Raw genomic sequence first — 113,974 nt, 5'->3', positions numbered from 1 at the left:
CGCTCCAGGACCTGGCCGACATCATGCGGATCTCCGGTACCGACGGCGCCGCCGTCTACGACACCCTGCGGGCCCGGGCCAAGGGCCTGCGGGGCGAGCTCCTGGCGGAGGACCTCGCCCGGGCCAACTCCGACAGCGAGCGGATGGTCGCGCCGGGGTCCGCGCTGACCCTGCTGATGACCGTCCTGATCGTCTTCCCGGCGCTGTACAAGATGCTCAACTGACCCACCCCGTCGCGGAGGTCAGCGCCTCCGCCACCACACCTCACCCCTGGAGCAGTTCATGAAGAACCGACTCGAACAGTTGACCGTCCTGGTGATGGGGGCGTTCCTGCTGCCCATCCAGTTCGGGATGGCGCTCTTCCACTTCCGGATGGGCCGTGCCAAGGCCGCCCGGGCGCGCGGGGACAAGGGCGCGATCAGCATCGAGCTGGCGCTCGCCATCATCGCCCTGGTGGCCGTCGCGGGCATGGTGGTGGCCGCCCTGTACGGCCTCAAGAAGAAGGTCGTCGACAAGGTCAACCAGGACCCGAAGTACGACGGTGGCGCCACGCCGTGATCCACCGTCGTCGTCCCCGCCGTTCCGACCGGGGAGCGATGAGCCTGAGCCTGGCCATCGTCTTCCCGGTCGTCCTGATCCTGGTGCTGACCGTCGTGCAGACCGGGATGTGGTGGTACCACCGCCAACTCGCCCTGACGGCTGCCCGCGAGGGCGTCGACGCGGGGCGGACGCAGGGGAACCGGACCGACGAGCAGAAGGACCGGGCGGCCCGCCGCCAGGCCGAGGACTTCCTGGACCGGCAGGGCGACACGGACCACCGGGTGGTCACCGACGGCAGCACCCCGGTGCTGATCAAGGTCACCGTCGAGGTGAAGGCCCCGGTCATCGTCCCGTTCATCACCCCGCCGACCGTCACCCAGTTCGCGCAGGCCCCGCGCGAGCGCTTCGTCGCGCCGGTGGTCCGGCCGTGAACGGGGCGGCCCGCCGGTGGCCCTCGGCGCGCTCCGTCCGGCCCGTGCACCCCGCGGGCCGGACGGGGCGCGGCGTGCCGGAGGACGGCGGTCCGGGGCACGGCGGGTGGTGGCACGGCTTCCTGGCCGGCCGCGCCGTCCGCTCCGGGCGGGGGCGGGAGGGCGGCAGCGCGGCGATCGAGGCGGCGATCGTCGCACCCGCCGTGGTCGCGCTGATCCTGGTCGCGGTCGCCGCGGGCCGGGTGCAGACGGCGGGCGGCACCGTCGAGGCGGCGGCCCGGTCGGCGGCCCGCACGGCGTCGCTGGAGCGGGGCGGCACCGTCGCGATGGACGCCGCCGCGAAGAAGGCGGCCGCGGACGCCATGCGGCAGCAGGGCGTGTACTGCGGGAAGAGCAGCGTCACGGTCAAGCACGGCAAACGCAGCAACCAGGGCGTCGTCTGGGAGACGGTCGAGGTGACGGTGACCTGCGAGGTCTACCTGGCGGACCTGCTCGGCGGACCGAACGTCCTGCCGAAGACGCTCACCGGCTGGTTCGTCTCGGTGGTCGACCGGTACCGGGGCGCGTGAGGGCCGGGTGCGCTGCGACGGGGCGGGTCCGGTCGGCGGCGCCGGGCGGGGGACCGGGACCGGCGAGCGGGCCGGGCGCGGCGAGTGGACCGAGTGGATCGAGAGTGTGTCGGGTCGTGGGGCGGACGGTGATGGGGCTGTGACGACGAGGCTGCCGGACGGGGATTGGAGAACCGTCGGGCGGGGGAGACGCAAGCGGAGGGCGCCCGGGGGAGGGCGGCGGAGCCGGTGGGGAGGGAAGGCGATGGCACGCGCAGGCACGGTGCGGCCGTTCCGGCCCCGGCCCGGCGGCCGCTCGGACCACGGCGCGCTGTCGGTCTTCGTCGCCATCTGCGCGGCCTTCGTGGTGCTGGTCATCGCGCTGGTCGTCGACGCCGGCGGCAAGCTCCGGGTCGCCGAGCGGGTCGACGCCTACGCCCAGGAGGCCGCCCGGATGGCCGGCCAGCAGCTGGACGAGGCGGCCCTGTTGCGGGGCGAGGGGTACAAGCTCCGGGCGCGGGTCTACGTCGAGGCCGCGGCCAACGACTACCTCGCGCTGTACGGCCTGCACACCTATCAGGTGGAGTTCTCCCCGGACGACACCACCGTCACCATCACCGTGCAGGCCGAGTTCCGCCCGGTGATGCTGGGCGAGTTGGCCACACGGAAGATCACGGGCAAGGGGAGCGCCACCCTCGTCCACGGAGTCAAGGAAGCGGAGAACGCCTGATGGCCGCGCCACGCGCCAAGGAGCAGACCCGTGCCGGGCGTCCGGCCCGGGGAGCGAACGCCACCCCCGCGTCCGGCCGACGGCCGGCGCCGCTGCCGTCCCACCGGGCGGGCGGCGGCCGTCGGCCCGGCCGGGGCGGCGCCGTACTCGCCGCGATCGCGGCCCTGATCACCCTGCTCGTCCTGATGGTCGGCGTGCCCGCCCTGCTGCTGTACGGCACCCGGGCGGTGGCCGGCATGGGCGAACTCGCGCCCGACGGCATCGGCGCGATGCTGACCAGCCCCGACGACGGGCGGCTGTTCCTCTGGCTGCTGGTGGTGGTCGGCTGGGTCGGCTGGGCGTGTTTCGCGCTCTCCGTCCTGCTGGAGATCCCGGCGCAGTTGCGCGGCCGGGTGGCCCGGCGGCTCCCGGCCTTCGGCTGGAGCCAGCGGGCCGCGGCCGGACTGGTCGGCGCGGTCATCGCCCTGGTGCCGGTGGCCGGTTCGGCCTTCGCGGCCACCGCCGAGCACGCTCCGGCCGTCGTCACCGCGCAGGTGGCGTCGGGCGTCCAGCAGGCCGCCGCGCAGGCGCCGGCCGTGACGCCCGCCGCCGACCCGCAGGCCGGCTACACCGTCCGGGACAGCCGCCCGGCCGACAGCCTGTGGTCCATCGCCGAGCGCCAACTCGGCTCCGGCGATCGCTGGACGGAGATCGCCAAGCTCAACGACGGCCGGGTGATGGACGATTCGGGGATCCGCTTCGACGCGGACCGGCCGATCCAGCCGGGCTGGAAGCTCGTCATGCCGGCCGACGCCAAGCCCGACGGAGCGACCCCCGGGACCGGCGCCCCCGCCCCCGCTCCGGCCGGGACGCCGCAGACCGGCCCGGCCGGCGACGCGGCCCAGGGCGGCACCGTCACCGTGAAGTCCGGCGAGAGCCTGTCGGCGATCGCCCAGCGGGAGCTGGGCGACGCGGAGGCCTGGCCGAAGCTGTTCGAGGCGAACCGGGGCGTCCAGGCGCCCGACGGCGAGCGGCTCACCGACCCGGACGTGGTGGTGCCGGGGATGGTGCTCAGCCTTCCCGGTGCCCCCGCGCCCGCACCCGCACCCGCTCCGGCGCCCGAGCAGGCACCGGCCCCCGCGCCGACCCCGCCGCCGCCCGCGCCGAACACCCAGGCGCCCTCGGCCCCCGCCGCGCAGACCCCCGCCCCGGCGCAGCCGCCCGCCCAGGCCCCGGCACCCGCGCAGCCCTCCGCGCAGGCCCCGGCCCCGGCGGGGACGCCCGCGCCGAAGGCCGACGCCCAGGCCCCGGCCGCCCACGCCGAGCAGGCGGACGACGACTACGGCGTCGCCCTCGCCGCCTCCACCGTCGGCGTGCTGCTCGCCGCGATCATGGTCGGCGCCGTCGCCCGCAAGCGCGGCGGCCAGCTGCGCGCCCGCCGCCCCCGGCACCGCATCGCCATGCCCAGCGCCCCGGCCGCCGCCTTCGAGGCCGAACTGAAGGCCCGTCAGGACGACGCCGGACTGCACCTGCTCGACCGCGCCCTGCGCAGCATGGCCCGCAACACCGTGCGCGGCGGCAAGCGGCTGCCCGCGATCGTCGCCGCCCGGATCACCCCCGGCCGCACGATCGAACTCCACCTCTCCGGCCCCGCCGCCCCCATCGCGCCGTTCCGCGCCGCCCACACGCCCGACATCTGGTGGTGCGCCGCCGACTCCGAGGGCCTGCTCTCGCCGGCCCAGGCCCGCAAGACCGCCGCCCCCTACCCGGCCCTGGTCACCCTGGGTTCGGCCGCGGACGGCTCGATCGTGCTCGCCGACCTGGAGACGGTCCGGCTGCTCCACCTCTCCGGCCACCCGGACGACGCCCGCGACGTCCTGCGCACCCTGGCCCTGGAACTCGCCCACAGCCCGCTCGCGGACCGGCTCCACCTGCACCTGGTGGACCTCGCCGAGGAGATCCCGATCAGCGGACCGGCCGCGGAGCGGGTCCACCGCCACACCACCCTGGAGGCCGCGCTCGCCGCGCTCGGCCCGCGCACCGCCAAGGCCCGGGCCACCCTGGTGGCGGCCGAGTCCGCGAGCCCCCGGGACGCCCGCAGCCGGGGCCTGGCCGACGAGTCCTGGGTCCCCGAGATCGTGCTCTGCGGCCACCAGCCCGGCGGCGGCATCCCGGCCGAACTCGGCCGGCTGCTCGACGCCCGCCCGCGCACCTGCGTCGCCGTGGTCACCCGCGCGCCCGAGCGCGGCACCGGCCCGGTCGCCCGCTGGACCCTCCCGGCCACCGGCCAGGCCACCATTCCGGGCCTGCACGTCACCCTGGAGCTCCAGCGCCTGACCACCGGCCAGTACGAGCAGGTCACCGAGCTGCTCCGGGCCGCCGACGACGGCACCCAGCACCCCGCCCCCGCCTGGACCCTGGACGGCGACGAGCTGGAGCCCGCCGACCTCCCGGCGCCCGTCCCGGTGCTCGCGGGCGTCGGCGCGGCGTCGGGCCCCGGGTCGGACGGCCCGGCGGGCGGTTTCTCGCTCGCCGCGCTGGACGCCGCCCTGGGCGACCCGGACTCCGGGGACGACGCGGACGACGACACCGGCGGCGGCCGGGCCGCCGCCGGACCGCGGCTGCTGGCACGGGTGATCGGCACCGGTGCGAGCCCGTTCGCGGGCACCGACCCGGCGGCGCCGGTACCGGGGCCCGTCGGACCGGCCGCGCTGCCCGCCCCCCGGCACCTCGTCAACGGGCTCGGCCGGCAGGCCGGCGCCGCCACCGGGCCGGTCCCGGGGGCACCGGCGGTCGCCGTCGTCCCCGCCGGACCGGCCGCCGCCTTCCCGGCGGCGGACCTCCCGGCCGTCTCCCCGACCGCGCCGCCCGCGGGGCTGCCCGCGGGGCCGCCCGTCGGGCCGGAGGCCGGCGGTGACGGCGAATCCGAAGGCGTCGAGGGGGCCGACGGCTACCAGGGCGACGAGACCACCCAGAACCTCGGACTGCCGACGGCCGTCGTGCCGGTCCAGCCGGTGGCCCCGGTGGCTCAGGTGCCGCCGATCGGCCAGGTGCAGCCGGTGGGCCCGGTCGCCCCGGTGGTCGCGGACCCGTTCGCGACGTCCGTCACCCCCGCGCCCGCCGGTCCCGCGCCCGTCACCCCCGACCCGGTGCCCGAGCCCGTCCGGGAACCCGCCCCCGAGCCCGTACCGACGCACGACCCGGCCCCCGCACCCACCGGCGCCGACCCGCGCGTCCCCACCAGGCCCGAGCCCGGCCCGGCCGCCACCGCGCTGGTCCGGACCGCCTCCGGGCGCAGCGACAGCGACGACCTGCTGGCCATCCTCCGCTCGCCGGAGGCGCACGCCGTCCGCAACGCCCCCCGGATCCGCCTGCTCGGACCGGTCGACGTCGCCGGCACCGGCGGCACCGCCGAACCCGGCGCGATCGCCCGGCTCACCGAACTCGCCGCCTACCTGGCCCTGCGCCCCGGCGCCGACCACGCCGCCCTCGACCACGACCTGCACCCGGGGGCGGCCCACCTCGACCCGCACCCCACCGCCGCCGACGCCCGGAACCCGCTGTCCGACAAGCTCGCCGACCTGACGGCCTGGCTGGGCACCACCTCGGACGGCCGTCCCCTGCTGGTCACCGGCCAGGCCGAGGGCTGCACCTTCGCCCCGGCCGTCACCTGCGACTGGGACGAGTTCCGCAGCCTCTACCGGCGCGGCATGCGCAGCACCAGCGCCACCGCCGACGCGGCCCTCGCCCACGCCCTCGCCCTGGTCCGCGGCGCCCCGTTCGCGGAGGCCCCGCCCGCCTCCTACGGCTGGGCCGAGGCCGAACGGCAGGACATGATCGCCGCGATCGTCGACACCGCCCACGAACTCGCCGCCCGCCGCCTCCAGTACGGCGACCACCGCAGCGCCGAGGCCGCCGTCTTCCGCGGCCTCGCCGTCGCCCCGGACGTCGAACTCCTGCACCGCGACCTGTTCTACGCCTACGCCTCGGCGGGCGCCCGGGACCAGCTGCTGCGCGCCGTCAACCGCCTCGACGCACTCAGCCGCCGGACCGGCCGCGAACTCGACTCCGACACCATCGCCCTCCTCCGCGACCTCCTGGCCGGCTCCTGACCCGGCGGACCGTCAGCATCCCTCCGCCCCGCCCCGCCCCGCCCGGCCCACCGGCCGAGCGGGGCGCGGCGCGTCCGGCGGGTGGTCGGACCGCAGGGAACGGCCGGCTGTCATACCGGTCTGATGGGATTCCCCCCATGACGGACTGGTCGCAACTCAGCCATGCCTATGGCTCCGCGGAAGACATACCCGCTCTGCTGGACCGGATCGAAGCGGATCCGAGCGACGCGTGCTGGAACGACCTCTGGTCGGCCCTCTGCCATCAGGGCAGTGTCTACTCGGCCAGCTTCGCGGCGCTCCCCCGGCTGACGGCGATCGCCGCCACCGGTGCCGACACGAAGGAGCAGCTGAACGCCCTGCACCTGGCAGCCGGGATCGTGGCGGGGGCGGACCAGCTGAACGAGGTCGGCGACGTCCGTGCGAAGAACGCCCAGGACATCTCCGCCCTGCTGCGGATGGCGAACGAGCACCTGCGGACGGCTCCCGACCGCACCGACTACATCTACCTGCTCGAAGCCGTGCTGGCCTTCGAAGGTGTACCGGTCTGGGGCGAGGAGCTGGCCTGCGGACTCGTGCACGAGGAGTACCAGACCTCCTGTCCTCGGTGCGAGGCGGACCTGTTCATCGCCATGGGTGAATACGGCTACTTCTCCACGAGCGGCGACTACGCCCTGCACGACGACGTCGAGAAGGCCCCTCTGCGGCCCGCGGACCCGGGCGACCTGCACGGCATCGGCCGGCGCCTCCACAGCCTCGCCCTCGGCGACGGTCAGCGCGCCGTCGCCACCGCGCTGACCTACCTCTTCGGGGGCGCGCGCTGCACGGACTGCGGGGCGGACTTCGTGGTGGCCGACCGGATGGGCGATCTCTGCTGACGATCGCTGCTGGCGCTGACACTGCCGCAACAGGGAGCCGGGCGCGGAGCAGGAAGTCGGCCCGGTCGACTTCCTGCTCCGCGCCCGGCTCCGGCGGCTGTCCCGGCCTGCGGTGTCCCGCTGCGGGTCACCGTTCACCCACCCGGCCTGGCTCCGGCGTCACCCGATCTCGTAGGGTGGCGCCCATGGTGTGGTGACAGGCGCCACAGCGGGGTACGAGGCAGCAGAACGCCGCTCAGCGGCGGGGCGGGGCGGTGACCTGGAAATGGCGGAGACTACGGCGGTCCCCGGAGGTTCCGACCCCCTGACGGACGCCGGACCCGGCCCCCAGGACGCCGTACCGCCGAGGTCCGCGCGCAACGCGTACGAGGAGCACCCGCCCGGCCCGGCCGCGCTCTACGAGCCCCCGGCCCCGCAGCCCGCTCCCGCTCCGCAGCCCGCCCCGGGCCCGGTGGCCGGACCGCCCGCGCCGTCCACCGGATGGACCGTCACCGGCATGCCCGCCATGGGCGGCGCGCCCGTCGTCCCGGCCCCGGCCGGCGCGACGCCGCTGCCGTTCGCCGTCCCCGGCGCCACCCCCGCGCACGGCCTTCCCGGCATCGGCGGCGCCCTGGGCAGCGGCCCGCGCGGCCGGATCCTGGTCGTCGAGGGCGGTTACGGCACCTCCGGCCGCCGCACCTGGGGCCGCGGCGGACCCGCCCAGGCGCCGGTGCTGTCCGCGATGCTCGCCGCCGTCTCCCCGCAGGTGCTGCTGGCCGCCGACACGGTCGACGCCGTGCACCTGCCCGGCGCCAGCGACCCGCACACCGTGCTCGCCCACCTGCGGGCCGCCGCCCGCCACCCCGGACCGCTGCTCGTCCACCTCGGCGGCCACCTGCTCGCCGACAAGCGCGGCGGACAGCTCCACCTCACCCTGCGCGACTCCAAGCCCGGCAGCATCCGTCAGGACGGCCTCGCCTGGCAGTCGATCGCCGGCGAGCTGCGGCACCGGCCGGCCGAGTGGCAGACGCTGGTCGTGGCCGACCTGAGCGCCGATCAGAACGCCTGGTCGCTGCTCCAGGGCGACCCGGCGCCGTTCAGCGAGGGGCTGCCGCTGTGGGCGGTGGTCAGCCCCGACCCGGACCAGATCGGCACCTTCACCCGCGCCCTGATCGAGGCCCTGCACGGCGGCCGCCCGGGCGGCGAGGCCGTCCTCGCACCGGAACAGCTGCGTCAGCAGGTCTACTCGGTGCTCCGCCCGGACGTGATCGTGGTCAGCACGCACGCCCCGGACCGCCCGGTCTTCCGCAACACCGCGCGGCGCGGCGAGGGCGCGCCGGCCGACTTCCCCCCGTACGAGGGGCCGAGCCCGGCCGCCGTCCTGCCCCGCCCGGCCGCGCCGGACGAGGTCACCTGGGAGGACCGGCCCTGGGGCGAGTCGCCCCGGGGCGCCGCCGTCCCGCAGGACGCGGTGCCGGCGCCCCGTCCGGCCGTCACCCTGGACAAGCCGGCCGCGGCCGCCTGGGCCACCCCGGCTCCGGCGCCGTCCGCCGACGGCCCCGTGAACCTGCTCAAGCCCGGTGTACCGCCCACCCCGCCGCCCGCGTCCAACCCGGTCGACCTGCGCAAGCAGGGCGCCTGGCAGCCGCCGGTCCCGGAGCCCGAGGCCGTGATCGTGCCCGAGGCCGTGATCGTGCCCGAGCCCGAGCCCGAGCCCGAGGCTGTGATCGTGCCCGAGCCCGAAGCCGTGCCCGAGCCGGTGGCCGTCGAGGAGCCGGAGCCCACCGACGCCGAGCCGGTGGACGCGGAGCCGACGAACGCCGATTCCCCCGCCGAAGCCGCCGAAGCCGCCGAAGCCGCTGAGGCCGCCGAACCCGCCGAGGCCGCAGTGAGCGAGCCCGCCCCCGCCCCGACGGACGCCGCCCCCGCCCCCGCCCCGGACCTCTCCGAGCCCCGCGCCGACTACCGCGAGGTGATCGGCCGGATCGTCCGCAGCGCCGACGCCGGTGACCACGCCGCCGCCACCGACCTGGCCTTCGCCCTCGAACTGGAGGCGATCGCCGAGCACGGCCCGGTCTCCGCAACGGTCCTCCAGGTCCGTCAGGTCCGCGCCCACGTGTCCCGGCTCGCCGGTCGCACGGCCGAGGCGGCCGGCATCTACCGCGAGGTCGCCCTGACCCTGCTCCGCAGCGAGGGCCCCGAGCACCCGGAGACGCAGCACGCGGCGACCAACGCCGAAGCCTGCTGGCGGGCGATCCCGGACCGCACCGAGGCCCTCCGCATCGCCCCGGACATCATCGAACTGCGTGCCCACCTCCCGGGCCCCGGCGGCCGCAAACTCCGTGCCGCCGAACGCCACCTCGCCACCCTCGCCGCGCCCGCCGCCGCCCCTGCCTCCGACCCCGCCTGACCGGGGTGGGCTTCTGGTCGACGTGGCGGGAGAACCGTCGCTCCCTCGACTACTCGCGTCGCTCCGGTGAACGCTGGCCGAAGGCGGACGTCCCGGAGTTCGTCGCGGCCGTCGAGGCGTCGGGCCTCTTCGAGTCGGTGGAGGCGGCCCCGGTCGCCCCGGGTTGCGTCGACCTCTACCTGGAGGCGGCCACCGGCCAGTCCTTCGTCGTCATGGTGGCCGACGGCCTCGACTCCTGCCGGGTCATCTGCGACGGGTACGTCTTCGACTGGGTTCCGGCGTGCCTGGTGCTGGAGTTCCTCCGGACCGTCCTGGCCGGCGAGATCGACGTGGCGTTCTCGGCCTCGCGCCGCTGGGTGCGGCTCCGCGTCCCGCTGCCCGGCGAGGGCACCTGGCAGGAGTCCCGCTTCTTCGACGACGACCTCGCCCCCTGGGAGGCCCGGGCGATCTCCAGTGCCCGAACCTCCGCACCCTGACGCACAGAAGCCCTCTATAGGCTCGTCCGCCGTGGACGACAACCTGCCGAAGCTCCTGACGACGCCGATGACCGACCGGAACGCCCGGACGCTGGAGCGGCTGGCCCGCCGTCGTCTCGAGCGCGACGGGGCGGCCTTCGTGGCGGACCTCGGCATCGGGCTGGTGCAGCGGCACCGACCGACGTCGGCCGCGGCCGACGCCCCGGTGGTTTTCGACGAGCTCTTCGGCCGGCTGGTGCGCCTGCTGGCGGTGACACGCGGTCCCGGGCACGTCGACGAGCTGCTGCGGCTGCTCGTGGAGGGCAGGCCGGACGATCCGGAGTTCGACCGCTACGCGGCCTCGCTGCTGGCCTGCTGCCAAGCACCGGCCGACCTCGCCGTGGTGTACGCGGAGGGGGCCGCCGCATCCGAGGAACTCCGCGCCTGCCTGCTCCAGGAGCTGGTGCTCCGGGGAGTCCCGGTGGCGGAGACCCCGGGGATCGCCTCGTGGGCGACCTCCCCGCACTGGCGCGACCACCCGTTGGGCGCGTTGCCGCTGGTAGCGGCGGAGCCTGAGCGGGAGCCCGATCTGCCGGCCTGGTCGGTCGACGGCAGCAGCTGCGGGTTGCCCTACCCGGACCCGGAGGAGCGCCACCCGGCACCCCGGCTCGATGCCGCGCCGGTGGCGGCGGTGGAGACGACGACCGACGCCACGGCCCGAGCGATGGCGTCGGCGGTGGCGAACTGGGCCGACCACCCGGAGGAACCGGAGGGCCGCGTCGAGGCCCGGACGTTCGCTCTCGCGGAGCCGCTGGACGCCGAGGCTGTGCCCGCCGTTCTCGTCAGGCTCGGCCTGGACTGCCTGAGCGAGCTGGGCGAGCTCCCGAAGCCCGGTGCGAGGACCGCGTTCGGAGTGGTCGCGGTCGAGCCGGCCGAAGTCTGGCAACTGCTGTTCGCCGCGTCCTCGACGGGCGGTGCCTACGACTCGGCCTGCTACGGCGCCTACGGCCGGCTCCACGCCTGGCGCTCCCTCGCCGCCCTCGCCGGAGCCCCGGCGGACGCCCCGCCGAGCGAGGTGGAGGCCAGTGTCCGGGCCTGCAGCTGGTACTGCTTCGGCGCGGACACCCCGTGGTTCCACCGCGTGGTCTGGGACCTGGGCGTCCTGACCGTCTCCCCGGACGGCCGCCACCTGGCGGTGCTCGCCGCCACGACGACGGACTGACCGACTGCCCGGTCGCCGGAGCAGGAAGTCGGCCGATCCGACTTCGCTGCCGGGTGTCGGCTACCGGCTGCTGTCTGCGTCGAGTCCGGCGATGACTTTGACGTCCGCCTCGGACATGTCCAGAACCTTGGCGACCTCCTCGGCAAGCAGGGGCTCCGGGTTGAGAACCCCGCGACGAAGCATGTGGATGGTGGACATCGACCGTGCGGTCCCCCTTGCCATGGTCCGCACCGGAATCCCGCGCAGGTCCATCAGCCCGGCGAGCACCCTGGCGAACGGATGCGGTTCCAACTGCCCCGCCGGGGCGGTGGCAGGGCCGAGCGCCACGTCGCCGATCTTGGCCTGGAAGCGGACGAGGCAGTTACCCGCAAACCCGACCTTGGCGACGAGAGGCAGACTCTCGCCACCGCTGGAACCGGCAGTGCCCGGAACCGACACCTCGGTGAACCTGTACGGGAGGCCACGGTGATCACTGGCGATCTCCAAGGGACGACCCGGCTCGACGTCGGTGACCCGCCAATCGCGGTTCCACCAGGGAAGCTCCTGCAGCACCTCGGTGAAGAACGGCGGCAGCACAGTGAGATCCACCGGGTCCGGAGGCCACTTCCCGTCGCGGTGGATGGTCTCAGGCCAGTACGTCAGTGCCGCGATCACGTCCGCTGTCAGTGTGCGGTTGCCAATCTCCATCTCCGGACTCTCTCACTCGTCGGCACCTGAGCGGCCGGGTGCGGGGCGTGGGAAGTCGGATCCGTCGACTTCCCACGCCGACGTCGTGGTGCGGTGAGCGCGGTGCTCAGTGGTGGGCCAGGGTTGCCTGAACCGGTGGCGGAGCCACGAGAGGCCGTGGGCGCTGAGCGCGTCCCAGCGCGGACCGGCCGCCTCCGCGGCGCGGAGGGTCCACAGGCCGGTGAGGGTCGCTGCGAAGGCCGTGACGGACCGGGCGGGCGCGGCGTGCCACAGGGGGACGTTCTCGGCCCAGCGCTCTGCCTGCGCCGGGGTGTGTCCGGCCTCGATCAGTCTGACGATCATGTAAGCCGTGTCGGCCCATGCGGCGCCGGGCCCAGGGAAGGCCCAGTCGACGACCCGGACGGCCGCACCGTTCACCAGGAGATTGGAACCGGTCAGGTCGGTGTGGACCAGCGTCCTGCCGTCGATGAGATCGGGTGCGTCGTGTTCGGCCCGGGTCAGTGTGTCCAGCCGTGCCAGCGTCCATGGGGCGAGCCGGTCCCGGTGACGGCTGCCGAGGTTGTGCCAGAAGTCCTGCCCCGACCATCGGTCGGCCAGGCTGAGGGCACGTAGCGGTGGCGCCGGGGTGAGTGCGCCGGCGAGCGTCTCCAACGTCCGTGCGACCAAGGGGAGATCGGCGGATCCCGGCGACAGGTCCGCGTGTCGGCCGGCAGCCTGCTCGAACCCCAGGGCGAGCCACCCGTCGGCCTCGACCTTCCAGAGCAGGCGGGGAGCGATGTCCGGTGGGAGAGCGGTGTTCACGACGGACTCCAGGCGGTGCATCCACGCGTTCGGGTTGTCTTCCCGGACGGCCTTGCAGAACACGGACCCTGCGGACGTCTCCAATGTGGCGGCGAAGTCGGAGGCTGTTCCCGCCGTTGCGGGGACAACGCCGGTCACCGCGCCGGTCCGGGCCTCGATTCCGACGCGCAGGGCGTCCGGCAGGTGCTTCCAGATGTCGGCCATGGGACTTTCCTCGGTTCGGGCCCGCCCGGCCCTGCGACCGCAGGGCCGGCCGGGCGATCTGCTCGGGTGCTAGCTGCTGTGGCAACCACGGTGACACTGGGCGCAGTTGCCGCTGCCACTGGTGTCGCTTCCGTCACCGCCGCTGCCTTCGGAACAATCGGCGGACATGCCCCACAGCTCGGAGTCCACGGCGTATCCGCTCGCCTCCACGACGGCCACCGTGGCGGCGAGCCCGACACTTTCGGCGGACTTGCCCGGGCCGTCGCTCGGGACATGGTGGAGGAACCCGCCGGACAGCGAGCGGCAGAACTCGGCGTAGTCGGTGGTGTGGAGGATGAACGCGTGCCATCCGATGTCCACCAGGCTCGACGGGGAGAGCCCGGCGCCGGGGTTGACCGCGCAGGCTCCGAGGAATGCGAGGGCCTGGTCGACGATGCGCTCGGCGAGCGAGAGGTCCATCCCCTCGTCCCTGGCGATCCGGGTGGCCATCCGTTCGAACAGGGCCGGGTCGACCAGGGACCGGCCCCTGATCTGCTCCGTGCTGGTCGACAGCATCTCGACTCTCCTGACTCCGAGGTACGAGCTCTCGGCCAGGACGCTAGGCGTACGGGGACCGTTGGAAGGCGTGTGATTCTCGAATATTCCAGGGCCCGCAGGTCGTATCGGTGAGGATTCCTCAGACGCCTCCGAGGGCCCTGCGGCACCGCCTGAGAACCCTGTGGGCCTCCGAGCCGAAGGCGGCCGCGTCGGCCAGCGTGTCCCAGACGCGCGTGTACAGGGCCACGTTCTCCGGCTGCTCCAGCCATAGTTCCGCGTGCCAGTCCTCGACGATGACAAGCCGTTCGTCATAGATCCAGAATCCGTTGGCGGGCGGCAGGGCGAGCTGGGCCTCGAACGGTACGATCCCCAGGGTGACGGTGTCGAGGCCGATCACACCGCTGAGCCGGTCGAGCTGGGCGGCCATGACAGTCGGCGGGCAGAGCCGGGCACGCAGAGCGGCCTCCCCCATGACGATGCGGTACTGCCTGCCCGGCCGATAGAGGCTCTCCTGCCGTCGGATCCGGGCCCGCACTGCCTCCTCGACATCGCGCGGCGACCGGTGGAGGTCGACGTACGCGTTGAACACGTGCCGGGCGTAGTCGGCCGTCTGGAGCATGCCGACGATCATCGAGCCCTCCCAGGCGCGCATGACGGTCGACTGCTCGTACTCGATCGTCAGCGTGTCCTGCACTGGCCGGTGTCCAGCCGCGAGTTGTCGTCGCCATGAGCGGTACTGCGACTCGAACGCCTTCAGCCTGGCCGTCAGTTCGGACGCCGCACCGGGCTGACCGACACCGGTCGCCCATGCCTTGAGGTCGTCAGGGGTGGCGGTTTGCCGACCGGTCTCCAGTTTGCTGACCTTGGACTGTGTCCAGCCCAGCCGCTCGGCGAGTTGTCGTCCAGTGAGGCCGCCCTCGGTGCGCAGCTCGCGGAGCCGCAGGCCGAGGGCGATTCTTGCTTGTTGGAAATCGGTGCTCACCCGTCGGACGGTACCTCGGCGGTGAACGCGTGGTGCGGTGTGGCGAAGTGCTGGGCGGCATCACGGACCTGGCAGGCGCGGGCGACCTGGACCGGGTCGGTGATCAGCTCCACGCCGGTCAGGTCGTCGTCGGGGTCGAAGTGCAGAAGGGCGACCACGCGCGAGTCGAACAGCCAGGCGTCTTCCTGCGGAAGGCCGAGGCGATCGGCGTCGGCGCGCCAGAGGTAACGGATGTCCTCGCCGACGGCGCAGTTCCGCGCGGCGTTGTCGAGCAGGTACCGCTGCCCCGGCGTGGGCGGGTTGTCCATGATCCTCACCCGCTCGAACCGCTTGCCCAGAGCCACCTGCTCGCGGCGCGAACGGCACCACGGGTCCTCCAGGTCCCATCCGGCCGCCTGGTCGGCCGTGAACCGGCGGTATGTCTCGGTCTGCTCGTCGGACCGGTACCGGCGGCGGGTCTCCAGGCGGAAGGCCGTGTGCTCGAAGTTCTCGAACATGCCGTCGAACTCCTCGAAGTCGATCAGCACGGGCTCCCGGTCCACGTCACGTGGAGAGAAGTCCGAGAGCAGTACGCGGGGCACGACGACGAACCCTTCGCCGGGCTTGATGTTGCGGAGTTGAGCCACCTCGTCGGGATCGGTGACGGCGTCGCCCTGCACCACTACCTCTCCTCTCGACGTCCTCGTAGAGCGTCGGGCATCCGTTGTTCCCCGAGTTGCTACCGATGTACCGCAGTCGTCGACTCACAGGTGCTCCCCTCATGGTCGGTCAGGCGGATTCAGGATGACGTGGGATCGGGCGGGCCTGGGTGCTGATTCTCGAATATTCCCCTGATGTCGAGGAAGGGGAGTCGCGACGGTGCGGGTCGATGCGGAGCAGGGTGGTGCGCGCCCGGCGTGCGGTGGTGGGCGGGAGGTGCGGGGCGGGTCTGTGCCTCGTTGTGCGCCTGCGGACGGTCGGGGCGGTGCCGCGTCGACGCCGGTCGTCGGTACGGACCGATGGGCTTTTGCGCCAAGGGAGTTGATCGATGGGAAGCGCTGATGATGGGCACTCGGCTCGGCATCCGGTGGCGAGCCGGGGGTGGGTGTCGGCCGTGGGGGAGTCGAGAAAGAGTTCGGACTTTCGTGAGGAGCGGACCTCCTCGCGCCTACGTTGACGGTGCGTCGGCCGGGCACGGTGCGTGCCCGGCCAGGTGCGGACAGCGATGTGGTGGTGACCAGGGGAGGCCGGTATGGCTGAGGTTCGGGGTGGCGGCGAGAGCGGTGACGCGAGGCCGCAGTTGGACGAGGACCTGTCGGAGGTCTCGGACTTCCTGCACGCGATCGGCCAGCAGATCAAGCTCCTGCGGGAGCAGGCGGGGCTGACGCAGAAGCAGTTCGCGAAGGAGGTCGGCTACACCGAGAGCCTGATCGGCGCGGTGGAGCAGGGGAAGCGGACGCCGCAGCGGGAGCTGCTGGAGTCGTCGGAGCGGGTGTTGGACGCGAGAGGGCTGTTGATCGCGGCCGCGGACGACATCGAGAAGGCGAAGGCGAAGGCGCGAGTGCGGCATCCGGAGTGGTTCCGGAACTATGCCGGACTGGAGGCAGAGGCTGTTGAACTCCACGACTGGAGTTCCTACCTGGCGCCGGGGCTGCTCCAGACGGAGGACTACGCTCGGGCGCTCTTCCGGATGCGACAGCCGGTGCTGGCGGAGGAGACGGTCGAGATCCGGGTGGCGGCCCGGATGGCGCGACAGGAGATCCTGGCCCGGTGGCCTCGCGCGGTCTTCAGCTGGGTGGTCGACGAGGGAGTGCTGCAGGCGGGCCGGAGATTCACCGAGGGCAGCTCGAAAGGTTTCTGGAGATCGGCAACACCCGGGGGATGACGCTTCAGATCATGCCGATGGATCGCGCCGAGAACGCGAGCGTTGAAGGTTCGTTCAAGCTGATCACTCCCAAGGGGCGTCCGCAGACCGGCTATATCGAGGCGCAGTCGAGCGCTAGGCTCGTCACGGATGCGGAGCAGGTCCGTCTCCTGAATGCGCGATACGGCACTCTCAGGGCACAGGCGCACTCTCCGCACGATTCCCTGTCCTTGATCGAGAAGATGCTGGGAGAGCGATGAGCGGCGATCTGGTGTGGTTCAAGAGCAGTCACAGCGGCAACGAGGGCGGCGACTGCGTCGAGGTTGCCGAAACGGCTGAGTCGGTGCTCGTTCGCGATTCGAAGGACAAGTCCGGCCCTCGGCTCGCCTTTTCCTCCGCGGCCTGGCGCTCCTTCGTCGAGTTCGCGCGGTCGGTCTGACATGACGGTGAGGCCGCCCGCCTTCCGGCGGACGGCCGCACCTCCGCGGTCCTACCGCCCCGCGAGGGCGTGGACGAAGCGGCCGGCGTCGATGGTGCCGAGGCCGCTGGCGAGGTCGTAGCCCTTGGCGGCCTGGTAGCCGGTCACGGTGTCCCAGGAGTTGTCGCCGGTGGTCACGTCGCTGATGCCGCTCCACTGGTTCGGGAGCAGGTTGAGGCCGTACATGCGCCAGTTCAGCTGGCCGAGGCGGTGCCCGGCGAGCTGGTCGGCGAGGGCGACGACGCCGGAGAAGATCGGCGCGGCCTCACTGGTGCCGCCGGTGAGGTGCCAGCCGGCCCGGGTGGGGTCGTAGGACTCGTAGGTCCAGGCGCCGCCGTCGACGGCCGCGCTCATGCTGATGTCCGGGGTGCCGCGGTGGTTGCCGGTGACCCTGGCGACGCCGGTCTGGTACAGCGGCCGGTCGAAGATGCCGGAGACGCCGCCGCCGCCCGCGCCGTACGCGTCGTGCCAGACCTTGTCCGGCGCGGTGCGCTTGCCCGCGTCGTCCAGGGTCATCTGGGTGCCGCCGATGGAGGTGACCAGCGGGTCCGAGGACGGCCAGGAGTTGACCTTGTACGGGTACAGGTCCGAGCCGTTCTCCTTGGCGTCGGTGGCCCCGTTGTCGCCCGAGGAGGCGAGCACCGTGACGTCGTGCGCGGCGGCCTCCTTGAAGGCGTAGCGCAGATCGGTGAGCGACTTGAAGTCGCCCTTGTCGTAGCCGGGGAAGGTGTTCTCGGTGGCGCCGAAGCTCTGCGAGATGACGTCGGCGCGGCCGGAGCGGATGAGCGCCTGCTCGGCGTCCATCATCTCGGGCAGGCCGACGGTGCCCTCGGTCTCGGCGACGCCGGTCTCGACCAGGATGATGTGGGCGTCCGGGGCGACGGCGTGCGCGTACTCGACGTCGAGGGTGGACTCGCCGGCCCAGCCGGTGTGGTCGGGGTTGGTCGGGTCGAAGGGCGGGACGTTGCCCCACTTCATGATCTCGACCTGGGTGTCCGGGATGCCCCACTGCTTGTCGAAGACCTCCAGGTCGTGCTGGATGGTCGGCGAACCGAAGGAGTCGACGATGACGATGGTGCGGCCCTTGCCGGTGACGCCCTCCTTGTAGAGGGAGTTCAGGTTGTAGGCCTCGCGGTACTGGAGCGGGGAGTAGCAGTGGATGCCGAGCTGGCTGACACAGTCCGAGGTGGACAGCGGCGCGGTGCGGCCGAGGGCGTTGACGTGGCCGGCCGAGGCGGGCCGGACGTGGACGCCGGCGGCGGTCGGTGCGCCCGCCGTGGTGGCGCCGGCGACGACGGAGCCGGTGGAGACGGTGCCGGCCGTGAGGGCGGTGGCCCCGACGGCGAGCAGAGCCAGGGCGCGGCGGAGGGTGCGGGGGCTGCCCATGGGACTCCTTGGGACGTGGGCCCGACCGGGGTCGGTCGGGTCGGTTGGGCCATCCCATCGACTGCCGCATGATCATGCCATAGTCATTTCATACTGTCGGCATGGTCGTCTTCGGCCACGGGAAAAGGTCAAGACCGTCCCAGGTGAAGGTAACCCAGCACCAGGGACGGTCTTCTGATGATCCGTCAGACGACCTTCCGTGTCAGCGCGCCCCGCCGTTGACGTACAGCGTCTGGCCGCTGACGTAGGAAGCCTCCTCGCTCGCCAGGAAGGCGACCACCGAGGCGACCTCCTCCGGCTGCCCGACCCGCCGCAGCGGCGTGCGGGCGGACACCTCGGCCTGGTGGTCCTCGGCGGTGGAACCGACCCGCTCGGCGGTCGCGGCGGTCATCGGGGTGGCGATGTAGCCGGGGGCGACGGCGTTCACATTGATGTTGAACGGACCCAGCTCGATCGCGAGCGTCGCGGTCAGGCCCTGGATGCCGGCCTTGGCGGCGGCGTAGTTGGCCTGGCCCCGGTTGCCCAGCGCGGAGCGCGAGCTGAGCGAGACGATCTTGCCCCACTTCTGCGCGACCATGTACTTCTGCGCCACGTGGCTGCAGTTGTAGGCGCTGGTCAGGTTGACCGTCAGTACGGCGTCCCAGTCGGCCTTGGGCATCTTGAAGAACAGGTTGTCCCGGGTGATGCCGGCGTTGTTGACCAGGATGTGCAGACCGCCGAGGTCCTCGGCGATCCGGGCGAACACCGCCTCCACGGCGTCGTAGTCGGCCACGTCGCAGCCGTACGCCCGCGCCGTGCCGCCCTTGGCGGTGATCGCCTCGGCGGTGCCGGTCGCCCGTTCGGCCGAGAGGTCGACGACGGCCACCGTCGCGCCCTCCTCGGCCAGCAGGCGCGCCGTCGCGGCGCCGATGCCCTGCGCGCCGCCGGTGACGACGGCGACCTTGCCTGCGAAACGCGTCATGGTGCTGCTCCTCGGAAAGTCGGGAGTGGAGAGGGAGAGGAAGGAAGCCGTCAGGCGGACTCGACCAGCACCGCGGTGCCCTGGCCGACGCCCACGCACATCGTGGCCAGGCCGCGGCGGCCGCCGGTACGGCGCATCCGGTGCAGCAGGGTGGTGAGGATCCGGGCGCCGGAGCCGCCGAGCGGGTGGCCGAGCGCGATCGCGCCGCCGGTCGGGTTGACCAGCTCGGGGTCGATGCCCAGCTGGTCGACGGAGGCCAGCACCTGTGCCGCGAACGCCTCGTTCAGCTCGGCCTCCGCGAGGTCCGCCAGCGACCAGCCGGCCCGGGCGAGCACCTTGCGGGTGGCCGGGACCGGGCCGATGCCCATCACGTCCGGGTGCACGCCCGCCGAGGCGCCGGCCACGTACCGGCCGAGCGGCTCCAGTCCGAGGTCGCCGAGCGCCTCCTCGCTGACCAGGACCAGCCCGGCGGCGCCGTCGTTCATCGGTGAGGCGTTGCCCGCCGTCACCGTGCCGTCGGGGCGGAAGGCGGGCTTGAGCCGGGCGAGCTTCTCCAGGCTGGTGTCCTCGCGGATCGACTCGTCCTGGTCGACGGTCACCCCGTCGGCCCGCTCGACCGGGACCAGCTCGGCGTCGAACCGGCCGTCCTTGCGCGCGGCGGCGGCCAGCTGGTGGCTGCGCAGCGCGAAGGCGTCCTGCCGCTCCCGGGTGATGCCGTACCGGCCGGCCACCTCCTCGGCGGTCTCGCCCATCGAGAGCACGCCGTGCAGTTCGGCCATCCGCGGGTTGGTGAGCCGCCAGCCGAGCCGGGTGTCGAAGGTCTCGATCCGGTGCGGCAGCGCCTCGTCTGGGCGGGGCAGGACGAACGGGGCACGGGTCATCGACTCGCAGCCGCCGGCCAGCACCACGTCCGCCTCGCCGGAGCCGATCGCCCGGGCGGCCATGGTGACGGCCTCCAGGCCGGAGGCGCAGAGCCGGTTCACGGTGGCGCCGGGCACGCTGTCGGGCAGCCCGGCGAGCAGGACGGCCATCCGGGCCGCGTTGCGGTTGTCCTCGCCGGCCTGGTTGGCGGCGCCCCAGTAGACGTCGTCGATCCGGGCCGGGTCGAGGGCGGGCAGGTCGGCGAGCAGGGCGCGCAGCACGGTGGCCGAGAGGTCGTCGGGGCGGACGTGGGCGAGCGCTCCGCGCAGCCGGCCGATGGGTGTGCGGCGGGCGGCGGCGAAGTAGACGGGACGCACGGCGTCGGATCTCCTTCTGGGAGAGGGGTGAGGGTGGTGGGGTGCCGGCCGGGAGGGGTGCCCCGGTGGCGGGTCAGAAGGCGTTGACGCCGGTGAGCGCGCGCCCGATGAGCAACTGGTGGATCTGGCTGGTGCCCTCGTAGAGGGTCATCACCCGCGCGTCGCGCAGGTACTTGCCGACGGGGTACTCGTCGATGAAGCCGTAGCCGCCGAACACCTGGAGCGCGTTGTTGGCGGCCCGCACCGCCGCCTCGCTCGCGAAGAGCTTGGCGACGGAGGACTCGGTGGCGAACGGCAGGCCGCGGTCGATGTGGTCGGCGACCTTCCAGGTGAGCAGCCGGGCGGCCTCGACGTCCACGGCGATCCCGGCGAGCAGTTGCTGCACCAGCTGGTGCGAGGCGATCGGCGCGCCGAACTGCTCGCGCTCGCCGGCGTACCGGACGGCGGCGTCCAGGCAGGCCCGGGCGATGCCGACGCAGCCGGCGGCGACGGACATCCGGCCCTTGGCGAGGGCGGCCATCGCGACGGTGAAGCCCTTGCCGACCTCGCCGAGCCGGGCGCTGTCGGGCACCCGGACGCCGTCGAAGGAGAGTGCGGCGGTGGCCTGGCCGCGCAGGCCGAGCTTGCCGTGGATCTCGGTGCGCTCGAAGCCGGGCAGTCCGGTGGGGACGAGGAAGGCGGTGATGCCGCGGTGGCCGGGTTCGCCGGTGCGGGCGAAGACCAGGGCGACGTCGGCCCAGGTGCCGTTGGTGATGAAGGTCTTGGTGCCGCTCAGCAGCCAGTGGCCGTCGCCGTCGCAGACGGCCCGGGTGGTGAGGTTGGCGGCGTCGGAGCCGGTGCCGGGTTCGGTGAGGGCGAAGCAGCCGAGCGCCTCGCCGGAGGTGAGCCGGGGCAGCCAGTGCCGCTTCTGCTCCTCGGTGCCGAAGGCGTTGACCGACTTGGCGACCAGACCGAGCGAGACGGAGACGATGCCGCGCACGGCGGAGTCGCCGCGGCCCAGCTCCTCCAGGACGAGGCAGTAGGCGAGGTGGTCGCCGCCGCTGCCGCCGTACTCCTCGGGGAGGGTCAGCCCGAGGAAGCCGAGCTTGCCGAGGCGGCCGACGATCGTGCGGTCCACCGATTCGGCGCGGTCCCAGGCGGCGGCGTGCGGGGCGATCTCGCGGTCCGTGAAGGAGGCCGCGAGGTCGCGGACGGCGGCCTGTTCCTCGGAGAGCTCAAGATCCATGGCGAGCGACCCATCCGGTTAAACTAGCGCTGCAAGTTTTACCGGGACTGTAGCCCCGGGCCGGGCCTCCTGGGAAGGGGGACCTGCCAGAATCGGGCCCGTCCCGCACCGAGCCCACCCGACCGGACGCACCGGCCGGACGGCTGGACCGCACACCCGCCCTCACCGCCCGCACCACCCTCACACCCGCACCGCCCGCCCGCCCGCCCGCACCGCCCGCCCGCACCGCCCGCCCGCCCGCACCCGACCCGTCCACCGGAGGAGCCGCGCCGATGCCCCGCCCGCGCACCCCCCTGCTCAACCGCGAGCGCATCGTCGCCGCCGCGCTGCGGCTGGTCGACGAGGAGGGCCTGGCCGCGCTCTCCACCCGCCGCCTGGCCGGCGAGCTCTCGGTGAGCGGGCCGTCCCTCTACAACCACTTCGCCACCAAGGACGAACTGCTGGACGCGGTGGTGGACGGGGTGATCGGGGAAGTCGACCTGTCGATGTTCGGCGCCGGTGCGCCCTGGCCGGAGGCGCTGCGGGACTGGGCCCGCTCCTACCGGGCCGCGCTCGCCGCCCACCCCAACATCGTCCCGGTGCTGGCCCAGGGCCCCGGGCGCCGGCCGAACGCGCTGCGGCTGGCCGACGCCGTGTTCGGCTGCCTGGTCGAGGCCGGCTGGCCGCGCGGGCAGGCGACCAGGATCGGCGCGCTGATGCGCTACTTCGTCACCGGCTCGGCGCTGGCCTCCTTCGCGGCCGGCTTCCCGGAGGACGCCGGGCTGTACGACGCGGCCGACTACCCCCACCTCGGCGAGGCGCACCGGTTGGCCGAGCACCGGGCGGCCGTGGACGAGGGCGCCTTCGAGACCGGGCTGGAGGCGCTGCTCGACGGGCTGGCGCTGCGCTTCGAACGGCTGACGCAGGACCTCGGACCGGGCCCTCACCAGGGCTCGCGCGCCACGAACGCCGGTCGCAGCTCGGGGTCCACCGGGTCGTAGTACCGGTGGTAGACGGGCGTCAGCCCGCCGGAGACCGGCGGCACGATCCAGCTCCAGTCCGCGGGCGTCGGCCGGCCGAGCCGCTTCTCCTGCGCGATGTGCTTGAGGAACCGCTCCGACTCGGTGTGGTGGTCGGCCATGGTCACCCCGGCCTCCTGGAACGAGTGCAGCACCGCGACGTTCAGCTCCACCAGCGCGCGGTCCCGCCAGAGGGTGCGCTCGTGGGAGGTGTCCAGGCCGAGCCGTTCGGCGACGGTGGCCAGCATCGCGTAGCGGTCGGCGTCGGCCAGGTTCCGGGCACCGATCTCGGTGCCCATGTACCAGCCGTTGAACGGCGCGGTCGGGTAGCGGACCCCGCCGATCTCCAGCGTCATGTCACTGATCGCCGGCACCGCGTACCAGCGCAGGCCGAGCTCGGCGAACCACGGGTGCTCCGGGTGCGAGAGCCGGACCTCCAGGGTGGTGTCCTCCGGCAGTTCGTACCACTCGGGCCGCTCGCCGGGCCGCTCCTGGACCAGCAGCGGCAGCACCTCGAACGGCTCCTCGCCGCACTTCCAGCCGAGGTCGCGGGCCCGGGCGGCGAGCTGCGCGCCGGCCGGGTCGCCGGTCCAGCCGCCGTCCGGGGCGGGGTGCCCGGCGTAGCGGATCAGCTGCTGGTTGACGATCCGGGCGGCCGGACGGCCCGGCCGGTCGGGGGCGAACACCGAGACCACGGGGCGGATCCGGCCCTCGTTGGTGGCCGTGCGCAGGTGCTCGAAGCACTCGGCGGCGATGTCGTCGGCGGATGAGAGGTGGCGCAGGTCGCGCACCACCAGGCTGCGCCAGTACAGCCGGCCGATGCAGCGGGCGGCGTTGCGCCAGGCGAGCCGGGCGCCGTGGGCGAGTTCGGCGGGGGTGTGCTCGTAGGTGCCGGTGCGGTCGATCTCGTCGAGCACGGCGCGGACCCGGGCCGCGGCGTCGCCGGCGGCGGGTTGCTCGCGGTGGAACTGCCGGACGAAGTCGGCCGCCTGCCGGGGGTCGGTGAAGTGGTCGTCGGCGGCCGTGTCCGGGGGAGCGGCGGCCGGGCCCGGGGGTTCCTCCGGCACCAGGTGGCCGTGGACGTGGCCGTGCGAGTACGGGCAGGCGCCGACGGGTGCGGCGCCGGCGCGGCGCGGGCCGCGGTCGGTCCGGTCGGCGCGGTCCGTTCGGTCGCCGCGGGTGCTGCGGGTGCGTAGCCGGTCGAAGATCAAGGACATCCCTCCTGCCGGACAGGAAACCGGAGGTGCCCGGCCCGCCGCAGAGAGTGAACGATTCGGCCCCCGACCCCGGCGCTCTCGCGCTAGGGTGCGGGGGCCGAGGGGCACCTCGAACAGGGGCCTCAGCCCATGTCCTCCAGGCGGACGCCCTTGGTCTCCTTCATGAACCTCGCCACGAAGACGATCGACAGCGCCGCGAACACCGCGTACGCGAGGTAGGTCGCCGACAGGCTCCAGCGCGAGAGCGCCGGGAACGAGACGGTGATCGCCCAGTTGGCGATCCACTGCGCGGAGGCGGCCACCGAGAGCGCGGCGGCGCGGATCCGGTTGGGGAACATCTCGCCGAGCATCACCCAGACCACCACGCCCCAGGACAGCGCGAAGAACAGCACGAAGGCGTTGGCGGCGATCAGCGCCACGGTGCCCTGGAGGTCGGGCAGGGTGACGTCGTCCCCGCTGCCGGTGGCGGAGGAGAACGCCCAGGCGCAGGCGCCCAGGGCGACGGCCATGCCGGCCGAGCCGATCAGGGCGAGCGGCTTGCGGCCGATCCGGTCGACCAGCAGGATCGCGATCACGGTGCCGAGGATGTTGATGACCGAGCCGATGAAGCTGATCAGCAGCGAGTTGGACTGGTCGATGCCGACGGACTGCCAGAGGATCGACGAGTAGTAGAAGATCACGTTGATGCCGACGAGCTGCTGGAACACCGACAGGCCGATGCCGACCCAGACGATCGGCAGCAGGCCGAAGCGGCCGCCGAGCAGGTCGCGGAAGCGCGGCCGGTGGTCCGAGTCGATCAGGCCGCGGATCTCGGCGATCCGGGCCTCGGTGTCGGAGTCCCGGCCCTCGATGTCGGCGAGCACGGCGCGGGCCTCGTCGAGGCGGTCGGCGGCGATCAGGAAGCGCGGCGACTCGGGGATGGTCGAGGCCAGCGCGAAGTAGACGGCGGCCGGCACGACGCAGATGCCGAGCATCCACTGCCACGCCTCCAGGCCGAGCAGCTCGCCGCGGGTGTCGCCGCCGGCGGCGTCCGCCAGCAGCCAGTTGACCAGCTGCGAGATCGCGATCCCGAGCACGATCGCGGCCTGCTGGAAGGAGGCGAGCCGGCCCCGGTACTTGGTCGGCGCGACCTCGGCGATGTAGGTCGGGGCGATCACCGAGGCGATGCCGATGGCCGCTCCGCCGAGGACCCGCCAGAAGGCGAGGTCCCAGGCGGAGAACGGCAGCATCGAGCCGATCGCGCTGACCGCGAACAGCAGCGCCCCGGCCTTCATCACGGTGATCCGGCCGTAGCGGTCGGCGAACCGGCCGGCCAGGGCGGCGCCGACGGCCGAGCCCAGCAGCGCCGAGGAGACGATCAGGCCGGTCACGCCGTCGCCGACGCCGAACTTCTCCTGGATGCCGGAGACCGCGCCGTTGATCACGGAGCTGTCGTAGCCGAACAGGAAGCCGCCGAGGGCCGCGGCGGCGGTGATGAAGACGACGAAGCCGAGCCGGCCGGACGGTGCCGGCGCGGGCTCCGCCCCCGAGGCCCCCGAGGGCCCCGAGGGCTCCACGGACTGCTGGGTGACGCTCACGATCTTGACTCCTGGTACTCAACGCTGAGCTTGGTAGCCGAGATCGTAACCCCTCAATGTTCAAGTGTTGTACGTGGGATGCCGCCCAAGTCCCTTCAATGATTCGTAAGGTGAAAAATCAAATACCGGATCCGTCCGTCGTCCGGAACCCGCTCAGGCCGGGTGGGCCAGCGACAGGCCGAACCGGCCCCGCTCGTCCGTCCACCAGGCCGAGAGCCGCAGCCCGGCCGCCGCCAGCTCCTCGGCCACCCGCTCCCGGCGGAACTTCGCCGACACCTCGGTGCGCAGTTCCTCGCCCTCCTCGAAGTGCACCGGCAGGTCCAGCGCCGGGATCTTCACGGTCTGGTCGGCGAGCGAGCGCAGCCGCATCTCGATCCACTCCCGCTCCGGGTCCCAGAGCGCCACGTGCGCGAAGGAGTCCGGCTCGAAGTCGGCGGACAGCTCGCGGTTCAGCACGTTGAGCACGTTCCGGTTGAACTCCGCGGTCACCCCGGCCGCGTCGTCGTAGGCGGCGACCAGCACCGCCGGGTCCTTGACCAGGTCGGTGCCGAGCAGCAGGAAGTCACCGGGGTCGAGCGCCTCCCGCAGCCCGCGCAGGAAGGCGGCCCGCTCGGGCGGCAGCAGGTTGCCGAGGGTGCCGCCGAGGAAGGCGACCAGCCGGGGGCCGCCGGCCGGCGGCAGGTCGAGCCGGGCGGTGAAGTCGGCCAGTACGCCGTGCACCGCGAGACCCGGGTACTCCTCGGCGAGGGCCTCCCCGGCCGAGGTCAGCGCGCTCTCGCTGACGTCCACCGGCACGTACGTCCCCAGTGTGCCGAGGTCGCGCAGCGCGTCCAGGAGCAGCCGGGTCTTCTCGGAGGAGCCCGAGCCGAGCTCGACCAGGGTGCGGGCCCGGGTGGCGGCGGCGATCTCGCCGGCCCGGGCGGTGAGGATGGCCCGCTCGGCGCGGGTCGGGTAGTACTCGGGCAGCCGGGTGATCTCCTCGAACAGCTCGCTGCCGCGCGCGTCGTAGAACCACTTGGGCGGCAGCGTCTTGGGCTCGGCGGTCAGGCCGGACTGGACGTCGTGCCGCAGCGCCGTGCTGAAGTGGTCGGCGGGCAGCAGCCGGGTGAGATCAAAGGTGCTCATGACAGGCGGATCCTCTGTTCAGGAAGTGAAGATGTTGACCGGAGGCGTGGCGCTCAGAGCGGCTTGATGGTCACCCCGTCCGGCCCGGCCAGCAGCAGCGACCGGTCCGGCACGGTGGCCCAGTCGGGGTGGTCGTCGGAGGGCTCGGAGGCCACCAGCACCCCGAGGCCGGGCACGGTCCGGTGGTGCAGGGTGTCGCCCCAGGCGGTGGCGGCGATCTCCCGGCCGTCGGTGAGCAGCAGGTTCATCCGGCCGGTGGTGTGCGCGGCCGCGTCCGCGACCGTGCCGGCCAGCGCTTCGCCGAGTCCGGCGCCGGCGCGCAGCCGGTGCACGGCGAGCGCCCACAGCAGGGCCGAGTCGGTGCGGGCCACCAGGCTGAGCAGTTCGGCCGGCGGCAGCAGCGCGGCCAGCGCGCCGGTCCCCTCCGGCCAGTCGGCCAGCGCCCCGTTGTGGCTGAACAGCCAGCGCCCGGCGGCGAACGGCGCGGCCGCCTCCTCGCCGGCCGCGCAGCCCTCGGTGGCCGAGCGGACCGCCGCCAGCAGTGCCCGGGTGCGCAGGACCCGGGCGAGGTCGCCGAAGGAGGTGTCGGCCCAGATCGGCCCGGCCCGCCGGTAGCGGGCGGGCACCTCGTCGCCGTCCGCGTACCAGCCGAGGCCGAAGCCGTCCACGTTGACGGTGCCGTACTGCTGGAGGCGCGGGGCCCAGGACTGCCGGTGGAGGCCGAACGGCGGCTCCACCAGCAGGGCCCGGGGCGACACCGGCTCGCCGACGTAGGCGAGGTGGCGGCACATCAGCCGGCCTCCCGGGCGGGGGAGGTGGCGGGGCCGTCCGCCGTGTCCGTGACGTCGGCGGCGGTGCGGAACCCGGCGAAGATCTGCCGCCGGACCGGGTAGTCCCAGTTGCGGAAGGTGCCCCGGCAGGCGACCGGCGCCACCGCGAAGCAGCCGCCGCGCAGCACCTTGTACTCGGGACCGAAGAACACCTCCGAGTACTCCCGGTACGGCCAGGCCCGGAAGCCCGGGTACGGCCGGAAGTCGCTGGCTGTCCACTCCCACACGTCGCCCATCAACTGCCGTGCCCCGTAAGGAGACTGGCCCTCGGGGTAGCTGCCGGCCGGGGCCGGGCGCAGATGCCGCTGGCCCAGGTTGGCGTGCTCGGGGCCGGGGGTGCCGTCGCCCCACGGGTAGCGGCGCGAGCGGCCGGTGGCCGGGTCGTGCCGGGCGGCCTTCTCCCACTCCGCCTCGGTCGGCAGCCGGCGTCCGGCCCACCGGGCGTAGGCGTCCGCCTCGTACCAGCTGACGTGCAGCACCGGTTCGTCCAGCGGGACGGGTTCCAGCACCCCGAACCGTCGGCGTTGCCACTGGCCGTCCTCGCGGCGCCAGAACAGCGGCGCGGTCAGGTCGGCGCTCCGCCGGTGCGCCCAGCCCTCGGGGGTCCACCAGTGCGGCTCGTCGTAGCCGCCGTCCTCGACGAACCGCAGGTAGGCGCCGTTGGTGACCGGGGTGGTGTCCAGCCGGTAGGCGGGCAGGTCGACGCGGTGTGCCGGGCGTTCGTTGTCCAGTGCCCAGGGCTCGGTGTCGGTGCCCATGGTGAACGGGCCGGCCGGGACGAGCACCTCGGCGGGCAGCGCGGCCGCGTCGGCGGGGGCGGGCGGGGGCGGGGGAGCGGCCAGCGCGGGTTCGCCCTTGCGCAGCTGATGGGTGATCAGCATCGTTTCGTCGTGCTGCTGCTCGTGCTGGGCGATCATGCCGAAGGCGAACCCGGCGTCGAGCAGCGGCGCGCCCTCCAGGGGGCTGGCGGCGAGCAGGTCGAGCACCCGGCCGCGCACCTCGCCGGCGTAGGCGCGGGCCTCCCCGGGCGGCAGCAGCGGCAGCGTGGGGCGCTCCGAGCGGGGGTGCTCGAAGGCGTCGTAGAGCGGGTCGATCTCGGGGTGCATCGGGTCGCGGCCGCCGATGTTGCGCAGCAGCCAGAGCTCCTCCTGGTTGCCGATGTGGGCGAGGTCCCAGACCAGCGGCGACATCAGCGGGGAGTGCTGGGCGGTGAGGTCGTGGTCCTCGACGCAGTCGGTGAGCGCGGCGGTGCGGGCGCGGGCGGCCAGCAGTTCGGCGGCGATGGTCTCGCGCAGCGCCTCGGGTGACAGCGCCTCGGGTGACGGGGCTTCCGGCGCAGGGGTCCCCGGCGGGCGTGCCCCGGGCGGGCGGGTCTCCCGGGCACCGCGGTCGGCGCGGGTGTCGTCGATCATGGTGTGGCCTCCTCGGGCGGAGTGCGTCGGGTGCCGGAGCGCAGGGCGTCCAACTGGTCGTCGGCCGGGCAGCGGCCGCGCGCGGGGTAGCGCTCGGCGAACGCGGCGACGGTGGCGCGCAGCCGTTCGGCGCCGGGCAGGCGGCCCAGCGCGGCGTCGGCGGCGGCGAAGCAGGTGAGGGCGGCGCGGCGCAGCTCGGGGTCGGCCGTCGCCAGGGCGGCGGCGCGGCGCCAGACGTCGCTGCGCGGCGCGCGCGGACCGGCGGCGCCCGGTGGCGGCTCCAGCGGCTCCAGGGCGGCGAGCGCGGTGTCCGCGGCGACCGGGTCGTCCAGCAGTGCGGTGACCAGGGCGGCGGGGACGATCCAGCCATCCCCGGGCTGGGCGTCGATCATCCGCAGTTCCAGGTGGCCGCGCGGGCGGACCGGTGGGAACAGCGTGGTGCGGTGGTAGTCGAGGTCGGCCAGGGTGGGCGGCCGTTCGCCGCCGCCGCGCAGCCAGTCGAGGAAGGTCAGTCCGCTGGGCGCGGTCCACGGCAGGCCGTCGCGGCGGCGCACGCAGAGCACCTGGGCGTCCAGCACGTACCGGGTCCAGGCCTCGCGCGGGTCGCCGTGGTCGGGCGCGGGGGCCAGGGTGCGGGAGGGGTCCATCCGGGACCAGACGGTCTGCCGGGTGGACCGGTGCCCGGTGGGGCGGCCGTCCAGCAGCGGCGAGTTGGCGAAGGCGGCGACCAGCACCGGGCCGAGCCGGTGGGCGAGGTGCCAGCGGCGGTCCAGCGCCTGCGGGCCGCTCTCCGCCCCGGCGTCCAGGCAGACCTGGAGCGAGGCGGTGCCGGTCATCATGATCCGGCCCCAGGGCCCGGCCGAGTCGAAGTGGTGCTCCATCGCGAGGTAGCGCGGGTGGTCCAGCACCATCCGGCGGGGGCGGGCCAGCGGGTCGGTGCCGGTGCCGGTGAGGCGCAGGCCCTGGGCGGCGAAGGCGTTCCGCAGGGCGGCGAGGTCGCGCCGGGTGTCGGCGACGCAGCCGGTGAGGCTGTCGGCGGGCGGGGAGCTGAGCTCTACCTGACCGCCGGGTTCGAGGGTGAGGCGGGCGCCTGAGGGGAGCCACGTCCCGTCGGGGCCGCCGAGCGGCAGTGCGTCCAGTGCGCTGTGCAGTCGTTCCGGGGGGACCGGTTCGTCGGGACATCGGTCGTCGTGGACGAACCACTCGAGCTCGACGCCGACCAGCCTGGGCGGGCCGATCTTGAAGCAGACGCCCGTCATGTGGCTGCGGGCGGCCGACTCGGTGAGCGGGGTCACCGAGTCGGCGGGAGGTCCAGCGCTCTGCCGGTCGGGCGGAGCGGACGGTCGGAGGGGTATCACCGGACTCACCATCCTCGGGGCACGGGTGCGGCCCGGACTACCCTGCCCAGTCTGCTACGGACCATGCGGGGGCGCCGCGCAAACATCTGGTGAAGGACTGTCCTCGCAGGTCAGGGCCGGTGCGAACGGGTGAATCGGGGTATTTCGACGCGTCGGGTTCAGCCCGTGGGGCCGGTGGGACGGCCGGCGGGTCCGCCGGGCGGACGGGCGCCGAGGTGGGCCGCCAGGCCGCGCCTCCCGCGCCGCATCATCACCGCGTGGTTGGCCCGGAACAGCGGCCGGGCGGGCAGCGCCAGCAGACGCAGCAGCGGCTTGGCCGGGCGGGTGTCCTCCTCGAACAGGACCAGGCTGCCGCCCGTGCCGTCCGCCGCGACCGTCCAGCGGGACCAGCCGGTGAGGTCGCCGTCCATGGCCGCCTCCAGGACCCCGGCGGCGCGGTCCCGGCGCACCGGGGTCAGCCCGATCACCAGCCGGTAGGGGAGCAGCGCCCGGACCAGGACCTCGCCCCGGTCCGGCCCGGTCTCCCGGACGGAGCGGATCTCCGGCCACCAGCGCGGGTAGCCGGGGACGTCGGCGAGCGCCGCGAAGACCGCCGTCGGCGGGGCGGCCAGCCGCCACACGCCGCGGAAGCGGTAGTGGTTGGGGTCCACGGGGGCACTGTAGTCCCGGCCGGGCCCGCTCCGTCATGGTGCCGGGCCCGGCCCGTCATGGTGCCGGGCCCGGCCCGTCATGGTGCCGGGTCTCCGCCGGGCACCGTGCCGACCGCCCGCGCCGGCCACCCTCCGGGTTCGGCCAGCGCGAAGGCGGTGTTCACCAGTGCCACGTGACTGAACGCCTGCGGGGTGTTGCCGAGTTGGCGCCGGGCGCGCGGGTCCCACTGCTCCGAGAGCAGGCCCAGGTCGTTGGCCAGGCCGACCACCCGGGCGAACAGTTCGCGCGCCTCGTCGCGCCGCCCGGTCGCGGCGAGCGCGTCCGCGAGCCAGAACGAGCAGGCGAGGAACGCGCCCTCGCCGCCGGGCAGTCCGTCGGTGCCGGGCGCCGGACGGTAGCGGCGGACCAGCCCGCCGTGGTCCAGGCCGTCCCGCACGGCGTCGACGGTGCGCACCACCCGCGGGTCGTCGGGCGGCAGGAAACCGCTCTTGACCACGAACAGCGTGGCCGCGTCCAGCCCGTGCCCGCCGTAGTGCTGGACGAACACGCCCCGGCGCCGGTCGTAGCCGTGGGCGCAGACGTCGGCGTGCACCGCGTCCCGCATGGCCCGCCAGCGGTCGGTCGGCGCGGGCAGTCCGGTGGCCTCGGCGAGCCGCACCGCCCGGTCGGCGGCGACCCAGCACATCACCTTGGAGTGGACGAAGTGGCGTCGCGCGCCGCGCACTTCCCACAGGCCCTCGTCGGGCTCGCGCCAGTGCTGTTCGAGGTGGCCCATCAGCGCCCGCAGCAGCGTCCAGACGTGCCGCTCCATCGGGATGCCGGCCAGCAGCGCCAGATGCAGGGTGTCGACCACCTCGCCGTGGACGTCGAGCTGGAGCTGCCCGACGGCGGCGTTGCCGAACCGGACCGGGCGCGAGCCGAGGTAGCCGGGCAGCCAGTCGGCGACGGTCTCGGTGACGACGCGCTCGCCGGCCACCCCGTAGAGGGCCTGGAGGTCGCGGGGGTCGCCGGCGATGGCGCGCAGCAGCCAGTGGCGCCAGGCGGCGGCCTCCTCGCGGAAGCCGCCGCGCAGCAGCGCGGAGAGCGTCATCGAGGAGTCCCGCAGCCAGCAGAACCGGTAGTCCCAGTTGCGCGGGCCGCCGATGTGCTCGGGCAGCGAGGCGGTGGCGGCGGCGACGATGCCGCCGGTGGGCGCGTAGGCGAGCGCCTTGAGGGTGATCAGCGAGCGGAGCACGGCGGCCCGCCACTCGCCGTCGTAGCGGCAGCCCGCCGCCCAGCGCCGCCAGGCGTCGACGGTCGTGAGCAGCTCGGCGTCCGGGTCGGTGCCGGGGGCGGCGCGCAGGTGCGAGGGCTGCCAGGTGAGCACGAACGGGACGCGCAGGCCCGGGGTGACGGTGACCTCGGAGACGGTGGTGCCGTCGGTGCCGTAGGTGTGCACCCCGGGCGGGACGCGCAGCCAGGCGGAGTCGGGGCCGGCCACGGCGACCCGGTGGTGGGCGGTGCGGCGCACCCACGGGTCGATCCGCCCGTAGTTGAACCGCAGCCGCAGTTCGCCGCGGACCGGGACGGCGCCCTCGAGTCCCTCGACGATCCGGACCAGCCGCGGCGGGTGCCGTCGGTCCGTGCCGCGCTGCGGCATGAAGTCGGTGATCCGGACCCGGCCCTCGGGGGTGTGCCACTCGCTGTCGAGGACGAGGCTGTCCGGCCGGTAGCGGCGGGTGGTGCACCCGCCGGCGCCGGCGGGTGCGAGCCGCCAGGCGCCGTGCCGCCCGTCGCCGAGCAGGGCGGCGAAGCAGCTGGGGGAGTCGAACCGGGGCAGGCAGAGCCAGTCGACGGCGCCGTCCCGGCCGACCAGGGCGGCGGTCTGCAGGTCGCCGATCAGGGCGTAGTCCTCGATGCGTCCGGCCATCGGGTCCATTCTCGGCGCTCCGGGCGCCGCCCGCAGATCCGTCGGGGTGCCGCCCGCGGGTCCGCCCGGGGCTGCCCGCGGATCCGTGGGGCGCCGCCCGCAGGTGTGCCCGGGGTCCTGGAAAGGACCGCGTCACTCCGCTTGCACGCGTTCGACGTGCAAGGGAGGATCTTGTGTGCTTGTAGTCTCATCAGTCTCAGCCATCACGGCAGACGACTGATTCATCGGAACCGGAACGAAGGAGTCCCGAGGATGCGGCGACCGAACTGGGTACCGGAGGGCACGGACCTGGACAAACCGAACGCCGCCCGGGTCTACGACTACTACCTCGGAGGCTCGCACAACTTCGAGGTGGACCGGGAGATGGCCCGCAAGGCGATCGCCCTGTGGCCGGAGCTGCCGCAGATCATGCGCTCCAACCGGGCCTTCCTGCGCCGCGCCGTCCAGTTCACCGCCGAACGCGGCATCAGCCGCTTCCTGGACATCGGCTCCGGCATCCCCACCTTCGGCGCCGTGCACGAGATCGCCCGCGCGGTCCGTCCGGAGTCCCGGGTCGTCTACATCGACCGCGACCCGGTCGCCGTCGCCCACAGCCGGCTGCTGCTCGAGGACGACTCGGGCAGCGTCGTCGTCCAGGCCGACGTCCGCGACGTCGACGACCTGATGTCCCGCCCCGAGGTGACCGCCCTGCTCGCGGCCGGCGAGCCGGTGGCCGTCCTGCTGGTCGCCGTCATGCACTTCGTCCAGGACGCGGACGACCCGTGGAAGCTGATCGCGGTCATCCGCGACGCCCTCCCGCCGGGCAGCGCCCTGGTGCTCTCGCACGCCTCCCTGGAGGGCCGTCCCGACCAGGCCGAGGACCACCAGCGGCTCTACCGGATGACGCCCACGCCGCTGACGATGCGCACCGTCGAGCAGATCACCGGGATGTTCGCCGGCTTCGACATCGTCGAGCCCGGCGTCGTCTACCTGCCGCAGTGGCGCCCGGACCAGCCGGAGGCCGTCGGGGAGCACCCGGAGCGGATGACCGGGGTGGCGGGTGTGGGGTTCCGCCCGTGACCGGTGCACCGGAACCGGGCAGCGGCGCCGAACGGTTCCCCGAGGACTGGGCGCGGCTGCTCTCCGGTGACCACGGCACGGCGGTCCACCCCGGCCTGCTCGACCGGCTGGTGTCCGGGACCGCCGGGCTGCTCCGCCGCGCCCAGCTGGACGAGCCCTTCGAGCCGCACCTGGCCGCGGAGGCCGGCGCGCAGCTCGTCGAGGCCCAGTTCACCGACCCGATCGTGCTGGCCCGCGCGCTGGAGCTGCTCCAGCGGCAGCCGTCCGCCGACGGCCGGGGGCCGGCCCTGTGCGGCGCGTTCGCGGCCGGCTGGGCGGCCGCCCTGCGCGAGCGCACCCTGCGCGAGCAGGAGGCCATCCGCACCGCCGCCGACGTCGCCCAGAAGGAGGCCGAGCGGGCGCTGCGGGCGTCCGAGGCGCGGTTCCGGGCGCTGTTCGAGAGCGCCGCGATCGGCATCGGCATCGGCGACACCGACGGCAACATCCTGGCCGTCAACAAGGCTCTCCAGGAGCTGTTCGGGGCCGGCCCGGAGGACATGATCGGCCGCCGGGTCGGCGACCTCGTCCACCCCGAGGACGGCGACAACGTCTGGGACGTCTACGAGGAACTGGTCAGCGGCAAGCGCGAGTACTTCCAGTTCGACAAGCCGTACTACCGGCAGGACGGCGAGGTGGTCTGGACCCACCTGACGGTCTCGCTGATCCGCGACGACGACGGCGTCCCGCAGTACCAGGTCGCGATGCTGGAGGACGTCACCGACCGCTACCGGCTCCAGGAGCGGCTGCGCCACCAGGCCACCCACGACCCGCTCACCGGGCTGCCCAACCGGGCCGCGTTCTTCGAACGGCTGGAGAAGCTCTTCGAGGACCCGGACCCGGGCGCCCGGTTCGGACTCTGCTACGTCGACCTCGACGGCTTCAAGGTGGTCAACGACAGTCTCGGCCACGACACCGGGGACCAGCTGCTGTCCGCCGTCGCGGCCCGGCTGAAGGCCGCGCTCAGCCCGCTCGGCCACCTGGTGGCCCGGCTCGGCGGCGACGAGTTCGTGGTCCTGCTGGAGAACAGCCGCGGCGAGCAGGAGGCCGTCGCCGCCGCGAAGACCGTGCTCAAGGCGCTGGCCGGGCCGGTGCTGATCGGTGACCACAAGCTCGCCGTCGGCGCCAGCGTCGGCGTGCTGGAGCGCCGGGTCTCCACCACCACCCCCGGCGCCGCCGTCCGGGCCGCGGACCTGACGCTCTACCGGGCCAAGGAGGCCGGCCGGGGCCGCTGGACGCTCTTCGACCCCAAGGAGAACGCCCGCGCCGTGTCCCGCTACGCGGTGTCGGTGCGGATGCCCGCCGCGCTGGACCGGGGCGAGTTCTTCATCGACTACCAGCCGCTGTACGCGCTGGCCGACGGCCGGCTCGCCGCCGTCGAGGCGCTGGTGCGCTGGCGCCACCCTCAGCTCGGGGTGCTCGGGCCGGACGAGTTCGTCACCACCGCCGAGGAGACCGGGCTGATCATGCCGCTCGGCCGCTGGGTGCTGGAGCAGGCCTGCGGTCAGGCCGCCGACTGGATCCGGCGGTTCGGCGACGCCGCGCCGCAGCTCAACGTCAACCTGGCGGTCCGCCAGGCCCGCAGCGCCGCCCTGGTCGGCGACCTCAACCGGATCCTCGACAGCACCGGGCTGGACCCGGCCCGGCTCCAGCTGGAGATCACCGAGTCCACCGTGGTCGGTCCGGAGGACGAGGCGCTGCGCACCCTGCACGGCCTGGTCGAGCAGGGCGTCTCGCTCGCCGTCGACGACTTCGGGACCGGCTGGTCCAACCTCGCCTACCTGCGCGACCTGCCGGTCTCCGGGCTGAAGATCGCCGGGTCCTTCGTCGGCGACCTGCACGACCCGGCCAAGGACGAGGAGACCGGCTGGCGGATCGTCAGCGGTCTGGTGTCGATGGCGCACGCCCTCGGGCTGACCGTCACCGCCGAGGGCGTGGAGACCCGCCGGGACGCCGAGCGACTGCGCGTCATCGGCTGCGACTGGGCGCAGGGCTGGCACTTCGGGCGGCCGGTGCGGCCGGCCGAGATCGCCCGGCGGATCGCCGAGGAGCCGCAGGGCCGCCCGGTCGCGGTCCGGGGGCACGCGGTGACGCACGGAGATTAGTCCCAAAAACGGACAAATCACCCTTGACGTGGTGAGGTGACCGAGCGCACGATGAGGTCCTGGCAGTCCCCGCACCGCCCGTGCGGGATCCCCGCCAGTACGACGGACCGGCGCTTCCCCGGCGCCCGGGACCAGCGGTGCGCACCCCCTTCGGCCGCCCGGTTCCCGGCGGTCCCCCGACGTCCCACGGTCCGTCGACCAGCCCCCTCGGGGCTTTCCCGGGCTCCGAGCCCCGCGTGCTCCGCACGTACGGGCCCGCCCCGTTCCACCGGGCCGCGCCGCGCCTCCGCGCCGGGCGCGCCCGTCACAGCCAGGGGCCGCGCCGCCCCCGCCGTCCATCGGTCCGTCCGGCGCCAGGCCCACCACCTCTTCGCCGAGAGGCCGGCTTTCGATGAGCACCACCGCGCCCCCGAGCGCCCGCCCCGACCGCCACGACGGCTCCGCCCGCCCCGCCCGTCCCGACGGCCCCGCCCGCCCCGACGGTCACGACGGCCACCCGCTGCGCCGGGCCACCGACCGCGGCACCGAGCACGACCCCGCCCACCCCCGGCCGATGCGCCGGGCCGGGGACGTCGTCGTCACCCGCCGGACCGTCAGTCTGGTCGTCCCCGCCCGCAACGAGGCCCGCAACATCCCCTGGGTCTTCGAACAGATCCCGCGCTGCGTCGACGAGGTCATCCTGGTGGACGGCTCCTCCAGCGACGCGACCGTCCCGATGGCCCGGCACTGCCTGCCCACCGTGCGCAGCGTCGCCCAGCGGGGACCCGGCAAGGGCAACGCCCTGCGCACCGGCTTCGCCGCCGCCACCGGCGAGTACATCGTCATGATCGACGCCGACGGCTCCATGTGGCCCGGCGAGATCCCGCACTTCCTGCACTTCCTCGACCACGGCTACGACTTCGTCAAAGGATCGCGCTGCATCGGCGGCGGCGGATCGCTGGACCTCACCCGGGTCCGCTCGATGGGCAACCGCGCCCTGCTCGCCGTCGCCAACCGCCTGTACGACGCGCGCCTCACCGACCTGTGCTACGGCTACTGCGCCTTCCGCCGCTCCTTCCTGGACGCGCTCGACCTGCGGTCCACCGGCTTCGAGATCGAGGCCGAGATGATCGCGCACGCGCTGCGCTCCGGACTGCGGATCGCCGAGGTGCCGAGCCTGGAACTCCCCCGCCGCAGCGGTCGCTCCCACCTCCACGCCGTCGCCGACGGCCGCCGGGTGCTGAGGACCCTGATCACCGAGCGTCCCGGCGCCCGGCCCTCGGCGACCGTCCCCGCGGAGGAGCAACGATGAAAGGCTCCGACCGGCGCACCGATGCAGCCTGCCCGCGTCCCGCCGCCCGCGACTCGCTCTACACCCCCGTCCGGGTGGTCGACCTGGACCTGGACGAGCCGAGCGGGCTGCGCTCGCCCGGCGGGTCCGGGGCCGACGACCCGGTCGGCCGCGTGTTGGCGTTGGTCCGGCTGCACGGGCACCCGCTCGGCCTGGTCACGGCCACCGGAACAGCCGGCGACACCGTCGCGCTGCGCCGGGCGCTGGTCGACGCCGCCCACCGGGAACTCCCCGTTCCCGCCCTGTCCACCGCGACACCCGCGGCGCGCCCGAGTCGGGTCGGGCGCGCCCGGGTGCCCGCGGGCCCGGTCACGGTCAGCGTGGTCATCTGCACCCGCGACCGGACCGAGTCACTGCGGAGCTGCCTGGACTCCCTGCTGCGGACCGGCTATCCGCACACCGAGGTCCTGGTCGTCGACAACGCTCCGCGCGACGACGCCACCGAACGCCTCGTCGCCGCGCACTACCGCGACCGCGTCCGGTACCTGCGCGAACCCGTGCCCGGGCTGGCCCGGGCCCGCAACCGCGGCCTGGCCGCGGCCCGCGGCGAGGTGGTGGCGTTCGCCGACGACGACCTGATCATCGACACCGGCTGGGTCGAGGCGATCGCCCGGACCTTCCGCGCCGACGACCGGATAGCCTGCGTCACCGGGCTGGTCCTGCCGGCCGAACTCGACACCCCCGCGCAGGCCGCGCTGGAGCAGTACGGCGGTTACTCGCGGGGCTTCGCCGCCCGGGACTGGTCGCTGCGCCAACGGCCGGACGACCCGCTCGTCCGCTTCTCCGTCGGCCGCTTCGGCTCCGGCGCCAACATGGCCTTCCGGACGGCGGTCGTCCGCGGCTTCGGCGGCTTCGACCCGGCGACCGGTGCCGGCACCCCCGCCCGCGGCGGGGAGGAACTGCTCGCCTTCTTCCAGACCCTCGACACCGGCCACACCGTCGCCTACCAGCCCGATGCCATCGTCTGGCACCGCCACCCGCGGACCACCGGCGCGCTCGGGCGGCAGGTGTTCAACTTCGGCGTCGGCTTCGGCGCCTACCTCACGGCCGCGGTCACCCGGCGCCCCGGTGTGCTGCTCGACCTGGCCCGCCACCTCCCCGGCGGGCTGCGGCGGTGGCAGCGGGTCCGCCGCGACCGGGCCCGCGGCGCCCCGGCCGACCGGGAGCTCGCCCAACTGCGGCTCGGGCGCCGCGAACTCGGCGGCATGCTGGTCGGGCCGTTCGGCTACGCGGTCAGCGTCTGGCGCCAGCGCGGGTGGAACGACGGAGGCGCGTCGTGACCGCCGTCCGGCCGGCGGCCGCCCCGCCGGTCCCCGCGCCGACGCCGGCCCTGCCGGTGCCCGCCCGGGTGATGGACCTCGACCTCGACCGGCCCGGCGGGCCCTGGGCTCCCGGCCGGTCGGGGCCCGCCCGGGGGCCGGACCGGTCGGTGCCGTCCGCGGTGGCCCTGGTCCGCCGGGCCGGTCGGCCGCTGGGCCTGGTCGCCCTCGGCCCGGACGGGGCGGCGGACGGGGCGGCGGACGGTGGTCCGGACGCCCTTCGCGAACGTCTCGTCGCCGCCGCCGAACGGCGCTTCGGCCCCGGTGCGGACCCGGCCCCCGCCCCCGCCCCCGCCCCCGCCTCCGCCCCCGTCGACCGCACCCCGCCGACGGTCACCGTCGTGGTCTGCACCCGGGGCCGGACCACCCTGCTCGGCGACAGCCTCCGCGCCCTGCTGCGCACCGACCACCCCGCCACCGAGATCCTGGTCGTCGACAACGCCCCCGAGGACGACAGCACCGAACGACTGGTCCGCGGCCTCGCCCCCGGCCGGCTGCGCTACCTGCGGGAGCCCGTGCCCGGTCTGGCCCGGGCCCGCAACCGGGGCCTCGCGGCCGCCCACGGCGAGATCGTCGCCTTCACCGACGACGACACCCTGGCCGACCCCGGCTGGGCGGGCGCGCTCGCCGCCGCCTTCCGCGCGGACCCCCGGATCGCCTGCGTCACCGGCCTGGTGGTGCCCGCCGAACTCGACACCGAGGCCCAGGCGCTCTTCGAACGCTACTGCGGCTTCGGCAAGGGCTTCGCCCCGCGCGACTGGTCCCGGCGGGCCGACGCCGCCGACCCGCTGTTCCCGTTCGCCGCCGGCCGCTTCGGCACCGGCGCCAACATGGCCTTCCGGACCGCGACGCTGCGCCGGCTCGGCGGCTTCGACCCGGCCACCGGTGCCGGCACGCCGACCCGCGGCGGCGAGGACCTGCTCGCCTTCCTCGGCGTCCTGGCCGCCGGACACACCCTGGCCTACCGGCCGGAGGCCGTCGTCTGGCACCGCCACCGCCGCACCCGGACCGAACTCGAGGCCCAGATCCGGGGTTTCGGCATCGGCCTCGGCGGCTACCTCACCGCGGCCGTGGTCCACCGTCCCGCGCTGCTCGCCGACCTGCTGCGCCGGGTCCCGGCCGGGACCCGGTACGCCCTGCGGCGCGCCACCGCCCCCACCGTGACCCCCGCCGCCTCCACCGTGACCCCCACCGCCTCCGTCGCGCCGGCCCACAGCGACGGCGCGGCGGACCCCCGGACCGACCCGGCGCTGGCCCGGCTCGGCCGGATCGAACTGCGCGGCCTCCTCCTCGGCCCGGCCGGATACCTGGTCGGCCGGGCACAGGACCGCCGGTTCCGGGCGGGGAGCCGGTCGTGATGCTGCTCCCCGCACCCCGCACGGTCGCCGACCGCGCCTGCTCCTGCCCGCGGCCGCTGCCCTGCCAGTGCTCCTACCGGACCCTGCTGGCCGCCCGCGCCCGCGCCGCCCGGGCCGCCGGAACCGACCGCGCCGCCCGGGCGCTGCGCGCCGTCCGGCCCGCCGACGCCCTGGTCCGCAACGGACACCTGCTGCTGCTCAGCTCCGTGCTCGCGGCCGCCCTCGGCGCGGTGTTCTGGCTGTTCGCCACCCGTTGGTACAGCGCCGAGGCGGTCGGCCTGAGCACCGCCGCGGTGTCCGCCGCCGGGCTGCTCTCCGCGGTCGGCCGGTTCAACCTCAACGGCGTCCTGGTGCGCTTCGTCCCGGTCGCCGGCCGGGGCACCCGGCGGCTGGTGCTGCGCTGCTACGCGGTGAGCGCGGTCACCGGCGCCCTCGCCGCGGTCGGCTTCCTGCTGCTGATCCCCCGGATCTCCCCGAGCCTCGGCTACCTGCGGGAACCGCTGCTCGCGGTCTCCTTCGTCGTCGTGACGGCCGGCTACTCGATCTTCGTGCTCCAGGACGGCGCCCTCACCGGACTGCGCCGGGCCGGCCTGGTGGTCGGCGAGAACGCCTGCTTCGCGCTCGTCAAGGCCGGGGCCCTGGCGGTCTGTGCCGCGCTCGCCGTCGGCACCGGGATCCTGCTCTCCTGGGCCGCGGCCCTGCTGCTGACGGTGCTGGTGACCAACGTGGTGCTGTTCCGCCGGGCCGTTCCGGCGCACGAGCGGCTGTCCGTCACCACCCCGCCGCCGCAACCGCGGATCGGCCGCTACGCCGTCGCCGACTACCTCGGCAACCTGGCCGGGATCACCGCGTGCAGCGTCGTCCCGCTGATGGTCCTGGCCGCCCTCGGCGCCGAGCGGGCCGCCTACTACGCGCTCGCCTGGGTGATCGCCGACAGCCTCTACATGGCCGCCTACAGCATGGGCAGTTCCCTGGTCGTCGAGGCCGCCAGGGAGCCGGAACGGCTCGCCGAGCACGCCCGCCGGATGCTGCGGCACACCGGGCTGATCGTGCTCTCCGCCGTGGTCGTGATCGTGGCCGGTGCGCCGTGGCTGCTGCGGCTCTTCGGCCCCGGCTACGCCGAGCACGGCACCACCGCGCTGCGGCTGATGGCGCTCTCCGCGCTGCCCACCGTCGTGCTGAGCCTGGCCACCGACGTCGCCCGGGCCCGCCGCGCCCTGCGCTGGATGATCGGCCTCCAGGTCGTGTACGCGGCACTGGTCGTCGCGCTCGCCGCCGTCCTGCTCCCCGCGTACGGCCTGGCGGGCGTCGGCGCCGCCTGGCTGATCGCCCCTACCGCCCTCGCCCTTCCCCTGCTGGCAGCGCTTCCGCGCTGGCTGCCGTCCACCCACCGGAGACCGCGATGAACACCCGGCGACCCGAGACCGAGACCGCGAGCAGCACCCGGCGGGCGGAGGCACCGGCCACCACCCTCTCGGTCGTGGTCTGCAGCTACACCCTCGACCGGTGGGACGACCTCACCGCCGCCCTCGACTCCCTGGCCGCACAGCGGCGCCGGCCCGACGAGACGGTGGTCGTGGTCGACCACTGCCCGGCGCTGACCGCCCGGCTGGCCGCCCGCCCGGAGCTGCGGGTGGTCGAGAGCACCGAGCCGCCGGGCGTCTCCGGCGCCCGCAACACCGGAGTGCGGGTGGCCCGGGGCGAACTGCTGGCCTTCCTCGACGACGACGCGGTGGCCGCCCCCGACTGGACCGAGGCCCTGCTCGACGGCTACCGCGACCCGGCGGTGCTGGGCGTCGGCGGCCGGGTCGACTCCTGGTGGGAGACCGGCCGGCCCGGCTGGTTCCCGCCCGAGTACGACTGGGTGGTCGGCTGCTCCTACCCCGGCGCGCCCGAGGACGCGGGCGCCGTGCGCAACTTCATCGGCGCCAACATGTCGTTCCGGCGGGCCGCGGTGGTCGCCGCCGGAGGCTTCCGGGGCGACCTCGGCCGGATCGGCACCAGCCCGTTCGGCTGCGAGGAGACCGAACTCTGCGTCCGGCTCACCGCGCTGAACCCCGGGGGCGTCCTGCGCCACCAGCCCACCGCGGTGGTCCGCCAGCACGTGCCGCCGGCCCGCACCGGCTGGCGCTACTTCAGCTCCCGTTGCTACGCCGAGGGCCGCTCCAAGGCCGTGGTCGCCCGGCACGTCGGCACCCGGTCCGCGCTCTCCAGCGAGCGGCGCTACCTGCGCCGCACCCTGCCGGTCGCCGTGCTCCGCGCGGTGCGGCACGGACGGCTGCGGGCGGCCGGGGCGCTCGGGGCCGGGGCCTGCCTGGCCGCCGCCGGGTACGCCACCGGCAGGATCGGCCGGCCGCCCGGCCCGGGCGCCACCGGGACGGACACCCTCGGCCCGGGCGCCACCGGCACGGATGCGCCCGGCACGGCGACCGCGACCGTGGCGCCCGACACCGGAGCGGGGACCCGGCCATGACCCCGGTACCGGTCTTCCTCTACCACTCGGTGTCCGACCACCCCCCGAACTGGATCGCCCCGTGGACGGTGACCCCGGAGGTCTTCCGCCGCCAGCTGGACCGGATCGTCGAGGGCCGCTCGGTCGTCCCGCTGCGGAGGCTGGTCGCCGCCGTGCGCGGCGGCCCCCCGCTCCCGCCCCGGGCGGCCGTCCTCACCTTCGACGACGGCTTCGCCGACTTCTACTGGACGGTCGCCCCGCTGCTGGAGGAACGCGGACTGCCCGCCACCCTCTACCTCACCGTCGGCGCCGTCCACCCGCCCGGCGGCCGCCCCACCGGCAGCCTGTTCCCGCCCGCCGACATGCTGAACTGGCGCCAGGTCGCCGCACTGGACGCGACGGGCGTCGAGATCGGCGGCCACTCCGTCACCCACGCCCAGCTGGACACCCTCCGCCCCCGGCGGTGCACCGAGGAGGTCGCCGGCTGCAAGCACCGGCTGGAGGACGCGCTCGGCCACGAGGTCACGGCCTTCGCCTACCCGCACGGCTACTCCAGCGCCGCCGTCCGCCGCCGGGTCGCCGAGGCCGGGTGGACCTCGGCCACCGCCGTCGAGAACAGGTTCAGCTCCGCCACCGACCACGTGCTGCGGCTCGGCCGGCTGATGGTCCGGCGCGACACCCCCGAGCGTGTCTTCGCCGACTGGGTGGCCGGGCGGGGCGCCCGCACCGGCCCCGTCCCGGAGAGCCTCTACACCCGGTACTGGCGGGGCTACCGGCGGCTGCGCGCGGCCGTCGGCAGCCCGGTGGGCGGTCCTTCCGATGGTTGACCAACTGGCCGGGGCACGCCCCCCGGACTCCGCCGGACCGGGCCGTGCCCGCGGACACCCGGCCCGGCGAGTCCGCCGTCCCGCCGGGTTCCTCGCCGGCCTCGGCCCGCTCGCGCTCTTCGCCCGGTGCGCCCTGCCGGCCGCCGTCCTGCTCTGGCTGCTGGCCCTGCCCCGGACCAGGACCGACCACATGGGCGCGCTCGGACTGGTCGGGGCCCTGCCGGTGCTCTACTGGGCCGGCCTCGCGCTGCTGACCGCCGGCTTCACCGCCGTGCTCGCCGAGCGCGGCGCCCGGCGGCGCTGGGCGCCCGGCTACGTGCTCGCCCTGATCGCCTTCCTGCACGCCACCCCCACCCTGCTCTACCCGGAACTGCGCTACGCCTGGGCGTGGAAGCACGTCGTGGTCGTCGACGCGATGCTCCGCCACGACGGCGCCGTCCCCGACGCGGGCGCGCTCGACGCCTACAACCAGTGGCCGGGCTTCTTCCAGCTCAACGTGCTGTTCCTGCGCGCCACCGGCCTGCACTCGGCCCTCGGCTACGCGGCCTGGTACCCGGTGCTGGCCAACGTGCTGCTGCTCGGGCCGCTGCTGCTGGTCCTGCGCACCGTCACCACGAACGGTCGGCTGGTCTGGGGCGGGGTGTGGATCTACTACAGCGCCTCCTGGGTGGGCCAGGACTACTTCTCCCCGCAGGCGTTCTCCTACCTGCTCTTCCTCGCCGTGCTCGCGCTGGTCCTGCGACGGCTGGCGGCCGGACGGCCGCCGGCGGACGGCCCCGGGGCGGACGGCTCCGGGCCGCAAGGACCACCGGGGGCGGCGGGCGCGACGGGGGAGCGGGGACGGGCGGGGGCGTCGGGGGAGGGGCTGCCGGCGGTCGGCGGCGCCCGCGCGGTGACCTGGAGCACCGATCTGCCCCGGCGCGGCGGCTGGCGCCCGCTGCCCTTCGCGCTGGTCCTGGTGCTGACCGCCGCCATCGTCTGCTCCCACCAGCTCACCCCGCTGATGCTGATCAGCGCGCTGGTGATGCTCGCGCTCCCGCGGCGCAACCGGCGCGTGGTGCTCCCCGTCCTGGCCGCCGCCGTCGCCCTGACCTTCGCCTGGGACTCCACCGTCGCCCGCCCCTACCTCTCGAAGAACCTCGGCGACCTGGTGGCCGCCCTGGCCTCGCCGGACAACAACGCGCTGCCCGGCCTGCAACGGCTCGCCCGCCCGGCCGAGGCACAGGTGTTCGCCTCCTGGGTGGACCGGGGACTGACCGCCGCCGTGCTGCTGCTGGCGGTGGCCGCCCTGGTGCGCCACCGCTGGGTGCGGCGGACCAGCCTGCCGCTGCTGCTGGCCGCGCCGGTCCCGCTGTTGCTGGCGAACAGCTACGGCGGTGAAATGGTCTTCCGGGCCTATCTGTTCGCCCTTCCGGCGGCGGCGATGCTCGCCGCCACGGTGCTCGTCCCGGCCGGGACCCCGCCGGCCGCCCCCGCTGCCGTCGGGACCGCTCCCGGGGCGGCCGCGCCCGCCCCGGCCCGGGGGCCCGGTCCGGCCCGCTGGGGCCTGACCCTGTTCTCGCTGCTGGCCCTGCTCTTCGGCCTGGTCTTCGGTTACTACGGCAAGGAGGCCATGAACCGCTTCACCCCCGGCGAGGCCGCCGCCGTGCGGTTCGTCGCGGACACGGCCCCGGCCGGCTCGCGGATCGTCTCGGTCACCGCCGACCTCCCGGGCGGCGAGGTGCGCTACGACGAACTCGGGCGCACGGCCCTGGCCTCGGGCACGCCGCAGGACCGCCTGCTGCTCGTGCGCGACCCGGCCGCCGCGGTCGGCGCCGCGCTGGCCGACCCGACCGTCACCGGACCGTCCTACCTGGTGCTGACCCAGGCGCAGGCCGCCGAGTGCCGGCTGACCGGCGTGCTGCCCGCCGACACCGTGGACCGGGTGCGGGCCGTGGCGGCCTCCTCGCCGTCGCTGCGGGTGGTCTTCGCCGACGGCGACGCCGTGGTCTACCAGTACTCCGCCCGGACCGCCGGCCCGGGCCCGACCGAGGGAGGCGGCGCGTGACGGGATCCTGGTCGCCGACGGTGCGCCGGGCGGCGCCCGCCCTGCTGGGCTGGGCGGCCGTCGCCGCCACCGCGCTGCCCGCCGGCTCCCCGCCGAGGGTCGCGCTCACGGCCGCCTTCGTCCTGGCCGGCCCCGGTGCGGCCGCCCTGTCGGGGCGTCCGACGATCGCCCGGGCCGCCGGGCCCGACCGCTGGGCCGCGGCCGTGCTGGTGCTCGCGCTGAGTCTTGCCCTGGCCTCGCTGACGACGGTCGGACTGATGCTCGGCGGGGTGTTCTCGGCCCGGACGGCGCTGGTGGTCCTGGCGGCGGTGAGCACGCTGCTCGTCGTCCTGCCGCCCCGGTCGCGCTCCTCGAGATCCTCGAGCTCCTCGCGCTCCCTCACGTCCCGCCCGCGTTCGTCCCGCCCGCGTTCGTCCCGCCCGCGCACGTCCCGCCCGCGTACGTCCCGCCTCCGTACGTCCCGCCCGCGCGGCTCCCGGTCCGGGCGGGCGGTCGGGACGACGGCCGCCGTCGCCCTGCTGGTGCTGGTCGCCGCCTGCTCGGGCTCCGGCGGCGGACGGTCGACCACGTCCGGTGCGTCCGGTGCGTCGCGAGCGGGCGGCGGTGGGTCCGGCCCGGCCGCCGCCGGGGCCGCCCTGCCCGAGGGCGCCCCGCCGCTCCCGGCCTCGGCCGCCCCGTGGCACCTGGCCTTCGACGACCGCTTCACCGGCACGGGCCTCGACCGTTCGAAGTGGACCACCTGCTACGACTGGAACGACCACGGCTGCACCAACGCCGGCAACGGCGAGGACCAGTGGTACCAGCCGGGCCAGGTCAGGGCGGGCGGCGGCCTGCTGACCCTGACCGCGCAGCGCCGCACCGCGGCGGGCACCGACGGCCGGTCCCACCCGTGGGTCTCGGGCATGGTCAGCACCGGCCGCGACTCCTGGAACGCGCCGCCCCGCCACACCTTCACCTACGGCTACTTCTCCGCCGCGATCAAGGTCCCGAAGGACCCGCACGGCTTCTTCCCCGCGTTCTGGCTGATCCCGGCGGAGAGCCGCGGCACTCCGCCGGAGCTCGACATCGCGGAGTTCCCGAACACCGACCAGTACGCCCAGATGTACCTGCACTGGCGGGCGGAGGACGGCTCCGACCAGCACGTCGGTCAGAGCGCGGGCCCGGCCGACTTCTCCGCCGGCTTCCACGTCTTCGCCGTCGACTGGCAGCCCGACGCGGTGACCTGGTACGTGGACGGCACGCCCTGGTTCAAGGTCAGCGATCCCGCGCGGATCCCGGACGTGGCGATGGAACTCGTCGTCAACCTGGCCGTCGGCTACCTGGAATCGCCCCCCGCCGGGACCGACTCGGCGGCTCTCCAGGTGGAGTGGGTGCAGGTATGGCAGCACTGATCGGTACCCGCCGCCCGGGCCCCGGCCCCGCCCTCGACCGGACCGTCCCGGCCCTGCTGGTGAAGGTGGGGCGGTACCCGCAGTCGCACAGCGCGGTCGGCGCCGTCCGCTCGCTCGGCCGGCTCGGCGTCCCGGTGTACGCGATGGTCGAGGACCGGTTCACGCCCACCGCGCTCTCCCGCTACCTGGCCGGCGCCCTGGTCGCGCCCAGCACCGGGCGCGAACCCGCCGCCGAACTCGCCGCCCGCCTGGGGGAGGCCGCCCGCGAGGTCCGGCGGCGCACCGGCCGGCGGGCGGTGGCGGTGGCCACCGACGACGAGGCCGCCGTCCTGCTGGCGGAGCACGCCGCCGACTACGCGGCCGACCTCCGGTTGCCGCCGGTACTGACGGGCCTGCCCCGGCGGCTCGCCGACAAGGCGGCGCTGCACGCGCTCTGCCGGGCCACCGGCACCCCCGCCCCGGACACCTGCGCCCCGGCCGACCGGGACGGACTGCTCGCCGCCGCCGACCGGCTGGGCTTCCCGCTGGTCCTGAAGAACCGCGCGCCGTTCAGCCGGCTGCTCCACCCGGCGGTCGGCCACACCACCGTGGTCCGGGACCGCGCGGAGCTGCTGGCCCGGTGCGGGCAGCACACCGGGCCGCTCGACGTGGTGGCGCAGGAGTACCTGCCGGCGGAGGGCGCCGAGGACTGGTTCACCCATCTGACCTGCGGCCCCGGCGGGGAGCCGCTGGCGGTCTTCACCGGCGTCAAGCTGCGCTCCTGGCCGCCGGGCGGCGGCGTGACCACCAGGGCCCGGGCGGTGGCCGATCCGGCGCTGGCCGAACTCGCGGCCGGTTTCTGCCGGCGGATCGGGTACTGCGGTGTCGCCGACCTCGACTGGCGGCTCGACCCGAGGGACGGCCGCCACAAGCTGGTGGACTTCAACCCCCGGACCGGCGCGCAGTTCCGGCTGTTCGAGACGGCGGACGGGGTGGACGTGGTCCGGGCGCTGCACCTGTCGCTCACCGGACGGCCCGTACCGGCCGGTGAGCAGCGGGGCCGGGGCTACGCGGTCGGCCAGCTCGACCTGCTGGCGGTGGCCTCCGCCGTCCGTCACGAGGGCCGCCCGCCGGCCGGCCTGCGACCGCGCCGGGGCACCGAACGCGCCTGGCTGTGCGCGGACGACCCGCTCCCCGCCGTCGCCGAGGCGGCCCGTTTCGGCACCCGCGCCGTCCGCTTCGCCGGCCGTCGCGCCGTGCGCACCGTCGCCCGCCGTCCGGCCTGAGCCCCGGTCCGCGCGGCCCGTCCGGCCCGGCCCGGTCGGCCTTGGCCCCGGCCCGCCCGGCTCAGCCCACCAGCCGGGACAGCTCGATCGAGTGCCCCGTCCGCTCCACCTTCGCCCGCAGGTACCGGACGTTGCTCTCGGACAGGTGCACACCCGTCGGCACCCGGCGCTCGACCGTGACACCCAGGGCGGCCAACTGGGCGTCCTTGTCGGGGTTGTTGCTCAGCAGCTCGATCCCGTCCACCCCGAGCGCGTCGAGCATCTGCGCGGCCGCCGTGTAGTCGCGCCCGTCCTCCGGCAGGCCGAGCGCCGTGTTGGCGTCGTACGTGTCGAGTCCGGAGTCCTGGAGCGCGTAGGCGTCGAGCTTGTTGTAGAGCCCGATACCGCGCCCCTCCTGCCGCAGGTACAGCAGGTAGCCGCCCGCGTCGGAGATCCGCTCGACCGCCTCGCGCAGCTGCGGCCCGCAGTCGCAGCGGTCGGAGCCGAACACGTCCCCGGTCAGGCACTCCGAGTGCAGCCGGACGAGCGGTGTGCCGCCCTCCGGCACGGTGCCGAGGGCCAGCGCGAGGTGCTCGGCCCCGTCCGTCAGTCCGTGGAAGGTGAACACCTCGGCCTCGGCCCGGTACCCGTCCGCGAAGGTCAGCGGAATCCGCACCCGGGACCGGACCCGGGCACCGTCGACGGGGCGCGCGCCCTGCGGGGAATTGTTCTGCTGCTGGGGCAGCTGCACCTGCGGCATGGCTGGACCTCCGTGACGGCCGGTTCTCCTGGGACTCGGCTCCCGACGGTACTAGGTAGTTCCAATTTGAACAACATCTCGGCCGGAGGTGTACGGAGGGTCGGCGCCGCGTACGAACCGAAAGCCGAGGTCGGCCGCGATCCGACAGGGGCGGACAAACGCGGGGGAGCAGTGCGAGACTGGCGCCTGCGAGCGGTCCTGAGTCGCCGCGCTGGTGTTGTTGCGCGCCGTGACGCCCTCAATGGCGAGGGGACCGCCGGCGTCTCCCCCCGGGCGGGGGAGCGCCTGTCTTTCGACCACCCCCATGGAAGGTGCTCACAAGATGCCGGCTACCCCTGTGCCCGTCGCGTCCCACCACGCCGAGGACCCCGCCCTCGAGTCGCTGCTCGCCGAGGTGCTGCGCCGCAACGCCGGCGAGCCCGAGTTCCACCAGGCCGTGCGGGAGGTGCTGGAGACGCTCGGTCCGGTGCTGGCGGCACGGCCGGAGCTGGTCGAGGCGCGGATCGTCGAGCGGATCGTGGAGCCCGAGCGGCAGGTGATGTTCCGGGTGCCGTGGACCGACGACCGGGGCCGGGTGCACGTCAACCGGGGTTTCCGGGTGGAGTTCAACAGCGCGCTCGGCCCGTACAAGGGCGGGCTGCGGTTCCACCCCTCGGTGAACCTCGGGATCGTGAAGTTCCTCGGCTTCGAGCAGATCTTCAAGAACGCGCTGACCGGCCTGGGCATCGGCGGCGGCAAGGGCGGCTCGGACTTCGACCCCAAGGGCCGTTCGGACGCCGAGATCATGCGCTTCTGCCAGTCCTTCATGACCGAGCTGTACCGCCACCTCGGCGAGCACACCGACGTCCCGGCCGGGGACATCGGCGTCGGCGGCCGGGAGATCGGCTACCTGTTCGGCCAGTACAAGCGGATCACCAACCGCTACGAGGCGGGCGTGCTGACCGGCAAGGGCATCGGCTGGGGCGGCTCCCAGGCCAGGACCGAGGCCACCGGCTACGGCTGCGTGCTGTTCACCGCCGAGATGCTGCGCGCCCGGGGCGAGGAGCTGGACGGCCTGCGGGTCGCCGTCTCCGGCTCCGGCAACGTCGCGCTGTACGCGATCGAGAAGGCCCGGCAGCTCGGCGCGACCGTGGTCACCGCCTCCGACTCCACCGGCTTCGTGGTGGACGAGAAGGGCATCGACCTCGACCTGCTGAAGGAGGTCAAGGAGGTCCGCCGCGGCCGGCTCACCGAGTACGCCGAGCGGCGCGGCAGCCACGTCAAGTACCAGGAGGGCACCGGCGTCTGGAGCGTCCCGGTGGACGTGGCGCTGCCCTGCGCGACCCAGAACGAGCTGGCCGGGCCGGACGCGCTGGCCCTGGTCCGGGGCGGGGTGCGGGCGGTCGCCGAGGGCGCCAACATGCCGACCACGCCGGAGGCGGTGCGGGTGTTCCAGGAGGCCGGGGTGGCCTTCGGGCCGGGCAAGGCCGCCAACGCCGGCGGCGTCGCGACCAGTGCGCTGGAGATGCAGCAGAACGCCTCCCGCGACGCGTGGTCCTTCGAGCGGACGGAGGAGCGGCTGGCCGCGATCATGCGCGGCATCCACGACTCCTGCCACACCACGGCGGAGAAGTACGGCCGTCCCGGGGACTACGTCCTGGGCGCCAACATCGCCGGCTTCGAGCTGGTGGCGGACGCGATGCTGGCGCAGGGCCTGATCTGACGGACCGCACCGTCGCGGGCCACCCGACCGGAGCGGGCACGGGATGTCGGGTCCGGCCGGGTGGCCGCTGCCTACGGTGAGGAGCACAGGAACGGAAGGACGGGGCGGAACGGGATGCTGGACCGGCTGAACCAGGCCATGGAGTACATCGAGGAGCACCTCGACGGGACGGTCGACGCGGGCGAGCTCGCGCGGATCGCGACCACCTCGGAGTACCACTTCCGGCGGCTGTTCTCGGCCCTGGCCGGCATGCCGCTGTCGGAGTACCTCCGGCGCCGGCGGCTGACCCTCGCGGGGGCCGAAGTGCTGGCCGGGGAGCGGACCCTGCTCGATGTCGCGGTCCGCTACGGCTACGGCTCGGGCGAGGCGTTCGCCCGGGCGTTCCGGGCGATGCACGGCGTCGGCCCGGGCGAGGCCCGGCGGAGCGGCACGGTGCTCGTCTCCCAGCCCCGGATGTCCTTCCGGCTCGTCGTCGAAGGGAGCAGCAGCATGGAGTACCGGATCGTCGAGAAGCCGGCGTTCAGGATCGTCGGGCGCCGGGCCAGGGTGCCGTTGGTGCACGAGGGGGTCAACCCGGCCATCGCGGAGTTCGTCCGGGGGCTCGGGCCGGGCGAGGTGGAGCGGATCACGGCCCTCTCGGGGCAGGAGCCGCGCGGGATCCTCGCGGTCACCGAGTTCTTCTCGGACAGCCGGGAGCAGGGCGTGCCGCTCGACTACTACCACGCGGTGGCGGCCGGGCCGGACGCCGAGGTCCCGGACGGCCTCGACGTGCGGGAGGTCCCGCCCGGCACCTGGGCGGTGTTCCGTGCGGTCGGGCCGTTCCCGCGGGCGCTCCAGGAGATGTGGCGGGACGTCTTCACCCAGTGGTTCCCGTCCAACCCGTACGAGTTCCGGCCGGGCCCGGAGATCCTGAGGGTCGCCGCCCTCGTGGAGGCGGCGGAGGCGGAGGCCGAGCTCTGGATCCCGGTGGTGCGGTCCGGCGGCTGACGGGGCGGCCCGCGGCCGGTCGGGTCGTCCCGCCGGTCCGCCCCGTTCGGCCCACCAGGACCGGACCGGCCCCGGCCCCCACCCGCATGCTGGGGCGGGGGCCGTGGAGCGGAAGGTGGAGCGGGCATGGCCAAGGCGTTCGGATTCGTCGACTACGGCGGCCCGGAGAAGCAGGAGTTCCTGGACCGGCCCGTACTGGAGCCCGGACCGGGGCAGCTGGCGGTCGCCGTCCGGGCGGCCGGGGTGAACCCGGTGGACTGGAAGGTCCGCCGGGGCCTGCTCGGCCGGGAACGCCCACTGCCCTTCGTGATGGGGTCGGAGGCGTCCGGGGTGGTGGAGCGGATCGGTCCCGGCGTCACCGGGTTCACCCCCGGCGACGAGGTGTTCGGACTGGTCGCGGCGGGCGCCTACGCCGAACAGACGCTGCTGCTGGCCGGGTCGAGCGCGCTGAAGCCGGCGAAGGTCGGCTTCGACGCGGCCGCCACCCTGCCGGTCGCGGCCGCGACCGCCGACGACGCCGTCCGCGACATCGGTCTGGGCGCCGGGCGGACCCTGCTGATCCTCGGTGTCTCCGGCGGCGTCGGCAGCGCCGCCGCGCAGATCGCCCGCAGCCGGGGGATCCGCGTCGTCGGCACGGCCGGTGACTCCAACCGTGCCCATGTCGAGTCACTGGGCGCGGTGCAGGTCCGGTACGGCGAGGGCGTCGCGGACCGGATCCGCGCGGTCGCGCCGGACGGCGTCGACGGCATCCTCGACCTGGTCGGCGGGGCGGACGCCCGGGCCGCCGCGGTGACCCTGGCCGACCGGTCCCGGCTGGTGACCACCACCGACCCGGCCACCGCCCAGGAGCTGGGCGGCCGTTACATCACCCGGTCCACCACCCCCGGAACCCTGGTCGCCCTGGCCGAACTCGTGGCCGCCGGGGAACTGGACCCGCACATCTCCGCCCGCTACCCGCTGGCGCACGCCGCCGAGGCCCTGGCACTCGTCGAATCGGGGCACGCGCGCGGCAAGCTGGTCCTCGACGTGGGCTGACGGCCGGGGCGCGGTGTCCGGCGATCACCCCTGGGCCGGACCGGCCCCGCGCCGTTCCCGCCGCCGCCCGGCCGCCGCGACCGCGGCCGCCCCCGCCGTGACCAGCACGGCCGTCAGCGGGACGACGTCGCCCACCCGGTCGTACCAGGTGGCCGCGTCCGGCGCCGTCAGCGGCAGCCGCACCACCAGCGCGCCCGTGCCGTCGGTGCCCAGCCGCGCCAACTCGCGGCCCTGCGCGTCGAAGGCCGCCGACACCCCTGTGAGCGAGGCCTGGACGACCGGCCGACCGGTCTCGGCGGCCCGGATCGCGGCCAGCGAGACGTGTTGTTCGGGCGCCCAACTGCGCTGGAAGGTCGAGGTCGACGACTGGTAGACGAGGACCCTGGCCCCCGCCCGGGCGGCCGTCCGCGCCATGTCGGGGAACGCCGACTCGAAGCAGATCAGGGTGCCCACCGGCAGCGGGCGGCCGGACCGGTCCACGGCCGGCAACAGGTGCTGGCCGGTGCCGGGGGCCCGGTTCTCGCCCGCCGCCCGGCTGACCCCGGCCACCCAGCCGAGCACCGGCCGCAGCGGGATGTACTCGCCGAACGGCACCAGCCGGATCTTCCGGTAGCGGTCGACCACGCCGTCCGGGGACACCAGGACGGCGTCCTTGGAGATCCGCCCGTCCGACTTCCGGGCGTCCTCGCCGGCCAGCAGCTCGGCCCCGGTGGCGGCGGACAGCGCGCGCAGCCGGGCCAGCGTCGCCGGATCGCGGTCGAGGTCGGCGGTGGTGCTGGACTCGCCCCACACCACCAGGTCCACCGGGGGCCGCCCGACCAGCGCGGCGGTGGCCCGGGCACTCGCCTCGAAGCGGGCGCCCGGCTCGTCCACGATCCCCGGCTGCACCAGGGCGATCCGCACCTCGGCCGGCCCGGCACCGCCCGCCGCGGGCGCGGCCGGCGGCGCCGGGCGGAGCGCGAACAGCAGCGGCCCGGCCGCCAGCACCGCCGCCGCGAACACCGCCGCCACCGCCCTGGGCCGCGGGTCGACGGCGGTGAGCGCCACCGCCACGGCGGTGTTGACCGCCACCACCGCGGCGCTGACCAGCCAGATCCCACCCGCCGAGGCCAGTGCCAGGACGGCGGGGTGCTGCCACTGGGTGGCACCGAGCAGCGCCCACGGACCGCCCAGCGCGTGCCAGGAGCGCGCGTACTCGGTGGTCAGCCAGACCGCCGCGACCACCACCGGCGCGAGCAGTGCCCGCCCGACCGTCAGCGGCGGCCGCAGCAGCCGCCACGCCGCGACGCCCACCCCGGCCTGGAGCGCCCCGAACACCACCGCGAGCAGCGGCAGTCCGGGGCCGATGGAGCGGGTCAGCCAGGACATCCCGGTCAGGATGAACCCGGCGCCGAACCACCAGCCGCGCACCGCCGCCTCACGGGCGCCCGGGGCCGCCCGCATCAGCAGCAGGCCGGGGACCAGCGCGACCCAGGCCAGCGCCGCCACCCCGGGGGCCGGGAAGGCGAGCACGGGCAGCGCCCCGGCGGCCAGTGCCGCCAGCCGGGGCCGGTACCGGGCGAGCGTCCGGCCGGGGCGGGCGACGGCGGCCGCAGGGGCGGCGGGGCCGGGGGGACCGGCGGGGCCGGTGAGCAGGGGAGGGCGCGGCATGCCCCGTATTGTCCGCTTGGCGCGGCCCCGTCACCAGCCCCGTGATCACTCGAACGGAGTACTGGTCGAGGGTGGGGCGGCCTTCGCGGGTGCGTGCTGCGGCCGTCGCGGGAAGGCGCGGCGGCCTTCCCGCGAGCGCGGGTCAGCCGTCCTCGCCCTCCAGGTCCCCCTCGGTCTCCAGGAACGCGGCCCGGAGCTGCTCGATCAGCGCCGGGTCCGGCTGCTCCCACAGCCCGCGGCTCGCCGCCTCCAGCAGCCGCTCGCTGATCCCGTGCAGCGCCCACGGGTTGGCGCCGGCCAGGAACTCCCGGTTGACCGGGTCCAGCACGTACTCCTGGGTGAGCTTCTCGTACATCCAGTCCGCCACCACGCCGGTGGTGGCGTCGTACCCGAAGAGGTAGTCGACCGTGGCGGCCATCTCGAAGGCGCCCTTGTAGCCGTGCCGCCGCATCGCCTCGATCCAGCGCGGGTTGACCACCCGGGCACGGAAGACCCGGGCCGCCTCCTCGGTCAGGGTGCGGGTGCGGACGGTCTCCGGGCGGGTCGAGTCGCCGATGTAGGCGGTCGGCGCCTTGCCGGTGAGCGCGCGCACGGTGGCCACCATGCCGCCGTGGTACTGGAAGTAGTCGTCCGAGTCGGCGATGTCGTGCTCGCGGGTGTCGGTGTTCTTCGCGGCGACGGTGATCCGCTTGTAGGCGGTCTCCATCTCCTCGCGGGCCGGACGCCCGTCCAGCCCGCGACCGTACGCGTAGCCGCCCCAGACGGTGTACACCTCGGCGAGGTCGGCGTCGGTGCGCCAGTCCCGGCTGTCGATCAGCTGGAGCAGTCCGGCGCCGTAGGTGCCGGGGCGGGAGCCGAAGACCCGGGTGGTGGCCTTGCGCTCGTCGCCGTGCACCGCCAGGTCCGCCTGGACGTGGGCGCGGACGAAGTTGTCCGCCTCCGCCTCCTCCTGGGCGGCGGCCAGCCGGACCGCGTCGTCCAGCAGCGCCACCACGTGCGGGAAGGCGTCCCGGAAGAAGCCCGAGATCCGCAGTGTGACGTCGATGCGCGGGCGGCCCAGCTCCTCCAGCGGGATCGCCTCCAGGCCGGTGACCCGGCGCGAGGCGTCGTCCCAGACCGGGCGGACGCCGAGCAGGGCGAAGGCCTCGGCGATGTCGTCGCCGGCGGTGCGCATCGCGCTGGTGCCCCACAGCGACAGGCCCACCGAGGACGGGTGGGTGCCCTCGTTGTCGGCCCGGTAGCGGTCGATCAGCGAGGCGGCGAGCGCCTGGCCGGTCTCCCAGGCGAGCTTGCTGGGCACGGCCTTGGGGTCGACGGAGTAGAAGTTGCGGCCGGTCGGCAGCACGTTGACCAGTCCGCGCAGCGGCGAGCCGGACGGGCCGGCCGGGACGAAGCCGCCCCGGAGCGCGTGCAGCACGGCGTCCAGCTCGTCGGTGGTCGCGGCGAGCCGGGGCACCACCTGGGTGGCGGCGAAGGCGAGCACCTCGTGAACGGCCTCCGGAAGCCCGGCGGCGACCTTCTCCACCGCCTCGGGCGCCCAGTCGGCCGCCTCCATCGCCTCGACCAGGGCCCGGGCCTGCGCCTCGGCCGCGTCGGTGGCGCCGAGGGTGGGCGCGGCCTCGTCCAGGCCGAGCGCCTCGCGCAGGCCGGGCAGGGCGCTGACGCCGCCCCAGATCTGCCGGGCGCGCAGGATGGCGAGCACGATGTTGACCCGGTCGGTGCCGGCCGGGGCCTGGCCGAGCACGTGCAGGCCGTCGCGGATCTGGGCGTCCTTGATCTCGCACAGCCAGCCGTCGACGTGCAGCAGGAAGTCGTCGAAGCCGTCGTCCTCCGGGCGCTCGTCCAGGCCGAGGTCGTGGTCCAGCTTCGCGGCCTGGATCAGGGTCCAGATCTGGGCGCGGATCGCGGGCAGCTTGGCCGGGTCCATCGCGGCGATGTTGGAGTGCTCGTCGAGCAGCTGCTCCAGGCGGGCGATGTCGCCGTAGGAGTCGGCGCGGGCCATCGGCGGGACCAGGTGGTCGACCAGGGTGGCGTGGGCGCGGCGCTTGGCCTGGGTGCCCTCGCCCGGGTCGTTGACCAGGAACGGGTAGACCAGCGGCAGGTCGCCGAGGACGGCGTCCGGGCCGCACTCGGCGGACAGCGCGGCGGTCTTGCCGGGCAGCCACTCCAGGTTGCCGTGCTTGCCGAGGTGGACGACGGCGTGGGCGCCGAAGCCCCCGTCGGACTGCGCCGCGGCGATCCAGCGGTAGGCGGCCAGGTAGTGGTGGGACGGCGGGAGGTCCGGGTCGTGGTAGATCGCGACCGGGTTCTCGCCGAAGCCGCGCGGCGGCTGGATGAGCACCAGCAGGTTCCCGGAGCGGATCCCGGCCAGCACGATGTCGCCGTCGGGGTTCTGCGAGCGGTCGACGTACAGCTCGCCGGGGGCCGGGCCCCAGTGCTCCTCGACCTGCTCGCGCAGGCCCTCGGGCAGGGTCGCGTACCAGCGGCGGTAGTCGGCGGCCGGGATGCGCACCGGGTTGCGGGCGAGCTGGTCCTCGGTGAGCCAGTCCTGGTCGTAGCCGCCGGCCGCGATCAGCGCGTGGATGAGGGCGTCGCCCTCGTGGCCGTCGTCGGTGTCGTCGGTGTCCAGACCCGGTACGTCGGTGCCGATGTCCATGCCCTCCGCGCGCAGCCGCTCCAGCAGGCGCATCGCGCTGGCCGGGGTGTCCAGGCCGACGGCGTTGCCGACCCGGGCGTGCTTGGTCGGGTAGGCGGACAGCACCAGCGCGAGCCGGCGCTCGGCGGCCGGGACGTGCCGCAGCCGGGCGTGGGCGACGGCGATGCCGGCGACCCGGGCCGAGCGCTCCTCGTCGGCGGCGTAGACGGTGAGGCCGTCCTCGTCCAGCTCCTTGAAGGAGAACGGGACGGTGATCAGCCGGCCGTCGAACTCCGGCACGGCGATCTGGGTGGCGGTGTCCAGCGGGGACAGGCCGTCGTCGCTCTCCTCCCAGCGGGCGCGCGACCAGGTCAGGCAGAGCGCCTGGAGGATCGGCCGGTCCAGGGCGGCGAGCGCGCCCGCGTCCCAGGCCTCCTCGTCGCCGCCGGCCTGGGCGTCGGCCGGGCGGGTGCCGCCGGCGGCGAGCACGGTGGTGACGAGGGCGTCCGCCTCGCCGAGGGCGGCCAGCAGCTCCGGCTCGGCGCCGCGCAGCGAGGCGCAGTAGTAGGCGCGGGCCCGGGCGCCCTGGTCCTCGATCGCGCGGCAGAGGGTCTCCACGAAGGCGGTGTTGCCGCTCATGTGGTGGGCGCGGTAGTAGAGCACCGCGACGGTCGGGCCCTCGGTGGTGCGGGCGGTGCGCTCCAGCGGGCCCCAGGCCGGGGCGGAGGCGGGCGGGGCGAAGCCGTGGCCGGTGAGCAGCACGGTGTCGGAGAGGAAGGCACCGAGCTCGGCCAGGTTGGCCGCGCCGCCGTGGGCCAGGTAGGCGTGCGCCTCGGCGGCGATGCCGGCCGGGACGGTGGACAGCTCCATCAGCTGGGCGTCGGGGGCCTGTTCGCCGGTCAGCACGATCACCGGACGGGGGCCGGCCAGCAGCGCGTCCAGGCCCTCCTGCCAGGCGCGGCGGCCGCCGAGCAGGCGGACCACGACCAGTTCGGTGCCCTCCAGCAGGTCGGGCAGCTCCTCGGCGGTGAGCCGGGCCGGGTTGCCGAGCCGGTAGCGGACCGGACCCTCGGACGCGCGGGCGCTGAGCAGGTCGGTGTCGGACGTCGACAGCAGCAGAATCATGCGAAGGCCCTCCCGGCCTCGGAACCGCCCCGAGCCGAAGGGCGCGCCGGCGTTGAAAGCGATGAGTGACAAGCGAATGACGAAGGAAGGAGCGCCGGAGCGAAGAGCGTCAACGGCGGGTCCGAGCGCCCGGAGGCGAGTGGGCGAGCCTCTGCGGGCAAGGTCAACAGCATGGGCATCGCCATGGAGCACCACGAGGGCGCGGACATGCGGCGGCGCATGGCTTCAAGCCTTCCTCGGGGTCCGCGCCCCGGGCCGGTGGAGGACGGCAGGAGTTCCTGGCTCCCGCGCTTCCCCGGAGGCCCGGTGAAGCGCGGTCACAGTGGCGGGACCGCACCGGGTTCGCACCGGTTTCCTCCCCTGCGCCGTCGCTGGCGTGCGGACGGTCCGCGGGGACCGTCCGCGAGCATCGTACGGGGTGAGGCTGACCTGGGGGAGTGCAGGTTCCGGCCGGTGCGCACGGGCTCGGGGGTGTGATCGACGGTACGGCGGCAACCCGTCGGATCCTCGGTATGCTCGCCGCCATGCCTCCCGAACCCGACGCCGTCGTGGCGGGCGCCGCCGTGCCCGACCGGGCGCGTTCGGACGCCTGCCCCGGGGCCCTTCGTCTGCATACCGCCGACGACGGGGCCCTGGCCCGGGTCCGGCTGCCCGGGGGGCTGCTGACGGCCCGTCAGGCACTGGCGCTGGCCGAGGCGGCGGAGGCGCTCGGCGACGGCCGGCCGGAGATCACCTCGCGCGGCAACGTCCAGCTGCGCGGCCTGGCTTCGGACTGCGGCGGCGAACTCGCCGAGCGGCTGCGGGCCGCCGGCCTGCTGCCCTCCGACACCCATGAACGGGTCCGCAACATCGTCGCCTCGCCCGGCCCCGGCGCCGGGCCCGCCGAGGGCTCCGCCGACGTACGGGCCTGGGCGCGCGCCCTCGACGCGGCCCTGTGCGCGAGCCCCTGGGCGACCGGCCTGTCCGGAAAGTTCCTGTTCGCCCTGGACGACGGCCGAGGGGACGTCGCCGCGCTGGACGCCGATGTGACATTGATCGCAGGTCCGGCCGGCACCGCCCTGCTGCGCCTCGGCCGGGCCGCCACCGCGCGGCCGGTGCCGGCCGGGCGGGCGGTCGAGGCGGCACTGGACGCGGCCCGGGAGTTCCTGGACGCGCAGCGCGCCGCCGGACTGCGGGCCTGGCACCTGCGCGAACTGCCCGATCTGCTGCCGCCCGGCCCGGTGCCGCTGCCGCCGTCGACCGGGCCCCGCCTGCCGCTCGGAGCCCTGCCGGGGGGCGGGCTGCACGTGGGTCCGCGCTTCGGCGCGGCCACGGCCGGGCAGTGGCGGGCGCTGGTGGACGCCGCCGAGGGTGAGCTGCGGCTGACCCCGTGGCGCGGCGCGGTGCTGCCCGGCGCCCCGGCCGACCGGCTCCCCGCGCTCGCGGCGGCGGGCTTCCGGACGGCGGCCGGGACGGCCTGGGACGGCGCGAGCGCCTGCACCGGGCTGCCGGGCTGCGCGAAGTCGCGGTCCGACGTCCGGGCCGACGCGGCGCGGGCGCTGGACGGCGTCCCAGTACCGGAGGAGGGCGCGCGCCCGCAGCCGGGTGCCGCCCTGCTGCCGGTGCACTGGTCGGGCTGCGAACGCCGCTGCGGCCACCCCGCCGGACGGCGGGTGGACGTGCTGGCGACCGGGGAGGGCTACCGGGTGGCGGTGACCGGCGGTCCGCAGGGGCGGGACGCCGTCCAGGGGCGGGACACCGCCGTGGAAGTGACGAACGAGCAGATGGCCGCGGCGGTCGCCGCGGCCCGGAGGACCACGTGATCGAGTACGAGAAGGACGGCGCGTCCATCTACCGCCAGTCCTTTGCCACCATCCGGGCCGAGGCCGACCTGGCCGGACTGCCCGCGGACGTCGCCCGGGTCGCGGTGCGGATGATCCACGCCTGCGGCATGGTCGACCTGGTCGAGGACCTGGTGTACTCGCCCGGCGCGGTCGCCTCCGCTCGTGCCGCCCTGCTGGCCGGGGCACCGATCCTGTGCGACGTGAACATGGTCGCCAGCGGTGTCACGCGCAAGCGGCTGCCGGCCGACAACGAGGTGATCTGCACCCTCACCGACCCGTCGGTGCCGGAGCTGGCCCGGGCGATGGGCAACACCCGCAGCGCCGCCGCGATGGAGCTGTGGCTGCCCCGGCTGGAGGGTGCGGTGGTCGCCGTCGGCAACGCGCCGACCTCGCTGTTCCGCCTGCTGGAGCTGATCGAGGCCGGCGCCCCGCGCCCGGCCGCCGTGATCGGCGTACCGGTCGGCTTCATCGGCGCGGCCGAGTCCAAGGAGGCCCTGGCGGCGCACCCGGCCGGTCTGGAGCACCTGGTGGTGCGCGGGCGGCGCGGCGGCAGCGCGATGGCCGCCGCGGCGATCAACGCGATTGCGAGCGAAGAAGAGTGACGGACCATCAGGAAGTCCTCGAGCGGCACGTCGACCGGCGGGACGTCGGCCGGCTCTACGGTGTCGGCCTCGGCCCCGGCGACCCGTCGCTGGTGACCGTCCGCGCCGCCGAACTCATCGGCAAGGCGGACGTGGTGGCGTACCACAGCGCGCGCCACGGCCGGTCGATCGCCCGCTCGATCGCCGAGCGGTACCTGACGGGCGGTCAGATCGAGGAGAAGCTGGTCTACCCGATCACGGTCGAGACCACCGACCACCCCGGCGGCTACCGCGGCGCGCTGGACGACTTCTACCAGGAGGCCGCCGAGCGCCTGGCCGCCCACCTGGACGCCGGCCGCGACGTGGTGGTGCTCGCCGAGGGGGACCCGTTCTTCTACGGCTCCTACCAGCACATGCACAAGCGCCTCGCGCACCGCTACCCGACCGAGGTGGTGCCCGGCGTGACCTCGGTCAGCGCCGCGGCGGCCCGGCTGGGCCAGCCGCTCACCGAGGCCGAGGAGACGCTCACCGTCATCCCCGGCACGCTGCCCGAGGAGGAGCTGACCGCGCGCCTGGCCGCCGCCGACTCCGCCGTGGTCATGAAGCTCGGCCGCACCTTCCCGACCGTGCGCCGCGCCCTGGAGCGGGCCGGCCGGCTGGCCGACGCGCAGTACGTCGAGCGGGCGTTCATGGACGGCGAGCGGACCGCCCCGCTGGCCTCCGTCGACCCGGACACCGTGCCCTACTTCTCGGTGGCCGTACTGCCCAGCAAGGTCGCCCCGCTGGAGGCCGCGGCCCCCGACCTGAGCGGCCCGGGCAGCGTCACCGTCGTCGGCACCGGTCCGGCCGGCCCGCTCTGGCTGACCCCCGAGGCCCGCGGCGCCCTCGCCGCCGCGACCGACCTGGTCGGCTACACCACCTACCTCGACCGGGTGCCGGAGCGGCCGGGGCAGACCCGGCACGGCTCCGACAACAAGGTGGAGTCCGAGCGCGCCGAGTTCGCCCTCGACCTGGCCCGTCGGGGCCACCGGGTCGTGGTGGTCTCCTCCGGCGACCCGGGCGTCTTCGCGATGGCCACCGCGGTGCTGGAGGTCGCCTGCGAGGAGTCCTACCGCGAGGTGCCGGTGCGGATCGTCCCCGGGATGACCGCCGCGCACGCGGCCGCCTCCCGGGCCGGTGCCCCGCTCGGCCACGACTACGCGGTGGTGTCGCTCTCCGACCGCCTCAAGCCGTGGGACGTGGTCGCGGCCCGGCTGCGCGCCGCCGCCGGGGCGGACCTCGTGCTCGCCCTCTACAACCCCGGCTCGCAGTCCCGCACCACCCAGGTCGGCCGGGCCAAGGAACTGCTGCTGGAGTACCGCGCCCCGGAGACCCCGGTGGTGATGGCCCGCGACGTCGGCGGCCCCACCGAGCGGGTCCGCACCGTCCCCCTCGGCGAACTGGACCCGGCCGAGGTCGACATGCGCACCATCCTGCTGATCGGCTCCTCCCAGACCCGGCACGTCCCCCGCGCCCCGCACCCGGACGTCACCTGGACCCCCCGCCGCTACCCGGAGGCCTGAGCGCCGCCCCCGCGGAAGGCCCCGTGCCTTCCGCGCGGGCCCCGCGGCGGCCCGGGGCGCCGCGGGGCCGGGTGCTGCTCGGCCCGCCGGACGAGGCGGGCGGCGGCGTCCGCGGTGGCCGGGCGGGGAGGGGTGTCGGCGGTCGCGTGCAACCGCCGGGGCCGTGAGGGCCGTCCTCCACCGGAGAGTTCTGTCCCAGGACCGTCCCGGAACCTTCGCCGTGATGTGAAGATCTGACGCTCATACGGGGTGAGAAACGGACAAAAGTAGCGCCACGCCCGGGGTGGGTTCTGTTGCTATCTCAGCCATGAGATATCGTCTGGCGAGTGACAGGCGACTACCTCACCCGTATCGGCACCCTCATCCGTACCGCGCGTCAGCACCGCGGCTGGTCCCAGGCCCAGCTCGGTGAGGCCCTCGGCACCAGCCAGAGCGCGGTCAACCGCATCGAGCAGGGCAAGCAGAACGTCAGCCTTGAGATGATCGCCCGCATCGGCGAAGCGCTCGACAGCGAGATCGTCTCCCTCGGCTACTCCGGCCCGATGCACCTGCGGGTCGCCGGCGGCACCACCCTCTCCGGCGCGATCGACGTCCGCAGCAGCAAGAACGCCTGCGTCGCGATCCTCTGCGCCTCGCTGCTGACCACCGGCCGCACCACCCTGCGCAGCGTCGCCCGGATCGAGGAGGTCTACCGGATCCTCGAGGTGCTCAACAGCATCGGCGTCAGGAGCCGCTGGACCAACGACGGCCGCGACCTCGAACTCACCCCGCCCGCCGAGCTCGACCTGGCCGGCATGGACGTCGAGGCCGCCCGCCGCACCCGCAGCGTGCTGATGTTCCTCGGCCCGCTGATGCACCGCGCCGACACCTTCGCCATCCCCTACGCCGGCGGCTGCGACCTCGGCACCCGCACCGTGCAGCCGCACCTCACCGCGCTGCGCCGGTTCGGCCTGGAGGTCGCCACCACCGGCGGCGCCTACCACGCCTCGGTCCAGCCCGGCACGCCGATGGACCGGCCGATCGTGCTGACCGAGCGCGGGGACACCGTCACCGAGAACGCCCTGCTCGCCGCCGCCCGCCACGACGGCGTCAGCGTCATCCGCAACGCCTCGCCCAACTACATGGTCCAGGACCTCTGCTTCTTCCTGGAGAAGCTGGGCGTGCGGATCGACGGCGTCGGCACCACCACCCTCACCGTGCACGGCGTCCCCGAGATCACCTGCGACGTCGACTACACCCCGGCCGAGGACCCGGTGGAGGCGATGAGCCTGCTCGCCGCCGCCGTGGTCACCTCCTCCGAGCTGACCGTCCGCCGGGTGCCGATCGAGTTCCTGGAGATCGAGCTCGCCGTGCTGGAGGGCATGGGTCTCGACTACGACCGCACCCCGGAGTACCGCGCCCACAACGGCCGCACCCGGCTGGTCGACCTCACCGTGCGCCCCTCCAAGCTCACCGCGCCGATCGACACCATCCACCCGATGCCCTTCCCCGGCATCAACATCGACAACGTGCCGTTCTTCGCCGCCATCGCCGCGGCCGCCCACGGCACCACGATGATCCACGACTGGGTGTACGACAACCGCGCCATCTACCTCACCGAACTCACCCGCCTCGGCGCGGACATCAAGCTCCTCGACCCGCACCGGGTGCTGGTCCAGGGCCCCACCCGCTGGCGCGCCGCCGAGATGGTTTGCCCGCCCGCGCTGCGCCCCGCCGTGGTGATCCTGCTGGCGATGCTGGCCGCCAAGGGCACCTCGGTGCTCCGCAACGTCTACGTCATCAACCGGGGTTACGAGGACCTCGCCGAGCGCCTCAACTCCATCGGCGCCCAGATCGAGACCTTCCGCGACATCTGATCCGCGCCCCGGCCGCGGACCCACCGCGCCCCCGCTGCGGACCCACCGCGCAACGCCGCCGCCCGGCACCGGAACCCCGGTGCCGGGCGGCGGCGTTCCCGGGCCCGGCTACTCGCCGGTGCGGCCGTCGAGGTGCTCGCGGAGGAGGTCGGCGTGGCCGTTGTGGCGGGCGTACTCCTCGATCATGTGGGTGAGGATCCAGCGCAGGGAGTACGAGGTCTCCTCGCCGTCGGGCGCGCGGTAGTGGCCGAGCACGTCCAGGGACGCGGCGGCGGAGACGAGTCCGCGGGCGTGCTCGCACTCGGCGCGCCAGCGGGTGAGGGCCTCCTCCGGGTCGGCCCCGTCGACCTCGAACTCGGCCTCCCGGCCGCCCCAGAAGCCGGGGTGGCCCTCGCTGTCGAGGACGTTGCGGAACCACCCGCGCTCCACCTCGGCCAGGTGGCGGGTCAGGCCGAGCAGGGAGAGCGGGGAGGGGAGCAGCGGGCGGGCGCGGAGCTGTTCGGTGCTCAGCCCGGCGCACTTCCAGGCGAAGGTGGCGCGCTGGTAGTCCAGGAAGCCGGTCAGGGTGGCGAGTTCCCCGGCGGCCAGCGGCGGTTCGGTGCGGGCGGCGTCGGCGAGTTCGTAGGCGTCGGTCATCCGGCCATCCTGGCAGCGGGGGGCGGGTCCCGCGCGGGAATTACCCGCCGGTCAGGCCCTGTTCGGCCAGGCGCTCCAGTGCCTCGGGGACGCTCGCCGCGACCGGCACCCCGGCCGGCAGCGGCGGGCGGTCCACCACGACGACGGGCAGGCCGAGTTCGCGGGCCGCGGTGAGCTTGGGGGCGGTGGCCGCGCCGCCGCTGTCCTTGGTGACCACGACGTCGATCCGGTGCTCGCGCAGCACCGCCCGCTCGCCGTCCAGGGTGAACGGGCCCCGGTCGAGCAGCACGTCGAGTGCGGCGGGCAGCGGAGGTTCGGGCGGATCGACCGAGCGGGCCACGAAGTGCAGACCGTCGAGGTGGGCGAAGGCGGCGATGCCCTGGCGGCCGCTGGTGAGCAGGACCCGCCGGCCGAGGGCGGGCAGCAGCGCGGCGGCGGCGTCCAGGGACGGGACGCGGTGCCAGTCGTCCCCCGGCACCGCCGCCCAGCCGGGACGGCGCAGCGCCAGCAGCGGGACACCGGTCGCCGCGGCGGCCGCCGCGGCGTTGCCGGACATCACCGCGGCGAACGGGTGGGTGGCGTCCACCACCGCGTCCACCCGCTCGGCCCGCAGCCAGGCGGCGAGGCCGTCGGCGCCGCCGAAGCCCCCGATCCGCACCTCGCCGGCGGGCAGCCGGGGCCGGGCCACCCGCCCGGCGAGCGAGCTGGTGACCCGGAGCCCGGTCCGGCCGTCGAGCGCGGCGGCGAGGGCGCGGGCCTCGGTGGTGCCGCCGAGGATCAGCAGGTGGCGGCGGTCGGACGGGGCCGCCGGGAGCGGTGGGGCGGGGGGTGCCATCAGGCGCCGCAGGACTTGTGCGGGCGCTCGCGGTCCGCGGAGTAGAGGTGGCTGTCGCGGAACTGCTCGGCGGCCAGGGTGCGGCCGACGATGATCACGGCGGTGCGGACCACACCGGCGGCCTTCAGCTGTCCGGCGATGTCCCCGACGGTGCCGCGCAGCACCAGCTCGTCCGGCCGGCTGGCCATCGCGACCACGGCGGCCGGGCAGTCCGCCCCGTAGTGCGGGAGCAGCTGCTCGACCACGTCGTCCACGTACCCGGCGGCCAGGTGCAGTACGAGCAGGGCGCCGCTGCGGCCGAGGGTGGCGAGGTCCTCTCCCGGCGGCATCGGGGTGGCGCGCTTGGCGATCCGGGTGAGGATCACGGTCTGGCCGACGGTCGGCACGGTCAGCTCGCGCTTCAGAGCGGCCGCCGCGGCGGCGAAGGCCGGTACGCCCGGGACCACCTCGTAGGGCACGCCGGCCGCGTTGAGGCGGCGCATCTGCTCGGCGACGGCGCTGAACACCGACGGGTCGCCGGAGTGCAGCCGGGCGACGTCCTGCCCGGCGGCGTGGGCGCGGACCATCTCCTCGACGATCACGTCCAGGGTGAGGTCGGCGGTGTCGACCAGCCGGGCGCCGGGCGGGCACTCGGCGAGCAGTTCGCGCGGCACCAGGCTGCCGGCGTAGAGGCAGACCTCGGCGCGGGCCAGGATCCGCTGGCCGCGCAGGGTGATCAGGTCGGCGGCGCCGGGGCCGGCCCCGACGAAGTGGACGGTCACGAGGCGTTCTCCCGGGAGGTGAGGGTGTCGGCGGCGGGCTTGACGGCGGACCACTGGGTGACCGGCATCGCCTGGCGCCAGCCGGTGAAGCCGCCGACCGGGACGGCGTGCGCCACGGCGAGCCGCAGCAGCTCGCCGCCGTGCCGCCGGTACCAGGTGGTGAGCAGCGCCTCCGACTCCAGGGTCACCGTGTTGGCGACCAGTCGGCCGCCGGGCGGCAGCGCGGCCCAGCAGGTGTCGAGCAGACCGGGCGCGGTGAGGCCGCCGCCGACGAACACCGCGTCCGGGGCGGGCAGTCCGGCGAGCGCGTCCGGGGCGGGGCCGGTGACCACGCGCAGCCGGGGCACGCCCAGGGCGGCGGCGTTGCGGACGATCCGCTCGGCCCGCACCGGGTCGCGTTCGACCGTGACGGCCCGGTTGTCGCGGTGGGCGCGCAGCCACTCGATCGCGATCGAGCCCGAGCCGCCGCCGACGTCCCAGAGCAGTTCGCCGGGGACGGGGGCCAGGGTGGCGAGCGTGGCGGCGCGCACGTGCCGCTTGGTCAGCTGGCCGTCGCTCTCGTACGCGTCGTCGGGCAGGCCGGGGACGACCGGGGTGCGGGGGCCGTCGGCGCCGAGTTCGACGGCGACCAGGTTGAGCGGGTCGCCGGGCGGGTGCGGCCAGCCGTCGGCGGGGCCGTCCAGCTGCCGTTCGCCGGGCCCGCCGAGCTGTTCGAGGACCCGCAGCCGGGCCGAGCCGTAGCCGTGCGCGGCGAGCAGCGCGGCGACGGCGGCGGGGGTGGCGGAACCGGCGCTGAGCACCAGCAGCCGACGGCCGGGGTTGAGGGCGAGCCGCAGCGTGTCGAGGGGCCGGCCGACCAGGCTGACCACCTCGGTGGCCTCCAGCGGCCAGCCGAGCCGGGCGCAGGCGTGGGCGACCGAGGAGGGGTGCGGCAGGATCCGCAGCCGTTCGGGGCCGACGGTCTCGGCGAGGGTGCGGCCGATGCCGAAGAACATCGGGTCGCCGCTGGCCAGCACGACCGGCCTGCGGTCCGCGTACCGGGCGAGCAGGCCGGGGACGGCCGGGCGCAGCGGGGACGGCCAGGGCACCCGTTCGGCTCCGACCTCGTCGGCGGGCAGCAGGTCCAGCTGCCGGGGGCCGCCGATCACGGCCCCGGCGGCCCGCAGGGCGGCGCGCGCGGTGGCGGCCAGTCCGGGCCAGCCGTCGGCCCCGATCCCGACGACGGTGATCGGGGGTGGCTGCTGGGACACCGGGGGGCTCCTCGGGGCGGGGTCGTCGACGCGGGGTGTGGGCAGCCTACCTGGCGGTATTCGCCCCGGGTGCGGCCAGGGTGCGGCCCCGGACGCCCGGGCATAGCGTCGTCCGGGGGCCGTGGCATGCGCCGCCCGCCCGGGGGCAGTCGAGTACGCCGGGGGGCACTCCAGCACGCAAGGCTCCAGTACGCAAGGGAGGACACCATGTCCGACTCAGCGGTCCCGCGCACGACCTCCAACGCCGGGATCCCGGTTCCGAGCGACGAGCACTCGCTCACCGTGGGACGGGACGGCCCGATCCTGCTCCACGACCACTACCTGATCGAGAAGATGGCGCAGTTCAACCGGGAGCGGGTGCCCGAACGGGTGGTGCACGCCAAGGGCGCCGGGGCCTACGGCTCCTTCGAGACGACGGAGGACGTGAGCCGCTGGACCAAGGCGCTGCTGTTCCAGCCGGGGAAGCGGACCGAGGTGCTGGCGCGGTTCTCGACGGTCGCGGGCGAGCAGGGCAGTCCGGACACCTGGCGGGACCCGCGCGGGTTCGCGCTGAAGTTCTACACCGAGGACGGCAACTACGACCTGGTCGGCAACAACACGCCGGTCTTCTTCGTCCGCGACACGATCAAGTTCCAGGACTTCATCCGCTCGCAGAAGCGCCGTACCGACAACGGCCTGCGCGACCATGACATGCAGTGGGACTTCTGGACGCTGTCGCCGGAGTCCGCCCACATGGTGACCTGGCTGATGGGGGACCGGGGCATCCCGAAGTCCTACCGGCACATGAACGGCTACGGCTCGCACACCTACCTGTGGATCAACGCGGACGGTGCGCGGTTCTGGGTGAAGTACCACTTCAGGACGGACCAGGGCGTCGACTTCCTGACCCAGGACGAGGCCGACCGGCTGGCGGGCACCGACCCCGACCTGCACCGCCAGGACCTCTGGCAGGCCGTCGACGGCGGCACCCCGCCGTCGTGGACGCTGTACGTGCAGGTCATGCCCTTCGACGAGGCGCCGGGCTACCGGTTCAACCCCTTCGACCTGACCAAGGTCTGGCCGCACGGCGACTACCCGCTGATCCCGGTCGGGAAGCTGACGCTGGACCGCAACCCCGAGGACTACTTCGTCCACATCGAACAGGCCGCCTTCGAGCCCGCCAACCTGGTGCCGGGCATCAGCGTCTCGCCGGACAAGATGCTGCTCGGCCGGATCTTCTCGTACCCCGACACCCACCGGTACCGGATCGGGCCCAACTACGCCCAGCTGCCGCCGAACCGGCCGCACGTCCCGGTGCACTCCTACGCCAAGGACGGGCCGATGCGCTTCGACCCGTCGCGGGCGGCGGCGCCCTACGCGCCCAACTCCTACGGCGGGCCGGCGGCGGACCCGAGGGCCTACGACGACCCGGCGGCGGGGTGGCAGAGCTCCGGCGGGATGGTGCGGGAGGCGTACTCGCCGCACGCCGAGGACGACGACTGGGGCCAGGCGGGCACCCTGGTGCGGCAGGTGCTGGACGACGGGCAGCGGGACCGGCTGGTCGCCAACATCGTCGGGCACCTCGGAGCCGGGGTGAGCGACCCGGTGCTCCGGCGGGCACTGGAGTACTGGCGCAACGTCGACCGGGCGCTCGGCGACCGGGTCGCCCGGGGGCTCACCGGGGACTGAGGGGCCGGGCCGGTGCCGTCCCCGGCCGTCGGCGCTCAGCCGCGCCGCCGCCAGTCGCCGGAGGCGATCAGCGCCGGGTGCGCGCGCAGCCGGGCGCCGACGGCCGCCCCGGCCAGGTACACCCAGGCCGGGGCGGTGCCGCCGTCCTCGGTGCGGACGGTCAGCCGCTCGCGGACGTACTCGCCGCCGCCGTCCGGACGGCAGTCCTCCAGCCGGTCCAGCGCCGCGAGCGCCTCCGGGTACGCGGCGGGGCGGATCGTCACCAGCTCGCCGAGGATCCGCCGGCCGGGCTCGGCGTCCGGCACGGCGTACGGGAACCCGGGCCCGGCGTGCAGCGCCGCGCCGGGCAGGACCGCCGGCCGTACCGAGGCGCAGCGGCCGGCCAGGAACACCGCGTGGTTGCGCTCCCCGGTGAGCAGGGTGCCGTAGACGAAGAAGGGGAGGGCGGGCGGCACGGGGACTCCTCGAGGACGGGGCGGGGCGGGACCGGACGGGGCAGGACGGGGACCGCACGGCCGGGGTCGGGACGCGGACCGGTGTTCGATGGTGACCGCCTGGTGATACCCACTGGCGCGCGGGGTGGCCGATGCGGTGTCATGTCGGGTACATCTGCCAGCACCGTCCCAGGGGGACACCCATGACAGTTCCCGCCGAACGCCGGTCGGCCGGGTCCGCGGCCGCCCGCCCGGCCCTCGCCGACGCCCCCGTCGACGCCCTCGCGAAAGGCCCCGGCGGCACCGGCGGCACCGCCGAGACCGACGGGGCTCCGGCCGGGCGGCTCGGCGCCGGGGTGTGGACGGCGCTGGTGGTGGTCTACGTGGTGTGGGGCTCGACGTATCTGGCGATCCGGATCGCGGTGGAGACCATGCCGTCCTTCCTCTCCGCCGCCGCCCGCTTCCTGACCGCCGGTCTGCTGCTCGCCGGCTTCGTCGCCGTCCGCCACGGCCGGGACGGACTCCGGGTGGACCTGCGGCAGCTGGGCTCCGCGGTCCTGGTCGGACTGCTGCTGCTGACCGGCGGCAACGGACTCGTGGTGCTCGGCGAGACCTCCGTCCCGTCCGGCCTGGCCGCGCTGCTGGTCGCCGCCGTGCCGCTCTGGATGGTGCTGCTGATGGCCGCCGGGGGCGAGCGGCCCAAGCGCGCCGAACTGGCCGGAGTGCTGCTCGGACTGGTGGGCCTGGCCGTGCTCTCCGCCCCCGCGATCGGCGGGTCGGTAGCCCCCGCCGGGGTGGTGGCGATCATCTGCGCCACCCTCACCTGGGCGTTCGGCTCCTTCGCCGGCAAGCGGATCCGGATGCCCGGGAACGTCCTCGCGTCCAGCGCCTACCAGATGCTCGCCGGGGGGCTCGGCAATCTGCTGATCGGCCTGGCCCGGGGGGAGGAACGCGGTCTGCGCCCCGGCGACGTGTCCACCCGGTCCTGGCTGGCGCTGGCCTTCCTGGTGGTGTTCGGTTCGCTGGTCGCCTTCACCGCATACGCCTGGCTGCTGCGTTCGGCCCCGCTGACGCTGGTGGCCACCTACGCGTACGTGAATCCGGTGGTGGCCGTGCTCCTGGGGTGGCTGGTGCTGGCCGAGCCGCTGACCGGCCCCACCCTGGTGGGCGGGGCCGTCGTGGTCGCCGGCGTGTGTCTGGTGGTGAGCGGCAGCCGGGGGTCGGGACGGCCCTCGGCCCGGCGGTCCGCCCGGAGGGCCGCCCGGGACGCGGTCAGGTAGTCCGCCCGGAGGGCCGCCCGGGGCGCGGTCCGGTAGTCCGGCCCGGCACCGGCCCGGCACCGGCTCAGCCGCACCAGGTGGCCAGCAGGGTGCTCAGGGTCACCCCCGGGCCGAGGCCCAGCAGCAGGCCGCGGGCGCCGGCCGGCGGAGGCGTGCGATGGGTGCGGGCGAGGACGGAGAACACGGTGGCCCCGCCCAGGTTGCCCTCCTCGGTGAGGACGTCCCGCGAGTGCCGCAGGAACGCGGCGTCCGCGTCGAGCAGTACCCCGAGCCGGTCCAGGATGGCCGGGCCGCCCGGGTGCAGCACGCCGAAGTCCAGCTCCCGTCCGCCGTGCCGGTCCAGCCAGTCGAGCAGCGCCGGGCCCAGGTCGGTGACCGAGCGGAGCGAGGCCCGGGTGGAGGCGAAGTGGTCGCCCCGGTGGTCCGTCAGCTTGCGGTAGCGGTCGGTGGTGTGCGGGATGGTGTACTCGAAGCAGTGGTCCAGCCCGAGCCCGGGCGTGCGCTGCTCGGCCGTGACCACGGCGGCCGCCGCCGCGTCGCCCCAGAGGCCCTTGTAGATCTGGTCCTCCACCGAGGTGCGGCTGTTCTGGTAGAGCGAGGAGAGCGACTCGGCGGCGACCACCAGCACCACGGCGGCCGGGTTCCAGGCCAGGAAGCGACGGGCCGTGAGCAGGACGTGGGCGCCGCCCGCGCAGGCCAGCTGGCTCATCGGCAGCCGGCTGATGTCGGGGCGCAGGCCCAGGTTCTGCTGGAGGTGGACGTCCAGACCGGGCACGGCGTCGCCGGTCGCGCTGGACACGATCACGCAGTCCACCTGCTCGGGCCGGACGCCCGCCGTCAGCATCGCCTCGGTGGCGGCCTGTTCGGCGGCGGCCAGCAGGTCGCCGAAGGTCGTGGTCTTGCGTTCGGCGGCGGTCCGCCCGGGGGAGGAGACCAGCTCGTACGGCCGGAAGTAGCGGCGGGTGCCGGGCAGGTTGCCGAGCGCCAGCCGGACGGTCTGGGCCTGCCGGGCCGGGTAGTCGGGGTTGCGGTCGAGGATGTCCTCCCGGATCCGCTCGGCCGTCACGGTGTGGGTCCCGAGGGCGAGGGCCGGGCGGGCGACGAAGGCGGGGACGGACCGGGTGGTGGGGGGAGCGGGGGTGGGGGCCGTGCTGGGCATGCGGATGGTTCCTTGCGGCTGTGCGCGCCGCGTCCGGCCGGACGCGACGGCCGGTCCGGGCGGTCCTGGCGCGCGGCCCGACGGTGCGGCGTCCGGCCGGCCGGGGGCGGCCGGGACGCACCGACCCGTCGTGACAGCGTCCGGCCCCGTCCGGGCGCCGGCACCGCCACGCTACCCGCCGGACCGCCCCGCCGCCGTGCCCGCCCCTGCTCCCGCCGTCGGCCGGGAGACCGCCGGTCACCTGCGCGGATCCCCGGACCGCAGGAGCCGACGGGCTCCCGCGGCGCGGCGCGCGGGGCTCCCGCCGGGCGGGCCGGACGGCGTCCCGCGGTCCGGTTCGGACGGGTCCCCGTCAGACCGCGTACGGAGGACGCCCGGCCCACCAGTGTCCGGGGGCCTCGGCCTCGCGGCTGGTCCAGAACTCGATGATGCCGCCGACGAACTCCTCGGCCGAGAGCACGCCGTCGCCGTCCACGTCCAGCCGGCGGAACGCCTCGTCGGCGTCGTCGCGGGAGAGGGCGGAGAAGTGCCCGCGCTGGAAGACGAAGAACTCGCCCGCGTCCACCGTTCCGCTGCCGTCCACGTCGGCGATCGCGAGGAAGGCCTCGGCCAGCGCGCCGAGCACGGTCCGCGCGGCCACCGGGTCGTCGGCCAGCGAGCGGGTCGAGGCGACGAACTGCGCGCGGCCGATCGAGGTGGTGCCGACCGGCAGGTGGGAGACGTGCAGGTCGCGCCAGATCGCCAGGTAGGCGTCGACGATGCGCTCCTCGGTGCGCGAACCCTCCGCGTGCCCCAGCGAACGGGCCACCGCCCGGCCCATCAGCACGTGGTCGTGCTCGGTCAGCAGGCCGTCCCCGTCGGCGTCGAGGTGGTCGAAGCCGTGGTTGATCCTGGCGAGCAGCTTTTCCTCGGACACGTTTCTCCCGGATCGAGCAGATGTCCCGTCGGACCGCCGCAGCGGTCGTTCGCTGCACGCTAACGCGCCCGGTACCGGCCGCGCAGGCGAAGACCCGAACTGTCGGCCGGTCGTGCGCGCCGCCGCGGGCGGCGGGCCCCGGGAGCGTGGTCCGCTCAGCGCGCGGCGGCCAGCAGCTCCCGGGTGTACTCGGTGTGCGGCGCGGCGAACAGGCGGTCGCGGTCCGCGGATTCGACCAGCCGGCCGCGGTGCATCACCGCCACCCGGTCGCAGAAGTGGCGGACCACCGCGAGGTCGTGCGAGACGAACAGGAAGGCGACGCCGAGCTGTTCGCGCAGTTCCATGAGCAGATTGAGGACCTGCGCCTGGACCGACACGTCCAGTGCGGACACCGGCTCGTCGGCGATGATCAGCCGGGGTTCGGCCGCGAGCGCGCGGGCGATCCCGATCCGCTGGCGCTGGCCGCCGGAGAACTCGTGCGGATAGCGGTCCAGCCGGTCGGCCGGCAGCCCGACCCGCTCCAGCAGTTCGGCGGACCGCCGCCGCCGTTCGTCGGGGCCGAGCGCGGTGTGCAGCCGCAGCGGGGTCTCCAGGGTCTGCGCGACGGTGCGGCGCGGGTTGAGCGAGGCGTACGGGTCCTGGAAGACCAGCTGGACCTCCTTGGCGAGCCGCCGCCGCAGCGCCCGGTCCGGCCGGCCGGCGTCCTGGCCGTCGTACCGGACGGTGCCGGCGGTGGCGGGCTGGAGACCGGCCAGCACCCGCGCGGTGGTGGACTTCCCGGATCCGGACTCGCCGACCAGGCCGAGCGTCTCGCCGGGCGCGATGCGCAGGCCGAGCCCCTCGACGGCCCGCACCGGCTCGGACCGCGTCCCGGGGAAGCGGCGGCGGCCGGGGAAGTGCACCGAGAGGTCCTCGACCTCGACCAGCCACCGCCCGCCGGTGGCCGAGGCGGACCCGGACGCCGCCGGACCGGGGCGGTCGGTCGGCCGGGGCGCCGGCGAGGGGTCGTCGACGGTCGGCAGCGGTGTGCCCGGCACCGATTCCAGCGTCAGCGCGGCGCCGACCAGGGCCCTGGTGTACGGCTCCCGGGGTGCAGCCAGCAGCTCCGCGGTGGGCGCGGTCTCCACCTCCCGGCCGCCGCGCAGCACGAGGGTGCGGTCGGTGCTGCCCGCGACCACCCCGAGGTCGTGGCTGACCAGCAGCACGGCGGTGCCGTGCTCGCGCTGCAACTCGCCCAGCAGGTCGAGCACCTGGCCCTGGACGCGGGCGTCGAGCGCGGTGGTGGGCTCGTCGGCGATCAGCACGTCGGGATTGTTCAGCAGGGCCATCGCGATCATCACCCGCTGCCGCATGCCGCCGGAGAAGCGGTGCGGGTGGTCGGCCGTCCGGGCGGCCGGGATGCCCACCCGGTCGAGCATGGCGGCGGCGGCCCGGCCGGCCTCCGCCCGGCCCGCGCGGGGGTGGTGCAGCCGGTACATCTCGGCGAGCTGCGCGCCGACGGTGTGGAAGGGGCTGAGCGAGGTCAGCGCGTCCTGGAAGACCAGGGCCACCCGCCCGCCGCGCACCTGTCGCAGCACCCGCTCCCCGGCGCCGACCAGCTCCTGCCCGTCCAGCCGGACCGAGCCGGTGACCGTGGTGGTGCGCGGGTCGTGCAGGCCCAGCACGGCGAGCCCGGTGGCGGACTTGCCGGAGCCGGACTCGCCGACCAGGCCGAGGACCTCGCCCCGGGCGAGGTCGAAGGACAGGCCCCGCACGGCGTGCACGGGTGCGCCGCCGCGCGGGTCGGCGAAGCTGACGGAGAGGTCGCGGACGCTGAGCACCGGCGGCCCGGCGGCGGGCACCGGCGCGGCAGTCGGCGCGGCGGTGGGCGCGGTCGCGGAGGAGGAGGTCATCGGGAGGGCTCCAGGCGGGAGGCGGCGGGTGGTTCAGCCGAGGCGGATGCGCGGATCGAGCCAGGCGATCACCAGATCGGCCAGCGCGACGAACAGCACGACGAAGCAGGCGGCGAGCAGCACCGCGCCGACCACGGCCGGCAGGTCCTGCCCCTCGACGGCCTCGGTGGCGAACCGGCCCACGCCGTTCAGCCCGAACACCGTCTCGGTGATCACCGCGCCGCCGAGCAGCGCGCCGGCCTCCAGACCGAGCAGCTGCACCAGCGGTCCGGCGGCGCCGCGCGCGGTGTACTTGAGGTGCGCCCGGAGCCGGCCGAGGCCCTTGCCGCGGGCGGTGCGCACGTACTCCTCGTCCATCGTCTCCAGCAGCTGCGAGCGCGAGAGCCGGGCGAACACGGCCGAGTTGACGAAGCCGAGGACGATCCACGGGAGCAGCATGCCGCCCGCCCAGGCGGCGGGGTCGGTGGCCGGCGGGGTGTAGGAGGGCAGCGGCAGCAGTCCGGTGGTGTAGACCAGGCCCCACTGGGCGACATAGCCGAGGAAGTAGATCTGCACGCTGGCGCCGACCAGGGTGAAGCCGGAGAGCAGCCGGTCCGTCCGGGTGCCGTGCCGCAGCGCGGCGACGAAGCCGCTGCCGAGCCCGAACACCACCAGGACGGCCAGCGCGCCCGCGGCCAGCGAGAGGGTCACCGGCAGGTGGTCGACCAGGGCCTCGGTGACCGGCTGGTGCAGCCGGTAGGAGTAGCCGAGGCAGGGCGCGTCGCAGTGCAGGGTGGAGCCGTCGACGTCCTGGACGTCGCGGCCGGCCACGATCCCGGTCAGGTAGTCGGTGTACTGGGTGAGCAGCGGCTGGTCCAGGCCCATGCTCGCGCGGACCGCCGCGACCTGACCGGTGTCGCAGCGCGGGCCGCAGGCGGCGCGGGCGGGGTCGGCGGGGGCGGCGTAGAAGAGGGCGAAGGCGGCGGCGGAGACCGCGGCCAGGACGGCGAGCGCCTGGAGGATCCGCCGCAGGGCGAAGGAGAGCATGGTGGCCGGTCCGGGGTCGGTGGGCGTCGGGGCGGCGGTCCCGCCGCGCGCCGCGCGGGGCGGGCGGCGGGACCACCGGGGAGTGCGGGGTGTCAGGCCTTCAGGTAGAGCCAGGCGAGGCCGACGGACCCGTAGATCGGGTGGACGAACGCGCCGCCGACGTTGGAGCCGCGCAGCTGGTTGACGTTCGGGTAGGCGAACGGCAGCACCGGCTGGTCCTTCATCACCGTCTGCTCCAGCGCGTACAGCTCCTTGGCCTTGGCCCGGGGCTCGCCGATCCCGTTGATCCGGTCGATCTCCTTGTCCACCGCGCCGTTGCGGTAGCGGGCGGAGTTGAGGTCGCTGTTGGCGCGTCCGTCGAAGGAGAACGGGATCAGGGTGGAGGGCGTCGGCCAGTCGACCGAGCTGGTCTCCTCCCACAGGTCGTAGGGGGAGTCGGCGCGGTGCGCCTCGTCCAGCAGGGCCTTGGGGTCGACCGGCTTCGGCACCAGGGTGATGCCGGCCTTGGCGAAGCCGTCGACCAGCACCTGCGCGACCCGCTGGCCGTTCGGGGTACTGGCGTACGCGTAGGTGAGCGGGGCGGGCGGCTGCGCGGCCTTGGCCAGTACGGCCTTCGCGGCGTCCGGGTCGCCCTCCGGCCTGGCCGGGTTCAGGTCGTACTTCTGCCAGTCGACCAGGGCGGGCGAGCTGAGGGTGCTGGCGAGCTCGCCGGCCCGGCTGCCGCCGAGGACCTGGCGGGCCTGCTGGCGCGGGTAGGCGAGGTTGAGGGCCTTGCGGACCTCGGGGTCGGTCACCCGCTCGTTGTTGACCATGAGGTAGGTGACGAAGGCACCCTGCCGTCCGGAGACGACGAGGTCCTTGGCCTTCGGGTCGGTGTCGACGGTCTGGTACAGCTCGGGGGAGAGCTGGGTGGCCACCGTGGTGGCGTCCGCGCCGCCGTCCCGCCCGGAGAGGATCTCCTGGTTGATGTTGAGCGCCTCCTTCCCGAAGGTGAAGACGAACTTCTCCGGGTACTGGCTGCGGACCGGGTCGGTCTCCGCCTTCCAGTGCGGGTTGCGCTCCAGCACCAGCCGGGTGTTCTGGACGTGCTCGACGATCCGGTACGGGCCGGTGGCGAACGGCAGCCGGTCGTAGTCGGTGCCGGTGTCCTTGTCCTTGCGCACCGGCGAGGAGGAGGACTGCGCGGCCATGTACGGCACGTCGGCCTGCGGCTGCGGGAAGTGGAACACCAGGGTGCGGTCGTCCGGCGTCGCGATCGCGTCGAGCTCGCCGTCCTGCGGGCCGGCGTACTTCTTGCGGGCGTCCTCGTAGCTGGCCTCGCCGGTCAGCCACTGCGGCCAGTACGGCGGGCCGACCTCGTAGCCCTTGCCGAACGAGCGCTCGATGCCGTACTTGACCTGCTGGGAGGTGATCGGCTGGCCGTCCTCCCAGGTCACGCCCTCCTTCAGCCGGTAGGTCCAGGTGCGGCCGTCGTCGCTGGCGGTGCCGGTGTCGGTGGCGAGGTCGCCGACCAGCCTGGCCCTGCCGTCGACCACCTGGTACTGGGTCAGCTGGCGGCCCCACAGCAGCGAGGTGTTGTAGGCGGCGCCCGCGTACACCTTCTGCGGGTCGAGGTGGCGGAAGTCGGTGGTGTTGTAGACGTTCACCGTGCCGCCCGCGCGGGCACCGGGGACGGCGGGGGCCGGTCCGGCGCTCTCCTTCTCGGTGCCGAGCGCGGCGGTCAGCGGCGAGGCGTCCCCGGCCGCGGCACCGGGGCCGGCCGAGGTGGTGCTGCCCGCGCCGGCCGAGCAGGACGTCGCCAGCAGGGCGGTCGCGACGACGGCGAGGGACGGTCTGATCCAGCGCATGGCGAATCTCTCCTTGCCCCGGGGTCTCCGGGGCGGTCGGGTGAACTGTCGGGTGAACAGCGGAAGGAAGGCGGTCGGTCGGACCGCGGCCGGCGACGGCCTCAGCGGGCGGCCCGCGGGTCCAGGGCGTCCCGGACGGCGTCGCCGAGCAGGTTGAAGGCGAGCACGAAGAGCAGCAGCGCGACGCCGGGGAAGAACATGTACGTCGGGTCGGCCCGGAACACCTCGGAGCCGCGGGAGATCATCCGGCCCCAGTCCGGGACCGGCTCGTTGATGCCCACGCCGAGGAAGGACAGCACCGCCTCCGAGGCGACGAACGCCGGCACCGCCATGGTGGCGTGCACCAGCAGCTGCGCCCGGACGTTCGGCAGGAGTTCCCGGACGACGATGTGGAATCCACCGGCGCCCATTGCCCGCGCGGACTGCACGAAATCCCTTTCCCGGAGCGACCGGACGCTGGCCCGCAGGGAAAGGGCGAGCGGAATCCAGCCGAACGCGGAGAACACCAGCACCAGCACCAGGAACTGCATCCACTCCGGCTCCGCGGCGCCCGGGTCGACCAGCCGGGACTGGATCACCGGGCTGAGCGCGAGCAGCAGCAGCAGGGTCGGGAACGCGAGCAGGACGTTGGAGAGGAAGCCGAACACCCGGTCGGTGATCCCGCCCAGGCAGCCCACCGCGACCCCGGCCAGCACCCCGAGAGCGGTGGTGACGGCGGCCGAGGCGAAGGCGATCAGCAGCGAGGTGCGGATGCCGTAGAGCAGCTGGGTGAACACGTCACGGCCCAGGCCGGGCTCCAGGCCGAACCAGAACTCCCCGGAGATGCCGCCGTTCGGCGCGATCGGCAGGCCGCCGTCGCTGAGCAGGCCGGGGACGTTCTGGCCGTAGTGCTCGGTGGGGTTCCTGCCGTACAGCGCGGCGATCAGCGGGGCCGCCAGGGCGAGCAGCAGGAAGAGCACCACCACGCCGAGCGCGACGGCCCCGGTGCGGTCGCGGCAGATCCGCCGCAGCAGCCCCGGCGGGGCGGGCCGCGCGGGCGGCGCGTCCGGTACGGCGACGTGTTCGACCACTGCCATGACAGGCGTACTCCCCGAATTCCGTGCCGCCCCATGGGTGGAGGTGCACCGGCGTACATTTACGGACGCCTTCCCGGGGGTTTCCCGGGGGCGTCGCCGAACGCCATCAGATCGGACACCCAGGATCTTTCGCAAATCATTCCGAAGGCATCCGGGAAGTGCTTCCCGGCCTTTGTTTCGGGAATTGTGACGGCTTCATTCCGCCGCAATACGGCCGTAGCAGAAGAACGGGCACAAGCGGACAAAAGGTATGTCATGTCCGCCGCTGTCCCGCATTCTGAGATCTCCGCCACAGGCCGTCCGGCGTTGGTACGATTCCGGCGGGCCGCGACTGGCGCGCACGGATGGAATCGACCATCGGGAAGCGGCCCCGTGCCGAATCACGAGCAGTTGCCGAGCGCCTGGGCCCCCGACCTCCCCCTCAGGAGACCGCCATGGCCCCGCAGCCGCACACGGCCGCCACCCCCGCCGCCAACACCGCCTTCCGCTCCGCCCTCGACGTGGTCCGCGAGGTCGAACCCCGGATCGCCGCCGCCATCGGTCAGGAGATCGACGACCAGCGCGCCTCGCTCAAGCTCATCGCCAGCGAGAACTACGCCTCCCCGGCCGTCCTGCTCACCATGGGCAACTGGCTCAGCGACAAGTACGCCGAGGGCACCGCCGGCCGCCGCTTCTACGCCGGCTGCCGCAACGTCGACACCGTTGAGACCGTCGCCGCCGAGCACGCCCGCGCCCTGTTCGGCGCCGACCACGCCTACGTCCAGCCGCACTCCGGCATCGACGCCAACCTGACCGCGTTCTGGGCCGTCCTCTCCCAGCGGGTCGAGAGCCCCGCCCTGGAACGTGCCCAGGTCCGCAACGTCAACGACCTCACCGAGGAGGACTGGGCCGAACTGCGCCGGGAGCTCGGCAACCAGCGCATGCTCGGCATGTCCCTGGACACCGGCGGCCACCTCACCCACGGCTTCCGCCCCAACATCTCCGGCAAGATGTTCGACCAGCGCAGCTACGGCACCGACCCGGCCACCGGCCTCATCGACTACGACGCGCTGCGCGCCACCGCCCGGGAGTTCCGCCCGCTGATCCTGGTGGCCGGCTACTCCGCCTACCCGCGCCGGGTCGACTTCCGCCGGATGCGCGAGATCGCCGACGAGGTCGGCGCCACCCTGATGGTCGACATGGCCCACTTCGCCGGCCTGGTCGCCGGCAAGGTGTTCACCGGCGACGAGGACCCGGTGGCCCACGCCCACATCGTCACCACCACCACCCACAAGTCGCTGCGCGGCCCGCGCGGCGGCATGGTGCTCTGCGTCGAGGAGCTCGCCGAGCACGTCGACCGGGGCTGCCCGTTGGTGCTCGGCGGCCCGCTCTCGCACGTCATGGCCGCCAAGGCGGTCGCCTTCGCCGAGGCCCGTCGCCCCGAGTTCCAGGACTACGCCCAGCGGGTCGTCGACAACGCGCGGGCCCTCGCCGAGGGGCTGCTGCGCCGCGGCGGCACCCTGGTCACCGGCGGCACCGACAACCACCTCGTGCTCGTCGACGTCTCCGGCCACGGCCTGACCGGCCGCCAGGCCGAGGCCGCGCTGCTGGACGCCGGCATCGTCACCAACCGCAACTCCGTGCCGGGCGACCCGAACGGAGCCTGGTACACCTCGGGGGTGCGGATCGGCACCCCGGCGCTCACCACCCGGGGCCTCGGCACCGCCGAGATGGACGAGATCGCCGGGCTGATCGACACCGTGCTGCGCGCCACCACCCCGGCCACCACCGCCGCAGGCGCGCCCTCCAGGGCCCAGTACGTGCTGGACCCGGCGGTCGCCGAGGGCGTCGCGAAGCGCGCCGCCGACCTGCTCGCGGGCTTCCCGCTCTACCCGGGTGTCGACCTGGCCTGATCCGCCGCCCGCCGGCCCGGCCGGGGCAGTCGCCCCCGGCCGGGCCGGTTCGGTGCTCCGCCCGCCTCCGGCGCCGTCCTGATGACAATCCGGTGCCCGGACGGCACTATGGACGAACCGTTCCTCCGCGGTGCACAGGTCTCGGTCAACTCCGCGCACAAACGGCCGGAGCCCGAAATTCTTTGCTCCCGGCCCGCGCAACTCCGCTCCGTGGCGAGTAGATTGCAGCGAACTCGGGCACCCGGGACTACGGTCGGTGCCAGGCGGCCGGGCCGCTTCCGTCTGCCCGGACCGCCCTCCGGAGCCGGAGCGCCGGGACCGTCACAGGGCCGCAGCGGCCGACCCGAGTCCGGAGATCGTGCCCAATGGTCGTTCGTACCGTGTTAGGAGCCGCCTCGTGACCGACGCCGCCGCACTCAGTGCCGACCAGCAGCGACCTGCTGAACCGGGGGTGCTCGACGACGTACCCGGGTGGTTCTGGGACCAGGACCGGCACCTCTTCGACTGGTTCCTGGGCCGGCAGGAGAAGGCCGGCCGCTCCGGTGACCTCATGGAGATGGGCGCCTACCTGGGGCGCAGCGCGATCGTCATCGGCTCGCACCTCCAGCCGGGGGAGTCGTTCACGGTCTGCGACCTCTTCGACTCCGACGCCCCGGACGACGAGAACGCCGCCGAGATGGACATGTCCTACCGCCGGACGCTGACCCGCGCCGCCTTCGAGACCAACTACCTCGCCTTCAACGAGCGGCTGCCGGAGATCGTCCAGGCCCCGACCTCGACGCTGGGCGGCGGCCGGGTCGCGCCCGGCGCCTTCCGCTTCATCCACATCGACGCCTCGCACCTCTACGAGCACGTCGCCGAGGACATCCAGGTCGCCCGGACGGCGCTCGCCTCCGACGGCGTCGTGGTCCTGGACGACTACCGCTCCGCCCACACCCCGGGCGTCGCCGCCGCCACCTGGGAGGCCGTGTTCAACCACGGACTGCGGCCGATCGTGCTGACCGACAGCAAGTTCTACGGCACCTGGGGCGACCCGGAGCCCGCCCAGCTCGACCTGCTGGCCCGCCGGGGCACCCTGCCGCACTGCGACATCAGCAGCGAGACCGTCGACGGGCGCCGGCTGGTCCGGATCAGCGGCAGCGACGCGGGGGCCGAACCGTTCCGGGTCTCCCGCCACCACGCCCGGCTGGCCGCCGAGGCGGAGCGCCGCGCCGCCGAGCAGGTCGCCGACGATGCCTTCCGCGCCGCCGAGCGCGACCGCGAGACGGCCGACCGCGACCTCGCCGACCGCCGTGCCCGCGCCGCCGAACGCCGCCGCCCCGCCAACGTCGCCAAGCGCGCCGTCGGCGACCTCCTCCCCCCGGTCGTCACCTCCGCCATCCGCCGCGCCCGCCGCGGCTGACCGCCGGGGGCGTCAGGGAGCGTCGCCGGGGGCCGCCGTGTGCGCCACCGCCTCCGGCGGGGGAGCGTCCGGCCGCAGCCGGGTCCAGACCGTCCGGGCGATGGTGGCCGGGGGTTCGTGCTCCCAGAACCGCAGCACCGTCCAGCCGTCCTCGGCCAGGTGGCGGGTGGTGTCCAGGTCACGGGTGACGTTGCGGTCGAGTTTGGTGCGCCACCAGTCGGCGTTGGACTTCGGGCTGGTCGCGTGCTCGGGGCAGCCGTGCCAGAAGCAGCCGTCGAGGAAGACCGCGACCTTCGGGCCGGGGAACAGGATGTCGACGGTGCGCCGCGGCAGTCCGGGGACCTTGGCGTTCACGCGGTAGCGCAGGCCCCAGCGGAACAGCAGCCGCCGGACGGCCAGCTCCTGCGCGGTGTCGCGGGACGCCTGGCGGCTCATACGGGCCGCGACGGACGGGGAGGAAGCGGCGGGCGACGACATGCGACCCAGTATTCCGCGCCCCGCCGACAACGACGGAGGGGCGCCGCCCGGGGGATCCCGGGGCGGCGCCCCTCCTGCTGCCCGGTGCCGGGCTCAGCCGCGCGGTGCTCCGGCGGGTTCCGCGTCGGCGGTCCGTCCGGACCCGTCCTCGGCGCGCTCCGCCGCGGCGTCCTCGGCGAGCTCGAGCTTGACGGCGGCGAGGCTGGGGTTGGCCCAGGCGCTGCGGACGCCCCAGGCGTAGAAGGCGAGCGCGATCAGCGCGACGACCAGCAGGTCCCAGCCCTCGGGGAGGTAGCCCTCGCCGCCGAACTCGGTGGAGCCGGCCCAGGAGACGCCGGCCATCACGAACAGGTAGGCGACCATCCAGGCGCCGGCCTTGAGGTGCGGCTTCAGCTCGGCGAACGGCTTGCGCAGCTCGTACCAGGCCCAGATCGGCAGACCGGCGGCCATCAGCAGGATGACCTTGCCGGTGAGCGGCCAGCGGGCCCAGTAGAGGACGAGCGAGCCGAAGATCATGGCGATCGGGGCGATCACCGGCATCGCGCGCAGCCGGACCGGCCGGGGCAGCTCGGGGGCCAGGCGGCGCAGCGCCATCACCGCGACCGGTCCGGTGATGTAGGAGATCACGGTGGCCACCGAGACGATCTCGGCGAGCGAGCCCCAGCCGCGGAAGACCGCGAGGAAGCAGAAGGCGACGACCAGGTTGAGCACCAGCGCCGGGCGCGGGATGCCGGTCTTCGGGTCGACCCGGCCGAAGAGCTTCGGCAGGTGGCCGTTCTCCTGGACGCCGTGGATCATCCGGGAGGTGGTGGCGGCGTAGATCATGCCGGTGCCGCTGGGGGAGACGAAGGCGTCCGCGTACAGCAGCAGGGCGAGCCAGTTCAGGCCCCAGGCGATGGCCAGGTCGGCGAGCGGCGAGGTGTAGCCGAGGCCGCCCCAGCCGTTGGCCAGGTCGGCGGTCGGAACGGCGCCGAGGAAGGCGATCTGCAGCGCGACGTAGATCACCAGGGCGATCAGGATCGAGCCGATCACGGCCTTGGGCAGCGACTTGCCGGGGTCACGGGCCTCGCCGGCCAGGTTGAGCGGGGACTGGAAGCCGTTGAAGGCCCAGACGATGCCGGAGACGGCCACCGCGGTGAACACCGCGCTCCAGCCGTTCGGCGCGAAGCCGCCGTGGTCGGTGAAGTGCGCGGTGTCGAAGTGCGCCAGCAGCAGGGCGCCCGCGGTGAGGGTGGGGACGACGACCTTGAACACCGTGATCGCCGTGTTGGTCTTGGCGAACAGCGTGATCGCGAACCAGTTCAGCGCGAAGTAGACGAGCAGCAGCACACTGGCCAGGGCCACGCCGCTGACGGACAGCTCCTGTCCGTCGAAGAGGCCCTTGGCCCAGCCGAAGTCCCAGGAACTCATGTACTGCACCGAGGCGGTGGCCTCACCGGGGATGACCGAGACGATCGCGATCCAGTTGGCCCAGGCGGCCAGGTACCCGGCCAGCGAACCGTGCGAGTACTGGCCGTACCGGACCATGCCGCCGGCCTTGGGGAACATCGAGCCGAGCTCGCTGTAGGTGAGCGCGATGGTCAGGGCGACGGCCGCGCCGATCACCCAGGCGACGATCGAGGCCGGTCCGGCCAGCCGGGCGGCCCGCTCGGCCCCGAAGAGCCAGCCGGAGCCGATGATCGATCCGAGTCCGACCGCGGTGAGGCTGATGGTGCCGAGCGAGCGGCGGTAGTGCTGATGGGATGCCGTCTTCGACTCGGGCTCACTCACCGTATCGGTCCTCTGTCTCATCGTGTCACTTGGCTTTCCGGACAAACGGGAAGAGCCTAAGGGGCGAAATCGGGCGAAACCTCAGCTGGACCTCAGATTCACCGCAAAACACTCGATCGTTGCCATCTCGTGTCCGAACCTCTGACTTTCGGCGGGGGCGCGGAGACGACCGGCGGGGCGTGCGGGGAGCGCCTCCGAAGGGTGGCCCCGAGCGGGCACAAGGGTGCGGGCGCGCGGCGTGCCGGAGGGTGCGGGGCGTCGGGAGGGTGCGGGGGCAAAAAGAAATTCCCCGCAGGAACTCTTGCGAGTTCCTGCGGGGAATCGATGGTGTCCGAGGGGGGACTTGAACCCCCACGCCCGATAAAGGGCACTAGCACCTCAAGCTAGCGCGTCTGCCATTCCGCCACCCGGACGGGGTGTGTGCTTCGGGGGTTTTCTGCTCGCCCCCTCGGCGACAGAGAGAACATTACCAGGGTTTCGGAGTGCTTCTCACCTGCGTTTCCCCGGTCGGGATGGTGGGGGGCGGCGGTACGGATCGCTGGTGTGCGCGAACCGGTGGTTCAAGGACGGTAAACGGTCGAGTTGTGGTCGATGAACGATCGGTATCGCTCGGCTCTGGTCCGACACGGGCAAGTTGTCGACGGTGCCACAGCTCCGGGGGCGGCTCTCCTAGCCTCTGTGCACCGAGGGCGCCATGAGCGGAACGCCTGATTCCCGGGGTCGCGGACGAAGGGCGGCTGGACGTGGAGCGGATCAGCGAGGAAGAGACGGCGCCGACGGCGCCGGAGAAACGGGTGACCGCCGCGTCGGCAGTGGCGCGCGGCGGTCCTGTCGAGGGGGTGTGGCGCTTCACCGTGCCCGCCGAGCAGGCCTCGGTCCCGCGCACCCGGCACGCCGTGCGTGACCGGCTGCTGGCCCAGGGCATGGCGGAGATCCGCTACCAGGAACTGGTGGACGACCTGCTGCTGATCGTCTCGGAGCTGGTCGGCAACGCGGTGACCCATGCCGCCGAGCTGTCGCCGGAGGTGACCACCGAGCTGGTGGTGCGGTGCGGGTGGGTGCGGGTCTCGGTCGAGGACGGCGACCCGTACCGGCCGAAGGCCCTGGCGGCCGACACCGGACGGACCGGCGGGCGCGGGCTGCTGCTGGTGAAGAGCGTCACGCTGCAGGCCGGCGGAGTGTGCGACGTGGAGCAGGCGGGGCAGGGCGGCAAGGTGATCTGGGCCTCGCTGCCGCTCCCGCGCGAGGAGCCCTAGCGGACGGCGGCCCGGAGCGGGGCGGCCCGGAGCAGGCAGCCCGGAGCACGGCGGCCCCGGCGCGGGCCGTTCCCGGCGGGGCCGCCCCTCGGCGGCCCCGCCGGGCGCGGTCTACCAGTCCTTCCCGGCGATCTCGCGGATCCCCGGCAGCGCGGCCTCGAAGACGGTCCGGAACCACACCGAGAACGGCCGCTCCGCCTCCAGCTCGCGCAGCTCCTCGGCGGTCACGAAGGCGAAGTCGTCCACCTCGTCCGGGTTGGGCCGCACCGGCGCGGTGACCAGACCCACGAACAGGTGGTTCCACTCCCGCTCGATCAGGCCCGTGGCCTCGTCCGGCAGGTCGTAGCGGACCGTGCCCGCCTCGCAGAGCAGGGCCGGGGCGACACCCAGCTCCTCCGCGGTGCGGCGGGCGGCGGCCACGAACGGCGGCTCGTCGGGGTACGGGTGGCCGCAGCAGGTGTTCGACCAGACCCCGGGGGAGTGGTACTTGCCCAGGGCCCGCCGCTGGAGCAGCATCCGGCCCTGGCGGTCGAAGAGGAAGACCGAGAAGGCCCGGTGCAGCCGCCCGGGCTGCTGGTGCGCCCAGTGCTTCTCCGCGGTGCCGATGGTCACGCCCTCGTCGTCGACCAGCTCCAGCAGGATCTCCTCCGCAGTGCCGCCGGCGGCGTCCGCGGCGGCGTCGACGTCCGTCTCGACGTCGAGGCCGGTGTCGAGACCGGTGTCCAGCCCGGCGGGGGCGGTCGGATCGGTCGGAAGGCTCTGGGGCATGAGGCCTCTTTCGGCAGCTTCGGGAGCACGGGGCGCAACCACGGCACGCACCGGTGGCGTCGCGCCCCAGTCTGCCGTACGGGTGGCACGGGGGAGGGGCCCGACGCACAACCCGGCCGCCGGGGGCGCCCGGGGGCCCGGAACGGGCGTCGGATTAGCAGAACCGTTCGGAATGTGTTCGATGTGTGTTCGAGTGTCCGGCCGCGTTCTGGCAGGTAGTCGTGGTCGCCTACCATCACATAGGACACCGCGGCCGCATCTGGCGGCCCCGGCGCGCCACCGCCGGTGACCCGGAAGACTCCCGGGGCCGGGCGCGGCCGCGCTCAGCACGACGGATCAGGAGACCCGCATGATCGGCCTCGTTCTGGCAGCCGGCGCCGGCCGCCGGCTGCGCCCGTACACCGACACCCTGCCCAAGGCGCTGGTGCCGGTCGACGGTGAGCGGACCGTCCTGGACCTCACCCTCGGCAACTTCGCCGAGGTCGGCCTGCGCGAGGCGGCGATCGTCGTCGGCTACCGCAAGGAGGCGGTCGAGGAGCGCAAGGAGGCCCTGGAGCGGAAGTACGGCGTCAAGCTCACCCTGGTCGAGAACGACAAGGCCGAGGAGTGGAACAACGCCTACTCGCTCTGGTGCGCCCGTGAGCTCTTCACCGAGGGCCTGCTGCTCTGCAACGGCGACACCGTCCACCCCGCCTCGGTCCAGCGCACGATGCTGGAGGGCAACGCCCGGCTGACCGCCGAGGGCCGCGAGCCCGGCATCCTGCTCGCCCTCGACACGGTGAAGAAGCTCGCCGACGAGGAGATGAAGGTGGTCGTCGACCCGGCCGCCGGCATGCGCCGCATCACCAAGCTGATGGACCCGGCCGAGGCCACCGGCGAGTACATCGGCGTCACCGTGATCAACCCGGCCGCCGCCGCCGACCTCGCCGACGCGCTGCGCGCCACCTACGAGCGCGACCCGCAGCTGTACTACGAGGACGGCTACCAGGAGATGGTGAACCGCGGTCTGCGGATCGACGTCCAGCCGATCGGCGAGGTCTCCTGGGTCGAGGTCGACAACCACGACGACCTGGCGAAGGCGCGGGAGATCGCGTGCCAGTACTGACCAGGCTGGTGCCGTCGCCGCTCTTCGTGGAGATCCGGCCGGGCGCGCTGGACGCGCTCGGCGGCATCCTCGCCGACCAGCGGCTGTCCGCCTCGGGCCGGATCGCGGTGGCGATCAGCAACGGCTCGGGTTCGGTGCTGCGGGCCAGGCTCGAGCCGGCCCTGCCCGGCGCCGACTGGTACAGCGTGGCGGACGGCAGCCTCGACAGCGCGGTGCGGCTGGCGGACGAGATCCGCGGCGGTGTGCGCGGCGGCCACTACGACACCATCGTCGCCCTGGGCGGCGGCAAGATCATCGACGTGGCCAAGTACGCCGCCGCGCGCCTCGGCCTGCCGCTGGTCTCGGTCCCGACCAACCTGGCGCACGACGGCATCTGCTCGCCGGTCTCCACTCTCGACAACGACGCCGGGCGCGGCTCCTACGGAGTGCCGGGCCCGATCGGCATCGTGATCGACCTGGACGTGATCCAGGGCGCCCCGCCGCGCTTCGTCGCGGCCGGCATCGGCGACATCGTCTCCAACATCTCGGCCTGCGCCGACTGGGAGCTCTCGCACGCCGAGACCGGTGAACCGGTGGACGGACTGGCCGTCGCGATGGCCCGTTCGGCGGGCGAGAACCTGCTGCGGCACCCAGGAAACCTTCAGGAACAGGGCTTCCTCACCGCCCTCGCGGAGGCACTGGTACTGTCCGGCATCGCGATGAACATCGCGGGCAGCACCCGTCCCTCGTCGGGGGCCTGCCACGAGATCTCGCATGCCCTGGACGTGCTGTATCCCAAGCGGTCCGCCCAGCACGGCGAACAGGTCGGCCTCGGCGCCGCCTTCGCCAGCTTCCTGCGGGGCGAGCGCGAGCTGACCGGTCTGATCGTGGAGCGCCTGGCGCACCACGGGCTGCCGGTGACCGCCGCTCAGATCGGCTTCACCGAGGCGGAGTTCACCGAGGCGGTGCACTACGCTCCGAATACCCGGCCGGGCCGTTTCACCATCCTCGAACACCTCGACCTCTCCCCTTCCGCAATCAGGGACGCGTACGCCGACTATGTCCAAGCCGTCAACAGCTGACCGTTCCGCCGCCGGGTCCACGCCGCCGGTCGACCTGACCCGCCGCCCCTCGATCGAGGAACTGCGCGCGGTCATCCACCCGGAGGGCATGCTCCAGCGCCGCAGTGCCGAGCACTGGGCCGGCCGCCTCTACATGCGGCGGATCTCGCTGCGGATCACCCGGGTGCTCTCCACGGTCACGGTGATCACGCCCAACGGCCTGACCTACCTGATGATGCTCACCGGCATCCTGGCCGGCGCCGCGCTGATCGTCCCCGGGATCGCCGGCGCGGTGCTGGCCGCCGTGCTGATCCAGCTCTACCTGCTGCTGGACTGCGTGGACGGCGAGGTCGCCCGCTGGCGCCGGCAGACCTCGCTCACCGGCGTCTACCTGGACCGGGTCGGTCACTACATGTCCGAAGCGGCCCTGCTGACCGGCCTGGGCCTGCGCGCCACCGACCTGCTGCACCGCGAGGGCGGCACCGCGCAGTGGGAGTGGGCCTTCCTCGGCACCCTGGCCGCGCTCGGCGCGATCCTGATCAAGTCGGAGACCGACCTGGTCGACGTGGCCCGGGCCCGCAGCGGCCTGACGGCGGTCGAGGACAGCGCCTCGGTGCCGCGCTCGGCCGGTGTCGCCAAGGCCCGCCGGGTGGCCTCGCTCCTCAAGTTCCACCGGCTGGTCGGCGCGGTCGAGGCCTCGCTGTTCATCCTCGCCGCCGGCGTCGCCGACCTGGTGCACGGGGGCCTCTTCTTCACCCGGATCGCCGTGGTCGTCCTGGCCGCGATCGCGATGCTGCAGACCGTGCTGCACCTGCTGAGCATCGTCCTGTCGAGCAGGCTCCGGTGAGCGGCGTGACGGAGCCGGGCGCGACGGAGAAGGCGGCCGACGCCGCCGCGAGCACCGCCGCGAGCACCGCCGCCACCGCCGCCACCGGTGCCGACGCCTTCCGGCTCGGCGCGGTGATCATCACCATGGGCAACCGCCCGGACGAGCTGACCGCCCTGATCGAGTCGGTCCGCGCCCAGCAGGGCCCGGCCGTCGAGCTGGCCGTGGTCGCCAACGGCGCCCCGCTGCCGCCGCTGCCGTCCGGCGTGCGCTCCGTCGAGCTGCCGGAGAACCTCGGCATCCCGGGCGGCCGCAACGTCGGCATCGAGCTGTTCGGCCGCGACGGCCGGGACGTCGACGCGGTGCTGTTCCTGGACGACGACGGCCGGCTGCCCGGCACCGACTCGGCCCGGCTGCTGCGCGAGGCCTTCACCGCCGACCCGGAGCTCGGCATCGTGAGCTTCCGGATCGCCGACCCGGAGACCGGCGTCACCCAGCGCAGGCACGTCCCCCGGCTGCGCGCCAGCGACCCGCTGCACTCCTCCCGGGTGACCACCTTCCTCGGCGGGGCGAGCGCGGTGCGCTGCGCGGTGTTCGAGAACGCCGGCCAGCTGCCCGCCGAGTTCTTCTACGCCCACGAGGAGACCGACCTCGCCTGGCGCGCGCTGGACGCGGGCTGGGCCATCGACTACCGGGCCGATGTGGTGCTGCACCACCCCACCACCTCGCCCGCCCGGCACGCCTCGTACTTCCACAACGTGGCCCGGAACAGGGTCTGGCTCGCCAGACGGAACCTTCCGGCCCCGTTGGTACCTCTATACCTGGGAACCTGGTTCCTGCTGACGCTGGCCCGCCGACCCTCCCCGGAGGCGTTCAAGGCCTGGCTGGGCGGGTTCCGGGCGGGCTGGCGCGAACCCTGCGGTACGCGGCGGCCCATGCGATGGCGTACCGTTTGGCGACTGACCAGGCTGGGCCGACCGCCGGTCATCTGATCCGTCCGGTGACCGTCCGGTGACTTCCGGTGACCGGACGACAGGTCGGTCGTCGGGCCGGTGACCACACACCGGCCGCACTCCCCCCGAGATCCGAGTGGATCCCCATCGGCGCAAGGCCGGCGGACCCCCGTCGACCGGCCCGCCCCGACGATCCCGCGTGAAGGATGAATGTGTCGACAGTGAGTGAACCCGTCAGCCTCTCAGCCCCGAGGGGGGCGGACGCGGGCCTGACCCCCAAGCAGCTCGCGGACAAGTACGGCCTGACGGTGAGCGGCAGAAGGCCCGGCCTGGTCGCCTACTCCAAGCAGCTCTGGGCCCGGCGTCACTTCATCTGGGCCTTCGCCACCGCGCGCCTGGTGGCCCAGTACACCGACGCCAAGCTCGGTCAGCTCTGGCAGGTCGTGACCCCGCTGCTGAACTGCGCGGTGTTCTACCTGGTCTTCGGTGTGATCCTGAAGAGCAAGGACAACTTCCCCGAGGGCACGTACACCGCCTGGCTCTGCATCGGTGTCTTCGTCTTCCAGTTCACCCAGAACGCGGTGCAGTCGGGCACCCGGGCGATCGCGGACAACCTCGGGCTGATCCGGGCGCTGCACTTCCCCCGTGCCTCGCTGCCCATCGCCTTCACCGTGATCCAGCTCCAGCAGCTGCTGATCTCGATGGTCGTGCTGGTCGGCGTCGTGCTGGCGAGCGGGATCGAGATGGGTCGCACCTGGGTCCTGGTGATCCCGGCCCTGCTGCTGCAGTCGGCGTTCAACACCGGTGTGGCCCTGATGATGGCCCGGATCGGCTCCAAGACCAGCGACATCTCCCAGCTGATCCCGTTCGCGATGCGGGCCTGGATGTTCCTGTCCGGCGTGATGTTCAGCATCCAGGACAAGATCAGCACCTGGCCGGAGTTCTGGCAGAAGGTGATGCAGCTCAACCCGGCCTCGGTCTACATGGACCTGGTCCGGCACGCCTTCGCCCCGGTCATCTACAACAAGCACCTCCCCGCGCACCAGGACTTCCCGCCGCACCAGTGGAAGTACGCGATCGCCTGGGCAGTCGGTATGTTCGTCGTCGGATACGTCTTCTTCTGGAAGGCTGAGGAGGAGTACGGCCGTGGCTGACACCGATGTTCGAGGGGCCGACCTGCGCAAGGACCTGGACGACGCCGTCCCCCGCCGCAAGGTGTTCGACGCCGACGTGGCCCGGGACCCCACCGTCGTGGTCGACGACGTGCACATCGTCTACCGGGTGCACGGGGCCGGCTCCGGCAAGGGCAGCGCCACCTCGGCGCTGAGCCGGATCATCAGCCGCAAGCGGGCGTCCGGCGTCCGCGAGGTGCACGCGGTGAAGGGCGTGAGCTTCACCGCGTACAAGGGCGAGGCGATCGGCCTGATCGGCTCCAACGGCTCCGGCAAGTCCACCATGCTGGCAGCCATCGCCGGTCTGCTGCCGACCGAGAAGGGCGGCATCTACACCAACGGCCAGCCCTCGCTGCTCGGTGTCAACGCCGCGCTGATGAACGAGCTGACCGGTGAGCGCAACGTCGTCCTCGGCTGCCTCGCCATGGGCATGACGCCGGCCGACGTGCGCCGTCGCTACCAGGACATCGTCGAGTTCTCGGGCATCAACGAGAAGGGCGACTTCATCTCGCTGCCGATGCGCACCTACTCCTCCGGCATGGGTGCCCGGCTGCGGTTCGCGATCGCCGCCGCCAAGACCCACGACGTGCTGCTCATCGACGAGGCGCTGGCCACCGGTGACCAGGCCTTCCAGGCCCGCAGCAAGAAGCGGATCGAGGAGCTGCGCGCCGAGGCCGGTACGGTCTTCCTGGTCAGCCACGACAACGCGTCGATCCGCGAGACCTGCGAGCGGACCATCTGGATCGAGGCCGGCGAGCTGGTCATGGACGGGCCGACCGAGGAGGTCGTCCGCGCCTACGAGCGCGGCGAGCGCCCGTAGCACCGCACCCGGTCCGTGCGACGGGGCCGGCCCCGGGAGGAGACCCGGGGCCGGCCCCTGTCCGTTCGCGCGTCCCCGCCCGGACCCGGTCGTGCCCCGGGTGGCCCGCCCCCGCCCGGGTGAGCGCCCCGTGCGCCGGGTGAGGCGCTCTTCTCCGGCGCGGGCGTCGGTGTCAGGCTGTAGGCACGGGGGTGGTGTGCCGGACGTGACTCCCGTGATCGGACGCGTGTCCGACTCGGGCCGATCACTTGAGCGGTGTAGAACGGGGGAGTGACAGCAGTGTCGGCTTCGGCCCAGCCCAGTAGTGAGTCCCCGCCCGGAGGCGGCCGCCCGGAACCCGGCCCCGCGGGGGCGGCGACCCTGGCGAAGGCGAGCGCGGAGAACTTCCCGGTCGCCCCGTTCTTCCTGCCCGCCGCGTGGCGCGACGACCTCATGACGGTCTACGGCTTCTGCCGGCTGGTGGACGACGCCGGCGACGGCGACCTCGCCGATCCGGCCGGCACCGCCGCACTGCTCGGCGTCCCCGCGCCGCCGGAGCCGTCCGCGCCGCCGGAGCCCTCGGGGGCCTCGGGGCCCTCGGAGGCCCCCGGACTCACCCCTTCGGCCCAGTCCGGCCCGCCCGCTCCCGACCTGCCCTCCCCGGCCGAGACGGCGTTCCGCCTCGCCCTGCTCGACGGCCTGGACCACGACCTCGACCGGGTCTTCGAAGCCGCCCTCGACCCCGCCCGCGGCGAGGCCCCCCGGCACCCGCTGCTGCGCCCGCTGGTCCCGCTGGTCGACCGGCACGGGCTCACCCCGGAGCCGTTCCGGCGGCTGATCGAGGCCAACCGGGTCGACCAGACCACCACCCGCTACCGGGACTACGACGAGCTCATCGCCTACTGCACGCTGTCCGCCGACCCGGTCGGCCGCCTGGTGCTGGCCCTCGCCGGCTTCGCCACCCCCGAGCGGATCGCGATGTCGGACGACATCTGCCGGGCCCTGCAGATCGTCGAGCACCTCCAGGACGTCGCGGAGGACCTCGCCCGGGGCCGGATCTACCTGCCGGCCGAGGACCTCGAACGCTTCGGCGTCACCGAGGCCGACCTCGCCGCCCCGAGCGCCGGGGCACCCGTCCGCGAGCTGATCCGCTTCGAGGCGGACCGTGCCCGCACCCTGCTCGACCGAGGTGCGCCATTGGTAGGTACGGTTCGGGGGAGGCTTCGACTGCTCCTCGCGGGATTCACCGCGGGCGGGTACGCGGCCCTGGCGGCCGTCGAGGACGCCGGGTACGACGTGCTCGCCCAGCAGGCGAAGCCGGACAAGCGCCGCCTCGCAGCGAAGGCGGCGGCCATCTTCGCGAAGGGAAGGTGAACGCCCGCGTGGCGGCATCACCACTGGCGTCGGCTCCGGTCATGGCGGCCTACCGGTACTGCGAGGCAGTGACCGGACTGCAGGCCCGCAACTTCAGCTACGGCATCAGGCTGCTGCCCGAGCCGAAGCGGCTGGCCATGTCGGCCCTGTACGCGCTGGCGCGCCGGGTGGACGACATCGGCGACGGCGAGCTCCCGGCCGACCGCAAGGCGGAAGCGCTGCTGCGCACCCGCGAACTGCTCGACGAGATCCGGGCCGGCTCCGTCGCGGAGGACGACACCGACCCGATCAAGGTCGCGCTCGCGGACAGTGCCCGGCGCTTCCCGATCGACCTCGGCGGCTTCGACGAGCTGATCGACGGCGTCGAGATGGACCTCAAGGGCGCCGAGTACCAGACCTACGAGGAGCTCAAGGTCTACTGCCGGTGCGTCGCCGGGGCCATCGGCCGGCTGTCGCTCGGCGTCTACGGCTGCGACGACCCCGAGCGCGGCGCCCGGTACGCCGACACCCTGGGGCTCGCGCTCCAGCTCACCAACATCCTGCGCGACCTGCGCGAGGACGCCCTCAACGGCCGCACCTACCTGCCGATGGAGGACCTCGTCCGGTTCGGCTGCCAGGAGGGCTTCGCCCGGCCCAGGCCCCCGGTCGGGGCCGACTTCGCCGGGCTGGTGTCGTTCGAGGCGGCCCGCGCCCAGGCGGCCTTCGAGGAGGGCCTGCGGCTGCTGCCGATGCTCGACCGCCGCAGCCGGGCCTGCACCGCCGCCATGGCGGGCATCTACCACCGGCTGCTCGGCCGGATCGCCGCCGACCCCGAGTCGGTGCTGCGCGGCCGGGTGTCGCTGCCGGGCTGGGAGAAGGCGTACGTGGCGCTTTCCGGGCTCGCCGGGGGGCGTTCTTGATTCTTGCCACAGTTCTGTCACGCTGTGTCAGCGGGGAATCACTTATGGGTAGAGCCCTGTTGACCGTTGGGTCGGGCCCGGCCGCACGGACCGCGGACCCGACGGCACTGACCACGGGCGCTCCGGTCACGACCGGACCGGGCGCCGGACGCGAGGGGGAGGTCGGATGACCGGGCGAGCCGACGCCGCGCGCCCGGCCGCCGTCGTGGTCGGCGGCGGCCTCGCGGGCATCACCGCCGCGCTGCGGCTGGCGGAGGCGGGCCACCGGGTCACCCTCGCCGAGGGCCGGCCCCGCCTCGGCGGCCTGGCCTTCTCCTTCCGGCGCGGGGAGCTGACCGTCGACAACGGCCAGCACGTGTACCTGCGCTGCTGCACCGCCTACCGCGGCCTGCTGGAGCGCCTCGGCGCCAACCGGCTGGTCCACCTCCAGGAGCGGCTGGACGTGCCCGTCCTGGGCGTCTCCGGGCCCGCCGACGCGCCGGTCCGCACCCTGGGCCGGCTCGGACGCGCCGCGCTGCCGGTGCCGCTGCACCTCGCCGGCAGCCTGGCCCGCTACCCGCACCTCGGTCCGGCCGACCGGGCCCGGGTGGTGCGCGGCGCGCTCGCACTGCGCCGCCTCGACCTCGCCGACCCGGCCCTGGACGCCGTCTCCTTCGGCGACTGGCTGCGCCGGCAGGGCCAGAACGAGCGGACCGTCGCCGCGCTGTGGGACCTCGTCGGCGTGGCCACCCTGAACGCCAGGGCCGACCGGGTCTCGCTGGCCCTGGCCGCGATGGTGTTCAAGACCGGGCTGCTCTCCGACCCCGGGGCCTCCGACATCGGCACGGCCACCGTCCCGCTCGGCGACATCCACCACGACCGGGCGCTCGCCGAGCTGGAGCGGGCCGGCGTCAAGGTGCTGCTGCGGGCCCGGGTGAGCGAGCTCAAACCGGCCGTCCCGCAGCACACCGTCCGGCTGGAGGGCGGCGGCGAGCCGCTCACCGCCGAGACGGTGGTCCTGGCCGGCGCCCAGGACACCGCACTGGAGCTGCTGCCGCCCGACGCGCTGGCCCACCAGGAGCGGCTCGCCGACTTCGGCACCTCGCCGATCCTCAACGTCCACGTGGTCTACGACCGCAAGGTGCTGCGCCGGCCGTTCTTCGCCGCGCTCGGCTCGCCCGTGCAGTGGGTCTTCGACCGCACCGCGCACTCCGGGCTGGCCGGCACCTCGCTCGGCGCGGCCCACCCCGGTGCCCAGTACCTGGCGCTCTCGCAGTCCGCCGTGGAGGACGAGATCGACCTGCCGGTCGCCGAACTGCGCCGCCGGTACCTGCCCGAGCTGGCCCGGTTGCTGCCCGCCGCCGGCGGGGCCGAGGTGCTGGACTTCTTCGTCACCCGCGAGCGGACCGCCACCTTCGACCCGGCTCCGGGCACCGCCGCGTTGCGCCCCGGCCCGCGCACCGCCGTCCCCGGCCTGCTGCTGGCCGGCGCGTGGACGGCCACCGGCTGGCCCGCGACCATGGAGGGGGCCGTGCGCAGCGGTCACGCCGCCGCCGACGAGGTACCGGCCGCCGACGGCCGCCCCCGGCCGGCCGACCGCGGCGACGGGAGGTGGCCGAGGTGACCGGCACCGCGTTCGCCGGGGACCTCGGCGAGCCCGCCAGAGCGGGTGCCCACCCGCCCGGCCCCGGCGCAGCCACCGCCACCGGCCGCGCCGAGCCCGGCCGCACCATCACCGCCAGCCTCGGGCCGTCCCACGCGGCCAGGCACCACCAGGGAGAGGGAACGTACGTGGAGTCACGCACCGGCACCGTCGGCGGAGGCACGGCACATGCCGGACCGGTCTCGGTGCCGGAACTGCTCAACCGCACCCGCGCGCTCTGCACCCCGCCGCTGAGGGCCGCCGTCGCCCGACTGGCCGCACCCATGGACACCGTCGCGGCGTACCACTTCGGCTGGATCGACCGGGACGGCACGCCGGTCGCGGGGGACGGCGGCAAGGCCGTGCGCCCCACCCTGGCGCTGCTCTCGGCCCAGGCCGCCGGTGCCCCGGCGGAGGCCGGGGTGCCCGGTGGGGTCGCTGTTGAACTGGTGCACAACTTCTCCCTGCTCCATGATGATCTGATGGACGGTGACGAGACCCGGCGCCACCGGGCCACCGCCTGGACGGTCTTCGGTCCGGCCCAGGCGATCCTGGTCGGTGACGCCCTGGCCACGCTCGGTACGGAGGTGCTGCTCGACGCCGCGACCGCGGGCGGCGCGAGCCCCACCGACGCCGCGCGTGCCGTCCGGCTGCTCAACACCGCCAGCCGTCGGCTGATCGACGGGCAGGCGATGGATGTCGCCTTCGAGCAGCGGGACACCGTCACCGTCGCCGAGTGCCTGGAGATGGAGGGCGGCAAGACCGCCGCCCTGCTCTCCGCCGGCGCCGCGCTCGGCGCCGTCCTGGCCGGGGCCGACGACCGGGTCTCGGACTCGCTCCAGCGCTTCGGCGACCACCTCGGCCTGGCCTTCCAGGCGGTGGACGACCTGCTCGGCATCTGGGGCGCCACCGAGGTCACCGGCAAGCCGCACTGGGGCGACCTGCGCCAGCGCAAGAAGTCCCTGCCGGTCGCCGCGGCGCTCGCCGAGGGCGGTCCCGCCTCCCGCGAACTGGCCGAACAGCTCGCCGACCCCAAGGGGCGCGGCGAGGAGAGCGAGACCGAGCTGGCCGCCCGCGCCCTGCTGATCGAGCAGGCCGGCGGCCGCGCCTGGACCCAGGAGGAGGCCCGCCGCCAGCACACGACTGCCCTCGCCGCTCTGGACGAGGTGCCCATGCCCGATGTGGTGCGCGAGCACTTCGTCGCACTCGCCGAATTCGTGGTGGTACGAGAGAGGTGACGTTACGTTGACAGCAACCGCGGACGGCCGGCTCGACCCTGAGTACGATCCCGAGCCGGTCGCGGTGGGCGGCCTCGCCCCGGCGCTGCTGGGCGCCGGGGAGTGGCAGCCCGAGGGGGCCGCCGCCGCGTCGGCCGACCGGACCGAGCAAGTGCAGAACGGGGCCGCCTCCGCCGAGGAGGCACTGGCCCGCGCCACCACCCACCTGCTCTCCCTGCAGAGTTCGGAGGGGTGGTGGAAGGGCGATCTGGAGACCAACGTCACCATGGACGCCGAGGACTTACTGCTCCGGCAGTTCCTCGGGATCCGGACCGAGGAGCAGACCAAGGCCACCGCCGAATGGATCCGCTCCCACCAGCGCGAGGACGGCACCTGGTCCACCTTCCACGGCGGACCGGCCGAGCTGTCCACCACCGTCGAGGCGTACGTCGCCCTCAAGCTCGCGGGCGACGATCCGGGCGACCCGCACATGATGGCCGCCGCGCGCTGGATCCGGTCCGCCGGCGGGATCGCCGCCGCCCGGGTGTTCACCCGGATCTGGCTCGCGCTGTTCGGCTGGTGGCCGTGGGAACGGCTGCCGGAGATGCCGCCCGAGATCATGTTCCTGCCGAGGTGGCTGCCCCTCAACATCTACGCCTTCGGCTGCTGGGCCCGGCAGACCATCGTCCCGCTGACCGTCGTCTCCGCGCACCGGCCGGTACGCCCGGCGCCCTTCGCGCTCACCGAGCTGCACACCGACCCGGACGACCCCTTCCCCGTCCGGCCGCTCGCCCCGGCCACCAGCTGGGACGGCCTGTTCGAACGCCTGGACAAGGCCCTGCACGCCTACCACCACCGCGCCCTGCGCCCGCTGCGCAGGCTCGCCGTCTCCCAGGCCTGCCGCTGGATCGTCGAACGCCAGGAGGCCGACGGCTGCTGGGGCGGCATCCAGCCGCCCGCCGTCTACTCGCTGATCGCCCTGCACCTGGAGGGCTACGAGCTCGACCACCCCGTGATGCGGGCCGGACTCGCCTCCTTCGACCGCTTCACCGTGCACACCCCGGACGGCCGGCGCTGGATGGAGGCCTGCCAGTCACCGGTCTGGGACACCTGCCTGGCCACCGTCGCCCTGGTCGACGCCGGACTCCCGGCCGACCACCCCGCACTGGTCTCCGCCGTCGACTGGATGCTCGGCGAGGAGATCACCAAGCGCGGCGACTGGTCCGTCCAGCGGCCCTCGCTCGCCCCCGGCGGCTGGGCGTTCGAGTTCGAGAACGACACCTACCCCGACATCGACGACACCGCCGAGGTGGTGCTGGCGCTGTGCCGGGTCGCCCACCCGGACCCGGCCAAGGTCGCCGGATCCGTCGACCGGGGCGTGCGGTGGAACCTCGGCATGCAGTCCAAGAACGGCGCCTGGGGCGCCTTCGACGTCGACAACACCAGCACCCTGGCGAACAAGCTGCCGTTCTGCGACTTCGGCGAGGTCGTCGACCCGCCGTCGGCGGACGTCACCGCCCACGTCGTGGAGATGCTGGCCGAGGTCGGCAAGGCCCGTGACCCGCGCACCCGGCGCGGCGTCGAGTGGCTGCTGCGCAACCAGGAGGCGGACGGCTCCTGGTTCGGCCGCTGGGGCACCAACTACATCTACGGCACCGGCTCGGTGCTCCCCGCCCTGGTCGCCGTCGGTGTGCCCACCGAGCACCCGGCGATCCGCCGCGCGGTCCGCTGGCTGGAGGACCGCCAGAACACCGACGGCGGATGGGGCGAGGACATGCGCTCCTACGAGGACCCGGCGCGCTGGGCCGGGCGCGGCGAGTCCACCGCCTCGCAGACCGCCTGGGCGCTGATGGCGCTGCTGGCGGCCGGCGAGGGACCGGACGGCCGGGCCAACCCCGCCGTCGAGCGCGGCGTCGACTGGCTGGTCCGCACCCAGCTGCCCGAGGGCACCTGGGACGAGCCCCAGTTCACCGGAACCGGCTTCCCGTGGGACTTCTCCATCAACTACCACCTGTACCGGCTGGTCTTCCCGGTCACCGCGCTCGGCCGCTACCTGCACGGCGGTCCCGCGGCCGGGCGGCCGGCCTCCGGTACCCCGCAGATCGGGGCGTCCCGGTGACCGCTGCCCCGCTGCTGGTCCTCTGCGCGCTCGGCCCCGAGGTGTGGGCCCTGCGCGGCGGGGACTGGCGCGGCGCGGCCGGCGGCCCACCCGTCGTGGTGCGGACCGGCGTCGGCCGGCGGCGGGCCTCGCTCGCCGTCAGACGGCTGCTGACCGCCGCCCCCGGCGGCTACGGGGCGCTCGTGGTGGCCGGCTTCGGCGCCTCGGTCGCCCCGGGCATCACGCCCGGCGACGTGATCGTCGCGGACGGGGTCCGCGACGCCGAGGGCAACCACTTCGCCGTCGGCTCGGGACCCGGGCTCGCCCGGGCCCTGACCGCGCGCGGCCTGACCGCGCACACGGGCGTGCACCACACCGCCGACCACGTGGTGCGCGGCCTGGAACGGCGTGCCCTGCACCTGCAGGGCGCGCTCGCCGTCGACATGGAGGCCGCCGCCGTGCTGGCGGCCCTCAGCGAGCTGCGGCCCGGCCTGCCCGCGGCCGTACTGCGGGTCGTCGTCGACACCCCCGAGCGGGAACTGCTGCGCCCGGGGACCCTGCCGGCCGGCGTCCGCGCCTGGCGGACGCTGCGCGCCACGGTGCCCGCCCTGGTCGACTGGCACCTGCGGAACGACCGGGCGGGCCGGGACCGGCCCTCGCCCGCCACTCTCGACCACCACCCCACATCCTCGACGCTCCCCCAGGAGGCGAGCTAGCCATGGCCATGCCGTTGCGCCAGACCGTGCGGGTCGGCACCTACCTCATGCAGCAGAAGCTCAAGCGACGCGACAAGTTCCCGCTGATCGTCGAACTGGAACCGCTCTTCGCCTGCAACCTGGCCTGCGAGGGGTGCGGCAAGATCCAGCACCCGGCCGGGGTGCTGAAGCAGCGGATGCCGGTCGCCCAGGCGGTCGGCGCGGTCCTGGAGTCGGGCGCCCCGATGGTCTCGATCGCGGGCGGCGAGCCACTGATGCACCCGCAGATCGACGAGATCGTCCGTCAGCTGGTCGAACGCCGCAAGTACGTCTTCCTCTGCACCAACGCGCTGCTGATGCGCAAGAAGCTGGACAAGTTCACGCCCTCGCCGTACTTCACCTTCACCGTGCACATCGACGGGCTGCGCGAGCGGCACGACGCCTCGGTGGCGAAGGAGGGCACCTTCGACGAGGCGGTGGAGGCGATCAAGGAGGCCAAGCGGCGCGGCTTCCGGGTGACCACCAACTCCACCTTCTTCAACACCGACACCCCGCAGACCATCATCGACGTGCTCGACTACCTCAACGACGACCTCCAGGTCGACGAGATGATGATCTCCCCGGCCTTCGCCTACGAGAAGGCCCCCGACCAGGAGCACTTCCTCGGCGTCGAACAGACCCGGGAGCTGTTCCGCAAGACCTTCGCCGGCGGCAACCGGCGCCGCTGGCGCCTCAACCACAGCCCGCTCTTCCTGGACTTCCTGGAGGGCAAGGTCGACTTCGAGTGCACCGCCTGGGGCATCCCCAACTACTCGCTCTTCGGCTGGCAGCGGCCCTGCTACCTGATGTCCGACGGCTATGTGCCGACCTACCGCGAGCTGATCGAGAAGACCGACTGGGACAAGTACGGACGCGGCAAGGACGCCCGCTGCTCCAACTGCATGGCCCACTGCGGCTACGAGCCGACCGCCGTCCTCGCCACCATGGGCTCCCTCAAGGAGTCCCTGCGGGCGCTCACCGAGACCGTCGGCTCCAACCGGGGCCGCTGACCGCACCCGTCGGCGGACGGCCCACCGGCCGTCCGCCCCGTCCGGCCCGGGGCCGCACCCGGGCCGGACCCCCACCCCGCGAGGCCGCGGCCCGACCGCGGGCGGGGGCACCACCGCACCGCTCCGAGTCGTGAGGTGAAAGCCATGTCACTGCTCTCCAGCGTCACATCCCCGGCGGACCTGAGAGCCCTCCCGGCCACCGAGCTGCCCCGGCTCGCCGGCGAGATCCGGGAGTTCCTGATCGACGCCGTCACCCGGACCGGCGGCCATCTCGGCCCCAACCTCGGCGTGGTCGAGCTGACCATCGCCCTGCACCGGGCCTTCGACTCCCCGCACGACCGGATCGTCTGGGACACCGGCCACCAGAGCTACGTCCACAAGCTGCTCACCGGGCGCCAGGACTTCTCGGGGCTGCGGACGAAGGGCGGCCTGTCCGGCTACCCCTCGCGGGCCGAGTCCGAGCACGACCTGGTCGAGAACTCGCACGCCTCCACCGCGCTCTCCTACGCCGACGGCCTGGCCAAGGCCGCCCAGCTGCTCGGCCAGCACGACCGGCACACCGTCGCGGTGATCGGCGACGGCGCGCTCACCGGCGGCCTCGCCTGGGAGGCGCTCAACAACATCGCCGCCGCCAAGGACCGGCCGCTGGTCATCGTCGTCAACGACAACGAGCGCTCCTACGCCCGTACCATCGGCGGCCTCGCCAACCACCTCGCCACCCTGCGCACCACCCAGGGCTACGAGCGCTTCCTGTCCTGGGGCAAGGGCACCCTGCAGCGCACCCCGGTGGTCGGCCAGCCGATCTTCGAGGCGCTGCACGGTGCCAAGAAGGGCTTCAAGGACGCCTTCGCGCCGCAGGGCATGTTCGAGGACCTCGGCCTCAAGTACCTCGGTCCGATCGACGGCCACGACCTCGCCGCCCTGGAGTCCGCGCTCGGCAAGGCCCGGGGCTTCGGCGGCCCGGTGATCGTGCACTGCCTCACCGTCAAGGGCCGCGGCTACCTGCCCGCCGAGCGGGACGAGGCGGACCGCTTCCACGCCGTCAACCCGATCGACCCCTACACCTGCCTGCCGATCTCGCCCAGCACCGGCGTCTCCTGGACCTCGGTGTTCGGCGACGAGCTGCTGGCCGTCGGCGCCGAACGTCCGGACGTGGTGGCGATCACCGCCGCGATGCTCCAGCCGGTGGGCCTGGCGAAGTTCGCCAAGGCGTACCCGGAGCGCACCTTCGACGTGGGCATCGCCGAGCAGCACGCCGTCACCAGCGCGGCCGGTCTGGCCACCGGCGGACTGCACCCGGTGGTGGCGGTCTACGCGACCTTCCTCAACCGGGCCTTCGACCAGGTGCTGATGGACGTCGCGCTGCACCGGCTCGGTGTCACCTTCGTGCTGGACCGCTCCGGCGTGACCGGCCCGGACGGCGCCTCGCACAACGGCATGTGGGACATGTCGATCCTCCAGGTCGTGCCCGGACTGCGGCTCGCCGCCCCGCGCGACGCCGACGAACTGCGCGCCCAGCTGCGCGAGGCCGTGGACGTCTCCGACGCCCCGACCGTGGTGCGGTTCCCGAAGGCGACCATCGGCCCGGCCGTTCCCGCGATCGAGCGGATCGGCGGTGTGGACGTGCTGCTGCGCACCGGCGAGCTGCCGGAGATCCTGCTGGTCACCGTCGGCACCACGGCCGCCGCCGGGCTGGACGCGGCCCGGCTGCTGCTCGCCGAGGGGTTCACCGCGACCGTGGTCGACCCGCGCTGGGTCAAGCCGGTCGACCCGGCCCTGCCCGAGCTCGCCGCCCGGCACCGGCTGGTGGTCACGGTCGAGGACAACGGCCGTGCCGGCGGCGTCGGGACGGCGATCGCCCAGGCGCTGCGGGACGCCGACGTGGACGTCCCGGTGCGGGTGCTGGGCCTGCCGCAGGAGTTCCTCGGGCACGCCGCGCGCGGGGAGATCCTGGAGGAGACCGGGCTGACCGGTACCGGGGTGGCCGCCCAGACCGCCGCCTTCGCCAAGCACCTGCTTCCGGCCGGTGTCCTGCCGGACCGGGAGCTTCCGACCCGGGAGCTGCCGCCCCGGGACCGTCCGGACCGGGACTTTCCGAACCGAGGAGCGAACCAGCGCCATGCCGGCTGACCCCGACGACGACCGCACCGCCGCCCGATTCGACCTGGCCGCCCTGCTCGCCGAGCGGGGCAAGGAGCGGTACGAGCTGCAGAGCCGCTACCTGAATCCGCAGCTGGCCCGGATGCTGCACACCATCGGGTTCGACAAGTACTACGAGCGGGCCCGGGGCCAGTACTTCTACGACGCCGAGGGCAACGAGTACCTCGACATGCTGGCCGGCTTCGGCATCTTCGCGCTGGGCCGGCACCACCCGGTGGTCCGCTCCGCCGTCCAGCAGGTGATGGACCTCGACCTGCCGGACCTGGTCCGCTTCGACTGCTCGCCGCTGCCGGGCCTGCTCGCCGAGCGGCTGCTGTCGTACACGCCGGGGCTGGACCGGGTGTTCTTCGGCAACAGCGGCACCGAGGCGGTCGAGACGGCGCTGAAGTTCGCCCGGTACGCCACCGGTCGCCGCCGGATCCTGTACGCGGACCACGCCTTCCACGGGCTGACCACCGGTTCCTTGTCGGTGAACGGCGAGAACGGGTTCCGCAAGGGCTTCGACCCGCTGCTGCCGGACACCGCGATCCCGCTCGGCGACCTCGGGGCCCTGGCGAAGGAGCTGAAGCGCGGTGACGTCGCGGCGCTGATCGTCGAGCCGATCCAGGGCAAGGGGGTGCTGGCGCCGCCGCCCGGCTGGCTGAGGGCCGCCCAGGACCTGCTGCACGAGCACAAGGCGCTGCTGATCTGCGACGAGGTGCAGACCGGGATCGGGCGGACCGGCGAGTTCTTCGCCTACCAGGACGAGGACGGCGTGCTGCCGGACCTGGTGTGCGCGGCCAAGGCGCTCTCCGGCGGCTATGTGCCGGTCGGGGCGACCCTCGGCAAGGGCTGGATCTTCGAGAAGGTGTACTCCTCGATGGACCGGGTGCTGGTGCACTCGGCCAGCTTCGGTTCCAACGCGCAGGCGATGGCGGCCGGCCTGGCGACGCTGGAGGTGATCCGGGACGAGCAGGTGGTGGAGAACGCCCGCAAGGTGGGCGACTACTTCCGGGCGAGGCTGACCGCGCTGGTGGACCGCTACGAGCTGCTCGCCGAGGTGCGGGGCCGCGGGCTGATGATCGGGATCGAGTTCGGGCGGCCGAAGTCGCTGAAGCTGCGGACCGGCTGGACGGCCCTGCAGGCGGCCCGCAAGGGACTGTTCGCCCAGATGGTGGTGGTGCCGCTGCTGCAGCGGCACCGGATCCTGACCCAGGTGTCCGGGGACCATCTGGAGGTGATCAAGCTGATTCCGCCGCTGATCATCACCGAGCGGGACGTGGACCGGTTCGTGGAGGCGTTCACCGAGGTGATGGAGGACGCGCACCGGGGGAGCGGCCTGATGTGGGACTTCGGGCGGACGCTGGTGAAGCAGGCGGTCGGCGGCCGCTGAGTCGGCGCGGACGCGCTCGCGGGGTGGGACCGAGCGGCCGGGCCGCCGGGGTCTCGGGCTGTCGGGGTCTCGGGCGGCCGGGCCGCCGGGTCTCCGGGCCGCCGGGTTCCCACTCCGCGGGAGACAGCGGGTCAGAGCTCGGTCCGGCGGCGCCGGACCACGACGGCCAGGTCGACGGCGGCGAACAGGGTGAGGATCCCGCAGGCCACGGCGAAGCCGGTGAGGGTGCCCCGGCTCGGCGCGCCGAATTCCGGGGCGTTCGCGGCCCAGACCGCGAACCCCGCGGTGGCCAGCGCGAACAGCGGGGTGAAGGTCAGCGAGAGCAGGTAGCGCAGCTTGAGGTCGCTGCGGGCGGTGGCGGGTTCGGTGCCGCTGTGCCACCGCCGCGGGGTCGTGGCGGGCATCCGTGCTCACCTCCCGGTCCGTGCCGGTCCGTGCCGGTCCGTGCCGGTCCTCGGCGGTCGGTGCCGGTGCCGGCCCCCGGCCGGCGTGTCGCACGAGGTCCGGTCCGTACCGGCCGTCCTCGCACCGGCGGTCTACGATTCCAGCGTACGTCCGCTGGGCGAGCCGGGGAGGGGCGATGACGGACACGGACGCGGAGGGTTACGCGGGGCTGCGGGTCGAGCGGGCCGAGGAACTGGCCCGTCGGCACGGGTGGGCCTCGGTGCGGGTGCTGCCGCAGGGAGCGGCGATGACGATGGACCACCGGGAGGGGCGGCTCAACCTCGCGGTGCGCGACGGGCTGGTGGTGCGCAGCTGGGAGGGCTAGTGCGTGTCCGTCCGGTGTCCTTCGACGGCGTTCGATGTCCTTCGATGTCGTTCGCCGGCGTTCGACGGGTGGTCTGACGGTAACCCCACAAATGGCCCCGGGGGCATTACCGGGGGGCATTCCGAATTCTGCGGCAAAGGCGTTCTCCGATCATTCGAGGCCGCTTCGGGATGCTCCGGAGACGTTTTCGGAGCGAATGTCCGTATGGTGTTCGTGTGCCTCTTCCCAAATTCAGGCAAAAAAACACGGGGCGGGAGACCGGCCGGGCCGGTTCCCACCCCGTGGTAACCCTGCGTAGGTTCGCGGGTTCAGTCGAGGGGTCCGCCGGCCACGTAGACCACCTGGCCGGAGACGAAGCCCGCGCCCTCGCCGGCGAAGAAGGAGATGGCGTTGGCCACGTCCTCCGGCTCGCCGACCCGGCGCACCGGGATCTGGGTGGCGGCGGCGGCCTTGAACTCCTCGAAGTCCATGCCCACCCGGGCCGCGGTGGCGGCCGTCATGTCGGTGGCGATGAAGCCGGGGGCGACCGCGTTGGCGGTGATGCCGAACTTGCCGAGCTCGATGGCCAGGGTCTTGGTGAAGCCCTGCAGACCGGCCTTGGCGGCCGAGTAGTTGGCCTGGCCCCGGTTGCCCTGGGCCGAGGAGGAGGAGAGGTTGACGATCCGTCCGAAACCGGCGTCGACCATGTGCTTCTGGACCGCCCGGGTCATCAGGAACGCCCCGCGGAGGTGCACGTTCATGACCGTGTCCCAGTCGGATTCGGTCATCTTGAAGATCAGATTGTCCCGGAGCACGCCCGCGTTGTTCACGAGGACGACCGGGGCGCCGAGCTCGGCGACGATCCGGTCGACCGCGGCCTCCACCTGGGCGGCGTCGGAGACGTCCGCGCCGACCGCGAGGGCCCGGCCGCCCGCGGCGGTGATCCGCTCGACGGTCTCCCGGCCGGCCGACTCCTCCAGGTCGAGCACGGCGACCGCGTACCCGTCGGCGGCCAGGCGGACGGCGGTGGCGGCGCCCAGGCCACGGGCGGCGCCGGTGACGACGGCGACCCGCTGGGAGGTGGTCTGCTCGGTCATGCTCGGTCTCGTCTCTCTCGGGGGTCCGCGGACGCCGGATCGGGTCCGCGGATGTCGCTCGGGTGTCTGCCGGGGGTCACCCCGGTGACCGGTCGGGCGCGGTTCCGTTCCGGAACGCGGTACTCAGGGAACTCCCAGGAACCGTACGGCGGGCTCTCGGGTTCCGCGGGGTCGATCCGGAGGGCGGATCCGCCCGGGTGGCCATACCCTACCGGCGGGTAGGGAGCGCGGCCAGGGCGAAGGCGCAGGTGACCGAGGGTAAGGACCGACCGGTCGGCTTTCTCCTGCGAACGGGTTACCGGCGGGTCGGCGCGGCGAGTAAATATGCCAATGTTGCCGAACCTGCGTCTACTATCCGCCCCTGCCTGCCAGCGAGGGCCTGCCGTTTGTATAGTGTCCGCCAGCAGCCACCGGCTGCACGGCTGGAGCGCCCTCCCTCACAGCGGGACGCCCACTCGCCGTTACTGCCCCACCCGGGTGTCCCACACACACCGGGTGTGACATCGGGACGGATACATGGTGCTGGGGGAGATCCCGACGACCCGCGTGTCCGCGCGACTGCAGCAGTCGCCCGGACACCTCATCCGCGTTGCACAGCAGGTCCACACTCGACTGTGGTCCGAACATGTCGGGGCCGATCTCACGGCCCCGCAGTTCGCGGTCCTGTTGGTTCTCGCCCTCGAACCGGGCGCCGACCAGCGGACCGTAGGCGAGCGTGCCTCGCTCGACAAGGCCACGATGGCCGAGATGGTCGCCCGGCTGGTCCGGCGCGGCCTGGTGCTTCGGCGCCGAGACCCGGCCGACGGCCGGCGCAAGCTGCTCGCTCTCTCGCAGAGCGGCGCCCAGGCTGTCCGCGAGGCCACCGGCGGAGTGGTCCGTGTGCAGCGCACGCTCTTCGAGCCGCTCACCTCGGAGGAGCAGCTGGAGATTGTCCGTGTCATGGCCAAGATAGCCAGACTGGAGCCGGCCCAGGTCGCCGTCCTGACGGACGCGCGACCGATGCTGGACGCCCAGAGGGCGATCGGCTACCTGATCAGGGTGAGCCAGCAGGTGCACACCAAGCTCTGGTCCGAGCACGTCGGTTCGGAGCTGACGGCACCGCAGTACGCGGTGCTGGACGCGCTCGAGCTGGAGCCGGGCGCCGACCAGCGCACGGTGGGCGAGCTCGCTTCGCTGGACAAGGCCACGATGGCGGAGATGGTCAGCCGGCTGGTCCGGCGCGGCCTGGTCCAGCGTCGCCGCGACCCCTCGGACGGGCGGCGCAACCTGCTGTCGCTCTCGCCGGCGGGTCAGGACCTGCTGCACCGCTCGTCCGCGGGCGTGGCCCAGGTCCAGCGGTTGCTGCTGGCTCCGCTGGAGGAGCACGAGCACGAGGCGGCGCTCGCGCTGATCGCCAAGGCGGCGCGGCTGTAGGCGAACGCCTCGGCCGTCCGGCAAAACGATTCGCCATCCGGTCGTTCCGCGGTCGTCCGTCGCTCACCCGTCGGCCGGCCGTCCTCGACCGAGGGCCGTCCGCCCCGGACCGGTGACGGTTCGCGGGTCAACACGGCGAAGGCCGCCCTCCCCGATGCGGGAGGGCGGCCTTCGCCGTTGACGCGGGGCGGGGCGGGCGGTGCCGCCGGTCCGGTCAGTTCCAGTCGAAGCCCTGCGGGTCCGGGCCGATCCGGGTGCCGGTGGCGACACCGGCGATCGCGGCGAGGTCCTCGGCGTCCAGCTCGAAGCCGGCGACGTCGAGGTTCTCCTTGATCCGCGAGGGGGTGACCGACTTCGGGATCGCGATGATGCCGCTCTGCAGGTGCCAGCGGAGCACCACCTGGGCGACGGTGCGGCCGTGCTTCTCGGCGATCCGGACCAGGGCCGGCTCGCCGAGGAGGTCCTTGCCCTGGCCGAGCGGGCTCCACGCCTCGGTCGCGATGCCGTGCTCGGCGTGGAAGGCGCGCAGCTCCTCCTGCGGGAAGTACGGGTGCAGCTCGACCTGGTTCAGCACCGGGACGAGCGAGGACTCCTCGGCCAGCCGGGTGAGCTGCTCGGTGCCGAAGTTGGAGACGCCGACCGACCTGACCCGGCCGTCGGCCCGCAGCTGCTCCATGGCCTTCCACACATTGGCGTAGCTGCCGTGCATCGGGCGCGGCCAGTGGATCAGGTAGAGGTCGAGGTAGTCCAGGCCGAGCCGCTCCAGGGAGGCGTCGAACTCGCGCAGCACCGCGTCGCGGCCCTGCTCGCCGGACCAGTCGCGGGTGCCGGAGTTCCACAGCTTGGTGGTGATGTAGAGGTCCTCGCGGGCGATGCCGCCGGCCAGCGCCTCGGCGACGGCCTTGCCGGTGCCGGTCTCGTTCTCGTAGATCGCTGCGGTGTCGATGGAGCGGTAGCCCGCCTCGATCGCGGCGCGGACGGCGTCGGTGGCCTCCGCGTCCGGGACCTGCCAGACCCCGAAGCCGAGCTGGGGGATGAGGTTGCCGTCGTTGAGCTCGAGGCTCGGGATGTTGCTCACGGAAGGAGTGCCCTCTCCTGGTCGTCCACGGTTCCTAGGGGGCAACCGGTGGGGGTGCCGGATTTGTTCCCCGGTCCGGGAGAAATTTTCCGACGCGCTCTACCGGCGCTTGCAGCAGCCTACGGGGTGGGTCCGACGGGCGGAAAACCTGTTGCGCAGATCACATCCGGGTTGGCAGTCTCGCTGCCATGACCTCCTGACGAACCACGGCCGTGACCCTACCGGCCTCCCCCCTCGCCCTCCGCCCGCACCGCCTCCAACGGAGCGTCATGCTGCTCAAAACCCTCCCGCTGGCCGACCCCGGCCGCCCGGAACTCTCCTCCCCGCTCGGGTTCCTGCGCTGGCTCCAGCGCGGCCAGCGGCGCGGGCAGGTGCTCGCCACCTGCTGGTCGCTGCTGGAGATGGGCTGCCAGGCGGCCCTGCCGCTGCCGGTCGGCCTCGGTGTCCAGGCCGTCGTCGACGGGGACTCCGGCGCCCTGTGGCGGGCCGCCGCGCTCGCCCTGGCGCTGGCGGCGGTCTCCGCGGTCGGCACCGTCCTGCTGCACCGTCAGGCGGTGTGGAACTGGATCCACGCCGCCTGCCAGGTCCGGCAGCTGGTGGCCCGCCAGGCCTCCCACCTCGGCTCCGGGCTGTCCCGGCGGATCGCCACCGGCGAGATCGTCGCGGTCGGCAGCGGGGACGTCGAGAAGATCGGCTGGTACGTCGAGCTCGTCGCCCGGCTGCGCGGGGCGATCGTGGTCTGGCTGGGGGTGAGCGCCGCGGTGCTGGCCACCGAACCGGTGCTCGGGCTGGCCGTGCTGCTCGGCGTGCCGGTGCTCGCCGCCTCGGTCTGGCCGCTGCTGGGGCCGTTCGAGCGCCGCTACACCGAGCAGCGCGCGCTCGGCGGCAGGGCGACCGAGCTGGCCGCCGACACGGTGGCCGGACTCCGGGTGCTGCGCGGCATCGGGGGCGAGGAGCTCTTCCTCGACCGCTACCGGGCGGCCTCCCAGAAGGTCCGCTCGGCCGCCGTCCGGTCGGCCCGGATCTGGTCCCTGATGCAGGCCCAGCAGGTGCTGCTGCCCGGGCTGTTCGTGGTCGGGATCACCTGGTACGGCGCCCGGCAGGCGGCCGAGGGGCGGATCTCGATCGGCACCCTGGTCGCGGTCTACGGCGCCACCGCCTTCCTGGCCGCGCCGCTGCGGATCCTCGGCGAGGCGGCGCACGCCTGGAGCGTCGCCAGGGTCTCGGCCGGGCGGGCCGTCCGGGTGCTCTCGCTCGCCCGGACCGACGGCGCCGGGACGAGCGGGCTGGCCGATCCGGCGCGTTCCGACCTGTACGACCCGGTCACCGGGCTGACCGCCCGGGCCGGGGAGCTGACCGCGGTGGTCTGCGGCGACCCGGACTTCGCCGGCGCGCTGGCCGAGCGGCTCGGCGGGCACGTCCCGGTGGCCGAGGACGGCCGGCCGGAGCCCTCGGTCCGGCTCGGCGGCGTCGAGCTGGACACCGTCCCGCTGGCCGAGGCGCGGGCCGCCGTACTGGTGCACGACAAGGAGCCGGTGCTGCTCTCCGGCACCCTGGCGGCGCTGTTCGACATCCCCGCCTCGGGCCGGGTCGACCCCGCCGGGGCGCTCGCCGCCGCCCGTGCGGAGGACGTGCTCGACGCCCTGGTGGACGGCTCGGCGGGCCCGACCGGCCGCGGCGATGCGATGCGGGCGGAGATCACCGAGCGCGGGCGCTCGCTGTCCGGCGGGCAGCGCCAGCGGCTGGCGCTCGCCCGGGCGCTGCTGGCGGACCCGCCGGTGCTGGTGCTCGACGAGCCGACCAGCGCGGTCGACGCGCACACCGAGTCCCGGATCGCCGCCGGGCTGCGGAAGAACCGCGAGGGGCGCACCACGGTGGTCCTCGCGACCAGTCCGCTGCTGCTCGACCGGGCGGACCGGGTGGTACTGGTCCGGGACGGCCGGGTGGCCGCGAGCGGCTCGCACCGCGAGCTGATGCGGGGCGAGCCGGCCTACCGGGCGGTGGTGACCCGCGAGGAGGAGCCGGTACGGGTCGGGCCGGGGGCCGAGGTGCCGGCACCGGTGGGGGAGCGGTCGTGAGGCGCCGCCGCCCGTCCGGGCCGTCCGGGGTGCGCCCCGCCGCCGCGTCCCGGTGGAACCGTCCGATCCCTTCCCAGCCGAGGAGTGACACATGAAGCCCCCCGTCCAGCAGGAGCAGGGGCCGGCCACCACGCTGCCGGTCGGCTCCCCGGCCGCCGTGCGCGGTTACCTCCGGGTGCTGGCCCGGCGCCACCGCGGGGCGTTCTCGGCCGTGGTCGGGCTGCACACGGTGGCCACCGTGGCCGGGCTGGTCGGGCCGTGGGTGCTCGGCACCCTGGTCGAGTCGCTGGCCACCGGCACCGCCGGGTCCACCGTCACGGTGGCCGTGGCCTGGTACCTGCTCGCGCTGGCGGTGCAGTCCGCCTTCACCTGGTGGTCGCGGCTGCGCGGCGCCGTGCTCGGCGAGCGGGTGCTGGCCGACCTCCGGGAGGACTTCCTGGTCCGCTCGGTGGCCCTGCCGACCGGTGTGCTGGAGCGGGCCGGGACGGGCGACCTGGTCTCCCGCGGCACCACCGACATCGACCGGCTGGACAAGTCGGTGCGCGAGGCGGTGCCGGAGCTGGCGGTGGCGATCGTCTCGCTGCTGCTGGTCCTCGGTGCCCTGGTGGTCACCTCGCCGCTGCTCGCGCTCACCTCGCTGCTCGGCCTGCCGCTGCTGCTGGCCTCCTCCCGCTGGTACTTCCGGCGTGCCCCGCAGTCCTACCGGAACGAGTCGGCCGGGTACGCGGCGGTGAACTCCGTGCTGGCCGAGACGGTGGACGCGGGCCGGACGGTGGAGGCGCTGCGGCTCGGCGAGCAGCGGGTCCGGCTGACCGACCGCAAGCTGGCGGAGTGGATCGCCTGGGAGCGGTACACCCTCTGGCTGCGTTCGGCGTGGTTCCCGACCATCGACGCGGTGTACACCCTGGCGGTGCTCGGTCCGCTGCTGCTCGGCGGGCTGTTCGCGCTGCGCGGCTGGATCTCGGTCGGCCAGCTGACCACCGGGGTGCTCTACGCGCAGGCGCTGGTGGCCCCGGTCGACCTGATCCTGCGGTGGTACGACGAGCTGCAGATCGGACAGGCCTCGCTCGCCCGACTGGTCGGCGTGCACGAGGTGCCGGCGGCGGAGAACGACGACGAGGTCCGGCCGAGCGGGCGGCGGGTCGAGGCGCGGGACGTGCGTTTCGGCTACCGGGAGGGCGCCGATGTGCTGCACGGCATCAGCCTGGACGTCGCCCCGGGCAGCCGGGTGGCCCTGGTCGGGCCGTCCGGGGCCGGGAAGTCCACGCTGGGCCGGCTGCTGGCCGGGATCTACGCTCCGGGCCGGGGCAGTGTGACCCTCGGCGGGGCGGCGCTGTCCCGGATGCCGGCCGAGCGGGTGCGTTCCGAGGTGGCGCTGGTCAACCAGGAGCACCACGTGTTCGTCGGGACGCTCCGGGACAACCTGCTGCTGGCCGCCCCCGGGGCGGACGACGCCGAGCTGCGCGGGGCGCTGGACGCGGTGGACGCCGGGGAGTGGGTGGACGCGCTCCAGGCCGGTCTCGACACCGAGGTCGGCTCCGGCGGCGCCGCGCTGACACCGCCGCAGGCCCAGCAGCTGGCGCTGGCCCGGCTGGTGCTGGCGGATCCGCACACCCTGGTGCTGGACGAGGCCACCTCGCTGCTGGACCCGCGGGCCGCCCGGCACCTGGAGCGTTCGCTCGCCCGGGTACTGGAGGGCCGGACGGTGATCGCCATCGCGCACCGGCTGCACACCGCGCACGACGCGGACGTGATCGCGGTGGTCGAGGGCGGCCGGATCAGCGAGTACGGCAGCCACCCGGAGCTGGTGGCGGCCGGTGGTCCGTACGCGGCACTGTGGCGCTCCTGGCGGGACGAGGGGTGAGACCCCGCCGTCGACGCGCCATGACGCGCCATGACGCGCCATGACGCGCCATGACGCGGCGTTACGGAGCGTGACGGTGGGTGGCGCGACGAAGGGAGGGGTTGCCCCGTGCGGGTTACTCCCGGGCGCGTGGCGGGGCAAACCCTCCCATTCACCCGCAGACTGCACGGGTGACCAAGATTTCGGACGGCTCCGCCAAGCGCAGTGAGATCGGTGGGATTCCCACCCGGTACATCGGGATCGGCGTCATCGTCGTCCTCGCGGTGTGGTTCCTGTTCGCCAACCTCGACAAGGTGCAGATCCAGTTCTGGGTGTTCACCGTGACGGCTCCGCTCTGGATCGCCCTGCTGGGCACCCTGATCGCCGGCGCGGCGCTCGGCTGGCTGCTGAAGGGGCGGCGCGGACGGTGAGCAGCGCCGATCCGTCGCCCGGGCCCGGACCGGCTTCCGGCCCCGGGCCCGGCGGCTTCACCCCGCTGATCGAGATGCGCGGGGTCAACAAGCACTTCGGCGCGCTGCACGTGCTCCAGGACATCGAGCTGACGGTGGGCCGCGGCGAGGTCGTGGTGGTGATCGGGCCCTCCGGATCGGGGAAGTCCACCCTCTGCCGGGCCGTCAACCGGCTGGAGCCGATCGAGTCCGGCACCATCCTCATCGACGGCCGGCCGCTGCCCGAGGAGGGCAAGGGCCTGGCCAGGCTGCGGGCCGAGGTCGGGATGGTGTTCCAGTCCTTCAACCTGTTCGCGCACCGGACCGTGCTGCAGAACGTCTCCCTGGCGCAGATCAAGGTGCGCGGGCGGGCCAGGGCCGAGGCGGACGCCAAGTCCCGGGCGCTGCTGGAGCGGGTCGGGCTGGCGGAGCAGGCGGACAAGTACCCGTCCCAGCTCTCCGGGGGCCAGCAGCAGCGGGTGGCGATCGCGCGGGCGCTGGCGATGGACCCGAAGGCGCTGCTCTTCGACGAGCCGACCTCGGCCCTGGACCCCGAGATGATCAACGAGGTGCTGGACGTGATGCGCCGGCTGGCGCACGAGGGCATGACCATGATCGTGGTGACCCACGAGATGGGCTTCGCCCGCTCCGCCGCCAACCGGGTGGTCTTCATGGCGGACGGCCGGATCGTCGAGGACCGCGCGCCGGAGGAGTTCTTCGACGCCCCGGAGAGCGAGCGTGCCCGGGACTTCCTCTCCAAGATCCTGAAGCACTGAGGCCCGGCCCGTGAGAAAGACCGTCACCCTGCTGGCCGCGGCCCTGCTGCTGGCCGGCTGCGGCAAGCCCGGCACCCCGCCGCCCAAGGGGCCGCAGCCCAGCGCGCTGCCCACGTACCAGGTGGCGACCGGGAGCCCGGTCACCGGCTCCCCGACCCTGGACGGCGCCCGGGCCCGGGGCCG

General features: G+C 74.3%; 94 protein-coding genes, 1 tRNA gene, 1 pseudogene and 2 riboswitches (2 of these 98 cut by a window edge). Of the genes and pseudogenes, 58 read left to right on the top strand and 38 right to left on the bottom strand.

What is annotated here, in order from left to right:
* From BLU95_RS08980 to BLU95_RS08940, 10 genes are all read left to right on the top strand, one after another.
* A protein-coding gene (locus tag BLU95_RS08980; protein ID WP_093859530.1) for a type II secretion system F family protein crosses the window boundary here: on the top strand, positions 1-224 show its end. Its footprint begins 655 nt before the window's first position; 224 of the gene's 879 nt are visible here — the last part of the coding sequence; its start codon lies beyond the left edge, outside the window; its stop codon occupies positions 222-224.
* A 58-nt stretch (positions 225-282) separates the two neighbouring features.
* Positions 283-558, top strand: a complete 276-nt coding sequence (locus tag BLU95_RS08975) for a hypothetical protein (protein WP_093859529.1) — start codon at positions 283-285, stop codon at positions 556-558.
* A 38-nt stretch (positions 559-596) separates the two neighbouring features.
* Positions 597-971 (top strand): TadE/TadG family type IV pilus assembly protein, encoded by a 375-nt coding sequence (locus tag BLU95_RS08970; RefSeq protein ID WP_093859528.1) that lies wholly within the window; start codon positions 597-599, stop codon positions 969-971.
* A 74-nt stretch (positions 972-1,045) separates the two neighbouring features.
* Positions 1,046-1,540: a TadE/TadG family type IV pilus assembly protein gene (locus BLU95_RS42195; protein ID WP_159424829.1), complete on the top strand. Its 495-nt coding sequence runs from the start codon at positions 1,046-1,048 to the stop codon at positions 1,538-1,540.
* A gap of 244 nt (positions 1,541-1,784) precedes the next feature.
* Positions 1,785-2,249 carry a hypothetical protein gene (locus BLU95_RS08965; RefSeq protein WP_093859527.1) on the top strand — a complete coding sequence of 155 codons (465 nt, stop codon included), beginning with the start codon at positions 1,785-1,787 and terminating at the stop codon, positions 2,247-2,249.
* On the top strand, positions 2,249-6,340 hold the full coding sequence (locus BLU95_RS45010; protein ID WP_093859526.1) for a LysM peptidoglycan-binding domain-containing protein: 4,092 nt from the start codon (positions 2,249-2,251) through the stop codon (positions 6,338-6,340). Before BLU95_RS08965 ends, BLU95_RS45010 begins: the two co-directional genes overlap by 1 nt.
* A 137-nt stretch (positions 6,341-6,477) precedes the next feature.
* Positions 6,478-7,215 (top strand): hypothetical protein, encoded by a 738-nt coding sequence (locus tag BLU95_RS08955; protein WP_093859525.1) that lies wholly within the window; start codon positions 6,478-6,480, stop codon positions 7,213-7,215.
* Positions 7,216-7,480: 265 nt separating this feature from the next.
* Positions 7,481-9,604 (top strand): hypothetical protein, encoded by a 2,124-nt coding sequence (locus tag BLU95_RS08950; protein WP_093859524.1) that lies wholly within the window; start codon positions 7,481-7,483, stop codon positions 9,602-9,604.
* Positions 9,605-9,609: 5 nt separating this feature from the next.
* Entirely contained in the window at positions 9,610-10,080 is a 471-nt protein-coding gene (locus tag BLU95_RS08945; RefSeq protein ID WP_093859523.1) for a hypothetical protein, read from the top strand.
* 31 nt (positions 10,081-10,111) lie between these two features.
* Positions 10,112-11,281, top strand: coding sequence for a DUF6183 family protein (locus BLU95_RS08940; RefSeq protein ID WP_231978430.1), 1,170 nt, complete (start codon positions 10,112-10,114; stop codon positions 11,279-11,281).
* A 60-nt stretch (positions 11,282-11,341) separates the two neighbouring features.
* Here the strand turns inward: BLU95_RS08940 and BLU95_RS08935 are convergent, their stop codons facing one another.
* The 5 genes from BLU95_RS08935 to BLU95_RS08915 form a co-directional block, all read right to left on the bottom strand.
* Positions 11,342-11,968, bottom strand: coding sequence for a transcriptional regulator (locus tag BLU95_RS08935; protein ID WP_093859522.1), 627 nt, complete (start codon positions 11,966-11,968; stop codon positions 11,342-11,344).
* Between the two features lie 12 nt (positions 11,969-11,980).
* Entirely contained in the window at positions 11,981-12,973 is a 993-nt protein-coding gene (locus tag BLU95_RS08930; protein ID WP_197698735.1) for a phosphotransferase, read from the bottom strand.
* A 69-nt stretch (positions 12,974-13,042) separates the two neighbouring features.
* Complete coding sequence (locus BLU95_RS08925) at positions 13,043-13,528, bottom strand: glycine-rich domain-containing protein (protein WP_093859521.1); 486 nt, start codon at positions 13,526-13,528, stop codon at positions 13,043-13,045.
* Positions 13,529-13,649: 121 nt separating this feature from the next.
* The gene (locus BLU95_RS08920; protein ID WP_093859520.1) at positions 13,650-14,492 is read right to left on the bottom strand and encodes a helix-turn-helix domain-containing protein; all 843 of its coding nucleotides are present in this window, start codon (positions 14,490-14,492) and stop codon (positions 13,650-13,652) included.
* A complete protein-coding gene (locus BLU95_RS08915; RefSeq protein WP_353653547.1) occupies positions 14,489-15,151 on the bottom strand; it encodes a DUF6879 family protein in 663 nt (220 codons plus the stop codon). The genes BLU95_RS08920 and BLU95_RS08915 overlap by 4 nt, the downstream gene beginning before the upstream one ends.
* 572 nt (positions 15,152-15,723) lie before the next feature.
* Here BLU95_RS08915 and BLU95_RS45005 point away from each other — a divergent pair.
* Positions 15,724-16,595 (top strand): annotated as a pseudogene (locus BLU95_RS45005) (helix-turn-helix domain-containing protein).
* Positions 16,592-16,774 (top strand): DUF397 domain-containing protein, encoded by a 183-nt coding sequence (locus BLU95_RS08905; protein WP_093859519.1) that lies wholly within the window; start codon positions 16,592-16,594, stop codon positions 16,772-16,774. The pseudogene BLU95_RS45005 and the gene BLU95_RS08905 overlap by 4 nt, the downstream one beginning before the upstream one ends.
* A gap of 51 nt (positions 16,775-16,825) precedes the next feature.
* On the opposite strand, the gene BLU95_RS08900 is transcribed toward BLU95_RS08905, so the two are convergent.
* From BLU95_RS08900 to BLU95_RS08885, 4 genes are all read right to left on the bottom strand, one after another.
* A complete protein-coding gene (locus tag BLU95_RS08900) occupies positions 16,826-18,199 on the bottom strand; it encodes a S53 family peptidase (protein ID WP_093859518.1) in 1,374 nt (457 codons plus the stop codon).
* 202 nt (positions 18,200-18,401) lie between these two features.
* The gene (locus BLU95_RS08895; RefSeq protein ID WP_093859517.1) at positions 18,402-19,160 is read right to left on the bottom strand and encodes a beta-ketoacyl-ACP reductase; all 759 of its coding nucleotides are present in this window, start codon (positions 19,158-19,160) and stop codon (positions 18,402-18,404) included.
* 50 nt (positions 19,161-19,210) lie between these two features.
* Positions 19,211-20,398, bottom strand: a complete 1,188-nt coding sequence (locus tag BLU95_RS08890) for a thiolase family protein (RefSeq protein WP_093859516.1) — start codon at positions 20,396-20,398, stop codon at positions 19,211-19,213.
* A gap of 73 nt (positions 20,399-20,471) precedes the next feature.
* Complete coding sequence (locus tag BLU95_RS08885; RefSeq protein ID WP_093859515.1) at positions 20,472-21,623, bottom strand: acyl-CoA dehydrogenase family protein; 1,152 nt, start codon at positions 21,621-21,623, stop codon at positions 20,472-20,474.
* A gap of 272 nt (positions 21,624-21,895) precedes the next feature.
* Between BLU95_RS08885 and BLU95_RS08880 the strand changes: the two genes are divergently transcribed.
* Positions 21,896-22,603: a TetR/AcrR family transcriptional regulator gene (locus BLU95_RS08880; RefSeq protein WP_093859514.1), complete on the top strand. Its 708-nt coding sequence runs from the start codon at positions 21,896-21,898 to the stop codon at positions 22,601-22,603.
* On the opposite strand, the gene BLU95_RS08875 is transcribed toward BLU95_RS08880, so the two are convergent.
* The 8 genes from BLU95_RS08875 to BLU95_RS08840 form a co-directional block, all read right to left on the bottom strand.
* Positions 22,546-23,838: a nitric oxide synthase oxygenase gene (locus BLU95_RS08875; RefSeq protein ID WP_231978428.1), complete on the bottom strand. Its 1,293-nt coding sequence runs from the start codon at positions 23,836-23,838 to the stop codon at positions 22,546-22,548. The two genes, BLU95_RS08880 and BLU95_RS08875, sit on opposite strands and share 58 nt — an antisense overlap.
* A 122-nt stretch (positions 23,839-23,960) precedes the next feature.
* A complete protein-coding gene (locus tag BLU95_RS08870; RefSeq protein ID WP_502689817.1) occupies positions 23,961-25,415 on the bottom strand; it encodes a sugar porter family MFS transporter in 1,455 nt (484 codons plus the stop codon).
* Positions 25,416-25,568: 153 nt separating this feature from the next.
* Positions 25,569-26,540 (bottom strand): L-histidine N(alpha)-methyltransferase, encoded by a 972-nt coding sequence (gene egtD, locus BLU95_RS08865; RefSeq protein WP_093859512.1) that lies wholly within the window; start codon positions 26,538-26,540, stop codon positions 25,569-25,571.
* A gap of 53 nt (positions 26,541-26,593) precedes the next feature.
* Positions 26,594-27,331, bottom strand: coding sequence for an ergothioneine biosynthesis protein EgtC (egtC, locus tag BLU95_RS08860; RefSeq protein WP_093859511.1), 738 nt, complete (start codon positions 27,329-27,331; stop codon positions 26,594-26,596).
* The gene (gene egtB / locus BLU95_RS08855; RefSeq protein ID WP_093859510.1) at positions 27,331-28,782 is read right to left on the bottom strand and encodes an ergothioneine biosynthesis protein EgtB; all 1,452 of its coding nucleotides are present in this window, start codon (positions 28,780-28,782) and stop codon (positions 27,331-27,333) included. Before egtB ends, egtC begins: the two co-directional genes overlap by 1 nt.
* Entirely contained in the window at positions 28,779-30,077 is a 1,299-nt protein-coding gene (egtA, locus tag BLU95_RS08850) for an ergothioneine biosynthesis glutamate--cysteine ligase EgtA (RefSeq protein ID WP_353653546.1), read from the bottom strand. The genes egtB and egtA overlap by 4 nt, the downstream gene beginning before the upstream one ends.
* A gap of 221 nt (positions 30,078-30,298) precedes the next feature.
* Entirely contained in the window at positions 30,299-30,790 is a 492-nt protein-coding gene (locus BLU95_RS08845; protein ID WP_093859508.1) for an SRPBCC family protein, read from the bottom strand.
* A 77-nt stretch (positions 30,791-30,867) separates the two neighbouring features.
* Positions 30,868-32,700, bottom strand: coding sequence for a glycoside hydrolase family 15 protein (locus BLU95_RS08840; RefSeq protein ID WP_093864738.1), 1,833 nt, complete (start codon positions 32,698-32,700; stop codon positions 30,868-30,870).
* 252 nt (positions 32,701-32,952) lie between these two features.
* Between BLU95_RS08840 and BLU95_RS08835 the strand changes: the two genes are divergently transcribed.
* The 11 genes from BLU95_RS08835 (at position 32,953) to BLU95_RS08785 (ending at position 47,889) form a co-directional block, all read left to right on the top strand.
* A complete protein-coding gene (locus BLU95_RS08835) occupies positions 32,953-33,759 on the top strand; it encodes an SAM-dependent methyltransferase (RefSeq protein ID WP_093859507.1) in 807 nt (268 codons plus the stop codon).
* Entirely contained in the window at positions 33,756-35,900 is a 2,145-nt protein-coding gene (locus BLU95_RS08830; RefSeq protein WP_093859506.1) for a putative bifunctional diguanylate cyclase/phosphodiesterase, read from the top strand. The genes BLU95_RS08835 and BLU95_RS08830 overlap by 4 nt, the downstream gene beginning before the upstream one ends.
* 391 nt (positions 35,901-36,291) lie before the next feature.
* Positions 36,292-37,191, top strand: a complete 900-nt coding sequence (locus BLU95_RS08825) for a glycosyltransferase family 2 protein (RefSeq protein WP_231978427.1) — start codon at positions 36,292-36,294, stop codon at positions 37,189-37,191.
* Complete coding sequence (locus BLU95_RS08820; RefSeq protein ID WP_093859505.1) at positions 37,188-38,510, top strand: glycosyltransferase family 2 protein; 1,323 nt, start codon at positions 37,188-37,190, stop codon at positions 38,508-38,510. The genes BLU95_RS08825 and BLU95_RS08820 overlap by 4 nt, the downstream gene beginning before the upstream one ends.
* Complete coding sequence (locus BLU95_RS08815) at positions 38,507-39,907, top strand: glycosyltransferase family 2 protein (protein ID WP_231978426.1); 1,401 nt, start codon at positions 38,507-38,509, stop codon at positions 39,905-39,907. Before BLU95_RS08820 ends, BLU95_RS08815 begins: the two co-directional genes overlap by 4 nt.
* On the top strand, positions 39,904-41,313 hold the full coding sequence (locus BLU95_RS08810) for a lipopolysaccharide biosynthesis protein (protein ID WP_159424828.1): 1,410 nt from the start codon (positions 39,904-39,906) through the stop codon (positions 41,311-41,313). The genes BLU95_RS08815 and BLU95_RS08810 overlap by 4 nt, the downstream gene beginning before the upstream one ends.
* A complete protein-coding gene (locus BLU95_RS08805) occupies positions 41,310-42,380 on the top strand; it encodes a glycosyltransferase family 2 protein (RefSeq protein WP_093859503.1) in 1,071 nt (356 codons plus the stop codon). Before BLU95_RS08810 ends, BLU95_RS08805 begins: the two co-directional genes overlap by 4 nt.
* Positions 42,377-43,186 carry a polysaccharide deacetylase family protein gene (locus BLU95_RS08800; RefSeq protein WP_093859502.1) on the top strand — a complete coding sequence of 270 codons (810 nt, stop codon included), beginning with the start codon at positions 42,377-42,379 and terminating at the stop codon, positions 43,184-43,186. Before BLU95_RS08805 ends, BLU95_RS08800 begins: the two co-directional genes overlap by 4 nt.
* The gene (locus BLU95_RS08795) at positions 43,179-45,233 is read left to right on the top strand and encodes a hypothetical protein (RefSeq protein WP_093859501.1); all 2,055 of its coding nucleotides are present in this window, start codon (positions 43,179-43,181) and stop codon (positions 45,231-45,233) included. The genes BLU95_RS08800 and BLU95_RS08795 overlap by 8 nt, the downstream gene beginning before the upstream one ends.
* Entirely contained in the window at positions 45,230-46,624 is a 1,395-nt protein-coding gene (locus BLU95_RS08790) for a glycoside hydrolase family 16 protein (RefSeq protein WP_159424827.1), read from the top strand. The genes BLU95_RS08795 and BLU95_RS08790 overlap by 4 nt, the downstream gene beginning before the upstream one ends.
* On the top strand, positions 46,612-47,889 hold the full coding sequence (locus tag BLU95_RS08785; protein WP_093859499.1) for a carboxylate--amine ligase: 1,278 nt from the start codon (positions 46,612-46,614) through the stop codon (positions 47,887-47,889). Before BLU95_RS08790 ends, BLU95_RS08785 begins: the two co-directional genes overlap by 13 nt.
* Before the next feature lie 61 nt (positions 47,890-47,950).
* Here BLU95_RS08785 and BLU95_RS08780 read toward each other — a convergent pair whose 3' ends face one another.
* Positions 47,951-48,628 carry a GTP cyclohydrolase II gene (locus BLU95_RS08780; RefSeq protein ID WP_093859498.1) on the bottom strand — a complete coding sequence of 226 codons (678 nt, stop codon included), beginning with the start codon at positions 48,626-48,628 and terminating at the stop codon, positions 47,951-47,953.
* 322 nt (positions 48,629-48,950) lie between these two features.
* Between BLU95_RS08780 and gdhA the strand changes: the two genes are divergently transcribed.
* The 3 genes from gdhA to BLU95_RS08765 all read left to right on the top strand — a co-directional run bounded on the left by gdhA (position 48,951) and on the right by BLU95_RS08765 (position 52,352).
* Positions 48,951-50,330, top strand: a complete 1,380-nt coding sequence (gdhA, locus tag BLU95_RS08775) for an NADP-specific glutamate dehydrogenase (protein ID WP_093859497.1) — start codon at positions 48,951-48,953, stop codon at positions 50,328-50,330.
* 114 nt (positions 50,331-50,444) lie between these two features.
* Positions 50,445-51,317, top strand: coding sequence for an AraC family transcriptional regulator (locus BLU95_RS08770; protein WP_093859496.1), 873 nt, complete (start codon positions 50,445-50,447; stop codon positions 51,315-51,317).
* A 126-nt stretch (positions 51,318-51,443) separates the two neighbouring features.
* Complete coding sequence (locus BLU95_RS08765; protein WP_093859495.1) at positions 51,444-52,352, top strand: NADP-dependent oxidoreductase; 909 nt, start codon at positions 51,444-51,446, stop codon at positions 52,350-52,352.
* A gap of 24 nt (positions 52,353-52,376) precedes the next feature.
* On the opposite strand, the gene lnt is transcribed toward BLU95_RS08765, so the two are convergent.
* Together lnt and cobN are read right to left on the bottom strand one after the other, a co-directional pair.
* Positions 52,377-54,002: an apolipoprotein N-acyltransferase gene (lnt, locus tag BLU95_RS08760; protein WP_197698734.1), complete on the bottom strand. Its 1,626-nt coding sequence runs from the start codon at positions 54,000-54,002 to the stop codon at positions 52,377-52,379.
* A gap of 142 nt (positions 54,003-54,144) precedes the next feature.
* Positions 54,145-57,762 (bottom strand): cobaltochelatase subunit CobN, encoded by a 3,618-nt coding sequence (gene cobN / locus BLU95_RS08755; RefSeq protein WP_093859494.1) that lies wholly within the window; start codon positions 57,760-57,762, stop codon positions 54,145-54,147.
* A 272-nt stretch (positions 57,763-58,034) separates the two neighbouring features.
* A riboswitch (cobalamin riboswitch) is annotated at positions 58,035-58,120 on the bottom strand.
* A 166-nt stretch (positions 58,121-58,286) separates the two neighbouring features.
* Between cobN and BLU95_RS08750 the strand changes: the two genes are divergently transcribed.
* From BLU95_RS08750 to BLU95_RS08735, 4 genes are all read left to right on the top strand, one after another.
* Positions 58,287-59,564 carry a ferredoxin-like domain-containing protein gene (locus BLU95_RS08750; RefSeq protein WP_231978424.1) on the top strand — a complete coding sequence of 426 codons (1,278 nt, stop codon included), beginning with the start codon at positions 58,287-58,289 and terminating at the stop codon, positions 59,562-59,564.
* Complete coding sequence (locus BLU95_RS08745) at positions 59,561-60,187, top strand: precorrin-8X methylmutase (RefSeq protein WP_093859492.1); 627 nt, start codon at positions 59,561-59,563, stop codon at positions 60,185-60,187. The genes BLU95_RS08750 and BLU95_RS08745 overlap by 4 nt, the downstream gene beginning before the upstream one ends.
* A complete protein-coding gene (locus BLU95_RS08740) occupies positions 60,184-61,728 on the top strand; it encodes a precorrin-2 C(20)-methyltransferase (RefSeq protein WP_093859491.1) in 1,545 nt (514 codons plus the stop codon). Before BLU95_RS08745 ends, BLU95_RS08740 begins: the two co-directional genes overlap by 4 nt.
* A gap of 326 nt (positions 61,729-62,054) precedes the next feature.
* Positions 62,055-63,584 carry a UDP-N-acetylglucosamine 1-carboxyvinyltransferase gene (locus BLU95_RS08735; protein WP_093859490.1) on the top strand — a complete coding sequence of 510 codons (1,530 nt, stop codon included), beginning with the start codon at positions 62,055-62,057 and terminating at the stop codon, positions 63,582-63,584.
* Between the two features lie 108 nt (positions 63,585-63,692).
* On the opposite strand, the gene BLU95_RS08730 is transcribed toward BLU95_RS08735, so the two are convergent.
* Genes BLU95_RS08730 through cbiE form a run of 4 tightly spaced genes read right to left on the bottom strand, consistent with a single transcriptional unit; the run spans position 63,693 to position 67,066 of the window.
* Positions 63,693-64,220, bottom strand: coding sequence for a DinB family protein (locus tag BLU95_RS08730; protein WP_093859489.1), 528 nt, complete (start codon positions 64,218-64,220; stop codon positions 63,693-63,695).
* 40 nt (positions 64,221-64,260) lie between these two features.
* Entirely contained in the window at positions 64,261-65,055 is a 795-nt protein-coding gene (locus tag BLU95_RS08725; protein WP_093859488.1) for a cobalt-precorrin-6A reductase, read from the bottom strand.
* Positions 65,055-65,816 (bottom strand): precorrin-4 C(11)-methyltransferase, encoded by a 762-nt coding sequence (gene cobM / locus BLU95_RS08720; protein ID WP_093859487.1) that lies wholly within the window; start codon positions 65,814-65,816, stop codon positions 65,055-65,057. The genes BLU95_RS08725 and cobM overlap by 1 nt, the downstream gene beginning before the upstream one ends.
* Positions 65,813-67,066, bottom strand: a complete 1,254-nt coding sequence (cbiE, locus tag BLU95_RS08715) for a precorrin-6y C5,15-methyltransferase (decarboxylating) subunit CbiE (RefSeq protein ID WP_093859486.1) — start codon at positions 67,064-67,066, stop codon at positions 65,813-65,815. Before cbiE ends, cobM begins: the two co-directional genes overlap by 4 nt.
* 207 nt (positions 67,067-67,273) lie before the next feature.
* On the opposite strand from cbiE, the gene BLU95_RS08710 reads away from it, so the two are divergent.
* Entirely contained in the window at positions 67,274-68,734 is a 1,461-nt protein-coding gene (locus tag BLU95_RS08710; RefSeq protein WP_093859485.1) for a catalase, read from the top strand.
* Between the two features lie 35 nt (positions 68,735-68,769).
* On the opposite strand, the gene BLU95_RS08705 is transcribed toward BLU95_RS08710, so the two are convergent.
* Positions 68,770-69,189 carry a gamma-glutamylcyclotransferase family protein gene (locus BLU95_RS08705; protein ID WP_093859484.1) on the bottom strand — a complete coding sequence of 140 codons (420 nt, stop codon included), beginning with the start codon at positions 69,187-69,189 and terminating at the stop codon, positions 68,770-68,772.
* Between the two features lie 182 nt (positions 69,190-69,371).
* Between BLU95_RS08705 and BLU95_RS08700 the strand changes: the two genes are divergently transcribed.
* On the top strand, positions 69,372-70,448 hold the full coding sequence (locus tag BLU95_RS08700; protein WP_093859483.1) for an EamA family transporter: 1,077 nt from the start codon (positions 69,372-69,374) through the stop codon (positions 70,446-70,448).
* A gap of 64 nt (positions 70,449-70,512) precedes the next feature.
* Here the strand turns inward: BLU95_RS08700 and BLU95_RS08695 are convergent, their stop codons facing one another.
* The 6 genes from BLU95_RS08695 to BLU95_RS08670 all read right to left on the bottom strand — a co-directional run bounded on the left by BLU95_RS08695 (position 70,513) and on the right by BLU95_RS08670 (position 78,364).
* Complete coding sequence (locus BLU95_RS08695; protein WP_093859482.1) at positions 70,513-71,607, bottom strand: beta-ketoacyl-[acyl-carrier-protein] synthase family protein; 1,095 nt, start codon at positions 71,605-71,607, stop codon at positions 70,513-70,515.
* A gap of 352 nt (positions 71,608-71,959) precedes the next feature.
* Positions 71,960-72,523: an EF-hand domain-containing protein gene (locus BLU95_RS08690; RefSeq protein WP_093859481.1), complete on the bottom strand. Its 564-nt coding sequence runs from the start codon at positions 72,521-72,523 to the stop codon at positions 71,960-71,962.
* Between the two features lie 155 nt (positions 72,524-72,678).
* The gene (locus tag BLU95_RS08685) at positions 72,679-74,415 is read right to left on the bottom strand and encodes a dipeptide ABC transporter ATP-binding protein (protein ID WP_093859480.1); all 1,737 of its coding nucleotides are present in this window, start codon (positions 74,413-74,415) and stop codon (positions 72,679-72,681) included.
* A gap of 33 nt (positions 74,416-74,448) precedes the next feature.
* Positions 74,449-75,441: an ABC transporter permease gene (locus BLU95_RS08680; protein ID WP_093859479.1), complete on the bottom strand. Its 993-nt coding sequence runs from the start codon at positions 75,439-75,441 to the stop codon at positions 74,449-74,451.
* A gap of 92 nt (positions 75,442-75,533) precedes the next feature.
* Positions 75,534-77,288 (bottom strand): ABC transporter substrate-binding protein, encoded by a 1,755-nt coding sequence (locus tag BLU95_RS08675; RefSeq protein ID WP_093859478.1) that lies wholly within the window; start codon positions 77,286-77,288, stop codon positions 75,534-75,536.
* Positions 77,289-77,389: 101 nt separating this feature from the next.
* Positions 77,390-78,364: an ABC transporter permease gene (locus BLU95_RS08670; protein ID WP_093859477.1), complete on the bottom strand. Its 975-nt coding sequence runs from the start codon at positions 78,362-78,364 to the stop codon at positions 77,390-77,392.
* A 317-nt stretch (positions 78,365-78,681) separates the two neighbouring features.
* A riboswitch (ZMP/ZTP riboswitch) is annotated at positions 78,682-78,778 on the top strand.
* 20 nt (positions 78,779-78,798) lie between these two features.
* Here BLU95_RS08670 and BLU95_RS08665 point away from each other — a divergent pair.
* Positions 78,799-80,256 carry a glycine hydroxymethyltransferase gene (locus BLU95_RS08665; protein ID WP_093859476.1) on the top strand — a complete coding sequence of 486 codons (1,458 nt, stop codon included), beginning with the start codon at positions 78,799-78,801 and terminating at the stop codon, positions 80,254-80,256.
* Between the two features lie 397 nt (positions 80,257-80,653).
* Positions 80,654-81,658, top strand: coding sequence for a class I SAM-dependent methyltransferase (locus BLU95_RS08660; RefSeq protein WP_093859475.1), 1,005 nt, complete (start codon positions 80,654-80,656; stop codon positions 81,656-81,658).
* 12 nt (positions 81,659-81,670) lie between these two features.
* On the opposite strand, the gene BLU95_RS08655 is transcribed toward BLU95_RS08660, so the two are convergent.
* The 3 genes from BLU95_RS08655 to BLU95_RS08645 all read right to left on the bottom strand — a co-directional run bounded on the left by BLU95_RS08655 (position 81,671) and on the right by BLU95_RS08645 (position 84,318).
* Positions 81,671-82,135, bottom strand: coding sequence for a very short patch repair endonuclease (locus BLU95_RS08655; RefSeq protein ID WP_231978422.1), 465 nt, complete (start codon positions 82,133-82,135; stop codon positions 81,671-81,673).
* 93 nt (positions 82,136-82,228) lie between these two features.
* A complete protein-coding gene (locus BLU95_RS08650; protein ID WP_093859474.1) occupies positions 82,229-83,926 on the bottom strand; it encodes an APC family permease in 1,698 nt (565 codons plus the stop codon).
* Between the two features lie 304 nt (positions 83,927-84,230).
* Positions 84,231-84,318 (bottom strand) — tRNA-Leu (locus tag BLU95_RS08645).
* A 381-nt stretch (positions 84,319-84,699) separates the two neighbouring features.
* Between BLU95_RS08645 and BLU95_RS08640 the strand changes: the two genes are divergently transcribed.
* Complete coding sequence (locus BLU95_RS08640; RefSeq protein ID WP_231978420.1) at positions 84,700-85,161, top strand: ATP-binding protein; 462 nt, start codon at positions 84,700-84,702, stop codon at positions 85,159-85,161.
* A 111-nt stretch (positions 85,162-85,272) separates the two neighbouring features.
* On the opposite strand, the gene idi is transcribed toward BLU95_RS08640, so the two are convergent.
* The gene (gene idi, locus BLU95_RS08635) at positions 85,273-85,929 is read right to left on the bottom strand and encodes an isopentenyl-diphosphate Delta-isomerase (RefSeq protein ID WP_093859473.1); all 657 of its coding nucleotides are present in this window, start codon (positions 85,927-85,929) and stop codon (positions 85,273-85,275) included.
* 349 nt (positions 85,930-86,278) lie between these two features.
* On the opposite strand from idi, the gene BLU95_RS08630 reads away from it, so the two are divergent.
* The 15 genes from BLU95_RS08630 (at position 86,279) to BLU95_RS08560 (ending at position 104,309) form a co-directional block, all read left to right on the top strand.
* Positions 86,279-87,034, top strand: a complete 756-nt coding sequence (locus tag BLU95_RS08630) for a phosphocholine cytidylyltransferase family protein (protein ID WP_093859472.1) — start codon at positions 86,279-86,281, stop codon at positions 87,032-87,034.
* A complete protein-coding gene (locus BLU95_RS08625; protein ID WP_093859471.1) occupies positions 87,022-88,095 on the top strand; it encodes an iron-containing alcohol dehydrogenase family protein in 1,074 nt (357 codons plus the stop codon). The genes BLU95_RS08630 and BLU95_RS08625 overlap by 13 nt, the downstream gene beginning before the upstream one ends.
* An 88-nt stretch (positions 88,096-88,183) precedes the next feature.
* Positions 88,184-88,921, top strand: a complete 738-nt coding sequence (locus BLU95_RS08620) for a CDP-alcohol phosphatidyltransferase family protein (RefSeq protein WP_093864732.1) — start codon at positions 88,184-88,186, stop codon at positions 88,919-88,921.
* Between the two features lie 125 nt (positions 88,922-89,046).
* A complete protein-coding gene (locus BLU95_RS08615) occupies positions 89,047-89,892 on the top strand; it encodes a glycosyltransferase family 2 protein (protein ID WP_093864731.1) in 846 nt (281 codons plus the stop codon).
* Positions 89,893-90,059: 167 nt separating this feature from the next.
* Positions 90,060-91,007, top strand: coding sequence for an ABC transporter permease (locus BLU95_RS08610; protein WP_093859470.1), 948 nt, complete (start codon positions 90,060-90,062; stop codon positions 91,005-91,007).
* A 61-nt stretch (positions 91,008-91,068) separates the two neighbouring features.
* Positions 91,069-91,845: an ABC transporter ATP-binding protein gene (locus tag BLU95_RS08605; RefSeq protein ID WP_093864730.1), complete on the top strand. Its 777-nt coding sequence runs from the start codon at positions 91,069-91,071 to the stop codon at positions 91,843-91,845.
* 279 nt (positions 91,846-92,124) lie between these two features.
* Complete coding sequence (gene hpnC / locus BLU95_RS08600; protein ID WP_173862237.1) at positions 92,125-93,198, top strand: squalene synthase HpnC; 1,074 nt, start codon at positions 92,125-92,127, stop codon at positions 93,196-93,198.
* Positions 93,199-93,239: 41 nt separating this feature from the next.
* Positions 93,240-94,097 carry a presqualene diphosphate synthase HpnD gene (gene hpnD, locus BLU95_RS08595; RefSeq protein ID WP_051742930.1) on the top strand — a complete coding sequence of 286 codons (858 nt, stop codon included), beginning with the start codon at positions 93,240-93,242 and terminating at the stop codon, positions 94,095-94,097.
* 166 nt (positions 94,098-94,263) lie between these two features.
* A complete protein-coding gene (hpnE, locus tag BLU95_RS08590; RefSeq protein ID WP_093859468.1) occupies positions 94,264-95,700 on the top strand; it encodes a hydroxysqualene dehydroxylase HpnE in 1,437 nt (478 codons plus the stop codon).
* A gap of 167 nt (positions 95,701-95,867) precedes the next feature.
* Positions 95,868-96,956, top strand: coding sequence for a polyprenyl synthetase family protein (locus BLU95_RS08585; protein ID WP_093864729.1), 1,089 nt, complete (start codon positions 95,868-95,870; stop codon positions 96,954-96,956).
* A gap of 151 nt (positions 96,957-97,107) precedes the next feature.
* Positions 97,108-99,054, top strand: coding sequence for a squalene--hopene cyclase (shc, locus tag BLU95_RS08580; protein ID WP_231978705.1), 1,947 nt, complete (start codon positions 97,108-97,110; stop codon positions 99,052-99,054).
* Positions 99,051-99,749, top strand: a complete 699-nt coding sequence (locus BLU95_RS08575; protein ID WP_093859467.1) for a 5'-methylthioadenosine/S-adenosylhomocysteine nucleosidase family protein — start codon at positions 99,051-99,053, stop codon at positions 99,747-99,749. Before shc ends, BLU95_RS08575 begins: the two co-directional genes overlap by 4 nt.
* Before the next feature lie 2 nt (positions 99,750-99,751).
* On the top strand, positions 99,752-100,777 hold the full coding sequence (hpnH, locus tag BLU95_RS08570; protein WP_093859466.1) for an adenosyl-hopene transferase HpnH: 1,026 nt from the start codon (positions 99,752-99,754) through the stop codon (positions 100,775-100,777).
* Positions 100,778-100,921: 144 nt separating this feature from the next.
* Complete coding sequence (gene dxs / locus BLU95_RS08565; protein WP_093859465.1) at positions 100,922-102,907, top strand: 1-deoxy-D-xylulose-5-phosphate synthase; 1,986 nt, start codon at positions 100,922-100,924, stop codon at positions 102,905-102,907.
* Complete coding sequence (locus tag BLU95_RS08560; protein ID WP_093859464.1) at positions 102,897-104,309, top strand: aspartate aminotransferase family protein; 1,413 nt, start codon at positions 102,897-102,899, stop codon at positions 104,307-104,309. Before dxs ends, BLU95_RS08560 begins: the two co-directional genes overlap by 11 nt.
* Before the next feature lie 131 nt (positions 104,310-104,440).
* Here the strand turns inward: BLU95_RS08560 and BLU95_RS08555 are convergent, their stop codons facing one another.
* Positions 104,441-104,713, bottom strand: a complete 273-nt coding sequence (locus BLU95_RS08555; RefSeq protein WP_093859463.1) for a DUF6343 family protein — start codon at positions 104,711-104,713, stop codon at positions 104,441-104,443.
* A 176-nt stretch (positions 104,714-104,889) separates the two neighbouring features.
* Between BLU95_RS08555 and BLU95_RS08550 the strand changes: the two genes are divergently transcribed.
* A complete protein-coding gene (locus BLU95_RS08550; RefSeq protein ID WP_093859462.1) occupies positions 104,890-105,078 on the top strand; it encodes an I78 family peptidase inhibitor in 189 nt (62 codons plus the stop codon).
* A gap of 308 nt (positions 105,079-105,386) precedes the next feature.
* On the opposite strand, the gene fabG is transcribed toward BLU95_RS08550, so the two are convergent.
* A complete protein-coding gene (gene fabG / locus BLU95_RS08545) occupies positions 105,387-106,154 on the bottom strand; it encodes a 3-oxoacyl-ACP reductase FabG (protein ID WP_093859461.1) in 768 nt (255 codons plus the stop codon).
* A gap of 516 nt (positions 106,155-106,670) precedes the next feature.
* Between fabG and BLU95_RS43900 the strand changes: the two genes are divergently transcribed.
* A complete protein-coding gene (locus tag BLU95_RS43900) occupies positions 106,671-107,567 on the top strand; it encodes a MarR family winged helix-turn-helix transcriptional regulator (protein ID WP_051742929.1) in 897 nt (298 codons plus the stop codon).
* A gap of 214 nt (positions 107,568-107,781) precedes the next feature.
* On the opposite strand, the gene BLU95_RS08535 is transcribed toward BLU95_RS43900, so the two are convergent.
* Entirely contained in the window at positions 107,782-108,645 is an 864-nt protein-coding gene (locus tag BLU95_RS08535; protein ID WP_093859460.1) for an aldo/keto reductase, read from the bottom strand.
* A gap of 269 nt (positions 108,646-108,914) precedes the next feature.
* Here BLU95_RS08535 and BLU95_RS08530 point away from each other — a divergent pair, with 269 nt between their 5' ends.
* From BLU95_RS08530 to BLU95_RS08510, 5 genes are all read left to right on the top strand, one after another.
* Positions 108,915-110,723, top strand: a complete 1,809-nt coding sequence (locus tag BLU95_RS08530; RefSeq protein WP_093859459.1) for an ABC transporter transmembrane domain-containing protein — start codon at positions 108,915-108,917, stop codon at positions 110,721-110,723.
* 91 nt (positions 110,724-110,814) lie between these two features.
* Positions 110,815-112,587, top strand: a complete 1,773-nt coding sequence (locus tag BLU95_RS08525; RefSeq protein ID WP_093859458.1) for an ABC transporter ATP-binding protein — start codon at positions 110,815-110,817, stop codon at positions 112,585-112,587.
* Positions 112,588-112,757: 170 nt separating this feature from the next.
* A complete protein-coding gene (locus BLU95_RS08520; protein WP_093859457.1) occupies positions 112,758-112,997 on the top strand; it encodes a lipopolysaccharide assembly protein LapA domain-containing protein in 240 nt (79 codons plus the stop codon).
* A gap of 74 nt (positions 112,998-113,071) precedes the next feature.
* Positions 113,072-113,791 carry an amino acid ABC transporter ATP-binding protein gene (locus BLU95_RS08515; RefSeq protein WP_093864727.1) on the top strand — a complete coding sequence of 240 codons (720 nt, stop codon included), beginning with the start codon at positions 113,072-113,074 and terminating at the stop codon, positions 113,789-113,791.
* Positions 113,792-113,801: 10 nt separating this feature from the next.
* Positions 113,802-113,974 carry the 5' end (the start) of a glutamate ABC transporter substrate-binding protein gene (locus tag BLU95_RS08510; RefSeq protein WP_093859456.1) on the top strand. 715 nt of this gene lie beyond the right edge of the window, so only the first 173 of its 888 coding nucleotides appear in the window; the start codon lies at positions 113,802-113,804; its stop codon lies off the right edge, out of view.

This window comes from Streptomyces sp. TLI_053 (assembly GCF_900105395.1).
Lineage (GTDB): Bacteria > Actinomycetota > Actinomycetes > Streptomycetales > Streptomycetaceae > Kitasatospora.
The sequence above is the reverse complement of the archived record's forward strand: the minus strand, read 5'-3'. Positions and strand labels throughout refer to the sequence as shown.

What these genes read in the sequence shown, in the direction of transcription:
- BLU95_RS08670 (WP_093859477.1), bottom strand. Translation starts at nt 78,364, where the DNA reads ATGGCAGTGGTCGAACACGTCGCCGTACCGGACGCGCCGCCCGCGCGG.
- BLU95_RS08780 (WP_093859498.1), bottom strand. Translation starts at nt 48,628, where the DNA reads ATGCCGCAGGTGCAGCTGCCCCAGCAGCAGAACAATTCCCCGCAGGGC.
- BLU95_RS08700 (WP_093859483.1), top strand. Translation starts at nt 69,372, where the DNA reads ATGACAGTTCCCGCCGAACGCCGGTCGGCCGGGTCCGCGGCCGCCCGC.
- BLU95_RS08955 (WP_093859525.1), top strand. Translation starts at nt 6,478, where the DNA reads ATGACGGACTGGTCGCAACTCAGCCATGCCTATGGCTCCGCGGAAGAC.
- BLU95_RS08515 (WP_093864727.1), top strand. Translation starts at nt 113,072, where the DNA reads ATGCGCGGGGTCAACAAGCACTTCGGCGCGCTGCACGTGCTCCAGGAC.
- BLU95_RS08730 (WP_093859489.1), bottom strand. Translation starts at nt 64,220, where the DNA reads ATGACCGACGCCTACGAACTCGCCGACGCCGCCCGCACCGAACCGCCG.
- BLU95_RS08905 (WP_093859519.1), top strand. Translation starts at nt 16,592, where the DNA reads ATGAGCGGCGATCTGGTGTGGTTCAAGAGCAGTCACAGCGGCAACGAG.
- BLU95_RS43900 (WP_051742929.1), top strand. Translation starts at nt 106,671, where the DNA reads ATGGTGCTGGGGGAGATCCCGACGACCCGCGTGTCCGCGCGACTGCAG.
- egtD (WP_093859512.1), bottom strand. Translation starts at nt 26,540, where the DNA reads ATGAGCACCTTTGATCTCACCCGGCTGCTGCCCGCCGACCACTTCAGC.
- BLU95_RS08970 (WP_093859528.1), top strand. Translation starts at nt 597, where the DNA reads ATGAGCCTGAGCCTGGCCATCGTCTTCCCGGTCGTCCTGATCCTGGTG.
- BLU95_RS08800 (WP_093859502.1), top strand. Translation starts at nt 42,377, where the DNA reads ATGACCCCGGTACCGGTCTTCCTCTACCACTCGGTGTCCGACCACCCC.
- BLU95_RS08615 (WP_093864731.1), top strand. Translation starts at nt 89,047, where the DNA reads ATGGGCAACCGCCCGGACGAGCTGACCGCCCTGATCGAGTCGGTCCGC.
- fabG (WP_093859461.1), bottom strand. Translation starts at nt 106,154, where the DNA reads ATGACCGAGCAGACCACCTCCCAGCGGGTCGCCGTCGTCACCGGCGCC.
- BLU95_RS08935 (WP_093859522.1), bottom strand. Translation starts at nt 11,968, where the DNA reads ATGGAGATTGGCAACCGCACACTGACAGCGGACGTGATCGCGGCACTG.
- BLU95_RS08900 (WP_093859518.1), bottom strand. Translation starts at nt 18,199, where the DNA reads ATGGGCAGCCCCCGCACCCTCCGCCGCGCCCTGGCTCTGCTCGCCGTC.
- BLU95_RS08680 (WP_093859479.1), bottom strand. Translation starts at nt 75,441, where the DNA reads ATGCTCTCCTTCGCCCTGCGGCGGATCCTCCAGGCGCTCGCCGTCCTG.
- BLU95_RS08710 (WP_093859485.1), top strand. Translation starts at nt 67,274, where the DNA reads ATGTCCGACTCAGCGGTCCCGCGCACGACCTCCAACGCCGGGATCCCG.
- BLU95_RS08965 (WP_093859527.1), top strand. Translation starts at nt 1,785, where the DNA reads ATGGCACGCGCAGGCACGGTGCGGCCGTTCCGGCCCCGGCCCGGCGGC.
- BLU95_RS08685 (WP_093859480.1), bottom strand. Translation starts at nt 74,415, where the DNA reads ATGACCTCCTCCTCCGCGACCGCGCCCACCGCCGCGCCGACTGCCGCG.
- BLU95_RS08630 (WP_093859472.1), top strand. Translation starts at nt 86,279, where the DNA reads ATGATCGGCCTCGTTCTGGCAGCCGGCGCCGGCCGCCGGCTGCGCCCG.
- dxs (WP_093859465.1), top strand. Translation starts at nt 100,922, where the DNA reads ATGTCACTGCTCTCCAGCGTCACATCCCCGGCGGACCTGAGAGCCCTC.
- BLU95_RS08530 (WP_093859459.1), top strand. Translation starts at nt 108,915, where the DNA reads ATGCTGCTCAAAACCCTCCCGCTGGCCGACCCCGGCCGCCCGGAACTC.
- BLU95_RS08555 (WP_093859463.1), bottom strand. Translation starts at nt 104,713, where the DNA reads ATGCCCGCCACGACCCCGCGGCGGTGGCACAGCGGCACCGAACCCGCC.
- BLU95_RS08820 (WP_093859505.1), top strand. Translation starts at nt 37,188, where the DNA reads ATGAAAGGCTCCGACCGGCGCACCGATGCAGCCTGCCCGCGTCCCGCC.
- BLU95_RS08930 (WP_197698735.1), bottom strand. Translation starts at nt 12,973, where the DNA reads ATGGCCGACATCTGGAAGCACCTGCCGGACGCCCTGCGCGTCGGAATC.
- BLU95_RS08665 (WP_093859476.1), top strand. Translation starts at nt 78,799, where the DNA reads ATGGCCCCGCAGCCGCACACGGCCGCCACCCCCGCCGCCAACACCGCC.
- lnt (WP_197698734.1), bottom strand. Translation starts at nt 54,002, where the DNA reads ATGCCGCGCCCTCCCCTGCTCACCGGCCCCGCCGGTCCCCCCGGCCCC.
- BLU95_RS08785 (WP_093859499.1), top strand. Translation starts at nt 46,612, where the DNA reads ATGGCAGCACTGATCGGTACCCGCCGCCCGGGCCCCGGCCCCGCCCTC.
- BLU95_RS08975 (WP_093859529.1), top strand. Translation starts at nt 283, where the DNA reads ATGAAGAACCGACTCGAACAGTTGACCGTCCTGGTGATGGGGGCGTTC.
- hpnH (WP_093859466.1), top strand. Translation starts at nt 99,752, where the DNA reads ATGGCCATGCCGTTGCGCCAGACCGTGCGGGTCGGCACCTACCTCATG.
- BLU95_RS08525 (WP_093859458.1), top strand. Translation starts at nt 110,815, where the DNA reads ATGAAGCCCCCCGTCCAGCAGGAGCAGGGGCCGGCCACCACGCTGCCG.
- idi (WP_093859473.1), bottom strand. Translation starts at nt 85,929, where the DNA reads ATGCCCCAGAGCCTTCCGACCGATCCGACCGCCCCCGCCGGGCTGGAC.
- BLU95_RS08880 (WP_093859514.1), top strand. Translation starts at nt 21,896, where the DNA reads ATGCCCCGCCCGCGCACCCCCCTGCTCAACCGCGAGCGCATCGTCGCC.
- BLU95_RS08770 (WP_093859496.1), top strand. Translation starts at nt 50,445, where the DNA reads ATGCTGGACCGGCTGAACCAGGCCATGGAGTACATCGAGGAGCACCTC.
- BLU95_RS08825 (WP_231978427.1), top strand. Translation starts at nt 36,292, where the DNA reads ATGAGCACCACCGCGCCCCCGAGCGCCCGCCCCGACCGCCACGACGGC.
- BLU95_RS08675 (WP_093859478.1), bottom strand. Translation starts at nt 77,288, where the DNA reads ATGCGCTGGATCAGACCGTCCCTCGCCGTCGTCGCGACCGCCCTGCTG.
- egtC (WP_093859511.1), bottom strand. Translation starts at nt 27,331, where the DNA reads ATGTGCCGCCACCTCGCCTACGTCGGCGAGCCGGTGTCGCCCCGGGCC.
- BLU95_RS08695 (WP_093859482.1), bottom strand. Translation starts at nt 71,607, where the DNA reads ATGCCCAGCACGGCCCCCACCCCCGCTCCCCCCACCACCCGGTCCGTC.
- BLU95_RS08875 (WP_231978428.1), bottom strand. Translation starts at nt 23,838, where the DNA reads ATGTCCTTGATCTTCGACCGGCTACGCACCCGCAGCACCCGCGGCGAC.
- BLU95_RS08895 (WP_093859517.1), bottom strand. Translation starts at nt 19,160, where the DNA reads ATGACGCGTTTCGCAGGCAAGGTCGCCGTCGTCACCGGCGGCGCGCAG.
- hpnE (WP_093859468.1), top strand. Translation starts at nt 94,264, where the DNA reads ATGACCGGGCGAGCCGACGCCGCGCGCCCGGCCGCCGTCGTGGTCGGC.
- cobN (WP_093859494.1), bottom strand. Translation starts at nt 57,762, where the DNA reads ATGATTCTGCTGCTGTCGACGTCCGACACCGACCTGCTCAGCGCCCGC.
- BLU95_RS08550 (WP_093859462.1), top strand. Translation starts at nt 104,890, where the DNA reads ATGACGGACACGGACGCGGAGGGTTACGCGGGGCTGCGGGTCGAGCGG.
- BLU95_RS08950 (WP_093859524.1), top strand. Translation starts at nt 7,481, where the DNA reads ATGGCGGAGACTACGGCGGTCCCCGGAGGTTCCGACCCCCTGACGGAC.
- BLU95_RS08840 (WP_093864738.1), bottom strand. Translation starts at nt 32,700, where the DNA reads ATGGCCGGACGCATCGAGGACTACGCCCTGATCGGCGACCTGCAGACC.
- BLU95_RS08655 (WP_231978422.1), bottom strand. Translation starts at nt 82,135, where the DNA reads ATGTCGTCGCCCGCCGCTTCCTCCCCGTCCGTCGCGGCCCGTATGAGC.
- hpnD (WP_051742930.1), top strand. Translation starts at nt 93,240, where the DNA reads ATGGCGGCCTACCGGTACTGCGAGGCAGTGACCGGACTGCAGGCCCGC.
- BLU95_RS08750 (WP_231978424.1), top strand. Translation starts at nt 58,287, where the DNA reads ATGCCTCCCGAACCCGACGCCGTCGTGGCGGGCGCCGCCGTGCCCGAC.
- gdhA (WP_093859497.1), top strand. Translation starts at nt 48,951, where the DNA reads ATGCCGGCTACCCCTGTGCCCGTCGCGTCCCACCACGCCGAGGACCCC.
- BLU95_RS08795 (WP_093859501.1), top strand. Translation starts at nt 43,179, where the DNA reads ATGGTTGACCAACTGGCCGGGGCACGCCCCCCGGACTCCGCCGGACCG.
- BLU95_RS08610 (WP_093859470.1), top strand. Translation starts at nt 90,060, where the DNA reads ATGAATGTGTCGACAGTGAGTGAACCCGTCAGCCTCTCAGCCCCGAGG.
- BLU95_RS08765 (WP_093859495.1), top strand. Translation starts at nt 51,444, where the DNA reads ATGGCCAAGGCGTTCGGATTCGTCGACTACGGCGGCCCGGAGAAGCAG.
- BLU95_RS08725 (WP_093859488.1), bottom strand. Translation starts at nt 65,055, where the DNA reads ATGGCACCCCCCGCCCCACCGCTCCCGGCGGCCCCGTCCGACCGCCGC.
- egtB (WP_093859510.1), bottom strand. Translation starts at nt 28,782, where the DNA reads ATGATCGACGACACCCGCGCCGACCGCGGTGCCCGGGAGACCCGCCCG.
- BLU95_RS08925 (WP_093859521.1), bottom strand. Translation starts at nt 13,528, where the DNA reads ATGCTGTCGACCAGCACGGAGCAGATCAGGGGCCGGTCCCTGGTCGAC.
- BLU95_RS08805 (WP_093859503.1), top strand. Translation starts at nt 41,310, where the DNA reads ATGAACACCCGGCGACCCGAGACCGAGACCGCGAGCAGCACCCGGCGG.
- BLU95_RS08650 (WP_093859474.1), bottom strand. Translation starts at nt 83,926, where the DNA reads ATGAGACAGAGGACCGATACGGTGAGTGAGCCCGAGTCGAAGACGGCA.
- BLU95_RS08885 (WP_093859515.1), bottom strand. Translation starts at nt 21,623, where the DNA reads ATGGATCTTGAGCTCTCCGAGGAACAGGCCGCCGTCCGCGACCTCGCG.
- BLU95_RS08620 (WP_093864732.1), top strand. Translation starts at nt 88,184, where the DNA reads ATGCTCCAGCGCCGCAGTGCCGAGCACTGGGCCGGCCGCCTCTACATG.
- BLU95_RS45010 (WP_093859526.1), top strand. Translation starts at nt 2,249, where the DNA reads ATGGCCGCGCCACGCGCCAAGGAGCAGACCCGTGCCGGGCGTCCGGCC.
- BLU95_RS08560 (WP_093859464.1), top strand. Translation starts at nt 102,897, where the DNA reads ATGCCGGCTGACCCCGACGACGACCGCACCGCCGCCCGATTCGACCTG.
- BLU95_RS08835 (WP_093859507.1), top strand. Translation starts at nt 32,953, where the DNA reads ATGCGGCGACCGAACTGGGTACCGGAGGGCACGGACCTGGACAAACCG.